This is a genomic window from Curtobacterium sp. AB7, assembly GCF_044909335.1.
Classification (GTDB): domain Bacteria; phylum Actinomycetota; class Actinomycetes; order Actinomycetales; family Microbacteriaceae; genus Curtobacterium.
This window is the reverse complement of sequence record NZ_JBIYED010000006.1, coordinates 1-115,343: the sequence shown is the minus strand read 5'-3', so window position 1 is coordinate 115,343 and position 115,343 is coordinate 1. Positions and strand designations below refer to the sequence as shown.

Here is a 115,343-nt window from a genome sequence, read left to right as displayed (position 1 = left end):
GGCGTACCTGGCGCGGCTGGCGACCCCCGGCCGCGAGGGCGAGCTCTTCGGCCTCTACGCCACCACCGGCCGGGCGGCGTCGTTCCTGGCCCCGGCGCTGTTCGGTGTCGCGGTGACGGTCGGCGGCTCGACGCGCTTCGGGATCCTCGGGATCGTGGTGGTGCTCGTCGTGGGGCTGGTGCTCATGGCGTTCGTGAAGCCCGAGCCGCGGGTGGGGCGTGCGTAGGTGTGGGTGTAGCTGTGTGGGTGTAGCTGGTCGTTTCGGGCGTAGCTGATCGTTTGTTCCGGCCAGGCATGCCCGATCCCGCTTTCCATCCCGAGGTTGATGGGAAGGAACGTCACCGGTGCGGTTGTGCGCACGGTTCTGCACAGGGCCGCGGTTCCACCGGACTCCGCAGTGCCGGTGCGCCAGGATGGACCCATGACCGACCAGCGCATCGCCGTCGTCGTCCTCGCCGCCGGGCAGGGCACGCGCATGAAGTCGTCCACCCCCAAGGTGCTGCACCGGCTCGCCGGGCTGCCGCTCATCGCGCACGTCCTGCGGACGGCGTCGTCCCTCGGGCCGGAGCACGTGGCCGTGGTCGTGCGGCACGAGCGCGACCTGGTCGCAGCGGAGATCACCGAGCGTGCGCCCGACGCCATCGTCGTCGACCAGGACGACGTCCCCGGCACCGGCCGCGCGGTCGAGGTCGCGGTCCAGGCGCTCCCCGCCGACTTCGACGGAGCCGTCGTGGTGCTCTCCGGCGACGTCCCGTTGCTCGACGCGGCGTCGCTCCGCCTGCTCGTCGACGCCCACGCAGGCGGGGGAAACGGTGCGACCTTCGTCAGCGCGATCGCCCCCGACCCGACCGGCCTCGGTCGGATCGTGCGGGATGCTGACGGCGCGTTCGTCGGCGTCGTCGAGCACAAGGACGCGACAGCCGAACAGCTGGCCATCGCCGAGGCGAACGCGGGCATCTACGCGTTCGACGTCACGCGTCTCCGGGCTGTCCTGCCGTCGCTCACCACGGCGAACGCGCAGGGCGAGAAGTACATCACCGACGCCCCTGCGCTGATCAGTGCGCGAGGCGGGCGCATCGACGTGGTCACCCTGACGGACCCGTGGCTCGTCGCCGGCATCAACGACCGCGCGCAGCTGTCCGACGCCGCCCGCGAGCTCAACGCCCGCATCGTCCGCCGGCACCAGCTCGCCGGCGTCACCGTGCAGGACCCGGCCACCACCTGGATCGACCTCGACGTCTCGATCGAACCGGACGCCGAGGTCCTGCCCGGCACCCAGCTCCTCGGCGCGACCGCGATCGCCGCCGGTGCCGTCGTCGGGCCGGACACCACGCTGCGCGACACCGAGGTCGGTGCCGGCGCGACGGTGAACCGGGTCGACGCCACCCTCGCCGTGATCGGTGACGGTGCGTCGGTGGGGCCGTTCGCGTACCTGCGTCCGGGCACGATCCTGGGCGACCATGGCAAGATCGGCACCTTCGTCGAGACGAAGAACGCGAAGATCGGGCGCGGCAGCAAGGTCCCGCACCTGTCGTACATGGGCGACGCCGAGGTGGGCGAGGACTCGAACATCGGTGCGAACACGATCACCGCCAACTACGACGGCGTGCACAAGCACCGCACCGAGGTCGGCTCGCACGTTCGTACAGGCTCGCACAACGTGTTCGTCGCCCCGGTTAGGATTGGTGACGGTGCGTACACGGGTGCCGGAACGACGGTCCGCAAGGACGTCCCGGCCGGATCGCTCGCGATCAGCTACGCCCCACAGCGCAACACCGACGGATGGGTCGAGGAACACCGACCCGGCACACCGGCGGCCGAGGCTGCTCGGCACGCGAACGGCGAATAGATCCTGGCGACCACCGGTCGTCGACATCGACCCCACGCGGGTCAGGGAGTGAGCACCGCACTTGTCCGGAATCAAGACAACCGGCCAGAAACGACTCGTCCTCGTCTCGGGGCGAGCACACCCGGCGCTCTCCGCCGAGATCGCAGAGGAACTCGGTGTCGACCTGGTCCCCACCGATGCCCGGACCTTCGCGAACGGTGAGCTGTACGTCCGGTTCGACGAGTCGGTCCGCGGGTGCGACGCGTTCGTCATCCAGTCGCACACGGCGCCGATCAACGAGTGGCTCATGGAGCAGCTCATCATCGTCGACGCGCTGAAGCGGGCCTCGGCCAAGCGCATCACCGTCGTCGCGCCGTTCTACCCGTACGCCCGTCAGGACAAGAAGGGCCGCGGCCGCGAGCCGATCTCGGCCCGCCTCGTCGCCGACCTGTTCAAGGCCGCCGGCGCGCACCGCATCATGAGCGTCGACCTGCACGCCGCCCAGATCCAGGGCTTCTTCGACGGCCCCGTCGACCACCTCTTCGCCATGCCGGTGCTGCTCGAGCACTTCCGCGAGATCCTCGACCCGTCGATGCTGACGGTCGTGTCGCCCGACATGGGCCGCGTCCGCGTCGCCGACATCTGGTCCGAGAAGCTCGGCGCGCCCCTCGCCATCATCCACAAGCGTCGCGACCCGCTGGTCCCGAACCAGGTCACGGTCCACGAGATCGTCGGCGACGTCTCCGGCCGCTGGTGCCTGCTCGTCGACGACCTGATCGACACCGGGCGCACGATCGCCAAGGCAGCTGAGGCGCTGAAGGAGGCCGGCGCGATCGGCGTCGTCGTCGCCGCGACCCACGCCGTGTTCTCCGACCCGGCCACCGAGCTGCTGCAGAGCGAGTTCATCGACCGCGTCGTCGTCACCGACACCCTGCCGGTTCCCGTCGAGAAGCGCTGGGACCGCCTCGAGATCCTCCCGATCGCCCCGCTCCTGGCCCGCGCCATCCACGAGGTCTTCGACGACGGCTCCGTCACGTCGATGTTCGACGGCGCAGCGTAGCGGAGCCGTCGAACCATGGGCACAGCCGACGGCGCCTCACCGTCTCGTCGACGTGACGTGTCTGCGGAACGTTGGTGACCCATCCCGCGCGTGACGCCCTCGCGGCCCGGCTCCGGGCCGCGGGGAGCGTCTTCGCCGAGGACGAAGCCGACCTCCTGCTCGAAGCAGGCGCCGGTGACCCCGTCCGGCTGCGTTCCCTGCTCCAGCGTCGCCTCGGCGGGGAGCCGCTCGAGTACGTCCTCGGCTGGGCCGCCTTCGACGGACACCGCATCCGGGTGACCCCCGGGGTGTTCGTCCCGCGTGCCCGGACCGCTGTCGTCGTCGAGCAGGCTGCCCGTCGGTTGCAGCGCTACGACCGCGTGGTCGACCTGTGCTGCGGTGCCGGAGCGATCTCGGTGGCGTTGTTCGGCCGGGTCGGCGCACTCGACCTCGTGGCGACGGACATCGACCCGGACGCCGTCGACGTCGCGGCCGAGAACATCGGCGACCGCGGGATCGTCGTCGCCGGTGACCTGTTCTCGCCGCTGCCGGACCGGTTCCGCGGCGCCGTCGACGTCATCGCGGTGAACGCCCCCTACGTCCCGACGGCGTCGATCGCGCTCATGCCGGTCGAAGCGCGGGAGCACGAGCACCGCGTCGCCCTCGACGGTGGGGCGGACGGCCTCGACCTGCACCGGCGGATCGCCGCGGGAGCGGGGGAGTGGCTGCGCCCGGGTGGTTCGGTCGTGATCGAGGTGTCCGTGGCGCAGGCGGATGCCTCGGTCGCGGCGTTCCTGGCCGCCGGGTTCACTGCTGTCGTCGAGCAGGACGACGAGGTCGACGGCACCTGCGTCGTCGCGACGCTCCCCGCCTGACCTGCACGTGTTCGGCCGGCGTCTGGTTCGCCGACCGGTCGCGACATGCCGCTCACTTCCGCCGAGGTCGCACAGACGGCCGTTTCCAGCGCTCGACATGCCGAGATCTCGGAACCTCGGCGATCAGCAGACGGCGTGCCGCGCGGCCCCGACCCGACCCCGACGCCCGCGCTACTTCGCGTCGACCGTGACCGACGCCCAGCCCGAGGCCCCGTTCGGCGCGGGCGGCCGCTCGACGCTCGTCTGCACCTCGCCGTCGGCGCTCACCGCGCGGACCTCGATCCGGTGCGACCCCGCGGTCGGCGTCCAGCGCAGCACCCACTGGCGCCAGGTGTCCGCAGACACCGACTCGGCGAGTTCCGCCTGCTGCCACGCACCCGAGCCGACCCGGACCTGCACGGCCTTCACCCCGGTGTGCGGCTGCCAGGCGACCCCGGCGATGGCGACCTGCTCGCCGACGGTCACGCTCGTCCCGTTCCGCGGGGTGTCGATGCGCGACTCGAGCTTCACGGGCCCGCGTTCCGACCATCCTCGCGGCGTCCAGTAGCCCTGCGCATCGGCGAAGCGCGTGACCTCCATCTCGGTCACCCACTTCGTCGCCGACACGTACCCGAACAGCCCGGGCACGACCATCCGCGCCGGGAACCCGTGCTCGGTGGGCAGCGGTTCGCCGTTCATGCCGATGGCGAGCAGCGCCTCGGTGCCCTCGTCCTGCAGGACGTCCAACGGCGTGCCTGCGGTGAACCCGTCGATGCTGCGGGACAGCACCATGTCGGCGTCCCCGGTCGGCTTCGCGCGGGCCAGCAGCTCCCGGATCGGGTACCCGAGCCAGAGCGCGTTCCCGATCAGGTCGCCGCCGACCTCGTTGGACACGCAGCTCAGAGTGGCCATGTGCTCTTCCAGCGGCAGGGCCAGCAGCTCGTCCCACGTGAGCGTCACCTCGTTCTCGACGGCGCCGTGGATGCGCAGGCTCCAGTCGGCCGGGTCGATCGAGGGGACGCGCAGCGCGGTGTCGATCCGGTAGAAGTCGGCGTTCGGTGTGACGTACGGCGTGATCCCGTCGACGTCGAGCGAGGCACCGCCCGGTACGGCCGGTGCGGGCGTCGCCGCCGCGGGCAGGCGCACGGCTCGTCGGGCAGCGGCGACCGCCTGCATCGCGGACGACCCCACCCGGGAGGCCGTGCCCACCACGACCGCGACCGTTGCGGTCGCGACGCCCCAGACCAGGAACGCGCGGCGCTCGGTCGAGGCAGGTCGCGGTGACGCCGACGGGACGGCCGCTGCGGCCTCCCAGCGCCGGAGCCGGCGGAGCAGCAGCCGCAGGGTGATCACGGCGGCTGCCACACCGAACACGGTGGGAGCGCCGTCGAACGTGCCGCTGCCGGAACGAGTGCTCACCGCGATGAGTGCGAGCACGCCGCCGACGGCGAAGACGAGTGCCCCGAAGGGCGGCCGGGCGCGCTCGAGGACCCCGGCCCCGGCGCTGATCGCGGCGACGATGACGGTCATGAGCGCGAAGAGTGCGACCTTGTCGCCGGTGCCGAACAGGGCGACCATCAGGTTCTTGGCCCCGGCCGGTGCGAGGTCGATCACCGCTGATCCGACGGCCACCAACGGGCTGCCGGCACCACCGAGGAGCAGCGCTCCGAACTCGGCGATCCCGAGGAAGGCGGCGGCGGCCACGAGACCGACGGCCGCTGCGAGGACCGCGGGCCGGCGGAGCGGGGCTCCGGCCGGGCGTTCGTCCGTCGATGGGTCGTCCGGCGTCGGGACGTCCGTGGTGCGTTCGGTGGTCACCGCCCGAGCGTAGGTCGCCCGGCCGCTCGTCGGCTGTGCGTGCGGTTCCCCGGTCGTTCACCGACCCCGGCCAGCACCTGCCGATCGGGTCGTGCGAGGATCGGGGTGTGCCGAGGCGTCCAGATCCCGTTCCGCGCCCCGGCCGCGCCCGCCGATCCGACCGCACACCGATGTCCGCTGCACAGCGCCTGTCCACGCTGCGGTGGGTGATCGTGGGTATCTGGGCGGCACTCCTCACCGCACGGATCATCGTGGTCGGGGCGGCGCCCGACGTCGACCTGTCCTGGTTCGGGATCGTCGAGTTCGGTGCGATCGCGCTGGGTGTCACGGTCATCGTGGTCGCGGTCGTCCGTGCCGCTGCGGTGCGACGCCGGCACGCTGACGAGGCCCTCGCGCTCGCCATCCGCCGCATCGACCCCACGGTCTGGCTCGTGCCGGCGGCTCCGACGACCGAACTGCGCGACGCGATCGCCGAGGTCCGGCCGGAGGTGAGCCTCGGTGCCCGCGTGACCTGGGCGTTCGGGGCGACCGAGGCCTCCCTGTGGGAACTCGACGACCGCAAGGCCACGCGGTTGCTCGTGATCCGGTGGAGCAGGGTGGTGCACGTCGGGATCGAGGACGTCCGCGGCGACGGTGACCGCGCCGATGCCCGTCGGGCGTGCGCGGTCGCGATCCACTACGTCCGGCCGGACGACACCCCGGCGGTCGCGACCTTCTTCGTCCGGACGGCTCCGGGCTCCCGTCGGTTGCTCGGCCGCGGGCAGCGGCTGGACCGGCTCGTCGCCGACCTCGCGCGCGAGCGCATCGTCGCCTGAACCGAGCACACAGCGGTCGGACGTGGGAAGGGCCCCGCCGATCGGCAGGGCCCTTCGAGGGTGCGGTCGTGCCGCGGTCTAGTGGGTGGACGGTTCCTGGTCGACCTCGCGACGGTCGTCGTCGGACCACAGCGTGTGGAAGGTGCCGTCCTTGTCGATGCGCTGGTAGGTGTGCGCACCGAAGAAGTCGCGCTGCCCCTGGATGAGCGAGGCGGGCAGCCGCTCGGACGCGAGCGAGTCGAAGTACGACAGCGCCGACGAGAAGCCCGGTGCGGGGATCCCCGACGCGGCGGCGATCCCGACGATGCGGCGCCAGGCGGCTTCGCCCTCCTGCACGGCGTTCGCGAAGTACGGGTCGACGAGCAGTGACTCGAGCTCCGGGTTCTTGTCGTACGCCTCGACGATGCGGTTGAGGAACTGGGCGCGGATGATGCAGCCACCCCGCCAGATCTTCGCCACGTTGCCGAGGTTGATGTCCCAGCCGTACTCCTTGGCACCGGCGATGATGAGGTCGAAGCCCTGCGCGTAGGCGACGACCTTCGAGGCGTAGAGCGCCGCCCGGACGTCGTCCTCGAAGCCGTCGGGGACCTCGGCGATGTCGGGCCGGTCCGGGAACGCCTTCTGCACCGCGGCACGCTGCGACGGCTTCGACGACACCGCGCGGGCGAACACCGCTTCGCCGATGCCGGAGACCGGGATGCCGAGCCCGACCGCGTTCTGCACGGTCCAGACGCCGGTGCCCTTGGAGCCGGCTTCGTCGCGGATGACGTCGACGAGGGGATTGCCGGAGTCGGCGTCGCGCTGCTTCAGGACCTCGACCGTGATCTCGATCAGGTAGGACTCGAGGTCGCCGCCGTTCCACTCCTGGAACACCTTGACCAGGTCCTCGACGGAGAGCCCGCCGACTCGGCGGAGCAGGTCGTAGGACTCGGCGATGAGCTGCATGTCGGCGTACTCGATGCCGTTGTGCACCATCTTCACGAAGTGGCCGGCGCCGTCGGTGCCGATGTGGGTCACACAGGGCTCGCCCTCGGCGACCGCTGCGATCGACTTCAAGATGGGCCCGAGCGTCTCCCATGCCTCGGCGGAGCCGCCGGGCATGATCGACGGGCCCTTGAGCGCGCCCTCTTCACCACCGGAGATGCCGGTGCCGACGAAGTTGAGACCCTTCTCGCGCAGGTCGTGCTCACGCCGGATCGTGTCGTGGAAGTTGGCGTTGCCGCCGTCGACGATGATGTCGCCTTCCTCGAACTTCTCGGTGAGCTGCGAGATCACGGCGTCGGTGCCCTTGCCGGCCTGCACCATGATGATGGCGGTGCGCGGCTTGGACAGCGAGGCGACGAAGTCGTCGATCGACTCGGACGCGATGAAGCCGGCGTCACCGTGCTCCTTGATGAGTTCTTCGGTGCGGGCGTAGGTGCGGTTGTACACCGCGACCGTGTTGCCCTCACGCGACGCGAGGTTGCGCGCGAGGTTCGACCCCATCACCGCCAGACCGACCACGCCGATGTTCGCCTGTCCGTTGTTGTCTGCCACGAAGGTCTCCTTTGTCCTGACGTTCGCCACCAACCTACGGTCCGCGGCTCGGGATCGCACGGGTGTTACGGCAACTGGGGATGACTGTCCACCCCGTCAATACTGTGGAGGGATGACCGACACCGCTGTCCTCCCACCCGTCCTCGTCATGGGCGTCTCCGGTTCCGGCAAGTCCACGATCGGGCAGGCGCTCGCCGACGCCCTCGCCGAGCAGGGCCAGCCGGCCGTGTTCGTCGACGCCGACGACCTGCACCCGGGCGCGAACAAGGAGAAGATGCGGCAGGGCATCCCGCTCACCGACGAGGACCGGTGGCCGTGGCTCGACGCCTGCGCCGCGCGCATCGCCGCGGTCGAGGCGTCCGGAAGCCGCTGCGTGATGGCCAACTCGGCCCTCAAGCGCGTCTACCGCGACCGGCTCCGGCAGTCGGCGCCCGGCCTCGTCATCGCGTTCCTGGACGGCTCGCACGACCTCATCGCCGAGCGGCAGGCGCACCGGCACCACGAGTACATGCCGTCGTCGCTGCTCGACTCCCAGTTCGCGACGCTCGAACGGCCGCAGCTCGATGAGGCTGCCGTCGACGTCTCCATCGACGGGCCGGTCGACGACACGGTGCGGGACATCGTGGCTGCGCTCGTCGTCACCTCCGCCTGAACTGCTCGCGCGCCGCACGGTGCAACTCCGGTCGGCCCGTGCGACCTTGATCGCTCCGTGCCGCGCGGCAACCCAGCACGGAACCGCCCACCTCGCGCCGGGCGACGATCCTCGCACCGTGCAGACGGCTTCGCGGGACACCCCGGCTGGGAGGCACGGCCGACGGGATCCGTCAGCGGCGCACCGCGCTGATCGCCCCGTGCGGTCGGTGCTCGGGCGCTGACCGGGTGTGGACGTCCACCACGTCGAAGCCCGCTCCGTCCAGCCGCGCTGCCAGGGACGCGACCGGCCAGCGGTGCGCGGTGACGACCGCGTGGTCGAAGGCCTCGACCGCGGGGCCCTCGAAGAACCCGAGCAGGAGCCCACCGCCGGGGGCGAGCACCCGCCGGAACTCGTCCAGTGGCACGCCGACCCGCGAGGGTTCGTGGTGGATCACCGAGTACCAGGCGAGGACGCCGCCGACGCTGCCGTCCGCGAGCGGCAGCGCATCGATCGATCCGTCCCGGAAGTCGACCGAGGCAGTGTGCGTCTGCCGTGCGTGCTCGACGAACTCCGGCACGGCGTCGATCCCGATGACCCGGTACCCGTTCCGAGCGAGGTGCGCCGTCCAGTGACCGGGGCCGCACCCGGCGTCGACCAGCAGATCTCGGCGTCCCGCTGCCCAGGCGTCGACGAGCGCGCGGTCGTCTGGGTGGACGGCGTCCATCGATCCGAGCACTGCCGTGTACTCCGCAGCGCGAGCGCCGTAGGCAGCCGTCACCCGCTCGGTCATGCGCCCGACCGTACCGCCTCGGCTGGTTCACCTCGCACCACGCGGCACCCCGCACCCCTACAGCTTGAACGTCGCCCGTGGGATGTCGGACACGATGCGCCGCGCGGTGCGGACGGCGTCCTCCTCGGAGATCTCGTGCGTGACGACGAGCGACGCCAGGTACGCCGCGTCCGCTCGCCGCGCCATGTCGTGCCGCGCGGGGATGGAGCAGTACGCCCGGGTGTCGTCGATGAACCCGGAGGTCTTCGTGAACGACGCCGAGTCGGTGATCGCGGAGCGGTAGCGGCCGATCGCCGCCGGGGTGTCGATGAACCACCACGGAGCTCCGGCGTACACGGCGGGGTAGAAGCCGGCGAGGGGGCCGATCTCGCGCGAGAAGACGGTCTCGTCGACGGTGAACAGCACGAGGTGGAAGCCCGGAGCGGTGCCGAACGACTCCAGGAGCGGCCGCAGCGGCGTGGTGAAGGACCCGACGGCGGGCAGATCGTGGCCGGTGTCCGGGCCGAAGCGTTCGAGCGTCGGTGCGTGGTGGTTCCGGATGACGCCGGGGTGCAGCTGCATGACGAGGCCGTCCTCGACGCTCATCTCGGCCCAGCGGTAGAGCATGTCGTGCCGGTACGCGGTGGCGTCGGCTGTCGAGACGTCGCCGCGGAGCGCCGCTGCGTGGATGCGCTCACGGTCGGTGACGGACAGGGGCGTGGACCCGGCGTCGAGCACCCCGGTGTCCGTGGCGGTCGCGCCGTGCTCGATGAAGTACTGGCGACGTGCGCGCAGTGCTGCCAACAGTCCTGCGTGGGTGCCCGTGTCGATGCCGGCGGCCTCGCCGACGGACGCGACCACGGGCCTCCAGTCCGGCCGCGACGGGTCGAACACTGCGTCCGCGCGGAACGTGGGGACCACCCGGCCGGTGAACGCGGGGTCGGCGGCGAGCTGCGCGTGCGCGGCGAGGTCGTCGGCGGGACCGTCGGTGGTGGCGAGGACCTCGATACCGAAGGTGTCGAACAGCGCGCGCGGGCGGAAGGCGGGCGAAGCCAGCAGACCGGCGATGTGGTCGTACTGGGCGTCGGCGTTCGCCGCCGACGGCTGCTCCGTCAGTCCGAAGACGTCGTGCAGCTCGGTCTCGAACCAGTAGCGGACGGGGGTGCCGAGGAAGTCGTCCCAGTGGTCCGCCAGGTTCCGCCAGATGGCGCGACCGGGAGGCACGGGGCTGGTCCCCGACAGGTCGGCGCGTCCCAGCGCGGCCAGGTCCACCCCGTTCGCGTGCAGCAACCGGAGCACGTAGTGGTCGGGCGTGATGAGCAGCGACGCGGGGTCGCTGAACGGCTGGTCGGCGGCGATGAGCGCCGCATCGACGTGTCCGTGCGGGGAGATGATCGGTGCGTCCTTGACCGCGTCGTAGACGGTTCGCGCCACCTGACGTGCACCGGGGTCGGCGGGCAGCAGCCGGTCGGGGTGCGGCGCGAGACGGGTGGCGGTGCTGGTCTGGGTCATCATCGACTCCTTCGAGAACGGTACGGACGGCGGGGCGCGGCGGGGGCCGGCGGGTGCAGCGGGCGTGCGCGAGCGTCAGGCGGGCGCGGGACCCGTCGACTCCCGGACGGTCAGGTGGGTGGGCAGCGCGACGGCGCCGGTCATGTGCTCACCGGGCAGCTCGTCGGCAGGGATCGCACCGAGCCGGCCGAGCAGCATCCGGATCGCGACCCGGCCGGCGCGTTCGATCGGCGAGGTCATGGTGGTGAGCGGCGGGTTGCAGAAGTCGGCACCGAAGATGTCGTCGCAGCCGACGATGCTCATGTCCTCGGGGACGCGGACGCCCCGTTCCCGCAGCCGCGCGAGCATGCCGATCGCGATCAGGTCGTTGAAGGCGATGCAGGCGGTGGCCCCGGCGTGCACGGCGGCGTCGGCGGCTGCGGCGCCGGAGTCGACGAACGGCGCGTGCGGCCCGATGCGGGCGACGCGGACCCCGAGGCGCTTCGCGACGCGCACGAGCGCCTTCCACCGGCGTTCGTTCGACCACGAACTGTCCGGACCGGCGACGTAGAGCACGTCGCGGTGGCCCAGGGAGACGAGGTGCTGCACGGCCTGCTCGACGCCGCCGGGGGTGTCGATGAGCACCGAGGGCACCCCGGCGGGGCGACGGTTGACGACGACCAGGGGGATCCGCTCGGCGAACCGGGCGATCTGGGCGTCGGACAGGCGCGAGGCGGTGAGGACGACGCCGTCGGCCTTCGCGCCGATCGAGCTCAGGGTGGCGAGTTCGGCATCGGCGGACTCCTCGGTGTCGACGAGCAACTGCGTCCACCCGGCGCCGGCGAGCTGGTGCTGCGTGCCACGGATGACATCGAAGTAGAACGGGTTCGTGATGTCGGAGACGAGCACGGCGACGGCTCGGGTGCGGCCGGACGTCAGGGCGCGTGCCTGCGAGTTGGCGACGTAGCCGAGTTCGCGGGCCGCTCGTTGGATGCGCTCCTGCGTGGTGTGGTTCACGCGGTCGGGCAGCGAGAGTGCGCGGGACACGGTCGACGGGGCCACGCCGGTCGCGTCGGCGATGTCCCGGATGGTCACGCGCCGGGCGGCGCTGAAACCGGTGCCGGCGCTCGCGTCGGCGTCGGTGCGGAAGCCGCCGCCGGCGCCGGAGACGTCGATGTCTGTGTCGCTCACGAGGCCGAACGTATTCGCGTCTGGCAACAAGTGGCAACCGGTTGCCGGATGTTGCCAACGGCGGAACAGTGGTGCCACCGGGCAGCGCCGCCCGGAGGAGGTCTCGAGGAGGAAGCCCCCGGATGAACACAACACGGCTGAAGCCCCGCACCCTCGTCGGTGCCGTCGCGGTGATCGCCCTCGCCGCTCTCTCCCTGCAGGGCTGCGCCGTCGTGAACGGCAGCGGTGACGACCCGAACACCCTCCGCGTGATGATGGGCGCGGACACCACGTACCCCAAGGAGCGCAAGCAGTGGCAGCAGGACACCGCTGCCGAGTTCAAGCGCACCACCGGTGCGGACATCCAGTGGGAGACCTACTCGTCCGCACAGGAGGAACTGACCGCGATCCAGACCAGCGTCATCTCCGGCCAGGGCCCCGACGTCTACGCCATCGGCACCACGTTCACCCCGACCGCCTACGCCACCGGTGCCTTCGTCGAGATGGGATCGAAGGAGTGGAAGGCCATCGGCGGCAAGGACCAGTTCGACCCGGCCTCGTTCGGCATCTCGGGTCCGAGCGACTCGAAGCAGATCGGGATCCCGTTCGCCAGCCGTCCGTTCGTGATGGCGGTCAACGAGGACCTCCTCGCGAAGGCCGGCATCACCGACATGCCGACCACGTGGGACGAGCTGACCGAGGACGCGAAGGCCACCACCAGCGGTGACGTGCACGGCATGGCGATCGCCTACGCCGACGGCTTCGACCCGTGGAAGTTCGTGTGGGGCATGGCGCAGAACGCCGGCAACACCATCGTCTCGAAGGACGGGAAGGCCGAGATCGACAGCGACGCCGTCGAGAACGCGTACCGGACCTACTTCGACTGGGTCACGAAGGACGGCGTCGTCGACAAGGCCGCGATCGGCTGGAACAACGCGCAGGCCCTGGCCCAGTTCACCGAGGGCAAGGCCGCGTTCTTCCCGATGACGACCACCACCGCGATCAACTCGTTCAAGGACACGAAGGTCGACGGCAAGTACGAGTTCGCCCTGCTCCCCACAATCCCGCCGGGTGCGAGCGAACGCCCCGCCGACGGCATCGAGGCCGCGAGCATCCTGTCCGGCGACAACTGGGTGGTGGCCGACTACGGCACGAAGCAGCAGCTGTCCTTCGACTTCGTCAAGCAGCTCAGCGCACCGAAGGCGCAGCTCGAGTACTACGACCTGTTCGGCAACCTGCCGACCAACGCGTCCGCCGCCGCTGACCTGGCGGCAGACAACCCCCGGCTCAAGCCGATCATCGACGCGGGCCGCCTGTCGAAGCCCACCGCCTTCACCGGCGCCTGGTCCGACATCCAGCTCGCCCTGGTCGACGTGGTCGTGCAGTCGATCCCGTCGCTCAAGAGCGGCGAGGTCACCGACGACCAGCTCCGCAAGCGTCTGCAGGACGCCCAGAAGGACGCCCAGTCCACCCTCGACCGTCAGAAGAACGGAGGTCTGTGATGACCGCCACACAGACCAAGCCGCAGCAGCGCGCACCGCAGGCGGTCCGCCCGCACGGCACGACGCCGCTGTACAAGAAGGAGCGTCCGCTCTGGATGCTCATCCCCGGCGGCGTCCTCATGCTCGCCGTCATCGTGGTGCCGCTCCTGGTGGGCTTCTTCATCGCGATGCTCGACCTGGACCAGTACACGCTGCGGCAGTGGTTCAGCGCCCCGTTCGTCGGCTTCGCGAACTTCACCGAGGCCTTCACGAACTCGCCCCTGCTCCACTCGATCTGGATCTCGGTGTCGCTGTCCGTCCTGGTCACCGCGGTCACCGTCCCGATCGGCGTCGCTGCGGCGATCTCGACGCAGAACCGGTTCCCGGGGCGCGGCCTCGTCCGGTCGATCTACCTGATCCCGTACGTGCTGCCCGCGTTCGTCGTCGGCACGTTCTTCCGCACGATGCTGCAGCCGCAGGGCGTCGTGAACTCGATCCTGCACACCGACGTGCTCTGGCTGAACGGCTCCGCGTCCTACTGGGCGCTGGCCGGCGTGATGATCTGGACGAGCTGGCCGTTCGTCTACCTGCTGTCGCTCGCCGGGCTGCAGGCCGTGGACAACGAGGTGCACGAGGCCGCCGCGCTCGACGGGGTGACCTGGTGGGCGAAGCTGCGCTACATCATCTTCCCGTACCTGCGCGGGCCGCTCAGCCTGGCGGTGATCATCGCGATCCTGCACAACATCAACAACTTCACCCTGCCGTTCGTGCTGTTCGGCATCCCGCTGCCGTCGAGCGTCGAGGTCATGCCCGTCCTGACCTACATCGCGAGCTTCCAGTCGTTCCGCTTCGGCCTGTCAGCGGCCATGGCGATCTGCTCGCTCGTGATCGTCGCCATCCCGCTGTTCGTCTACCTGCGAGCCGTCAAGCTCGACACCGGTGACGACGCGGGCCCCAACCGGAAGCAGCGCCGCGCCGACCGCGCCACGCTCGCCGCCGCCCCGACCGCCGCCGACATCGACGGAGCACGCGCATGAGCACACCGAGCTCGACCTTCAGCACCCGCACCCGCCCCACCGCGACGCTCACCGAGAGCATCACGACCGGAGACCGCAGGCAGCCCCACAAACGCCCCTACGACACCGACGTCACCCGGCTCCTGCCCCGCTGGCTGCTCATCGTGGTGATCGCGATCATCATCGCGTTCATCGCCGTCCCGGTCCTGTACATCCTGTTCGGCTCGGTGAACTCGGACGTCGCGGTCGCCCGCGGCGAGTACTTCCCGTCCGAGTTCACCCTGTCGAACTACGTCGAGATCTGGTCGACGGTCGCCCTCGGCGAGGGGCTGGTCAACTCGATGCTCACCGCCGGTGCGGTCGCCATCGCGAGTGCCGCGCTCGCCGTGTCCACCGCGTACGTGCTGGTCCGGTTCCGGTTCCTCGGCCGCCTGACCATCCTGCGCGGGCTCCTCGCGCTGCAGTCGATCCCCGGCACGCTCCTGCTGCTGCCCGTGTTCGTGGTGTTCTCGAACATCGCCAGTGCCACGGGCGTGCAGATCATCGGCACCCGCTGGGGTCTGTTCGTCACCTACCTGACGTTCGCCCTGCCGTTCTCGACCTGGGTGATGGTCACCTACCTGCGTGGTCTGCCCAAGGAACTCGAGGAGGCCGCCCGAATCGACGGCGCCTCGAGCACGAAGATCCTGACGAAGATCGTCCTGCCGCTGTCGTGGCCCGGCATCGTCGTCTCGGCGATCTTCGCCTTCCTGCTCGGCTGGAACGACGTCCTGTTCTCCACGATCATGACGACCCCGAACACCCGGACGGTGGCCGTCGTCCTGCAGGTGCTCGGCACCGCGCAGGAAGGCGGTGCGGTCCCGATCTACGGCCAGATGATGGCCGCGTCGATCGTCTGCGCCGTGCCGGTCGTCGCCCTGTACCTCATCTTCCAGCGCTACCTGGTGGGCGGTCTGACGGCCGGCTCCGTCAAGTGAGCGCGGCAGTCACCGCAACCCAGAACCGGACTGGAGGCCCGTGGCGGCCCCGCCACGCACCTCCCGTCCGACACGAAAGGACACCATGACCGACCAGCCCACGTGGGAACTCTCCGGCTTCGGCGACGAGATCGACGCCGACCCCGTCGTCCAGGTCGCGGTCCTGCAGGCGCTCGGCGCGAGCGCCATCGAGGTCCGCAGCGCCTGGGGCGTGAACGTCGTCGACCTCGACGAGGACCAGCTCGCCGGACTCCACCGCCTGCTCGAGGAGCGCGGACAGACCGTGTCCGCCATCGCCTCGCCGATCGGCAAGGTCTCCGTCGACGAGCCCGTCGAGCACGAGGTCGGACGGCTCGGTCGCGCGATCGCCGCCGCGCACGCCCTCGGCACCACGAACATCCGGATCTTCTCGTTCTACTTCGAGGGCCGGCAGCCGGAGGACGTCCGCGACGACGTCCTCGTCCGGATGCGCGCCCTGGCCGACCTCGCCGCACGCGAGGGCGTGACCCTGCTGCACGAGAACGAGAAGGACATCTTCGGCGACGTCCCCTCCCGCGTGCTCGACATCGTCGAGAGCGTCGGGTCGCCGGCGCTCCGACTGGCCTGGGACAACGCGAACTACGTGCAGTGCGGCGTCAAGCCGTTCACCGACGGGTGGGCGCAGCTCGCGCCCTACGTCGACTACCTGCAGGTCAAGGACGCCCTGGCCGCCGACTCGTCGGTGGTCCCCGCGGGTGAGGGCGACGGCGAACTGCTGCAGACCCTCACCGCGCTGCGCGACGCCGGGTACTCCGGCTACGCCTCGCTCGAGCCGCACCTCAGCGACTTCACCTCCCTCGGCGGGTTCTCCGGCCCCGCGGCCTTCGGTCGCGCCGGTCGTGCCCTCCGCACCCTCACCGACCAGATCGGAGTCACCCTGCGATGACCACCCCACTGAAGCTGGCAGTCGTCGGCGCCGGCGTCATCGGACGCCACCACGCCACGGTCGCCGTCCACCACCCGGACCTGCAGGTCGTCGCCCTCGTCGACGCGATCCCCGCCGCCGCCACGAGCGCCGCCGACGAGATCGAGGCGATGGGCGTCGCCCGCCCCATCACGACGGCCACCACCGAGGAGGCGATCGCGCAGACCGACATCGACGTCGTCGCGATCTGCTCACCCTCCGGCATGCACGTCCAGCTCGCCGAGGCCGCCCTGGCCGCCGGCAAGCACGTCGTCATCGAGAAGCCCCTCGACACCACGATGCCCCGGGCCCGGCAGATCGCCGCGCTCGCCGCATCGGCCCGCGACCGAGGACTCGTCACGAGCGTCATCAGCCAGCACCGCTTCGACCCGGCCTCGGCCGCCGTCGCCGCAGCCGCCCACGACGGCGGGTTCGGCACCGTGACCTCCGGCCTGGCGAGCGTCGCCTGGTACCGGTCGCAGGGGTACTACGACTCCGGCGACTGGCGCGGCACCTGGGCGCTCGACGGTGGTGGCGCGGTGATGAACCAGGGCGTGCACACCGTCGACCTGCTCGTCTGGGCGCTCGGTCGCCCGGTCGAGATCTCGGCCCAGACCGGGCTGCTCGCGCACGACCGCATCGAGGTCGAGGACACCGCCGTCGCCACCGTCCGGTTCGCCGGCGGCGCACTCGGCGTCATCCACTGCACGACCGCCGCGTACCCGGGCCTCTCCGCGCGCTACGCCGTGTACGGCACGCACGGTTCCGCGATCGTCGACGACGACCGCTTGGCCTACTTCCACATCGCACCCGACGCCGCCACGCTCGAGTCCGCCTCGACCACCTCGAACGCCTCGGCGGTCGCGGGCGCGGTCGACCAGAAGGACGAGGTCGTCCCGCCGGAGCACGTCGTCGGCGGGCCGGCCGAGCCCGACCACTTCGCCGCGGGGCACGGCCGGCAGTACACCGACATCGTGGCCGCGATCCGCGAGGGCCGTGCGCCCGGCGTGACCGTCGACGCGGCCCTCGTGTCGCTCGCCGTCGTGCGTGGGCTGTACGTCAGCGCGACGCTCGGGCAGCCCGTCCGGATCGACGACGTGATCGAGGGCAAGTACGACGATGTGGTGCCCGTGGTGGGCGCCCAGGAAGGAGCATCCCGATGAAGTTCTCCGTGTTCACCGCCTCGACCCCCGACTGGACCCCGTCGCAGGCCGCCTCGACGCTGGCCGAGCAGGGCTGGGACGGCGTCGAGTGGCGCATCGTCGACGACCGCCCCGCGGACGGCACCGTCGTGCCCGCCGGTCGCTCGTTCTGGGCCGGCAACAACTCCACGTGGCAGTTCACCGGCATCCAGGACCAGGTCGGCGAGATCGCGCGGATCACCGACGCCGCCGGCCTCGAGTACTCCGGCATCGGCGGGTACCAGCAGGCGTCGGACCACGAGGGCGTCGAGACGATGCTCCGCGTCACGAGCGAGCTCGGCGCCCGCCAGGTCCGGATCTCGATGCCGGTGTACCGGCAGGAGAAGGAACGCACCGGCGAGACGTACGGGCAGATCTTCGACCGCACCCGTGCCGACCTCGAGTGGGCGGTGACCCGGGCGACCGAGCTCGGCGTGAAGGCGCTCGTCGAGCTGCACCACATGACGATCACGCCCTCGGCCTCGGCGGCGCTGCGGCTCGTCGATGGCCTCGACCCGGAGCACATCGGCGTCATCCACGACCTCGGCAACCTGGTCATCGAGGGGCAGGAGGACCACCTCGCCGCGTTCGAGCTCCTCGGCCCGTACCTCGCGCACGCCCACGTGAAGAACGCCCGCTGGGTCGACACCGGCGACACCCGCGCCGACGGCAGCACGATCTGGCAGAACGAGTGGGCGCCGCTGCGCACCGGGCAGGCGTCCGTCTCCGAGTACCTCGACGCCCTCCGCCAGGTCGGCTACGACGGCTGGGTCACCATCGAGGACTTCTCCACCGACCTGCCGCTCGAGGCCCGCACCGCCGACAACCTGGCGTACCTGCGGTCCCTCGTCCCGGTGTCGGCATGACCGATCGCCGACCGGGCATCGTCCACCTGGGGGTGGGGGCGTTCGCGCGTGCCCACCTCGCCTGGTACACCGCCCACTCCGCGGGGGAGCCGTGGGGCATCACCGCCTTCACCGGCCGCTCGCCCGCGGCGGCGGACGCCCTCACCGCACAGGACTGCCGCTACACGCTGGTCACGCGTGCAGCGACCGGCGACGACGCCGAGGTGGTCGACACGATCATGGCCGCCCACCCGGGCAGCGACGACACGGCCTGGAGGCACGTGGTCGCGTCCCCGGAGACCACCATCGTCACGCTGACGGTCACCGAGCAGGGCTACCGGTCCGGTTCCGACGTCCCCGCCCGGTTGGTCGCGGGGCTCGACGCCCGGCGCAGGGCCGGCGGCGGCCGCATCGCACTGGTCAGCCTCGACAACCTGACGCACAACGGTGCGGTGCTGCGCGAGGCCGTGCTGGGTGCCGCCACCGACCCCGCACTGCGCGCGTGGATCGAGGCGACCGTCTCGTTCCCGTCGTCGATGGTCGACCGGATCACCCCCGCGACCACCGACGCCGACGTCGAGGGCCTCGCCGCCCTGCCGGGAGCGCTCGCCGGCGACCGGGCGCCCGTCGTCACCGAGCCGTTCGCGGAGTGGGTGCTCGAGGACGCCTTCGACGGGATCGACCGCCCCGCGTGGGACACCGCCGGCGTGCGCATCGTCGACGACGTCACCCCGTACGAGCAGCGGAAGCTCTGGCTCCTGAACGGTTCGCACTCCCTGCTCGCGTACCTCGGGCTCCAGCGCGGGCACGAGACCGTCGCCGCGGCCATGGACGACCCGGTGTGCCGTGCCGCCGTCGAGCAGTTGTGGGACGAGGCAGCCCGCGAACTGCCGCTGCCGTCCGACGAGATCGCCGCCGCCCGCACTGCCCTGGAGGACCGGTTCCAGAACCCGCGCATCCGGCACACCCTGCGGCAGATCGCCTCCGGTGGATCGCAGAAGCTGCCCGTCCGGGTCGTCGACGTCGTGCGGCACCGACTCGAGCGCGAGCCGTCCGCCGGCATCGGGCCCGGCGCCGCGACCGCGATCGCCGCGTGGTGGCTCCACGTCACGACGCAGCCCGACCTCGTGGACGACGACGGAGCCCCCGGGGCAGACTCGGACGTGCACGACGTGCTGCGCGTCATCGCCCCCGACCTCGACACCACCGCCGTGGTCGACGCGATCACCGCGGCGGCCGACGACATCCGGGCGGCGAGCACTGCCGCACGCACCACCACCAGCACCGACGAAGGAGTCCACGCATGACCGACACCACCACGAACCCCGCGGCCCCGGTGCCGGGCGCCGCCGACACCGGTGCGGCGACCGGGCACACCTCCGGGCGTCCGGACACGTGGGCGTCGGCCGACCGCGGCCAGCTCATCGAGCGCGCCGAGGTCATCGTCACCAGCCCGAACCGGAACTTCGTGACGCTGAAGATCACGACTGCCGACGGCGTCACGGGCCTCGGTGACGCGACGCTGAACGGCCGCGAGCTCGGCGTCGCCGCGTACCTGTCCGAGCACGTCGTGCCGCTGCTGATCGGCCGCGACGCCAGCCGCATCGAGGACGCCTGGCAGTTCCTGTACCGCTCGTCGTACTGGCGCCGCGGCCCCGTCACGATGGCGGCGATCGCGTCCGTCGACATGGCGCTCTGGGACATCAAGGCCAAGGTCGCCGGCATGCCGCTCTACCAGCTGCTCGGCGGCGCCTCGCGCACCGGGCTGATGGCGTACGGGCACGCCTCGGGCAAGGAACTCCCGGAGCTGTTCGACTCGATCCGCGAGCACCAGGAGGAGGGCTACCGCTCGATCCGCGTGCAGACCGGCGTCCCCGGCCTCGAGAGCATCTACGGCATCGCCTCGAACAAGACCACCGAGGGCAACGAGGGCGTCCGGTACGACTTCGAGCCCGCACAGCGCGGGGCCTTCCCCGCCATGGAGGACTGGGACACCCGCGCCTACCTGCGCCACGTGCCCACCGTGTTCGAGGCCGTCCGGAGCGAGTTCGGGCCCGAACTGCCGCTGCTGCACGACGGCCACCACCGGATGACCCCGCTGCAGGCCGCGAAGCTCGGCAAGTCGCTCGAGCCGTACGACCTGTTCTGGCTCGAGGACTGCACCCCGGCCGAGAACCAGGAGGCGCTCAAGCTCGTCCGGCAGCACACCACGACGCCGCTCGCGATCGGCGAGGTCTTCAACACGATCTGGGACTTCAAGGACATCATCCGCGACCAGCTCATCGACTACGTCCGCGGAGCCGTCACGCACATGGGCGGCATCTCCCCGCTCAAGAAGACGATGGACTACGCCGCGATGTACCAGATCAAGTCCGGGTTCCACGGGCCGACCGACATCTCGCCCGTCGGCTTGGCAGCCCAGATGCACCTCGGGATGGCGATCCACAACTTCGGCATCCAGGAGTACATGCAGCACGGGCCGCAGACGAACCAGGTGTTCCAGCAGACCTTCACCTTCACGGACGGCTACCTGCACCCCGGTGACGAGCCCGGCCTCGGGGTCAGCCTCGACGTCGACGAGGCCGGCAAGTACCCCTACGAGCAGGCGTACCTGCCGTTCAACCGCCTGGCCGACGGCACCGTCCACGACTGGTAGCGGGCAAGCTGGGGGCATGGAGTTCGCCGACGTCGCCAGGGAGCTGCTGCTCGTCGCGCCGGGGGACTTCGTCGCCGAGCGCACCGCCCGGCAGCGTGCGGTGCGGAAGGACGACCGGACCCTGGCGGCGGCGATCGGGAAGCTCCGGAAGCCCGCACCGGCAGCGTGGGTCGTGGACCTGCTCGCGCGCGACGGCGCCCTCGACGACGCGGTCGACCTCGGCCCCGCGCTGCGCAAGGCCCAGGCGGACGCCGATCCCGCTGTGATCCGGACGCTCCGACAGCAGCGCTCCGAGGTGATCGAGGCGTTGGCGCAGGCCGGCGCCGACCTCGCCTCGGACGCCGGACACCCCGCGACGCCCGCCGTGCTCGACCAGGTGCGCGCGACGATCGAGGCCGCGATGGCCGACCCGCACGCCGGAGCCGCCGTGCGCTCGGGGCTGCTCGTGGCACCGCTGGAGAGCGTGGGGTTCGACGCGGTCGACCTGGACGGGGTGCTCGCGGATCCGGACGCGGTGCCGGACGCCTGGTCCGGCAGTGACGCCCCACCCATCCCGATCACCGAGGCGAGGGGCGCGCGGAAGGCGAGCCGTGCCTCCCGGTCGAAGGAGACCGCACCACAGGACCGACCGGAGCCGGACGCCGAGCCGGAGCCGAAGCCGAAGCCGAAGCGTGACCCGGCCGCTGAGCGGAAGGCCGCGCGCCAGGCGGAGACCGCTGCCCGGAGCGAGTCGCGGGACGCCGACGCCGCACTCGACGCGGCGGAGTCGGAGCTCGAGACGGCCGAGGAACGCCGGGCCGACCTGCAGCGCGAGCTCGAGCGGGCGGCGGCGACGATCGAGGAACTCGAACGCGCTCGCGACGCCGCCGAGGTCACGAGCAACGACGCCCGCGAGCTGCTGGCGGCCGCGCAGGAGCACCGGCGCAGCCTCGGTCGCTGACCCCAGTACGCCGGGAACGCGCTCCGCGCACGCTCCGCTGCCCGGATCGTTACACAACAGTTGTCGTTCTTGACGAGCGGCGTTGGAGCGGTCTAACGTCGGTCACCATGCCTCGGGCCGGCGATGGTCCGCCGGGATCCGTCTCCGCATCAGCACGGGGCGCCCCGGGTACAGGACTCGCATCATCGCCGACGCCCCGACCGCCCGCAGCCACTGCGCGGGCGGTCAGGAGCGTGGCGCGCGGCGCACCCCGGAGACATGCCGCGATGCCGGGTCGAGCACTCCGGGGCCCCTCCAGGAGAGACGACACATGTCGGAACCCCGCACCAACCGCACCACGACCCTGACCCCGCCGAACGGCGTGACGACTGCTCCACCCACGGCCGCACCACCGGCCGCCGAGCGCGAGGGCTTCATCGCCCGCCTCGGCATCCCGCACCCGCTGCGCTGGGGCTTCCTCGGTGTCCTCGTCTTCATGACGGGCGACGGCATCGAGTCGAACTTCATCGCTCCGCACATCGCCGCGGCCCTCGGCTCGGGCGGCACGGACAGCGCCGCGATGGTCATCGGCATCTACGGCGTCGCCGTCCTGGTGGCGTCCTACTTCGCCGGCGTGCTCTCCGAGCTGTGGGGCCCGCGTCGCGTCATGACGATCGGCGCCGTCCTCTGGGCGGTGTTCCAGGTCGCGTTCCTCGCGGCGCTGCCCACCGGGTCGGTCGGCCTCATCGCCCTGACGTACTTCCTCCGTGGACTCGGGTTCCCGCTGTTCGCCTTCTCGTTCCTCTGCTGGGTGAACCACACCGTCGCGCGCGACCGGAACGCCACGGCCGTCGGCTGGTTCTACGTCGTCTTCACCGGTGGCCTGCCGACGCTCGGATCGCTCATCGCGATCGGCAGCATCCCCGCGTTCGGCGGCGGCCCCACGGGTGAGACGTGGTCGATGGCCCTGTCGCTCGTGCTGGTCGTGGCCGGCTGGGTGATCGTCCGCTTCGGCGTGCACGAGCGGACCGGGCTCGGCCGCATCGCCCCGCGCTCGCACTCCGCCGCACGGGTCATCGCCAGCGGCATCGAGGTCTGCATCACCCGCCCCAAGGTCCTGCTCGCCGTCGTCATCCGGCTGGTCAACACTGCACCAGAGTTCGGCATGTTCGTGATCATGCCCGCGATCATCGGCACCGAGCTCGGGTGGGGCCAGTCGAAGTGGCTCACGATGACGGTGATCGTCTACGCCGGCAACATCCTGTTCAACGCCTTCTTCGGCGCACTCGGCGACCGCATCGGCTGGATCCGCACCGTCAAGTGGTTCGGCATCGGCGCCTCGGCGATCGGACTGCTGGCCTGGTGGTACGTCCCGCACCTGGTGCCGGCCGGTTCCGAGTGGGGCTTCTGGCTCGCCACCGCCGCGGGCACGGTGTTCGGCATCATGCTCGCCGGGTTCACGCCCATGGGCGCGATCGTCCCCGCGTTCGCCGGCGAGGAGCGCCGCGGTGCCGCGATGGCCATGTACGCCACGGCAGCCGGCGGTGCGACCTTCCTCGGCAACGCCGTGGTCAGCGCCGTCCTGCCGTGGGGTGGGCCCGGTGGTGTGGTCTGGACGTTCGTCGGCCTCTACGTCCTCGCCTTCGTGGTGCTGTCGTTCCTCAAGGTGCCGAAGGAGGCGGTGGCCGCCGGGCACTGAGGCACGACACGCCCGACGGGTGCTGGTAGGGTGGGTGATTGACTTCGGCGAGGGCCGCGACAGCGGCCGTGATCGACGCGGTGGGAGACCCGGCCCAGCCCAGGGAACGTTCCTCACGCGTGCACGCGTTCGAGTTGCAACACCACAGACCCCCACGATGCCGGACCGCCGGTGTCGACCCCCGAGACCAGGAGGCACCATGGCCGACTACACCAAGCTCGCAGCGGACGTCCGCACCAAGTTCGGCAAGGGTGCAGCGCGCAAGCTCCGCGCCGCCGACAAGATCCCCGCGGTGGTCTACGGCCACGGCACCGAGCCGAAGCACATCTCGCTGCCCGGTCACGAGACCATGCTGCTCGTCCGTACCGCCAATGCGGTCGTCGACCTCGACATCGAGGGTGCGGCGCAGCTCGCCCTCGTCAAGGACGTCCAGCGTGACCCGGTGCGTCAGATCATCGAGCACATCGACCTCGTGGTCCTGCGCCGCGGCGAGAAGGTCACGGTCGACGTGCCCGTCGTCGTCGAGGGCGAGTCCTTCTCCGGCACGATCCACGTGCAGGACCTGAACACCGTCTCCCTGCTGGTCCTCGCGACCGACATCCCGGAGCACGTCGTCGTCGACGTCGAAGGCCTCGAGGACGGCAAGCAGATCACGGCCGCCGAGCTGACCCTTCCCGAGGGCGCCGAGCTCGAGACCGACGGCGAGGCGCTCGTCGTGCAGATCGTCACCCCGCGTGGCACCGCCGACGACGACGCTGCGGACGAGGCCTCGGCCGAGGCCGGTGCCGAAGCCGGTGCCGAGGGCGGCTCCGAGCCGGTCGACTCCGAGTAACACCCCCTTCGAAGGCATCTGGTCGACGCTGTGGCGGATCGAACGCTGGTCGTGGTCGGACTCGGGAACCCCGGGCCCGACTACGCCGGCAACCGTCACAACGTCGGCCAGATGGTCCTCGACGAACTCGCCGCCCGCATGGGTGCGCGGTTCAAGAAGCACAAGACGCCGAACCAGGTCGCCGAGGGGCGCCTGGTGCCCGGCGGTCCGCGCCTGGTGCTCGCGAAGCCCGGCTCGTTCATGAACACCTCGGGCGGACCGGTCTCGTCGGTCCTCGGGTTCTACAGCGCCACCCCGGCCGACCTCGTCGTCGTGCACGACGAGCTCGACCTGCCGTTCGACACCGTCCGCCTCAAGGGCAGCGGGGGTCACGGCGGCCACAACGGGCTGCGCGACATCATCAAGGCCACCGGCACGAACGAGTTCACGCGCGTGCGGGTCGGCATCGGTCGTCCGCCCGGTCGTCAGGACCCCGCCGACTACGTGCTGCGTGACTTCTCCGCAGCCGAGAAGAAGTCGCTGCCCATCCTGCTGGCCGACGCCGCGGACGCGGTCGAGGCGATCGCCGAGGTCGGACTCGTCGCCGCGCAGCAGCGGGTACACGCACCGTCCTGACCGGGCCGCCCGTGTTCGCCCGTCGCGCACCACGCGGGCGGTGTCGGTGGGGGCCGGTACCATCTCCTGAGTGACGATCTCGGGCATCATCCCTGCGCTCTCGCGCGCCTCCGCGTTCGATCGCGTGCTCCGCGCCGCGCCTCGTGACGCCGACTTCTCGGTCGTCGACGGCCTGCGGGTCCCGCTGCTCGGAGCACTGATCGCCGAGCGGAACGGGCCCCAGTGCGTGCTCGTGATCACGGCGACGGGGCGCGAGGCCGAAGCCGTCCGCGACGCCCTCGGCAGCTACGTCCCCGATGCCGACGTCCTCGAGTTCCCGGCGTGGGAGACCCTGCCGCACGAGCGGCTCAGCCCCAGTGCGCAGACCGTCGGCACCCGCATCGCGACCCTGCGCCGACTCGCGTCGTGGTCCGCTGCCGACGCCGCCGACCGCCGCACCACCATCGTCGTGGCGAGCGTCCGCGCCGCGCTGCAGCCGATCGCCGCCAATCTGACCTCGCTCGCGCCGGTCGCGCTGCGCACCGACTCGCGCGGCAACGACCTGGCCGCCATCGCCGCGAAGCTCGTCGACATGGCCTACGCCCGCGTCGACCTCGTCACGCGGCGCGGTGAGTTCGCCGTCCGCGGCGGCATCCTCGACGTCTTCCCGCCCACCGCGGACCACCCCGTCCGCGTCGACTTCTTCGGCGACGAGATCGAGGCCGTCAAGGCGTTCTCGGTCGCCGACCAGCGCACGACCGAGGACGACCTCGGCTCGGTCGAACTCACGGCCTCACGCGAACTCCTGCTGAGCGACGACGTCCGGCAGCGGGCGCGCGAGATGCTCCACGAGTTCCCGAACCTGTCGCAGATGCTCGCGAAGATCGCCGAGGGGATCCCGGTCGAGGGCATGGAGTCCCTCGCCCCCGCACTCGTGCAGGACCTCGTCCCGATGACCTCGTACCTGCCCGACGACGCCACCATCGCGGTGTTCTCGCCCGAGCGGGTGAACGGTCGCGCGAACAGCCTGGCCGAGACGAACACCGAGTTCCTGCAGGCCGCGTGGAGCGCCGCGGTCGCCGGGGCCCAGGCACCGATCGACCTCGACGCCGGCAACTTCCTGACGGTGCAGCAGCTCAAGAACACCCGTGGGCAGCGCACCTGGTGGACGGTGTCACCGTTCGACTCCGGTCTCGACGAGGGCGACACCGCGCGCGTGCTCACCGACGCCGAAGCAGCAGCCGAGGCGGGGGAGTACATCCGCGTCCGTGCCGAGGCGGTGCCGAGCTTCGCGGGCAGCGTCGACGGTGCGATCGCGCACGTCAAGGCGCTCACCGACGACGGGTGGGCGGTCGTGGTGACCGCCCAGGGTCAGGGGCTGGTCGAGCGGGCGGTGCAGGTCCTCGCCGACGCCGGGGTCGCAGCCCGTGCCGAAGCCCTGCCCGCGCCTCCCGAACCGGGTGTCGCCATCGTCACGACGGCCACCGTCGAGCACGGCTTCGCCATCCCGGATCCGCGCATCGTCGTGCTCAGCGAAGCGGAGTTCTACGGCCGGAGCGTCCAGCAGGGCGCGCGCACCGTCAAGAAGCTGGCCAGCCGTCGCAAGAACGTGGTCGATCCGCTGCAGCTCAAGCCGGGCGACGTCGTCGTGCACGCGACCCACGGCATCGGCAAGTTCGTGGAACTGGTGAGCCGCGAGGTCAGCTCCGGCGGCCGCAACGCGGTGAAGACGCAGCGCGAGTACCTCGTGCTCGAGTACGCGCCGTCGAAGCGGAACTACCCCGGCGACAAGCTCTTCGTGCCGACCGACCAGCTCGACCAGCTCTCGCGGTACGTCGGTGGCGAGTCCCCGACCCTGTCGAAGATGGGCGGTTCGGACTGGTCCGCCGCCAAGTCGAAGGCCCGCAAGGCCGTCCGCGACATCGCCGTCGACCTGGTGAAGCTGTACTCGGCGCGGATGGCGTCGAAGGGGCACGCGTTCGGCCCGGACACCCCGTGGCAGCGCGAGCTGGAAGAGGCGTTCCCGTTCGCCGAGACGGCCGACCAGCTCACCACCATCGACGAGATCAAGCGCGACATGGAGCGGCCGATCCCGATGGACCGCCTGCTGTCCGGCGACGTCGGCTACGGCAAGACCGAGGTCGCGATCCGTGCCGCGTTCAAGGCGGTGCAGGACGGCAAGCAGGTCGTCATGCTCGTGCCGACGACGCTGCTCGTCCGCCAGCACATGGAGACGTTCCAGGAGCGCTTCGCCGGGTTCCCCGTGCACCTGCGCGCCCTGAGTCGGTTCCAGTCCGAGAAGGAGTCGAAGGAGACCATCGCCGGGCTCGCCGACGGCACCGTCGACATCGTCATCGCGACCCACCGGATCCTGTCGCAGGGCATCACCTTCAAGGACGTCGGACTCGTCATCATCGACGAGGAGCAGCGGTTCGGTGTCGAGCACAAGGACCAGCTGAAGAAGTTCAAGACGAACGTCGACGTCCTGGCGATGTCGGCGACCCCGATCCCGCGCTCGCTCGAGATGGCGGTCACGGGGATCCGCGAGATGTCGACCCTCGCCACCCCGCCCGAGGACCGCCACCCCATCCTGACGTTCGTGGGGCCGCAGTCGGACCTGCAGGTGGCCGCAGCGATCCGCCGCGAGCTCCTGCGCGAGGGTCAGGTGTTCTACGTGCACAACCGTGTGCGGGACATCCAGGGCGTCGCCGCGCACCTTGCCGAGATCGTGCCAGACGCCCGCATCGCCGTGGCACACGGGCAGATGTCCGAGAGCACCCTCGAGCAGGTCATGGTCGACTTCTGGGAGCGCCGGTTCGACGTCCTCGTGTCGACGACGATCATCGAGACCGGCCTCGACATCGCGAACGCGAACACGCTCATCATCGACAAGGCCGACAAGTACGGGCTGTCGCAGCTCCACCAGCTGCGCGGTCGTGTCGGCCGAGGGCGCGAGCGCGGGTACGCGTACTTCCTGTACGACTCCGAGAAGCCCCTGTCCGAGACCGCACAGGACCGCCTCGAGACCATCGCGGCGAACAACGAGCTCGGCGCGGGCATGCAGGTCGCCATGAAGGACCTGGAGATCCGCGGCGCCGGCAACCTGCTCGGTGGCGAGCAGTCCGGGCACATCGCGGGCGTCGGGTTCGACCTGTACCTCCGGATGATCGGCGAAGCCGTCTCGCAGTTCCGCGGTGACGTGGCCGAGGGGCAGACCGAGCTGCGGCTCGAGATCCCGGTCGACGCCCACATCCCCGAGGACTACGTCGAGTCTGAGCGGCTCCGGCTCGAGGCGTACCAGAAGCTGTCGGCGGCCTCGGCCCCGACGGCGCAGCGGGACGCCATCGACATGGTGCTCGACGAGCTCACCGACCGCTACGGGCAGCCGCCGCAGGCCGTGCAGACGCTGGTCGAGGTCTCCCGCCTGCGTCGCATGGCGCAGCAGGTCGGGCTGTCCGACGTGGTGGTCATGGGCTCGAACCTGCGCGTGGCGGGCAAGGAGCTCGCCGACTCGTCGCAGGTGCGGCTCAAGCGGATGTTCCCGGGCGCGAAGTGGTTCCCGCAGCAGAACGCGGCGAGCATCCCGATGCCGCGGCCGCACGGCCAGGCGCTGCCGGACGACGCCCTGATCCAGTGGGTGGAGAGCATCCTCACCGCCGTGTACGGCGCGACGACGCCGGCGGAGGCCCCGGCCGCGTAGGGGACGGTGTGGTCGCGAGCGGCGACGGACAGGAGGCACGGTGCGGGCTGGCACCGTGCCTCCCGTCCGCTCGTGGGCGCGTCCACCGCACGCACGCTGTTCGCGACGATCCACACGTCGATCGACGCGTGGATCGTCGCAACGGTGGTGCGCGCCCGGGCCCGCGGCCCGCTACTCGGTCGCCTCGGCCTCGGACAGCTCGCGCCGCCCGCGGTACGCCCGCGCCCGCAGCGTGACCACGATCGCCGACGCGACGATGGCGATGCCCGAGCCGACGAGCACGGCGAGCACACCCTCGTCGAGGACCTCTTCGTTCCGGGCGAACGCGAGCTCGTTCATGAGCAGCGAGACCGTGAAGCCGATCCCACCGAGCACCCCGACGGTGATGATCGAGAAGAACGACAACGACGACCGCCCGGGTGAGCGGAAGATCCGCGTGGCGACCGCGCCGAACAGCGTGATGCCGATGACCTTGCCGACCGGGAGCGCGATGACGACCGCCCAGAACGTGGGGGAGAGCTCGCCGATGCCGACCGACGGGATGACCACCGCGGCCGAGACGAACGCGAACACCGGCAGCACGATCGCGTTCGACCACGGCTCGACGTGCTCGTGCAGGGTGTGCCCCGGACGGCGGGGGAGCACGAGTCCGAGCGCGACGCCGGCGATCGTGGCGTGCACGCCGGAGTGGAAGACGAGCCACCAGGTGACGAGCCCGACGACGATCATGGCCACGATCACGAGCATCTGACCGCTGCGCCCTGGCCGGAGCATCCGGCCGAGCAGCCAGAACGCCGCGAGTGTGACGACGGCACCGGCGAGGGCCAGGAAGTCGGTGTCGTGCGCGAACACGACGGCGATGATGATGATGGCGATGAGGTCGTCGAGCACCGCGAGTGCGAGCAGGAACACCCGGATCCCGCTCGGCAGCCCGCGACCGAACATCGCCAGGACACCGAGGGCGAACGCGATGTCGGTCGCCGTCGGGATCGGCCAGCCGTGCGTGTACGGGGTACCCGCGGTCACCAGCAGGAACACCCCGGCCGGCACCAGCACGCCGCCGACCGCCGCGATCGCCGGCACGATCGCGGTCTTCGGGTTCGACAGCTCACCGTCGACGAGCTCCTGCTTCAGCTCGATCGCCACGAGCAGGAAGAAGACCGCCAGCAGACCGTCACTGACCCAGTGCGCGATCGACAGGTCGAGGCCGACGGTGCCCAGGCGCGGATGCGCGTCGAGCAGTCGTTCGAGGCCGGGGCCGACGGGCGAGTTCGCGACCACCAGGCCGAGCACGGCGGCGGTCAGGAGCGCGACGGCGCTGAAACGGGGGGAACGGACGAGGGACGACATGGATCTCCGTCTCGAGGGGTCGGGTGGTTGTCCGTCGACCAGGCTTCCCGACACACCACCACCAGCATACGTGGGTGAGACGATGGCGCGATGACCGCCGTACCGGACCTCGTGACCGTCGTCGACCGCCTGCTCGCCGAGGACGGAGGCTGCGTCTGGAACCGTGCGCAGACCCACGCCACGCTCGCGCGGTACGCGGTCGAGGAGTCCTACGAACTCGTCGACGCCATCGACGACGGCGACCCGGACGACGTCCGCGAGGAGCTCGGCGACGTCCTGTACCAAGTCGTCCTGCACGCCGGGATTGCCGAACGCGCGGGGCAGTTCACCCTCGAGGACGTCGCCGCCGGGGTCCGCGACAAGATGGTCCGTCGGCACCCGCACGTGTTCGGCGACGAGACCGCGGACACCGTCGACGACGTGGTCCGGGTGTGGCGCGCGGCGAAGGCCGCGGAGAAGTCGGCCCGGACGAGCGCCCTCGACGGCGTCCCGCGCGCGATGCCGCCGCTGGAGCGAGCCGTCAAGCTGCTGGAGCGCCTGGAGGAGCACGGTGCGGCCGTCGCGGCCGTCGCGTCGGTCGTGGCCGCCGACCGGGAGGCCCGCGGCACGTCCGCCACGTCGGCTGCGGCACCCGGGGCGGGGACCGCTCGGGCCTCGGTCGGGTCGCCGGCACCGGCACCGGAACCGGCACCGGCACCGGCCGATGGTGCGGGGGCGGTGGACCCGGCGTGGGGGATCGCGATGCTGGAAGAGGTCGCCGGAGCGGTGCGGGACGGGATCGACCCGGTCGCGAGTCTCCGTGCTGCGGTCGCTGCGCTCGAGGAGGCCGGCCGCGCCGCGGAGTGAGTGTGCCGGGAGTCGCGGAGTGCGTGCGCGGGGAGTCGCGGAGTGCGTGCGCGGGGAGCCGCCGCGTCGTGCGTGCGCGGGGAGCCGTCGCGTGCGTGCGTGCGCGGGAGAAGAGAAGGGCGCCCTCCTAACCCGAAAAAGGAGGGCGCCCGTGAGCGGGTGGGCACACCCCCAGGGAGAGGTGTGCACGCAGAACCCGCTCGAGTCGCGGGGCACACTGCAGCACGGTGCCCACGCGATCGGTCCGGAGAGTGGATCAGGCACGCTCCGAACCGAGGTACTGAATGCAGTATGCCAGTAGAGCGCATGCCGCGCAACTCGTTGATGCGTATCTGCCAGACTTGACGCCATGGCGACGACCGTGACGGCACCCCGTGGCATGCGCGACTTCCTCCCCGCGGACAAGGCCCGACGCGAGCACGTGCTCGGTGTCGTCCGCGACGTCTACTCCCGCCACGGGTTCGACGAGATCGAGACGCCCGTGGTCGAGGACGCTGCACGGCTGCACTCCGGGCTCGGCGGCGACAACGAGAAGCTGGCGTTCGCGGTCATGAAGCGCGGGCTCAGCACCGAGGACCTGCAGTCGGCCCAGGCGCCGCTCGACCTCGCCGACCTCGGCCTCCGATTCGACCTGACCGTGCCGCTCGCCCGCTTCTACGCCTCGCACCGTGCCGAGCTGCCCTCGGTGTTCCGGTCGGTGCAGATCGCGCCGGTCTGGCGCGCCGAGCGTCCGCAGAAGGGGCGCTACCGCCAGTTCGTGCAGTGCGACATCGACATCCTGGGGGAGCCCGGGCAGCTGGCCGAGATCGAGCTGATCCGTGCGACGACCGCAGCGCTCGACGCGCTCGGGGTGACCGGCACCACGATCCGCATCAACGACCGGCGGATCCTGCTGACCCTGCTGGCGTCGTGGGGCATCGCGGAGCCGACGGCCGCCGACCGCGCGCTCATCACGATCGACAAGCTCGACAAGATCGGCCCGGACGGCGTCGCCGCCGAGCTCCGCAGCACCGTCGGACAGGAGCTGCCGGGGCTCGAGGACACCATCCGTGCGCTCGAGGCCGCGGACTGGACCGCGGTCGACGGGGCTGCGTGGCTCGACGCCGAGGCGTTCTCCGACCTGCTGCGTCTGCGGGAAGCGCTGCCCGGGGTCGACCTGCGCTTCGACCCGACGCTCGTGCGCGGCATGGGCTACTACACCGGCACGATCTTCGAGGTCGCGCACCCCGACTTCGGCTACAGCCTGGGCGGCGGCGGTCGGTACGACGGCATGATCGGTCGGTTCCTCGGGCAGGACGTCCCCGCGGTCGGCTTCTCGCTGGGCTTCGAGCGCCTGGTCGACCTCGTGACACTCCCGGAGTCCGCCGAGTCGGACGCCGTGGTGCTCGTGTACGACAAGGACGTCGACCCGGTCCGGCTCGCGGCCCTCAAGACCGAGGCGCTCGGGTCGCACCGGCGCGTGCGGCTCGAACGACGCACCAAGAACACGAAGAACCTGCTCGCCGGTCTGGCCGCACAGGGGTTCTCCGCCTTCGCGACCGTCGGCGCCGACACGACGTCCCTCGAGGGTGTGGAGTTCCGCCCGCTCGACTGAGTCGTCCACACCGAGCGTCACGGTCGACGTCGTGTTCACCTCGGCTCGCTAGGATCGGTCCCGCAAACACCACAACCAATGTGTAGGGAGTACCCCGTGGCCCTGATCGATGCCGTAGGCGCACGCGAAGTCCTCGATTCCCGAGGCAACCCGACGGTCGAGGTCGAGGTCCTCCTCGACGACGGCGTCGTGTCCCGCGCGCTCGTCCCCTCCGGTGCCTCCACCGGCGCGTTCGAGGCGTACGAACTCCGCGACGGCGATGCCTCGCGCTACGGCGGCAAGGGCGTGCTCAAGGCCGTCGACGCCGTCCTCGACGAGATCGGCCCGGCGCTCGAGGGCTTCGACGCCACCGACCAGCGCCTCGTCGACGCTGCGCTCATCGAGCTCGACGGAACCGAGAACAAGTCCCGCCTCGGCGCGAACTCGATCCTCGGTGCCTCGCTCGCCGTGGCCCGTGCCGCCGCAGACTCGGCCGACCTGCCGCTGTTCCGCTACCTCGGCGGCCCGAACGCGCACACGCTGCCCGTTCCGCTGATGAACGTCGTCAACGGCGGTGCCCACGCGGACACCAACGTCGACATCCAGGAGTTCTTCCTCGTGCCCTACGGTGCCGAGTCGTTCTCCGAGGCGCTCCGTTGGGGCGTCGAGACCTACCACGCCCTCAAGGGCGAGCTGAAGAAGCAGGGCCTCGCGACCGGCCTCGGCGACGAGGGCGGCTTCGCGCCGGAGCTCGCGTCGAACCGTGCGGCGCTCGACTTCCTGCTGACCGCGATCGAGAAGGCCGGCTACACCCCGGGCAAGGACATCGCCGTCGGCCTCGACGTCGCGTCCACCGAGTTCTTCCACGACGGCAAGTACTCGTTCGAGGGCAAGCAGCTCTCGAGCCAGGAGTTCACCGCGTACTTCGCCGACCTCGTCGCGAACTACCCGCTCGTCACGATCGAGGACCCGCTGGCCGAGGACGACTGGGAAGGCTGGTCGCACCTGACCGCCGAGCTCGGCGACAAGGTCCAGATCGTCGGCGACGACCTGTTCGTCACCAACCCGAAGCGTCTGCAGCGGGGCATCGACGAGAAGGCCGCGAACTCGATCCTGGTGAAGGTCAACCAGATCGGCACGCTCACCGAGACCCTCGACGCGGTCTCGCTCGCGCACCGTCACGGCCTCACCTCGATCCTGTCGCACCGCTCCGGTGAGACCGAGGACACCACGATCGCGGACATCGCGGTCGCGGTCGACGGTGGTCAGATCAAGACCGGCGCCCCGGCCCGCTCGGACCGCGTCGCGAAGTACAACCAGCTGCTCCGCATCGAGGAAGAGCTCGGCGACGCCGCGGTGTACGCCGGCCGCTCGGCCTTCCCGCGCGCCAAGTCGCTGTAACCAGCTCGGCCAGCAGTACCGGCACCACCGAGACGCCGTCCTCTCCCGAGAGGACGGCGTCTCGTCGTGTGCGGGGCCTCGGCGAGTCGCTGCAAGGCCACCGAACGGCTCCGTGCCGGGGTCGGGACCTGCCGCGCGCGCTGCGTCGAGTGGTCACAAGTCGTCGGCTGGCCCGGGCTTGGCCGACAGGACGTGACCGCCGGACGCACGCCGGGCGGTGTGTCGTGACCACTCCGTGTGCAGTCCGGACGGTGCGGACCGCAGCCGCGCCTCCCGGCAGCATCGAGCGGACGACGCGAGTCGCTGAGAGGCCACCGAACGGCCGCGCGCCGGGCGCTCCCACCGCGTCGGTCGGGTTATCGTCGGGACGTGCCCAGCCAGAAGCCCCGCGTCCGCCGCGTCCCCGTGGCGATGCCCGACGGCAGCACGTCGGCGCAGCCGTGGTACCGCTCGATCCACTTCTCCGGGTTCAGCCTGCTGATGCTCGCGGTCATCGTGCTCTTCGTCGTGGTGCTCGCACCGTCACTCCGCACGCTCATCCAGCAGCAGGAGCAGATCGCTCAGCAGCAGCGTGAGGTCGCGAGCCAGAAGGCCGACGTCACGCAGAAGAAGAAGGACGTCGCCCGCTGGGACGACCCCGCGTACATCGAGGCGCAGGCGCGCGACCGCCTGCTCTACGTGTACCCGGGTGAGGAGAGCTACCTCGTGATGGGGGCCGAGGACCGTTCGGCCGAGACCACGCCGACCACGGACTCCGGCACGCCCGTCAGCACGAAGGTCCAGACGCCGAAGGTGGACTGGGTGCAGGCGATGCTGTCCTCGGTGCTGCAGTCCGGCCTCACCGACGAGACCGCCGCGGACCTCGTGGCCCCGGACGTCTCGGGTACCGGCGAGAGCAAGTAGCCCCGAGCCGGACCCGTCCGGCACGACGGTGCGCGGGGCGCCGGGTCTCCGGTAGGCTCACGTTCCCGTGACGACCCCTCCCTTCGACCCGCCCTCCGACCGCGACGTCCAGGTCGTGTCGGCGCAGCTCGGCCGACCGGCACGCGACGTCATCGGGATCGCGGCACGGTGCGTCTGTGGCAACCCCACGGTCGTCTCCACGAAGCCCCGACTGTCGAACGGCACCCCGTTCCCGACGTTCTACTACCTGTGCCACCCCGCGGCCACCGCCGCGGTCAGTACCCTCGAGGCCAACCAGGTGATGCCGGAGCTGGCAGCACTCCTCGAGGACGACACCACCGCGGCCGCGTACCTCGCGGCCCACGAGTCCTACCTGGCCGATCGCGAGTCGATCGAGCACGTCGACGAGATCGTCGGCATCAGCGCCGGTGGCATGCCCACCCGTGTGAAGTGCCTGCACGCCCTCGTCGGTCACGCCCTCGCCGCCGGACCCGGCGTCAACCCCATCGGCGACCTCGCGCTCGAGCGCGCGGACTGGTCGCCCTCCCGGTGTGAGTGCCGGGCGTATGATGACGGTGCAGACGCTGGAGTCGGGGCGGGTGGCGGCGAAGTCTGACTCGACTCCGAAACCCCCATCCAAGGAGATCATCCCCCGTGCCCAAGATCCTCGTCGTCGGCGGCGGTTACGCCGGTTTCTACACCGCATGGAAGCTCGAGAAGCACCTTCGCCAGGGCGAAGCCGAGGTCGTCATGGTGGACCCGCTGCCGTACATGACGTACCAGCCGTTCCTGCCCGAGGTCGCCGCCGGTTCGATCGAGCCGCGCCACGCGGTCGTCTCGCACCGCCGCCACCTCAAGAACACCCGCGTCGTCACCGCGAAGGTCACCAAGGTCGACCACGCGACGAAGACCGCCACGATCACCCCGGCCGAGGGCGAGGCGTGGGAGGAGTCCTACGACCAGATCGTCATGACCGCCGGCGCGGTGTCCCGCACGTTCCCGATCCCGGGTGTGGCTGACGAGGCCATCGGTCTCAAGACGATCGAGGAAGCCGCGGCGATCCGCGACAAGATCCTCACGAACTTCCACAAGGCGGCGAACCTGCCGGCCGGTCCTGAGCGTGACCGTCTGCTGACCGTCGTCGTCGTCGGTGGTGGCTTCGCCGGCATCGAGGTCTTCGCCGAGCTCCGCTCCTTCGTCACCGACCTGCTGAAGAGCTACCCGCAGCTCTCCTTCGACGAGACGCGCTTCCACCTGGTCGAGGCGATGGGCCGCATCATGCCGGAGGTGTCGCTCGAGACCTCGCACTGGGTGCTCAAGAACCTGGCGCAGCGCGGCGCGAACGTGCACCTCGAGACCCAGCTGGCCTCGGCCGTCGGTGGCGTCTGCGAGCTCAAGACGAGCGACGGCGCGATCGAGAAGATCGAGTCCGACCTCATCATCTGGACCGCCGGTGTCATGGCGAACCCGATGGTCAAGGGCACCGACTTCCCGCTCGAGCAGCGCGGTCGCATCCGCGTGCAGCCCGACCTGCGCGTCGTCGACGACAACGGCGTGATCGCGGACGCATGGGCCTGTGGCGACGTCGCAGCCGTGCCGGACCTCACCGGTGGTGGCGTCGGCGGCTTCTGCGTGCCGAACGCCCAGCACGCCGTCCGTCAGGCGAAGCAGCTCGCGAAGAACCTGGTCGCGACCATCCGTGGCGAGGCCACGACCGACTACAAGCACGAGAACCTCGGCGCCGTCGCGGGCCTCGGTCTCGGCATCGGCGTGTTCCAGTCCGGCAAGTTCGCCATGAAGGGCTTCCTGGCGTGGGGCGCGCACCGCGGCTACCACGGCATGGCGATGCCGTCGTGGGAGCGCAAGTGGCGCGTCATCGGCGACTGGGTCGGTGGCTTCTTCCTGGGCCGCGACATCGCGTCGCTCGACGACCGTGAGACCCCGCGCGCCGCGTTCGAGGCGTTCGCGTCCCGTCCGAAGCCCGCTGCCGAGGCCCCGGCAGCTCCGGCCGCTGCGCAGGCCCCGGCGGAGGGGCAGCCCGCCGGCGCCGCTGGCCCGGCGTACGGCGAGCCCGCCAAGGACGTCTCGAACGAGGCCGAGCCCGTGAAGGCCCCGGCCGACGCCAAGTAGTCCCAGCAGCAGTGCGCGAGAGGCGGTCACCCTTCGGGGTGGCCGCCTCTCGCGCATCGGTAGGCTGTTGCGGCCCGCCCCCGTGGCCCAATCGGTAGAGGCATGCGACTTAAAATCGCCGAGTTGTGGGTTCGAGTCCCACCGGGGGTACCACCGCGCGGCTCGCGAAAGCGACGTCGTGCCGCCAACTGTTCGCGGCACACTGTCGCCCTGGCGGGTACGACGGCGCATCTGTGCGCACATCTGTCGCTTTGACGCGTGCGAACCGTGCCCGTGCCCCCGCTCGAACTGGTCCGGTGGAAACCAGCTTAGGGTTGCCTAACCTAACTCCTGTCCATATGCTCAGTAAGTTAGGTAAGGCTACCCAAACTTGGAGACCACCCGAATGCACCTGTCCTCTCCTCGCGCCCGGCGTCTGGCCGCCGGCGCGACCGCCGGCGCGACCGCCGTCGCCCTCGGCGCGACGATCGCCGCAGCCGCCGCGCTCGGCGCCGCCCCCGCGAATGCCGCCTCCGCCGACGTCACCGACGCGTCGCTGTCCTGGAGCCTCAGCAACGAGGCCAACGCCGGCGCCTACTTCGGCGGCTGCAACTTCCTGTCCGCCGGGGTCGCCGGCAACTCGGGTGCCTCGGCTCCGTGGACCGCGACCAACCCGTCGCCCGGCTACGCCGCTTCGGCCGGCAACGTCTCGATCGCCTACCCGAAGACCGCGGGCGGCACCTCGACCCCGACCTTCGCCACGAAGTGCCAGGCCGGCGACGGCGCCACGGTCCGCCCGGGCACCACGACCGCCGGGGTCCTGACGCTCGCCGCGGGGACCGGCACCGTCGACGCCGCTGGCGGCACCGCGGACATCGCGTGGGACGGTGGCTTCACGGTCGCGTTCTACGGCGGCCTGACCTACTGGTCCGCCGAGGACCCGGAACTGCACGTCGCAGCGGACGGCACGGGTGAGCTCACCGCCACGGTCTCGGGCTACGCGGCCTCGCGCGACGGGGGCAGCTGGGCGCCGCTGACGCCGCGCACGGTGCACCTCGCCACCCTCACCGACGTCGACGTCACGAGCTCGGGCATCACCGTGAGCCCGGACTGGCAGGGCGTCGAGCCCGCGTCGGCGACGAGCCTGAACAAGACGAACGCCGACTGGGGCTCGTGGCCGGCGGACTTCGTCGACTTCCAGAACGAGACCGGTCAGAGCTCGTACTGGTACACGTCTGGCGCGAACGACGCCGCGGCCAAGAAGCCGCAGCCGATCTCGATCGCCTACACGGCGGCCGAGGCACCCACAGCCGAGCCGACCACCCCGGTGACGCCGGAGCCGACGACCGAGCCGAGCGAGCCCGGCACCCCGGAGCCGACGACCGAGCCGAGCGAGCCCGGCACCCCCGAGCCCACGACCGGCCCGACCACCCCGGCCCCGTCGATCAGCACCGGTGGCACCACCACCTTCACGGTCGGCGACTCGGTGCCGCTACGCGCCGAGGGCCTGCCGGCAGCGACGGAGTACTCGATCGTCCTGCACAGCGACCCCGTCGTCCTCGGCACGGTGACCACGGACGCCGACGGCGCCTTCGCGACCTCGGTCGTGATCCCCGCGGACACCCCGGCCGGCGCACACACCATCGCGGTGGAGTCCTCCGACGGCACCGCCGTGGTCTCGCTCGCCATCACGGTCTCCGCTGACGGCACCGTCGTCGTCGACCCGGTCGACACCACCACGGCGGTCACCACCGGCGCAGCCGTGAACACCGGAGGCACCGTCTCCGGCACCTCGGCCCTGCCGTGGATCGGGCTGTCGGCCGTCGGCGTCGTCGCCCTCGGCTCGGTCGCGTTCATCGCGTACCGCCGCCGCGTCACCCAGCAGGACTGACGCACCGGGATCCGCGGGGCGGTCGACCCCGCCACGCGGATCCCGGCACCCAGGTGTCGGACTGGGCCCACGCCGCCGGTTCCGGAGCGACGCGCCAGCGGCGCTCCGGCCGTGCCGGTGGGGGGGGGAGGCGCGCCTCCCGTCCGACACGTCCGTCACCACCCACGGAACCCATCGTGACCACCCCACGCACCACGCCCCGCAGGCGGCGGCCCCGCCGTCGCGGCACCGCGCTGCTCTGGACGATCGTCGTGCTCGCCGCGGCGGCCCTCGTCGTCGGCGTGGTCGGTGTGGTCACGGCGACCACCGGAGCGGCCTCGCCGACGGCGATCACCGGCACGTCGCTCGACGGCAAGCAGGTCACGCTCGACCCGGGCGAGTCGGGGACGGCGGCGTCTGCCTCGAACGCGGTCGCCGACACCGGCGTCCAGCTCGTGGTGCCGTCGGTCGGGCTCGACGTGCCGCTCGGCGAACTAAACGCCGTCGACGGGCAGATCACGCCGCCGGGGTTCAGCGAGGCCTACCGGGTCCGCAACCTGGGGGTACCGCTGGCGGACCGCGCCGACGGCACCGTGTTCGTCGTCATGCACTCGCTGCGGAACGGTGCGATCGGCCCGGGCAACCTCCTCATCGACGTCGGCGGGCAACGCTCCGAGGTCGCGGTCGGCAGCAGCGTCCGGATCGGCGACGCGCGGTGGACGGTGACCGGTTCCGAGCGGATCACGAAGGCGACCGTGGCCGCCGATGCCGACGTCTGGGCGGACGAGCCCGGCCGGCTCCTGCTCATCACGTGCCTGCAGCGGCCGGACGGTTCCGCCTCGGTCGACAACGTGGTCATCGAGGCCACGCTCGATCGCTAACATCGCCTGCGTGGTCGGACTCGGAAGCGCACTCGCGAACCTGCAGAACGCCCTCCGTCGGCCCGAGGCCCACGTCGAGGTCGTCGACGGCGAGACCGTCCCGGTCGGCATGCTCCTCGGCACGCTCGGTGCGCTGCTGCTCGACGCGGGCAGCTCCGTCACCGACGTCCGCTCGGCGCTCGAGAAGGCCCGCGACGCCGCCGGGGTCGGTCCGACCCTGGCGATCGGGGTGCTGCCGGCGCTCGTGATGGTGAGCGAGGTCTCGACCGGTGCGGCGACGATCGTGAACGCCGAGGGCGTCGAGCTGTCGTCGCGACAGGCTGCACGGGCGAACCGTGTCGTGCTCGGGTTGGAGAGCGGCTCCATCGCCCTCGCCGAGATCCCCGCGCGGGTCCGGGCCATCCGTGCCGGCACCGTCCCGCCGCCCGCACTGCCGTGGATCCTCGGCAACGCGCTGACCTCCGCCGGGCTCGCGGTCGTCTTCCGGTGCCCGTGGTGGGCGATCCTGCTCGCGCTCCTGGTCGGTGCGCTCGTCGGGGTCATCGGCCTGCTGCTCCGGCGCTTCCGCGAGGCCGTCGCGATCATCCCGTTCCTGGCCGCCTTCGTGTCGACGGCCATCGTCGGACTCGTCGCCGCGGGCGCCGGATTCGAGCAGGTCCCGCTGTTCGCCGTGTGCGCCCCGGTGGCGGTGTTCGTCCCCGGTGCCCTCATCACCAACGCCCTGCTCGAGCTGACCGCCGCCGACATCGTGACCGGGTCCTCGCGGCTGGTCCAGGGGCTCATCATGCTCAGCTTCATGGCGGCCGGTATCGCCTCGGGCAGCGCGCTGACCGGGCTGCACGTCGACCCGTCCTCAGCGGCGCTCGTCGGCGAGGTCGCCGGCGTCGGCACGGACCTCGCCGGGTGGGAGTCCGTGCCGTCCTACTGGGTGTCCTGGGTCGCCGTGGTGGTCCTGGCGGTCGGCCTCGGCCTGGTGTTCCGCTCGGGCTGGCGGCTGACGCTCGTGTCGGTGGCGGTCATGGTCACCGCCTACGCCCTGGTGAGCGGGACGACGCCGGTGTGGGGGAGCGTCGTCGCGACCGGTGCGACGGCGGCGCTGCTGTTCGTCGCGACCCGGTTGCTCGAGCGGCTCGTGCCGGCGATCCCGGCGACGGTGTCGTTCTTCCCGGCGTTCCTGCTGCTCGTCCCCGGGACCGTCGGGCTGGTGGCGGTGGCCACGTTCGACGCCGAGTCCCTCGCGACACCCCTGGCGACCTTCGTCAGCCTGTGCATCGGGACGAAGATCGGCGGGCTGCTGCCGGGCCTGTTCGCCCGGAACGCGCCGAGCCACTCGTAGCGCCGGGTGACCGGGGGAGTACCTGGCCGGATCGGGCGTACCTGGTCGGAAGTTTCGACCAGGTACGCCCGATCCCGCAAAGCACCGCGCGCGGGGTGGGCGCGACCGACGGCCGGACGGGAGGTGCGGGGCGGGGCCGCCACGGGCCTCCCGTCCGACGCCGCGCACGTGCCGGGCCCGCTACGGCTCGAGTAGTCGGCCCGCCGCCTGGTCCTCCGCTGCCGTCGACTTGGCGAGGTAGTGCACCTTCTTGCCCGTCGCGTTGTAGGGCAGCTCGTCGACGAACCGGTACCGCCGCGGCCGCTTGTAGCGCGCGAGCCCCGGGTGCGAGCCCGTCCACTCCTCGAGCACGGCGGCAGCTGCGGCGTCGTCGTCCGGCAGCCGTCCCGCGGTACGGACCACGTACGCCGTGACGACCTCGCCCCAGCGGTCGTCCGGGATCCCGACGACGATCGAGTCGGCGACGCCCGGGTGCTCCTGCAGGGCGGCCTCGACCTGGACGGGGTGCACGTTCTCGCCGCCGGAGATGATCATGTCGTCCTTGCGGCCGACGATCGTCACGCGTTCGTGCTCGTCCCACGTCGCGAGGTCGCCGGGGTAGAACCAGCCGTTCGCGAACTTCTCCGCCTCGAGCCCCGGGTTGCGGTACGAGTAGCCGGACTTCACGGTCCGGACCGCGAACTCGCCGATCTCGGAGCCGTCCTTCGGCACGGTGTCGCTCGGGTCGGCCAGGCGGTCCTCGTACACGCGCACCACGGCGACGTCGTCGTCCGTCGATGCACGGCCGGTGGAGCCGGCGCCGTCGGGGAAGTCCTCGGGACGCAGGAACGTGTTCCAGAAGGTCTCGGTCGTGCCGTAGCCGTTGAAGATCCGCGGGGACAGGAGCTCCTGGTAGCGGAGTGCGGCGGCGCGGTCGAGCGGTGCACCCATCGTGACGATGCCGTGCAGCGACGACAGGTCGCGGGGCCGCCCTTCCTGCGCGTTCGCGAGCTGCACCAGGTTCGGCGGCGCACCGATCAGGAACGTCAGCCGCTCGGACTCGACCAGGTCGAGCACCCGCTCGGCGTCGAAGTGCCGAAGGGTGGTGAGCTCGGCGCCGACGTAGAACACCGGGTTCGGGCCGCCCGAGTACAGGCCGCCGCGGTGGAACAGCGGCGACATGTTGAGCGTCTTGTCGAAGGGGCTGAGCGGGAAGTGCATCACGACGTCGTGGGCGCTGAGCACCTCGACCAGGCTCGGCAGGGGCACCGGCTTCGGGCGCCCGGTGGTGCCGGAGGTGTAGAGCCGGGTGGTCTCGTCGTAGGTGCTGCGGGGTTCGGTCGCCGCGAGTTCAGCGGGTGTGACGCGGTCGGCGGCGAGGAGCGCGGTGAACGCGACGCGCGCGTCGTGTGCTGCGTGGTCGTCGTGCGCGTCGCGGTCCGGGTGCGCGGCATGGCTGTCGCCACCGACGACGACCACGTGGTCGGGACGGTGCGGCGCGGTCTCGAGCGCTCGGGCGATGTCGTCGCCGCGCGCGGCGTCGTGCACCAGCACCACCGGCGCGGAGTCCTCGATGATGAAGGCGACCTCGTCGGGCGCGAGCCGGAAGTTCGTCGGCGAGAACACCGCGCCGATGCGGTGGCACGCCAGGTAGAGCATCGCGAACTCCGGCGAGTTGAACAGCTCGACCATCACGACCGAACCGCGACCGACTCCGTGCCGGACGAGCCAGCCGCCGATGTGGTCGACGACGTCCCCGAGTTCCGCGTAGGTCCACGACCGACCCGTGTCCGGGTCACGCAGCGCGGGCCGGTCCGCGAAGCGGTGGGTGTTCCGCGCGAAGCCGTTCGCGTACGTGTAGCTGCCCTCGAACACCTCGCGGAACCGCGTCGGGTCGTAGTCGGATCGGGTCTCGGTCATCATCGCTCCCTGGGCGGTCGAACGGCGCGTCACGCACCGATCGTCACTGTATCCGCCGCGCGGGGACGGCGGACGGGAGGCCCGGTGCGGGTCAGACGGCGGTGTCCGGTCGCGTGGTGCGCGCCCAGAACCAGGCCCCGATCGCGCCCGCCACGCAGGCCGCGCCGACCGCGCCGAGCAGCACCGGCGACGCGTGGGTCCCCGAGGGACCCGAGTAGACCGCGGCGGTGAGCGCGACCGCGACGACCGCCAGTGCCACGTACCGGCCGCGCGAGGCCGCGAGGAGCGCACTGCCGGCGGAACCCGCGAAGGGCAGCAGCGTCGCCACGACGGCACCGACCCCGCCGACGCACAGGGTGATGGCGAACTCCGACGTCAACGCGGACCAGAAGCCCCCGCCCGCGGTCAGGCTGTGGAGCACCCACCCCGCGGTCGCGAGTCCGAGCAGCGCGACCGTCCGCCAGGTCGCGTTCCGGGCACCGGCAGCGATCCCGGAGCCGAGGCGCAGTGCGGCGGTGTCCAGGTCGGGGCGTGCCGACGGCACGAGCACCACCCCGACGATCAGGGCGGGGGAGAGGTCTGCGGCCCGCGTGATCCCGCACGCCACGAGCGCCGCGAGCACCAGCCACGGGGACACCCGGAAGCCCACCGCACGGTGGTCGGGCCCCGCTGCCCACCGGGTCACGAGCACCACGGCTGCCGTGAGCACCGCGGTGCCGAGCAGCACGGCGATGGCGAGGCGGACGTAGCGGGCCTCGAGCGAGACGCCCACGCCGAGCAGCGTGCACAGCGCGGCGACGGTCACTGCGACCGTGATCGACACCCACGTCGGCAGCACGTCGTCGGACCCGGAGCGGTCCGAGCGCGAGCGGTTCCGCCCGAGCAGTCCGGCGAAGGGGGAGCGGATGCGCCCGCGGGCAGCGGCGGCGACGAGCGCGAGGGGTGCGGCGATCAGCAGGAGGAACCCAGCGGCGACGGCCGTGGCGATCAGGACGGTCCGCCACGAGAACGCGGCCTGGATCGTCGGAACGGTGCGGTCGTAGGCGGTCGCGGCGGTCCAGTCGCCCGCGGGACCCGACCAGTCGATGTGGCTGCCGCCGGAGCCCGCGGCCCCGGGTGTGCTCGTGCCGGTCGGCTCGGTGCCGTCACCGGCCGCTGCCGCTGATCCCGGTCCGTCGTCGCCGGTGCCGCCTGCGTTCCCGGTTCCGGTGCCGGCCGGGGTCCCCGTGTCGCCGGGGCTCTGGCCGTCACCAGGTGCGGTCGTGGTGCCGTTGGTGCCGGTGCCGGTGCCGGTGCCGGTGCCGTTGGTCGGCGCGTCCCCGCCGGTGCCGGGGGTGCCGTTCGGCGTGCCCGAGGTCGACCACGCCGTGACCTGCACGGCGGCGGACGACCGCGAGTAGTTGCCGGCGGCGTCGTGCTGCGTCGCGGTGAGGTCGTGTGCACCGGCCCGCAACTGCGAACCCGCGGTGGAACAGGACCAGGAACCGTTCGCAGCGACCTCGGCCCGGCAGACCGGTGCGCGGTCGACGTAGACGGTCACGTCGGCTCCGGGCTCGCCGGTGCCGCGGACGACCGTGGCGCGCGGACCGACGCGGTCGCCGTCGTCCGGTGAAGTGATCCGCGGGGCTGCCGGCGCGGTGCGGTCGACCGTGATGCGGACCGGGGCCGAGGACGCGCTGCGCAGGTCGGAGCGGTAGCCGCGCGCGGTGCTCGCGGTCTGCGACGCGGTCACCGTGACGGTCGCGTCGGACCGCAGCACGAGCGAGGTCGTCCACCGCCCGTCCGGACCGACCGGCGCGGACTGCTGCGTCGACGAGCCGGAGACCGACAGCACCACGGTGGAACCGGGGAAGCCCGTGCCGGAGAGCGCGCCGCTGGTCGGGTGGTCGGACGCGACGGTCGGCGGCACGATGACGTCGGACGCCGGGGCGCTCGCGGGCGGCTGGCTCGGTGCGGTGACGTCCCGCACCGTGAAGACCTGCTGCGGACCCGACCGCACCGTACCGAGGCACGCCCACGAACCGTTCGCCTGCACCTGGGCCGAGCACCCGGCCGAGCCGGGCGTCGCGGGCCCCGTGACGCCGACGACGTGCCCCGGGGTGCCGGTGCCGTGGAACCGGGCGGTGCTGCTCGTCACGTCCCCCGGGTCGGCGATGGTCGGTGCGACGGGCGGTCGCCCGGTGGACGCGGGCGGGGGCGTGGGAGTTCCGGGGCGGCCGCTGCTCGGCGGTCCCACGAGTTCGCTCGGTGCGGGGGTCGCGGTGCTGGCAGCACTGACGCGTTCGGTGCTCGCGGTGTTCGACTGCTCTGGGCTCGCGGCACCGGCGAACGCGGGTCCGGCTGCCGCCGCCAGCAGCGCCGCGGCGAGGACCGCGGTGGCCGAGGCGAGCGCGACGAACCGGGTACGACGACGGGGGCCGTCGCCCCCGACGGCCCGGTCGTCCACGTTGTCCCCTCGCGTGCTCACCGACTCCATCCCACGCGATGTGGGCCGCTGGGTCAATACACCTCGCGGATGATGTCCCGCATCCGGTCGTGTTCCCCCCGCCGTCCGAACGCCAGGTGTGCGGGACTCGGGAATCGCCCGTGAACCCAGACGGTCGACGCGAGCACTGCGGACGCGTCGGTAGACTTCACGACGGCCGTTCAGGCCACGCAGCACCGCGGATCCGAACGCGAGAAGGAGCACCCACGCATGGACACCGGACTCGTCACGACGCTGATCGTCGTCGGAGTGGTGGTGGTGATCCTGGTCATCATCGGGATCTACCTCTGGGTGACGTACAACTCGCTCGTCACGCTCAAGGTCCGCGTGGACGAGGCCTGGAGCGACATCTCGGTGCAGCTGAAGCGGCGTGCCGACCTGATCCCGACCATCGTCGACACGGTCAAGGGGTACGCCACGCACGAGAAGGCCGTCTTCGACGACGTCACCAAGGCGCGCTCCGAGACCCTGACGGCCGGTGACGCCGGCACGGCCTCCGCGGCCGAGGGGCACATGCAGAAGGCGCTGAAGAGCGTGTTCGCGGTCGCCGAGGGGTACCCGCAGCTGCAGTCGAGCCAGAACTTCCTGCAGCTGCAGACGGAGCTCGTCGACACCGAGGACAAGATCCAGTCCGCCCGGCGCTTCTACAACGGCGGCGTGCGCGAGCTGAACACGAAGATCCGGGTCTTCCCGAACTCCACGTTCGCCAAGCGACGGGGCTTCGCCGAGGCGACGTTCTTCGAGACCGCCGAGCCGGCAGCCATCGCCGAGCCGCCGCGCGTCCAGTTCTGACCCCAGCTTCGCAGCTGCCGTGTACAGCGCCATCGCGCGGAACAAGCGCAACACCGTCGTCATCGTCCTGGTCTTCCTGCTGATCATCGGCGCGCTCGGGTTCCTGGGCGGCTACCTTGCCGGGAACGTCTCGATCGGCGTCATCGTGCTCGCGGTCGCCCTGGGCTACGCGGTGCTGCAGTACTTCTTCGCCGCTCGGCAGGCGACCGCCATCGCCGGTGGCATCGAGATCGACCGCACCTCCGAACCACGGCTCTGGCGGACGGTCGAGAACCTCGCGATCTCGACCGGCATGCCGATGCCCCGGGTCTACGTCATCCAGGACCCGTCGCCGAACGCCTTCGCCACCGGGCGCGACCCGGAGCACGCCGTGGTCGCGGCGACGACCGGGCTGCTGCAGATCATGGACGACCAGGAGCTCCAGGGCGTGATGGCCCACGAACTCGGGCACGTCCGCAACTACGACATCCGGGTGTCGACGATGGTGTTCGGGCTGGTGGTCGCCGTCGGCCTGATCGCCGACGTGCTCCTGCGCATCTCGATCTTCAGCGGCCTGTCCGGCGGTCGGAACCGCAACTCGGACAACGGCGGCGGCGCGAACCCGGTGCTGCTCATCGCCGGCATCGTGGCCGTCGTCGTGGCGCCGATCGCCGCGGCGGGCGTGCAGGCCGCGGTGTCCCGGCAGCGCGAGTACCTCGCCGACGCCACCGGTGCGATGACGACCCGCCACCCCGAAGGCCTCGCCCGGGCGCTCGAGAAGCTCGGCGCGTACGGCCGACCGATGCAGACGCAGAACTCGTCGATGGCCCACCTGTGGATCGCCGACCCGATGCGCCCCGGTGTGATGGACCGGCTGTTCTCGACGCACCCGCCGCTGCCGGACCGCATCGCACGGTTGCGGGCGAACGCCGACCGTTTCTGACGCCCGGTCAGGCCTCGACGACGTCGAGTTGCTCCGTGGGTTCCGGGGCATCGGCGTCGTCGACGGCTTCGTGCGGGACCAGCGAGAGGCCGAGCGCCCCGGCGACCGCGGCCGCAGCCGTGCCCCGATCGGTGACCTCGAGCTCGTCGAGTCCCTGCCAGGCGGCGGTGCGTCGGAGGGTCTCGGCCAGCCGCTCGGCATCGAGGTGCTCGCCGGGCTCCTGCCACGCGGTCCGGACCCGCAGCACGCCACGCTGCCGATCGCTCTTCAGGTCGACCCGGCCGACGAGGCGGTCGTCCTGCAGCACGGGCAGCACGTAGTACCCGAACACCCGCTTCGGCGCCGGTGTGTAGATCTCGATCCGGTAGTGGAACCCGTACATCCGCTCCGCCCGCCGGCGGAACCACACGACCGGGTCGAACGGGCTGAGCACTGCGTCGGCGGTCAGCTGTCGGGGCACCCGGGCATCGGGATGGAGCCAGGCCCGCTCACCCCAGCCCTCGACCCGCACGGGCAGGAGCTCGCCGGCAGCGGTGAGCTCCGCGATGGCGCCGGCGGTGTCGTCCGATCGCAGTCGGTAGTAGTCGGCGATGTCCGCCCGGGTGCCGACGCCGAGGGCGCGGGTGGCGTGCCGGACGAGTTCGAGCACTGCGGCGGCGCGCGGTGGGGCCGTCTCGAGGAACCCGGCCGGCAGGACCTGCTCGGGCAGGGCGTACACGCGCTCGAAGCCCGACCGTCCGGCGCTCACGGCCTCGCCCCAACGGAACATCTGCTCGAGCCCGAGTTTCACGTCGCTCCAGCCCCACCACGGCCCCCGGCGCACGTTCGACTCGTGCTCGACCGCGCTGGCCCGCATCGGCCCCTCGGCACGCAGGAGCGCGTGCAGCTCGCGTCGGACCCCGGCGGTGCGGGTGACGCCGTCGATCCGGGTCGGACCGGCGTCGCGCTCCCGCAGGGCGTCCATCCGCCAGCGGAACAGCCGCAGGTCGTCGCGCGGGATGAGAGCGGCCTCGTGCGCCCAGTACTCGGTGTAGGGCCCGGACCGGCCGAGGGTCAGACGGTCGAGCGTGGACCGGTCGTACGCCCCCAGCCGTGCGAAGAGCGGCAGGTAGTGGCTGCGCTCGAACACGTTCACCGAGTCGATCTGCAGCAGCCCGAGTCGGGCGAACGCTGCGTTCACCGCACGCGTCGAGACGTCCGTCGCCGGTGGCCGACCGAACCCCTGCGCGGCGAGGGCGACGCGGCGGGCTTCGGCGGCGGAGAGCGAGGACCTGACCATGCGGCGACGCTACCGAACCCCGCCGACAGCGCGGCGACGGAACGTATGCCGTATCTGGAACGCGACGCCGAGCGCATCGATAGGATCGGCCCATGGCCTGGGGAAAGAAGACACCGCACACGGATCCCGTCGTCGTCGATGACGCGGTGCCGCCCGGCATGCGGATCGCCGGTGCGTGGTCGTGGCGGATCCTCGTCGTGGTCGGCGTCGTCGCCGTGGTCATCTACCTGGTGACGCTCTTCAGCGAGATCCTCATCCCGTTCCTCATCGGCATCGTGGTCGCCGCGCTCCTGGTCCCGCTGTCGAACTGGATGCAGCGCCACCACGTGCCGAAGTGGGTCGCCGTCATCGTCAGTCTCGTCGGGGGGCTCGCCGCCGTCGGGGCGCTCATCTGGCTCGTCGTCGACCAGATCGCCGCCGCCTACCCGTCGCTCCGTGACCGCACGCTGTCGCAGTACGACAACATCCGCGACTTCGTCCTCAGCTCCGGGCTCGGCATCAGCCAGAAGGACCTCAACTCCTACCTCAACCAGGCGACCGACTGGCTGCAGAGCAACTCCGGCTCGATCCTGTCCGGGGTGGCCAGCGCGGGGTCGTCGCTGACGCACATCCTCACGGGCCTGTTCATCGTCATCTTCACGGTGATCTTCCTGCTCATCGACGGCAAGAACGTCTGGCGCTGGACGGTCCGGCTGTTCCCGAAGAACGCCCGCAGCGCGATCGACGGCGCGGGTGTCGCCGGTTGGACGACGTTGACGAGCTTCATCCGGGTGCAGATCTTCGTCGCGTTCGTCGACGCCGTCGGCATCGGCATCGGCGCCGCGATCCTGCAGCTGCCCCTCGTCGTGCCGATCGCCGTGTTCGTCTTCCTCGGGTCGTTCATCCCGGTCGTCGGTGCGATCGTCACCGGGTTCCTGGCGGTGTTCGTCGCCCTGGTGTTCAACGGCTGGGTGGCGGCGGTCTGGATGCTCGTCGTCATCCTCATCGTCCAGCAGGTCGAGGGACACATCCTGCAGCCGCTCGTCATGGGCAGCGCCGTCAAGGTGCACCCGCTCGCCGTCGTCCTCGGGGTCACTGCGGCGTCGGGGCTCGCGGGCATCGCGGGCGCGTTCTTCGCCGTCCCGCTCATCGCCACCGTCAACTCCATGGTCACGACCATCTCGAGCGGCCGGTGGAAGACGATGGACTCCGACCACGTGCGCGAGGCCAAGCAGGACGCGCACGACGAGAACGTCCGGAGCAAGCGCCGGCGCAAGATCCTCAAGTTGCGCAAGCGCCGTGGCGACGTCCCGAAGCCGGGCACCGACGAGCAGCCGACCGCGGTCAAGGGAACGGCAGGCTGACGCTGAACGATCCCTCGTGTCACGGGTTCGCCGCGGACGCCCGGAACGACGATGATGGGGGAGTGACCGACACCAGCGCCTCCCAGCACACGCTCGCCGCGATCCCCACCCTCGCGGACATCGAGACGGCGCGGGAGACCATCTCGGGCGTCGCGCGCGTCACCCCGATGGAGACCTCGCAGTTCCTGGCCGAACTGCTCGGGTCGCCCGTGCACCTGAAGTGCGAGAACCTGCAGCGCACCGGTGCCTACAAGGTCCGCGGCGCGTACAACCGCCTGTCGACCCTGTCCGAGGAACAGCGCGCCAAGGGCGTCGTCGCGGCCAGCGCCGGCAACCACGCCCAGGGCGTCGCCCTGGCCGCCCGCGAGCTCGGTATCCCGGCGACGATCTTCACCCCGGTCGGAGTCGCGCTGCCGAAGCTGCAGGCCACCCGCCACTACGGCGCCGAGGTCGTCCTGCGGGGCCACTCGGTGGAAGAAGCCCTGAGCGCCGCGAAGGACTTCGCCGCGCACACCGGAGCGGTCTTCATCCCGCCGTTCGACCACCCCGCCGTCATCGCCGGCCAGGGGACCCTCGGCCTCGAGATCATCGACCAGGTACCCGACGTGGACACCGTCGTCGTGCCGATCGGCGGCGGCGGGGTCATCTCCGGCATCGCCCTCGCCGTCAAGGGCATGGCCGAGCGGCTCGGACGACCGATCAAGGTCATCGGGGTGCAGGCGGAGAACGCCGCTGCCTACCCGTCGTCGATCCGCGCCGGCGAGCCCGTCACGATCACGACGACACCGACGATCGCCGACGGCATCGCGGTCGCCCGCCCCGGCGACCTGAACTTCCCGATCATCCGCGACCTGGTCGACGACATCGTCACGGTCTCCGACGACGACACCGCCCGCGCCCTGCTTGTGCTGCTCGAGCGCGCGAAGCTCGTGGTCGAGGCCGCCGGCGCCGTCGGCGTCGCCGCGATCATGTCGGGCGCCGTCCGCGACACCGGGCGCACCGTCGTGCTGCTGAGCGGCGGCAACATCGACCCGCTCATGATGGAGCGCGTGATCACCCGCGGTCTGGTCGCCGCGTCGCGCTACATCGGCATCCGCATCATGCTGCCGGACCGTCCGGGCCAGCTCGCCCGGGTCGCCCAGGTGATCTCGGACGCCGGCGCGAACGTGGTCGAGGTCCTGCACACCCGCCACGGACAGGGCCTGGTCATCAACGAGGTGGCGCTCGACCTGTCGATCGAGGCGCGCGGCCCCGAGCACGCGCAGGAGGTCATCCAGCGCCTGCACGAGGTCGGCTTCCGCCCGGAGCTCCTCGAGCACTAGTCCTGCGACGATCCACGAGTCCTTCGACGCGTGTCCCGTCGCATCCGTGGTGCGCCCCGGCGGGCGGGGCCGTGGACGCGACCGACAGACGGACAGGAGGCCCGTGGCGGTGTCGCCCCGGGCCTCCTGTCCGTCTGTGGTGCTGCCTACGGCTCGTAGCGCTCGATCTTGACGACCTCGACCGCGATCTCCTTGCCGTTCGGCGCCGTGTAGGTGGCCGTGTCGCCGGCCTTGAGGCCGACGATCGCCGCGCCGACGGGGCTGACCGGGCTGTAGACCGTCAGGTCGGAGCCCTCGGCGACGATCTCGCGGCTGCCGACCAGGAACGTCGACTCGTCGCCCGCGATGACCGCGGTGACGACGGTGCCGGGCTCGACCGTGCCGTCGAAGACGGCTTCGCTGACGGTCGCGTGCTTGAGGAGGTTCGTGAGGACGCGGATGCGCGCCTCGATCTTGCCCTGCTCGTCCTTGGCGGCGTGGTAGCCGCCGTTCTCCTTGAGGTCGCCCTCTTCGCGAGCGGCCTCGATGCGGCGCGCGATCTCGGCACGGCCCTCGCCGCTCAGCTCGTCGAGCTCCGCCTGGAGACGGTCGTGCGCCTCCTGGGTCAGCCAGGTGACCTGCGTGTCGTTGCTCATCTTCTGTCCCTTCGACCATGAAAAACGAGACCGGCCGAGTGGTCGGTCTCGAGAGGCGAATCAGGACAGTCTAGGGAATCCAGCAGTCGTGGATCAAGCCGGTGACGCCACGGGTCGTGGTCGTCACCTCGGTGCTGACACTGCGGGTGCGCTGCTCGGACGGGGCGAGGGTGATCTCCTTCCAGCCCACGATCGAGTAGCTCTTGTCGAGGACCTGGACGGCGCACTTCGCCCGGACCCCCGGGTCGACGGAGACCTGCGAGTGCACGACCGTGCTGTGCTGGGAGAGGACCTCGTACCCCACGACGTCGTCGGTCAGGCCGCGGTCGGATTGGTCGAGACCCGCCCAGATCACCCAGGCGGCGAAGACCACGACCACGGCGATGGCGGCGGTGATCGCGACGGCCTTGCTGCGGCGCGCGCGGGCCGGGGTGCGGCCGTAGCGGTCGTCGAGGGTGGCGGTGTGGTGCTGTTCGGACAGTTCGGGGCTCCCGGGGTGATTATCCTGATCCCAGGGTAGTTCACGCGTCGCTGTGCACTTCCCGTCCTCGCTCGTCCTCCGCTCGCCCACGCTCACCCACGTGAGGAAGTCCCGTGCCGTACCGCTTGCTGGCCGTCCACGCCCACCCCGACGACGAGTCGAGCAAGGGGGCGGCGACCGCGGCGAAGTACGTGGCCGAAGGGCACGAAGTGTTGGTCGTGTCCTGCACCGGGGGCGAGGCCGGCGACATCCTCAACGAGCAGCTCGGCGAGCCCGCGACGAGCCGCGCGCACCGCGACATGGCCGGGTACCGCCGCGGTGAGATGGCCGCCGCGCAGGCAGCGCTCGGCATCGACCACCTGTGGCTCGGCTACCACGACTCCGGGCTGCCCGACGCCGAGAAGGGCGAGACCGTCCGACCCGGCACGTTCTCGACCGTGCCGCTCGAGTACAGCACCGAGGCGCTCGTCCGGGTGATCCGCCGGTTCCGTCCGCACGTGCTCGTCACCTACGACGAGAACGGCGGCTACCCGCACCCCGACCACATCCGCACGCACGAGGTGTCCGTCGCCGCGTGGAGCGCCGCGGCCGACCCCGCTGCCTACCCCGCGGCCGGCGAACCGTGGTCGATCGCGAAGCTCTACTACGAGCGCACGATGAACCCACGCCGCTTCCGGACGATCTTCGAAGCGCTGCAGGACCGCGACCCGGACAGCCCCGCGATCGGGCAGCTGCGCGAATGGGTCGAGCGGTTCGCCGACCGGCCCGACCTCGCCACCACGCACGTCGACGTGCACGAGTACTTCGACCAGCGCGATGCCGCGCTCCGTGCCCATGCCAGCCAGGTGGCTCCGGACAGTGCGTTCTTCTACTGGCCGAACGACCTCCTGGCCACGGTGTGGCCGACCGAGGACTACCAGCTCGTGGAGGCCCGCGTGCCGACCGAGCTCCCGGAGACCGATCTGTTCGCCGGGATCCCTGCCGACAAGGAACCGACCCCGTGAGCTCCATCGCGGCGGCACTCGCCGCCACCCCCAGTCCCAGCCCAAGCGTCGTGCCGGACGTGAACGTCACCCCCGGTGTCGTCGGGTTCATCGCCATCGCGCTCGTGGCCGTCGCGACGATCGTCCTGGTCGTCGACATGACCCGGCGCATCCGGCGGACGCGCTACCGGTCGGAGATCCGCGAGCGTCTCGAGGCAGAGGCGAACGGTACCGCCGTCGACGGTCCGGCGACGGACGAGTCGGAGCGGCGTGCGGGCGAGGACGGCCGAGCCGACGTCGGGGACGACACCGAGCGCGGTTGACCCGCACCCGCGCGCCTGCCGGATCCGGGCGTACCTGGTCGGATCGGGCGTACCTGGTCGGAAGTTTCGGGTGAGTACGCCCGGAACGACCAGGCATCGCAAGCGTTCTGGGAAGGAACGTGCGACGGACGGTCAGCGCACCGGGTCCAGGGCGACGATGAGCACGCCGACCCACTGCGCGCCGAAGGCCACGACGGTCAGGGCGTGGAACACCTCGTGGAAGCCGAACTGGGTGGGCACCGGGTTCGGCCGCTTGAAGCCGTAGACGAGCGCGCCGATGATGTACGCGACGCCCCCGGACAGGATGAGCACGGTCATCGGGACGCTCGCCGCGAAGAACTGCGGCAGCAGCCCGAGCGCCGCGCACCCGAGCACCAGGTAGATCGGCACGTACAGCCACCGGGGCGCGTTGATCCACAGCACCCGGAACGCGATGCCGAGGGCGGCGCCGGACCACATCACCCAGAGCACGACGACCATCAGGGTGTGCGGGAGGGCGCAGATCGCGATCGGCGTGTAGGTGCCGGCGATGAGCAGCAGGATGTTCGTGTGGTCGATGCGCTTGAGCACCGCCTTGACGGTCGGCCCCCACGGGAACCGGTGGTACGTCGCGGAGACCCCGAACATGGCGAGCGACGTGGCCATGAACACCGCGCTGCCGACCTTCGCCGCGGTGCTGTCCGCCAGGGCGATGAGCACGATGCCCATCGCGATGGCGAACGGGAACGCACCGAGGTGGATCCAGCCGCGCCAGGCGGGGCGGGTGTCCTCCGTGGTCGTCGCGGCTTCTTCGGTGAACGGGACGTGGGGGAGGGTGGCGGTCTCGTGCTCGTCCTGCATGTGCCGACTGTAAGCCCCGCGCCCGAACGGATGCCACGAGTCCTGGGGGAGCCGCACTCGGGACGCTCCGACCGACGGTGCACTACGCTCGGTGCGTGACCGGCAGGGTGGGATGGGCAGGACGAGGGATCCTCTACCGCGCCTACCAGAGCCGCATCCGCCGCCAGATCGAGGGCAGCGCGAAGCCGAAGCACGTCGCCATGATCGTCGACGGCAACCGTCGGTGGGCGAAGCAGCTCGGGCTCGAGTCCGCCGCGCACGGTCACCGCGCCGGCGCCGCGAAGATCCCCGAGTTCCTGACCTGGTGCGACGAGCTCGGCATCGAGGTCGTGACGCTCTACCTGCTCTCCGCCGACAACCTGACCGGTCGTGCCGGAGCGGAACTCAGTGAGCTCGTCGGAATCATCGGCGACCTGGCCGGGGTGCTCGCGGACACCACGGACTGGCGCGTCCAGCACGTCGGGTCGAACGAGGGCCTGCCCGACTCGCTCGTGTCCGCGCTCGCGCAGGCCGAGGAGCGCACCGCCGGCCGCACCGGACTCCACATCAACCTGGCCGTCGGGTACGGCGGACGCCGCGAGATCGCCGACGCCATGCGCAGCATCGTGGAGTCGCACGGCGCGGGTGGCGGCACGATCGACACCCTGGCCGAGGTCCTGACCCCCGAGCTCATCGGCGACCACCTGTACACGCAGGGCCAGCCCGACCCCGACCTGGTGATCCGGACCTCGGGCGAGCAGCGACTGTCCGACTTCATGCTCTGGCAGAGCGCGCACAGCGAGTTCTACTTCGTCGAGGCGCTCTACCCCGACCTGCGCGAGGTCGACTTCCTGCGCGCCGTCCGCGACTTCGGGCTCCGGTCGCGACGCTTCGGCGGCTGAGGCGGCTGAGGTGGCTGAGGCGGCTGAGGCGGCTGAGCCGGCTGAGACGGCTGCCTCCGGGACCCGACTGACGCTGACGAGCTGGCTGGCCAGGTCCCGCGTCGCGTCGGCCGCGGCAGCCCCGTCCCAGTAGGCTCTCAGGGTTCGACACTGTGAAAGGTGCACCCCTGTGAACATCGACGAGTACGCCGCCGGCTTCTCCGAGGACCCCGGCTACCTCGACCACGCTGCGTTCGGCCCCGTGCAGACCGCCGTGCTCGAGGAGCAGCGCGTGCTCGGCACGATCCAGGAGCACATGCGCTTCGGCGCCATGGAGACCCTCGACGAGCAGGACGCCCGCGTCCGAACGGTCGCCGCCCGCTTGGTCGGTCGCCGCGAGGACCAGGTCGTCTCGCAGACCGCGACGACGCCCGGCCTGCTCCACACCGCCTTCGGCCTGACCGGCGGCGTGCTGGTGTCGGCCGACGAGTACCCCTCGCTGCCGCTCGCACTGGCGAGCGCCGCCTCGGCGACCGGCGGCCGCGTCCAGCCGGTCGTCATCGAGTCCGGTGCCGGGTGGATGACGCCCTCGCTCATCCAGGAGCGCCTGACCGACGACGTGACGGCCGTGGCGGTGTCGCTGGTCGACTGGCGCACGGGCTACCTGGCCGACCTCGCCGGCATCCGCGAGGTCATCGGCGACCGCCTGCTGATCCTCGACGCGATCCAGGGCTTCGGTGTCGTCGACGCCCCGTACGAGATCGCGGACGTCGTCGCGACCGGCGGCCAGAAGTGGCTGCACGCCGGCTGGGGCACGGGCTTCACCGCCTTCAGCGACCGTGCCCTGAACCGCCTGCGTCCGGCCCTGTCCGGCCCGCACGGCACCACCGGCTGGCCCGTGGACGTCCCCGCCGTCCGCCCGGGTGCCGCCGGGTACCAGATGACCCGCATCGACCCCATCGCGCAGGCGCGTCTCGCGGTGTCGCTGGACCGGCTGACCGCCGTCGGTGTCGCCGCCGTGCAGGAGCGCGTCACCGAGCGCGTCGAGCGCGTGTTCGCGATCGCGGACGAGTTCGGGCTCGAGGTCGAGTCCAGCCGCGACCCGCGCGAGCGCGCCGGCATCGTCGTGCTGCGGCCGGCCGAGGGGCGCCTGACCGCGCTGTCCGCGGCGCTGCACAACCACGGCGTGACCGCGACGACGCGGCTCGGCGTCGCGCGGGTGTCGGTGTTCGCCTCGACGACGGACGAGACGCTGGACATGTTCCGGGACGCCTGCGTCTCGTACGCCACGCTGCAGTAGCGCGCGCCCAACAGGCGGACGGGAGGCCCGTGGCGGCGCCGCCACGGGCCTCCCGTCCGTCGAGTGGTCACGACCTGTCGGCTCGCGCGGTCGCAGCCGACAGCTGGTGACCACTCGACGCCGTCCGCGCGACGAGTCGCGATTAGCGGGCAGCCTGGAGGCGCGGTGCCAGGCTGCCACGGGCCTCCCGTCCGCCACCCGCGAGCGGTCACGACGCACCGCGCACGTCCGCCGACTGGTCGCCGTCTGTCGGGCGGCACGTCCGCAGCCGACAGCTCGTGACCGGTCGACTGCCGGTGTCACGTTGTTCACGTGACCGTAACGCCGGAAACCGCGTGTCGCTGGCGGGGAGTCGGAGGGCGGACGTACGTTGTCCCCATCGGGCACCGCGCCCGATCGAAGCGGCCACAGTCGGTGCTTCGGGACCCGCTCCACGGCCGCGTTCGAGGACATGGACCGGGCTGCTCGCGGCCCGGGGATGGAGTGGTCGTGACCTCTCAGAACGTCTCTCGCGGAACCCAGCACCAGCACACCGCGGACTCGTCCACATCGGTCGCCCAGCGCACGTACGTGCTCGACACATCGGTGCTCCTCAGCGATCCGCGGGCGTTGTTCCGCTTCGCCGAGCACGCGGTGGTCCTGCCCGTGGTGGTCGTCAGCGAACTCGAGTCGAAGCGCAACGACCCGGAGATCGGGTACTTCGCGCGGCAGGCCCTGCGGCTGCTGGACGAGATGCGCATCGAACACGAACGGCTCGACTTCCCGATCGCGCTCGGTGACGGCGGTTCCTTCCGCGTCGAGCTGAACCACTCCAACCAGTCCGTCCTGCCGTCCGGGCTGCAGCTCGGCGACAACGACTCGCGCATCCTCGCCGTCGCCTCGAACCTGCAGAACGACGGGCTCGACGTGGTGGTCGTGTCGAAGGACCTGCCCCTGCGCGTCAAGGCGTCGTCGATCGGCATGGCAGCCGAGGAGTACCGCGCCGAGCTCGCCGTCGACTCCGGCTACACGGGCATCGCCGACCTGCAGGTGTCCGGCGAGCAGATGGCCGACCTGTACGAGAAGGAGGAGATCCGCTCCGTCCAGCTCGACGGCGTGCCGGTCAACACCGGTGTCGTCATCCACTCCGAGCGCGGTTCGGCCCTCGGTCGCGTGCACACCGCCGGTTCCGTCGCCCTGGTCCGCGGCGACCGTGAGGTCTTCGGGCTCCGCGGCCGGTCCGCCGAGCAGCGGCTCGCGATCGACGCCCTGCTCGACTCCGAGATCGGCATCGTGTCCCTGGGTGGCAGCGCCGGTACGGGCAAGTCCGCGTTGGCCCTGTGCGCCGGGCTCGAAGCGGTCCTCGAACGACAGCAGCACAAGAAGATCATGGTGTTCCGGCCGCTGTACGCCGTGGGTGGCCAGGACCTCGGGTTCCTGCCGGGCGACGCCGGCGAGAAGATGAACCCCTGGGCGCAGGCGGTCTACGACACCCTCGGCTCGGTGGTGTCCGACAACGTCCTCGACGAAGTCGTCGAACGCGGCCTGATCGAGGTCCTGCCGCTCACGCACATCCGCGGTCGGTCCCTGCACGACGCGTTCGTGATCGTGGACGAGGCCCAGTCGCTCGAACGGAACGTGCTGCTCACGATGCTCTCCCGCATCGGGCAGAACTCCCGCGTGGTGCTCACCCACGACGTCGCGCAGCGCGACAACCTCCGGGTCGGACGGCACGACGGCATCGCGAGCGTCATCGAGCGGCTGAAGGGCCACCCGCTGTTCGCCCACGTCACACTGACCCGGTCGGAGCGCTCCGCGATCGCCGCCCTCGTGACGGACCTGCTGGACTCGCCCGACCTGGTCTAGGTCCGTCGGCCGAGACTCGGCCTGAGCGACAGTTCTCGCGCGCACCGGCGCGAGGACTGTCGCTCACCGCGAGACTTGCCCGCGGCAGAAGCTCAGTTCGGGTGGGTCATGGACAGGACGTCCAGTGCGGCGTCGAGCTGCTCCTCGGTGACCTCGCCACGCTCGACGTGTCCGAGCGCCACGACGGCCTGGCGGACGGTGATGCCCTCGGCGACGGCGTACTTCGCGACCTTCGCGGCGGCCTCGTAGCCGATGACCCGGTTGAGCGGGGTGACGATCGACGGCGACGACTCGGCGAAGGCCCGGGCCCGCTCGAGGTTCGCCTGCAGCCCGTCGATGGTCTTGTCGGCCAGCACCCGCGAGCTGTTCGCCAGCAGGCGGATCGACTCGAGCAGTGCCGTGCCCATGACCGGGATCGCGACGTTGAGCTCGAACGCACCGGACGCACCTGCCCAGGCGATGGTGGCGTCGTTGCCGATGACCCGCGCGCCCACCATCAGGGTCGCCTCGGGGATGACCGGGTTGACCTTGCCGGGCATGATCGACGAGCCCGGCTGCAGGTCGGGGATGTGCAGTTCGCCGAGCCCGGTGTTCGGGCCCGACCCCATCCAACGCAGGTCGTTGTTGATCTTCGTCAGGCTGACCGCGAGCACCTTGAGGGCCCCGGAGGCCTCGACCAGTGCGTCGCGCGCGCCCTGGGCCTCGAAGTGGTCGACGGCCTCGGTGATCGGCAGGTCGGCGTCGCTCGCGAGCTGGGCGATGACCCGCTGCGGGAAGCCGTTCGGGGTGTTGATGCCGGTGCCGACGGCGGTGCCGCCGAGCGGGACCTCGGCGACACGGGGGAGCGTCGCGGTGACCCGCTCGATGCCCAGGCGGATCTGGCGTGCGTAGCCGCCGAACTCCTGGCCGAGGGTGACCGGGGTGGCGTCCATGAGGTGCGTGCGGCCGGACTTCACGGCGTCGGCCCACAGCGTCGCCTTGGCCTCGAGGGACTCGGCGAGGTGCTCGAGCGCGGGGACGAGCGAGCGCAGCAGGGCTTCGGTGACGGCGACGTGCACCGAGGTCGGGAACACGTCGTTCGACGACTGCGAGGCGTTGACGTGGTCGTTCGGGTGCACCGCGGTGCCGCCGATGTCCGACGCCAGCGTGGCCAGGACCTCGTTCATGTTCATGTTCGACGAGGTGCCGCTGCCGGTCTGGTACACGTCGACCGGGAACTGGTCGTGGTGCTGCCCGCCGATGATCAGGTCTGCGGCGCCGGCGATGGCGTCGGCGACGGCGGGTTCGACGATGCCGAGCTCGCCGTTCACGATCGCCGCGGCGCGCTTGATGCGGGCGAGCGCCACGATCTGGGCCGACTCGAGCCCGGTGCCCGAGATGGGGAAGTTCTCGACCGCGCGCTGGGTCTGGGCGCGGTACAACGCCGACTTCGGCACCCGAACCTCGCCCATGGTGTCGTGCTCGATGCGGAACTCGGTCTCGGTGGTGTCGGTCACGTCGTCGTGGTCCTTCCTGGGGTGCTCGCCGGACGCGGTCGCGTCGGGGGACTGCGCCGCCGCACGAGGTCTCCGTGGGTCACGGAACCGGCGCCGGGCGTCTCGTTCGACTGTACCGGTGCGACGGATGTGGGACGTGTGGGTGCGGCGCCGAGGGGGGCGTCAGGCGTTGCCGACCACCGTGTCGATGGTGACCTCGCCCGTGCCGAGGTCGTAGGTCGCGCCGACGACGGCCAGCCGGCCCTCGGCGATCGCGTCGGAGACGGCACCGGAGCGCTCGAGCACCTGGCGGAGCGTGGCCTCGAGGTGGGCGGCGCCGATCGCCTCCTGCGGGAGCTCGGCGTCGGTGGCACGGACCTTCTCGACGCTCGGGGCGATGGCGTCGACCAGGGCCTGCAGGTGCGGCGCGGGGACCGGCTCACCCGAGCGGGCGGCAGCGACGGCACCGCACCGGGTGTGGCGCAGGACGACGACGAGCGGAGTGCCCAGCGCGACGACCGCGAACTCGATCGACCCGAGCACGACGTCGTCGACGATCTGCCCGGCGTTGCGGATGGCGAAGAGGTCACCGATGCCCGCATCGAACACGTGCTCGAACGGCACGCGCGAGTCGGAGCAGCCGAGGACGGTCGCGAACGGCGCCTGCGAGCCCTGGAGCTCGGTGCGGCGGTCGGGGTCCGTGCGACCCATGCGGCGCTTGTCGGCGGCGAAGCGGGCGTTGCCGTCGACCAGCAGGCGCAGGGCGTCGGACGGGGTGGAGGCGGCGCGGTCGGGCATGGGGCTCCTCGGATCGGGTCGGATCAGGTCGAGTGGTCGGGCTGCGGGGTGTCCGGCAGGATCCGTCCGGCGGTCGCTACTGCGAGAACTGCTTGGTCACGGCCGTGGCCACGGTGCGGTACGACGAGTCGTCGGCGGTGCCGGAGAGCACGATCGTGTTGGTGCCGAACGTCGACACGAGCGAGTACGCGTGGTTGCCGGCGTCGGAGCCCTCGGCCCGTCGGTCGTAGACGGTCCACTTCGTGCCGTCGATGACGCGCGTGCCGGTCGACGGTCGCTGGTCGAGCTGGTTCGACACCCACGAGCCGTTGGCGGCCACGCCCTGCTGCAGGCTGAGGTACTGCTTGTCCGGCGTCACGAACCCGACGGTCCAGACGTCGACGTCGTCCGAGGTCTTGTCGGAGAAGTCGGCCCGGTTCGACGTGAAGCCACTCGGCAGGTCGGGGGCGGCGAGGGTGATGTCACCGACGTGGGCGTCGGCCGCGATCTGCTGGTAGTCGACGGTGCGGTCGACCGTGGTGTTCGGCCGCACGACCACGGCGACGAGGAACAGCACGATGCCGAGCGACGCGATCAGCGCGATCACGAGGTTGAAGGCCGTCTGGTGCTGGCGGCGAGCGGTGCGTGCGGCGTCCTTGCGCGCCCAGGTCTCCTCTGCCGTCTCGGGGCGGCCGAGCTCGGCGACGATCGGGCGACCGTTCGCGTCGGTCATCGGGCGGAGCCGTCCTCGGCGCTGCTGGCCGCACGGGCCGCGTCGAGCCGGGCCCGGGCTCCGACGAGCCACTCTTCGCAGCGGGCGGCCAGGGCTTCGCCGCGCTCCCAGAGCGACAGCGAGCGCTCGAGGGTCGCGGAGCCCTGTTCGAGCTCGCTCACGACGCGCACGAGTTCGTCGCGGGCTGCTTCGTAGCTCAGCGACTGGACGTCGGTCTGCTCGGGTTCCTGCTGGGATGGCACGACTCGATCCTACCGAGCGTCCACCGACTGACCGACGTGCCCGCTGCGCCTGGGGAGAACACCGGCCGGTAGGGTCGCGCCATGACGGATCTCCCCGAGGGCGTGGACTGGTACCCGGCACCGCACGGAACGAGCGCGGATCGCGACGGGCTGCCGGACCGCCCCTCGCTCGCGGTCGTCCTGCCCGGGGGCGGGTACGGCATGCACGCTCCGCACGAGGGTGAGGGGTACGCCCGCTGGCTGAACGGGATCGGTGTCGACGCGGTCGTCTTCGCGTACCCGCTCGCCCCGCACCGCCACCCGGACGCCGTGGTGGCGACCCGAGCGCTCGTCCGCGACCTGAGTGCCGGACGCTGGGCGGGCCTCCCGTCCGATCCGCGGATCGTCGTGATCGGTTCGTCGGCAGGCGGGCACCTGGCGGCCCTCGTGTCGAACGCACCGACGCCGGCCGAGCGCGCCGTGTCGGACGCCGACGACCGACCCGACCTGACGGTGCTCTGCTACCCGGTGACGTCGATGACGGACCACCCGCACGTCGGCAGCGCCGACAACCTGCTCGGACCGGGCGCGAGCGTCCGCGAGCGGTCCGCGGTCGACGCGGACCTGCTCGTCGACGACCGGACTCCGCCGACCTTCCTGTGGCACACGGCCGAGGACGAGCACGTACCGGTGACGCACTCGCTGTCCTACGCACACGCGCTGGCGCGGCACGGGGTGCCGTTCGACCTGCACGTGTTCGAGCGCGGGGTGCACGGCATCGGACTCGCCGAGGGTCTCGGGCCGGCCGAGGCGTGGAGCACACTGGCGACGGCCTGGCTGCGCGACCGCGGCTGGTGGGCAGACCGTCGGCGACCCCGACGTGTCAGGCGGCCTGACCCGAGCCGGCGGGACCCGACCCGGCCGATCCCGACCCGGCCGAACCCGACCCGGCCGAACCCGCACCGTCCGGACCCGGTCCGTCCGGCTCGAGCGTTCCGGTCGCCGTCCCCGCGCCGAGCGTGACGTGTACCGGCGTCTGCCCGGTCAGGTCGTCGGACGACCGCACCACGCCGCCGTCGGCCCGCTGCACGATCGCGTAGCCGCGGCGCAGGGTGTCGCGCGGGGACAGCGCACGGAGCCTGGCGGTCAGGTGCCCGACCTCGGAGTGGCCCCGCTCGAGCCGACGGTCGAGCAGCTCCCGCGATCGGGAGAGGTCGCGGGCGACCTCTTCCGCACGGGTGTCGACGAGCCACGCCGTGGACGCGAGCGCCGGGCGCGACCGGAGCGCGGCGATCCGGTCGGCCTCGACCGCGAGCGTCTGCGACAACCGCAGGCCGATGCGGGCGCGGGCCTGCCGGACGTTCGCGAGCTCTTCCGCGACGTCGGGCACGACCCGTTTGGCGGCGTCGGTGGGGGTGGAGGCGCGGAGGTCCGCGACCTCGTCGAGGATGGGACGGTCCGCCTCGTGCCCGATGGCCGACACGATCGGGGTGCTCGCTGCTGCTGCTGCGCGGACGAGCCCTTCGTCGCTGAAGCCGAGCAGGTTCTGGAAGTCGCCGCCGCCACGGGCGATGATGATGACGTCCACCGTCGGGTCGGCGTCGAGCTCGAGGATCGCCGCCGTGACCTCGCCCACGGTGCGCTCGCCCTGCACCGCGGTGTGGACGGTGCGGAACTCGACCTGCGGCCACCGGAGCTGCGCGTTGCGCTTGACGTCCTTCTCGGCGTCGGAGTCCTTGCCCGTGATCAGGCCGATGCGGTGCGGCAGGAACGGCAGCCGCTTCTTGCGTGCGGGATCGAACAGTCCCTCTTCACCCAGGGTGCGGCGCAGGCGTTCGAGCCGTTCGAGCAGGTCCCCGAGGCCGACGTGCTTCATCTCGACGACCTGCATGGTGAGCGAGCCGCCCTTGACCCAGTAGTTCGGCTTGACGGCCGCGACGACCCGGTCGCCCTGCTTGATGTCCGCCGGCACCCGGGACCGCACGCTCGACCAGATCGAGAACGACACCGTCGCATCGACCTCGACGTCCTTGAGCTTGCCGTAGACGTTGCCGCCCGCGACGTTCCACTGCGTGATCTCGCCCTCGATCCACGCGGTGCCGAGGCGGTCGATCCAGTCGCGGAGCTTCGCGCCGAGGAGCGCGACCGGCCACGGGTTGTCGGCCGTCGGCGGGCCCTGTTCGATCGCCATGTCGCTCCTTCTCGTGCGGGACGTCCATCGTGCCCGACACCGGTGACAACGGGCGCGCGGTGGGTTCTCCACCGACGGTGCCCGCGCCCAGGTCGCGTGCGTCCCGCTCACCTATCATCGGGGACGTGACGATCACCAACGGCCACACGGTCCCGCTCGCCCCTCCGCGTGTGCACGCGGCGCGTGGGCGACTGCGTGACGAGCCGGTCGCCGGTCCGAAGAAGGTGCTACTCGCGGCACCACGCGGCTACTGCGCCGGGGTGGACCGAGCGGTGGTCGCGGTCGAGAAGGCGCTCGAGCAGTACGGCGAGCCCGTCTACGTCCGCAAGCAGATCGTCCACAACGTCCACGTCGTGTCGACGCTCGAGCAGCGCGGCGCGGTGTTCGTCGACGACGTCGCCGAGGTCCCGCGCGGTTCGCACGTCGTCTTCAGTGCCCACGGCGTCTCGCCGGCCGTCGTCGCCGGCGCTGCCGACCGCGACCTGCACGCCATCGACGCCACCTGCCCCCTGGTCACCAAGGTCCACCGCGAGGCCACCCGGTTCGCCAAGGCGGAGCGCACCATCATCCTCATCGGGCACACCGGCCACGAAGAGGTCGAGGGCACGATGGGACACGCCCCCGACCGCACGATCCTCGTCAACGGACCGGACGACGTCGCCGCGCTCGACCTCCCCGACCCCGACAACCTCGTCTGGCTGTCGCAGACCACGCTGAGCGTCGACGAGACGATGGAGACCGTCCGCCTGCTGCGCGAGAAGTACCCCACGATCGCGAACCCGCCGTCCGACGACATCTGCTACGCCACCCAGAACCGCCAGGTCGCCATCAAGAAGGTCGCCCCGGGCACCGACCTGGTGATCGTCGTCGGCTCAGCGAACTCGTCGAACAGCGTCCGTCTGGTCGAGGTCGCCCTGGAGCACGGTGCGAAGGCCGCGCACCGCGTCGACTACGCCGAGGAGATCCGCCAGGAGTGGCTCGACGGCGTCGCCACCGTCGGTGTCACGAGCGGCGCGTCCGTCCCCGAAGAGCTCGTCGCCGAGGTCCTCGAACAACTCGCCGACGCCGGGTACGGCGCCGTGGAGGAAGTCGTGACCGCACACGAAGACCTCATGTTCTCGCTCCCGAAGGAGCTCCGCACCGACGCGTCGGGCAATCCGACGCGCGCGCTCGGCGGGCGTCGGGCATGAGCGGCGCGGACGGCTGGGGCTCGGTGCCGCAGCGCGAGCCGGGTCACGTCGACGACACGGCAGCGGCCGGCCAGGAGGCCCGGGGCACGTCCCAGACGACGGCCGCCGGTGCCGCGAGCGGCCGGGTCCACGGCCGACCCGCCCCCGCGTACGGCGAGTACGCGCCCGAGGGATGGGTCAACCCGGTCCTGGTCGAACAGGAACGACAGGAGCGCGAGGAGCAGGAGCGCGACCGCCGCCAGCAGGCGGCGAGCCAGGCCGGGCAGGACGGCGCGACCGCGTACCGGTCCGGTGCCGGTGCGCCGACCGGCACCGTGCCTCCGGGCCGACCCGGCGCAGCAGGAGACCCGGCCACAGGCGGGCCGCAGCGTTCCGCGTCGACGAGCCGGTTCGGCCGCACGCCCGCCGACTTCGTCCTGACGGTGGGGCTGCTCGCCTTCGGACTCATCTCCGTGGTGCAGTCCCTCGCGGTGACCAACGTCGCGTCGACGGTGCGTCGGACCCTCGAGACGCAGTACACGGCGCTGAACGACCCGAGTGCACTGAGCGGTGCCGCGGTCATCGGAGCGATCACGAACGTCGTGGTCTTCGCGCTCGTGGCGTGGTGGTCGATCCGCCGGCTCCGGGCACGCAAGCGCACGTTCTGGGTGCCGATCGTCGGTGCGGTCGTGGCCACGTTCGTGAGCACCATCGCGTTCGTCGTCGTGGTGTTCCAGGACCCGCAGTTCGTCGAGTTCATGATGCGCCAGGCCGGAGCCTGACCGCCTGACCGCCGGGCTGCTCGCGGCGCCGGGCTGCTCGCGGCGCCGGGGTGCTCGCGGCGCCGGGGTGCTCGCGGCGCCGGTATCCGCGCGTCGAGTGGTCGCAACACCCCGCGGCCCCGCCGTCGAGCGGTCACGAAGTGTCGTCCGGCACCGGCATGACCGACAGTTCGTGACCACTCGGTGCTGCGCGCGCGGGGAGTCGTGACCACCCCGGCCCGGGGACGCCGGCCAGGGTTCAGCCGGCCCGCGGACGCCGGCCAGGGTTCAGCCGGCCCGCGGACGCCGGCCAGGGCTCAGCCGGCCCGTGGACGCCGGCCAGGGCTCAGCCGGCCAGGAAGGCGGCGACAGCACCGTGCAGTGAGGCCAGGTCCTCGACGTGCACGAGCTCGCGGACCGAGTGCATCGACAGCAGTCCGACGCCGATGTCGATCGTCGGGATCCCGAGCCGGGTCGCCGCGATCGGGCCGATGGTCGAGCCACCGGGGATCGTGTTCACGTTGACGAACGGCTGCCACGGCACCCCGGCCGTGTCGCACGCGGCGGCCCAGACGGCCTCGCCCTTCGCCTCGGTCATGTAGCGCTGGTTCGCGCTGATCTTCAGCAGCGGACCGGCACCGGGGCGCGGACGGTTCGTCGGGTCGTGCTTCTCCGGCTGGTTCGGGTGCACCAGGTGGCCGGCGTCGCTCGACAGCAGCCACGAGGCGCGGAACGCGCGGGCGGCCTCGGAGCGGGTGGCGCCGAGGCCCTCCTGCACGCGGCCGAGGACGTCCTCGAGGAACGGGCCACCGGCACCGGACGGGGTCGAGGAACCGATCTCCTCGTGGTCGAACGCCGCGAACACGGGGATGTGGTCGCCGTCGACCGGGGCGTCCACGATGCCGCGGAGTCCGGCGTGCACGCTGGTCAGGTTGTCCATCCGGCCCGACGCCAGGAACTCGCGTTCGATACCGATGCGGGCGGGGGCCTGGGTGTCGGCGAGGAAGAGGTCCCACGACACGGCATCGTCTCCGAGCCGAGCGCGCAACCACTCCACGGCCGAGGTCCCGCCGGTGTCGCCGTCCACGCCGACGATCGGCAGCGTGTGGCGCTGGCGGTCGATCTCCTTGCCGTCGTTCACGCCGCGGTCCAGGTGGATCGCGAGGTTCGGGATGCGGGCGACGGCGTCGGTGCTGACGAGCCGCACGCTGCCGTCGGCGTCGACGACCCGGCCGGCGATGCGCAGGTCGCGGTCGAACCACGTGGACAGGAGCGCGCCGCCGTAGACCTCGACGTTCAGCTGCTCCCACCCGCCGGTGCGGACCCCGGGGTTCGGCTTGATGCGGAACCCGGGGGAGTCGGTGTGTGCGCCGAGGATCCGGAACGGGGTCGTCGCCGTCGCACCCTCCGGCAGTCGCCACGCGATGACCGCACCGTCCCGGACCACGACGTACGCACCGGGTTCGGTGGGCCAGGCGTCGAGCTCGGACAGCTCGGTGAACCCGGCTGCGACGAGGCGGTCGCGCGCTGCCGCTGCCGCGTGGAACGCGGTGGGCGACTCGGTGACGAACTGGGCGAACTCGGAGGCGATGGCGTCGACGGTCACCCGCCCATCGTGGCATGCGGTGGAGCCGACCGGATGCAGAACGGGGCACGTCCGTCGGACGCGCCCCGTTCCTCCTGGCAGTCGCCCCCGGCGTCAGCCCTGGGTGTGACCGGCGGAGCCGAGCACCTTCGCGGCCTCGCCCACGCGAGCCGCCATGGCGGACTCGGCGACCTTGCCCCAGGCGCGGGGGTCGTACTGCTTCTTGTTGCCGACCTCGCCGTCGATCTTCAGGACGCCCTCGTAGTTGCGGAACATCGAGTCGGCGATCGAGCGCGTGAACGCGTACTGCGTGTCCGTGTCGATGTTCATCTTGATGACGCCGTTGCGGACGGCCTCGTGGATCTCGTCGTCGGTCGAGCCGGAGCCGCCGTGGAAGACGAGGTCGAGTGGGTTCTCGCCCGTGCCGTGCTTGGCCGCGACGGAAGCCTGGATCTCGCCGAGGAGTTCGGGGCGGAGCTTGACGCCCCCCGGCTTGTAGACACCGTGTACGTTGCCGAAGGTGAGCGCGGCGATCCAGCGCCCCTTGTCGCCCAGGCCGAGTGCGTCGACGACCTTCTCGACGTCGTTCGGGGTCGTGTAGAGCGCGTCGTTCGTGCCCTCGTGCTCGACGCCGTCCTCTTCGCCGCCGACGACGCCGATCTCGACCTCGAGGATCGCGTTGATGTTCCGCGTCTTCTCGATCATGGTCTTCGCGATCTCGATGTTCTCGTCGAGCGGCACGGCCGAGCCGTCCCACATGTGCGACTGGAAGATCGGGTTGCGGCCGGCGCGGACCTCTTCCTCGCTCGCCGCGATGAGCGGCAGGACGAAGCCGTCGAGGGCGTCCTTCGGGCAGTGGTCGGTGTGCAGAGCGACCGTGATGTCGTAGTTCTTCGCGACCTCGTGGGCGAACTTCGCCATCGCGAGGGCACCGGCGGCACGGTTCTTGATCGTCTGGCCGGCGAAGTAGTCGGCACCGCCCGTCGTGACCTGGAGGATGCCGTCCGAGCCGGACTCCTGCAGGCCCTGGAGGACCGCGTTGATGGTCTGCGACGAGGACACGTTGACCGCGGGGTACGCGAACTTGCCCGCCTTCGCGCGTTCGATCATCTCGGCGTACTGTTCCGGCGTTGCGATGGGCACGTGGATCTCCTTCGACTTCGGTGATGTCCCCGCCGATCGTAGTCAGCCGGACTGGAGTGTGACTCGACGGCGGTCGGTAAGCTCGGTTCGTGACTCCCACTACGGAAACCGGCTCCCTGTTCCTCCAGCCCGACCGCAACCTGGCCCTCGAGCTCGTGCGTGCGACGGAGGCCGCCGCGATCCGTGCGCAGCCGTGGGTCGGGCGCGGCGAGAAGAACCTCGCCGACGGTGCCGCGGTCGACGCGATGCGCAAGTTCCTCGGCACGGTGAACTTCGACGGCGTCGTCGTCATCGGTGAGGGCGAGAAGGACAACGCCCCGATGCTCTACAACGGCGAGCACGTCGGCAACGGCCACGGCCCGGCCTGCGACATCGCGGTCGACCCGATCGACGGCACCTCGCTCACCGCCGCCGGTCGTCAGAACGCCATCTCCGTCATGGCCGTCTCGGACCGCGGTTCGATGTACGACCCCTCCGCCGTGTTCTACATGGACAAGATCGCCGCCGGGCCCGAAGGCCGTGGGGTCCTGGACCTCGAGAAGCCGATCGGTGACAACATCCGTGCGCTGGCGAAGGCCAAGGGCAAGGACCTCGAGGACATGGTCGTGGCCGTGCTCGACCGTCCCCGCCACGACGAGCTGATCCGCGCGATCCGTGCGACCGGTGCCGGCACGCGTCTGCTGCTCGACGGTGACGTCGCCGGTGGCATCGCCGCGGCCCTGCCCGGCTCGACGATCGACATGTGCGTCGGCGTCGGTGGCACCCCCGAGGGCATCATCACGGCGTGCGCGATCAAGGCGCTCGGTGGCGTGATCCTCGGCAAGCTCCAGCCGAAGGACGACGAGGAGCGCGAGCGCGCCATCGCTGCAGGGCACGACCTGGACAAGGTCCTCGACCAGGACGACCTGGTCACGGGCGACAACACGTTCTTCGTCGCCACCGGAGTCACCGACGGCGTGCTGGTCGACGGTGTCCGCCGCTCGCGCGGCGTCATCCACACCGACTCGCTCGTACTGCGGTCGCGGTCGAACACCATCCGCCGGATCCAGGCGGACCACCGTGCGGAGAAGTGGTTCTGATCCGCTGATTCGCTGCGCGGCGGTTCGCCCGCCGGGGCCGGGCGAGTCGCGGTTCGGACTGACTCCGCCCAACCACAAGCCGCCCGAACCGCGCAAACGCCTGGTTCGGACGGCTTTTGGTTGTGCGGCGCGCGCCGCGCGGCGCGTCGTCCGCGCGCCTCGCGCGCCTCGTGCCGCGTGCCGCGCGTGCCGCGCGCGGCCCCGCGTCAGTCGGCGTCGTGCACGTCGGACACGCCGACGAGCTCCGGCGCCGTGAGCAACCGCGGCTCGTCCTCGATCGACGCCGGGTCCGCGATCACCTTCGACTCGTCGAGCAACGACAACCGACGGGCGCTCGGCAGCACCTGCCGCTCGAGCGACCCCACGAACCGGTTGTAGTCGACGACGGAGCCTCGGATCGAACGACCGAGCTTGTCGACGTGCCCCGCCATCGTGGACAGCCGCCCGTAGAGCTCGCGCGAGACGCGGAAGAGCTCGTGCGCCTCTTGCGAGACGACGTCCTGTTGCCACGAGAAGGCCACCGTCTTCAGCACGGACCACAGGGTCACGGGTGAGGCGAGGGCGATGCGCTTGCGGAAGGCGTGGTCGAGCAGGCCTGGGTCGGCGGCGAGGGCGCTCGAGATGAGCGACTCGGACGGGATGAAGGCGACGGTGAGCTCGGGGGAGGCGTCGTACCCGGTCCAGTACTCGCGCGCGGCCAGGGCATCGACGTGCGCGCGGAGCGCCTTGACGTGCTGTCCGATGAGCGCCTCGCGGCGAGCACCTTCAGCGCCGGTGGCGGTCGCCGGGATCTCGGCGGCCTGCAGGTAGGCGCTGAACGGCACCTTGGCGTCGACGGCGATGGTCTTGCCGCCGGGCAGGTGCACGACCATGTCGGGTCGGGCGGTGCCGGCCGAGGTGGTGACCGAGGACTGCACGTCGAAGTCGACCCGTTCGAGCAAACCGGCGGCCTCGACCACGTTGCGGAGCTGCGTCTCGCCCCACACCCCGCGGGTGCTGTTCGACGACAGGGCGCTGGCCAGGGTGTCGGCCGTGGCGCGCAGGCGTTCCTCGGACTCGGCGGCCGACCGGAGCTGCGCGGACAGGGCGCCGTACTGCTCGCTGCGGGACTGCTCGAGTTCGGCGATCTTCGTGCGCATGACGTCGAGGGTCTGCGCGACGGGGCTGAGGGCGGAGAGCACCTTCGACTCGTTCTGGTTCCGGGCCGAGTCGGCGCCGTGCATGCGCTGCACGAGGTGCTCGAGCTCGGCCGAGCGCCGTTCGAGGGAGTCGACCTGTCGGCGGTACTGGGCGTCCTGCGCGTCGAGGCGTTCCTCGGCGTCGCGGCGGACCTCGTCGAGCCGCGTGCGGAGCGCTTCGGCGCTCGCGCGCGACGCGGCGGCGTCGACGCCGGCGCGCGACCGCGCGAGCGACCAGGCGACGACCGCACCGACGGCGATGCCGATCACGAGACCGATGACCAGGGCGAGGATCTGCATGTCGTGACCCTGGCAGAACCCACCGACACCGGGCCTCCCGGCCCACCGACACCGGGCCTCCCGGCCCACCGACGCGCCCACGGGCCCGGCGGGACCAGCCCGGAAACCATGTCATGACATTAGGGCAAACACGGTGTACAGTCGTGAACGTCCGCCGATGAAGCCGCACGGAAGGTCCACCACGTCGCATGACGAACCACGCTCCCCACGCCTACGACGTGATCACGATGGGACGCGTCAGCGTCGACATCTACCCGCAGCAGACCGGCCCGCTCGAAGACGTCACGACGTTCTCGAAGTCCGTCGGCGGCAGCGCGACCAACGTCGCCATCGCCGCAGCGCGCCACGGGGCCGACGCCGCGGTCATCACCCGCACCGGCAACGACCCCTTCGGCCGGTACATCGCCCGCACGCTGCCGGAGTTCGGTGTCGCGAACGCCTTCGTCGAGACGGTCGAGGGGCTGAACACCCCCGTCGCGTTCTGCGAGGTCTTCCCGCCGGACGACTTCCCGCTCTACTTCTACCGGGCCCCGAAGGCGCCGGACCTGATGATCACGGCGAAGTCCCTGCCGCTGCACGAGATCGAGCGCGCGAAGATCTTCTGGACCACGGTGACCGGCCTGAGCGAGGAACCGAGCCGGCAGGCGCACCACGTCGCGTACGAAGCACGCACAGCCGCGCAGAACAGCACGAAGACGCACACCGTGTTGGACCTGGACTACCGCTCGATGTTCTGGTCGAGTCCCGAGGCTGCGACGCGCGAGGTCGCCGTCGCCCTCGAGCACGCCACGGTCGCCGTCGGCAACCGCGAGGAGTGCGAGGTCGCCGTCGGTGAGACCGACCCGGTCCGCGCTGCCGACGCCCTGCTCGAGCGCGGCGTCGAGATCGCCATCGTCAAGCAGGGCCCCAAGGGCGTGCTGGCGAAGACCCGCGACGAGTTCGTCGAGTTCCGGCCGCACCACATCGACGTCGTCAACGGGCTCGGCTCGGGCGACGGCTTCGGCGGCGCGCTGACCCACGGCCTGCTGCAGGGCTGGGACCTCGAGCGGATCCTCGCCTTCTGCAACGCCGCCGGCGCCATCGTCGCGACCCGGTTCGAGTGCTCGACGGCGATGCCCACGAGCGACGAGATCGAGCAGTTCCTGACCGACAACCCCGCCGAGGGAACGACGCACACCGAGGAGAAGACCCATGCCTGAGATCAGCCCCGCTGACTTCCAGCGCCTCCGGGACATCCGCGCCGGACAGCCCGAACTGGTGCGGTCCGTGCTCGACGCTCGGCACAGGCGCTCCCTGCTCGCCGACGACGGCAAGCTCTTCATCGTCGCTGCCGACCACCCGGCACGCGGCGCCCTGGCGGTCCGGAACGACGAGTCCGCGATGGCCGACCGCTACGACCTGCTCGAGCGGCTCGTCACGGCGCTCGGTCGCCCCGGCGTCGACGGGGTGCTCGGCACCCCCGACATCCTCGAGGACCTGGCGCTGCTCGGCGCCCTCGACGGCAAGGTCGTCGTCGGGTCGATGAACCGCGGCGGCCTGCGCGGGGCGACGTTCGAGATGGACGACCGCTACACGGCGTACTCGGCGCACGCCATCAAGGACTCCGGACTCGACTTCGCCAAGCTCCTGGTGCGCATCGCGCTCGAGGACGCGGGCACGGCCCAGACGCTCGAGGCCACGGCCCGCGCCGTCAGCGAGGCCGCCGCGCTCCAGCTGCCGATCATGCTCGAGCCGTTCATGTCCGCATGGCAGGACGGCCGGGTCGTGAACGACCTGACCGCCGACGCCGTCATCACCTCGATGGCGATCGCCGCGGGCCTGGGGGAGTCCAGCGCCTACAGCTGGTTGAAGATCCCGGTCGTCGACGACATGGAGCGGGTGATGGCCGCGACGACGCTGCCGACGCTCCTGCTCGGTGGCGACCCGGCTTCGCGCCCGCTCGAGACCTACGCGAAGTGGGCCGACGCCCTCGCACTCCCCGGCGTGCGCGGTCTGGTCGTCGGCCGCACCCTGCTCTACCCGCCGGACGGCGACGTCGCCACCGCGGTCGACGTGGCCGCCGGTCTCGTCCACAGCCAGGAGGCCCGGGGCGGGTTCTCCACAGATGCTCACGACCCAGCCGCTCGGGTCGCGGGCGCCACCACCATGGACTCGTCCATCTCGGAAGGAAGCAACGCATGACGCTCACCGACACCACCACCACCACCACCGTCGGGCACTGGATCGGCGGGGCACGCGTCCCGTCGTCGTCGGGGCGGACGGCGCCGGTGTACGACCCGGCCCTGGGCGTCGCGACGAAGCAGGTCGCCCTGGCGAACGAGGACGAGATCCAGACCGCCATCGCGAGCGCCAAGGCCGCGTTCCCGGCGTGGAGCAACCTGTCGCTCACCAAGCGCCAGCAGATCCTCTTCTCGTTCCGCGAGATCCTGAACCGCGACAAGGGCGAGCTCGCCGAGATCATCACGAGCGAGCACGGCAAGGTCATCGACGACGCCCTGGGTGAGATCGCCCGTGGGCAGGAGGTCGTGGAACTCGCGACGAACATCCCGAGCCTGCTCAAGGGCGAGTTCAGCGACCAGGTGAGCACCGGCATCGACGTGTACTCGATCCGGCAGCCGCTCGGCGTCGTGGGCATCATCAGCCCCTTCAACTTCCCGGCGATGGTGCCGCTGTGGTTCCTGCCGATCGCGATCGCTGCGGGCAACACCGTCGTGCTGAAGCCGTCCGAGAAGGACCCGAGCGCCGCCATCTGGCTTGCCGAGAAGTTCTCCGAGGCCGGTCTGCCCGACGGCGTCTTCAACGTCCTGAACGGCGACAAGCTCTCGGTCGACGGCCTGCTCACGAGCCCTGACGTCGAGTCGATCTCGTTCGTCGGTTCCACGCCGATCGCGCAGTACGTCTACGAGACCGGCACGAAGCACGGCAAGCGCGTGCAGGCCCTGGGCGGCGCGAAGAACCACATGCTGGTGCTGCCGGATGCCGACCTCGACCTGGTCGCGGACAACGCCATCAACGCGGGCTTCGGCTCCGCCGGCGAGCGCTGCATGGCGATCTCGGTCGTCGTCGCCGTCGAGCCGGTGGCCGACGAGCTCATCCAGAAGATCAAGGACCGCGCGGCCACCCTGCGCATCGGCGACGGTCGTCGCGGATGCGACATGGGCCCGCTCGTCACGAAGCAGCACCGTGACAAGGTCGCCTCGTACATCGAGGTCGCAGAGCAGGACGGTGCGGTGGTTGTGGTGGACGGCCGCACCGTCCGACCCGACGGCGATGAGAACGGCTTCTGGCTGGGCCCGACGCTGATCGACCAGGTCCCCACCACGAGCCGCGTCTACACCGAGGAGATCTTCGGCCCGGTGCTGAGCGTCGTCCGCGTCGCCACGTACGAAGAGGGCCTCGAGCTCATCAACAGCGGTGCGTACGGCAACGGGACCGCCATCTTCACCAACGACGGCGGCGCCGCCCGTCGCTTCCAGCGCGACGTGCAGGTCGGCATGATCGGCATCAACGTCCCGATCCCCGTGCCGGTCGCGTACTTCTCGTTCGGCGGCTGGAAGAACTCGCTGTTCGGTGACCACAAGGCGTACGGCGCCGACGGCGTGAGCTTCTTCACCCGCCAGAAGGCGATCACGAGCCGCTGGCTCGACCCGTCGCACGGCGGCATCAACCTCGGCTTCCCGTCGAACAATTGAGCCGCAGCATGGCGAACGAACAGCACGAGCACGACCAGTGGTTCATCCCGAAGGGCAGCCGGCCGGAGGCCGGCTGGACCGACGTCGTCGACGGCCGCATCGCAGGATGGGCGCACACCGGGCTCCGGACCGGCACCCTGACGGACGGTGACCCGACCGGCACGCGCGAGTTGCGCCTCCCGGCCGACGCCGTGGAGCGCATCGTCGTGCCGCTCGCCGGGTCGTTCCACGTGACCTACGCAGGCGCCGCCGGCGACGGCGAGCAGACCCTGCAGGGGCGCGCGAGTGTCTTCGAGGGCCCCACCGACGTCCTGTACCTGGGGTCCGGCACCGCGGCGACGATCACCGGCGCAGGCCGGTTCGCGGTCGCCGAGGCGCCCACCGACACCGTCAAGCCGACCACCTACGTGGCCCGGCAGGACGTGCCGGTGGAGCTCCGCGGTGCCGGGCAGTCGAGCCGGCAGGTGCACAACTTCGGCACCCCGGCGGCCCTCGACGCGGACAAGTTCATCGTGTGCGAGGTGATCACGCCGGCCGGCAACTGGTCGTCGTACCCGCCGCACAAGCACGACACGAACGTGCCGGGCGAGGAGTCGAACCTCGAGGAGATCTACTACTACGAGTCCGCGGTCGCACGCGGACTCTCCGCTCCGGCCACTGCCGACCCCTTCGCGCTGCACCGGACGTACGCCTCGGACGATCGTCCGATCGACGAGTTCCGTCAGGTGCGCACCGGCGACGTCGCGCTGGTGCCGCACGGCTGGCACGGTCCCGCCGTCGCCGCCCCCGGCTACGACATGTACTACCTCAACGTGATGGCCGGGCCCGACCCGGAGCGCGTCTGGAACATCACCGACGACCCGGCCCACGGCTGGGTCCGCCAGGCATGGGCGAGCGAGCAGCTCGACCCGCGCCTGCCCTACGAGAAGGAGTCCGCGTGACCACCACCACGCGCGAAGTCGACGCGACGCGCCGGATGACCGTCGGCCAGGCACTCGTCGAGTTCCTGGCGAACCAGTGGACCGTCGACGGCGACGTCCGCGAACGCACCATCCCGGGGATCTTCGGCATCTTCGGGCACGGCAACGTCGCCGGCGTCGGACAGGCCATCAAGCAGCTCCACGTCGAGCAGCCCGGCCTGCTGCCGTACCACCAGGCGCGCAACGAGCAGGCGATGGTGCACGAGGCCGTCGGCTTCGCCCGCATGCACCGCCGCCGTGCGACCTTCGCGGCGACGGCGTCGGTCGGCCCGGGCGCCGCGAACATGCTCACCGCTGCCGCACTCGCGACGACGAACCGCCTGCCCGCACTGCTGCTGCCGTCGGACACGTTCGCGACGCGGACCACCGACCCGGTGCTCCAGCAGATCGAGCTGCCGCACGACACCTCGATCCAGGTGACGGACGCGTTCCGTCCGCTGTCGCGCTACTTCGACCGCGTCGAGCGCCCCGAGCAGCTGTTCTCGATCGCGCTCGCCGCGATGCGGGTGCTCACCGACCCGGCCGAGACCGGTGCCGTGACGATCGCCCTGCCGGAGGACGTGCAGGCCGAGGAGTTCGACGTCCCCGTCGCGTTCCTGCAGCCGCGCGAGTGGCACATCCGTCGGCCGCTGCCCGAGCACGGGCCGCTGGCGCGTGCGGTCGCCGCGATCCGGGGCGCGCAGCGTCCGGTGATCGTCGCGGGCGGTGGCGTGCTGTACTCCGGCGCGGAACACGAGCTCGCTGCCTTCGTCGAGGCCACCGGCATCCCGGTCGGCACCTCGCAGGCCGGCGGCGGCTCGCTCGTCTGGGACCACCCGCAGTACCTCGGTGGCATCGGTGCGACCGGCACGGCCGCCGCGAACGCGGTCGCCGCGCAGGCGGACGTCGTGATCGGGATCGGCACGCGCTACAGCGACTTCACGACCGCGTCGCGGACCGCGTTCCAGAACCCGGACGTCACGTTCGTGAACGTCAACGTGGCCGCGTTCGACGCGTACAAGCACGGTTCGCAGCTGCCGCTCATCGCGGATGCCCGGGAGGCCCTGGTCGCGCTGACCGCGTCGCTCGCGTCGTCCGGATCGTCACCTGCAGAGCCCGCGTTCGTCGTCGACGCCGCCTACGCTGCGGAGATCGCGTCGCTGAAGGCGGCGTGGGACGCAGCCGTCGACGGCGCGTTCGCGCCGTCCGGCGCGGACCTGCCCGGTCAGCCGGAGATCATCGGCGCCGTGCAGTCGGTGTCCGACCCGCGCGACGTCGTCATCCAGGCGGCCGGCTCGCTGCCCGGCGACCTGCACAAGCTCTGGCGCGTGCAGGACGCCCTCGGCTACCACGTCGAGTACGCCTTCTCGTGCATGGGTTACGAGATCGCCGGCGGCATCGGCGTCCGTCGTGGCGCCCCGGACCGCGACGCGATCGTCATGGTCGGCGACGGCAGCTACCTCATGCTGCACACCGAGCTCGTCACGGCCGTGGCCGAGGGCATCAAGATCATCGTCGTGCTCATCCAGAACCACGGGTACGCGTCGATCGGGCACCTGTCCGAGACCGTCGGGTCCGAGCGCTACGGCACGAAGTACCGCTACCTGGACGAGACGCAGTCGTTCGACAACGGCGACCCGCTGCCGGTCGACCTCGCGGCGAACGCGCGGTCGTACGGCGTCGACGTGATCGAGGTCCAGCCCGGCCCGGACAGCATCGAGGACCTGAAGGCCGCGGTGCGACAGGCGAAGGCGAACGACCACACCACCCTCGTGCACATCAACTCGGACCCGCTGGTCTACGCCCCCGAGGGCGACGGCTGGTGGGACGTGCCGGTGGCGCAGACCTCGACGCTGTCGAGCACGCAGACCGCCCGCGCCGAGTACGAGCAGCAGGTCGCCGCCCAGCGCCCGCTGCTCGGCTGAGTACCACCGTCCACCACACACACCACACGCAGAGAGCAGACGACGACGTCATGACCGACACCGCCACCGCCACCGACGCCATCCGGATCGGCACCGCCCCCGACTCGTGGGGCGTCTGGTTCCCCGACGACCCCGGCCAGGTGCCGTGGAAGCGCTTCCTCGACGAGGCGGCCGCCGCCGGGTACGAGTGGATCGAGCTCGGACCGTACGGCTACCTGCCGACCGATCCGTCGCAGCTGTCGGACGAGCTCGAGTCGCGCGGGCTGAAGCTGTCCGCCGGAACGGTGTTCACCGGGTTCCACAAGGGCGAGGACCAGTTCCAGCGCGCCTGGGACCAGGCCGTGGCGGTCGCGGGTCTGGCGGCGAAGCTCGGCGCCCAGCACCTCGTGACGATCCCGGACCTGTGGCGCTCGGACGCCACGGAAGAGGTCCTCGAGTCGCGCACCCTGACCGACGAGCAGTGGGACCGCCTCGGCAAGGGGCACGACCAGCTCGGCAAGGCGCTGCTCGAGGAGTACGGCGTCCACCAGCAGTTCCACACGCACGCGGACAGCCACGTCGGCACCTACAAGGAGACCGTGCGGTTCCTGTCGGAGACGGATCCGGCCTACACGAACCTCTGCCTCGACACCGGCCACTTCGCGTACTACGGCGGCGACAACCTCAAGCTCATCGCCGCGCACCCGGAGCGCATCGGCTACCTGCACCTCAAGCAGGTCGACACCGACCTGCTGTTCGACGTGCTGAAGAACGACGTGCCGTTCGCCACCGCCGTGTCGCAGGGGATCATGACCGAGCCGCCGCACGGTACCCCCGAGCTCGCCCCGATCATCGAGGCCGTCGCGAAGATCAACCCGGACGTCTTCGGCATCGTCGAGCAGGACATGTACGGCTGCTCGGTCGACGCCCCCGGCCCGATCGCGGAGCGCACCTTCCAGCACATCTTCGGATCCACGTCCGCCGCCCGCGTGTCCTGACCGGCCCCAGCAGCCGACCACGCAGCGTCATCTACCCCAGGAGCACCGCCATGAGCACCACTGACAACCTCCGCGTCGCCGTCGTCGGCGCGGGCGCCATGGGCAGCGACCACATCCGTCGCATCACCTCGACCATCGCCGGCGCCGACGTCGTCGCGATCGTCGACCCCGACACCGGCCGCGCGACCGCGGCCGCGGCGAAGGCGCCCGGTGCGATCACCGCAGCGTCGTTCGAGGAGGCACTCGACGCGACCTCGATCGACGCCGTCATCGTCGCGACGCCCGGCTTCCTGCACGAGCCGGTGCTGGTGCCGGCGATCGAGCGCGGTCTCGCCGTCCTGTGCGAGAAGCCGCTGACGACCTCGGCCGAGGACTCGTTGCGGATCGTCGAGCTCGAGCAGGCGACGTCCGACCGCCCGAAGATCCAGGTCGGCTTCATGCGCCGATTCGACAAGGGCTACCAGGAGCTGCGCGCGCTGCGTGAGTCCGGGGCCAACGGCGCCCTGCTCGCGCTGCACCACGCGCACCGCAACCCGACCACGCCGCCGAACTTCAGCGAGTCGATGCTCATCCACGACTCGGTGATCCACGAGATCGACATCATCCCGTTCATCACGGGCGAGGCGATCACGAGCGTCGAGGTCAAGAAGCCGCGCAAGAACTCGCTCGCGCCGGCCGACCTGCCCGAGCCGCAGTTCGTGCTGTTCACCACCGAGTCCGGCACCATGGCGATCGTCGAGATCAACGTGAACGCCCAGTTCGGCTACCAGGTCACGACCGACGCGGTGTTCGAGTCCGGGGTCGCGTACATCGGCCGCGAGACCTCGCTCAACCTCGTGTCGCAGGGCGTCTCCGGGCAGGGCGTCACCCCGTCGTTCGTCGAGCGCTTCGGTGCCGCGTACGACGAAGAGGTGCAGCGCTGGGTCGACGCGGCGCGCACCGGTGGCATCGACGGCCCGAGCGCCTGGGACGGGTACACCGCCTCGGTCGTCGCCGAGGTCGCCGTGCGAGCGCAGCAGTCCGGTGCGCTCGAGCCGATCACGTACGCCACCGCGAAGCCCGCGTTCTACGAGACGGCCTGATCGATGCCGAAGATCGCACTCGACCCCACGCCGTACCACCACGACCTGTCGCTGCTGGAGTTCCCGCAGAAGGTCGCCGACCTCGGCTACGAGTACCTGCAGCTCACCCCGCACAAGGACTTCATCCCCTTCTACCGGCACCCCACGGCCGACGACGACCTCGTCGACGCGTTCGCCGCGGCGTGCACGACGGCCGGGGTCCAGGTCGCGTCGGTCCTGCCCGTCCTGCGCTGGGCCGGCCCGGACAAGGAGGCCCGCGAGGCCGCCGTCAAGAAGTGGAAGCGGGTCATCGAGATCACGAAGCGCCTCGGCGTGGACACGATCAACACGGAGTTCTCCGGCCGCCCCGAGCGCGCCGAGGAGTCCGAGGACCAGTTCCACTGGGCGATGGAGGAGCTCCTGCCGATCATCGAGGACTCCGGCATCCGGGTGCTCATCGATCCGCACCCCGACGACTTCGTCGAGGACGGGCTCGAGGCACTCCGGGTGATCCGCGGGCTGAACTCGAAGAGCATCGGCTTCGTCTACGTCGCCTGCCACACGTTCCACTACGGCGGGAACATGGACGAGATCATCGACGCCGCAGGCGACTCGCTGCAGCTCGTGCACGTCGCCGACGCCTACGACCACCACCGATCGCACGGCCTCCGCTACATCACCAACCCGCCCGGCAACCCGGTCCGCGTGCACCAGCACCTGCCGGTCGGGCAGGCGGACGTCGACTTCGACGCCTTCTGGGCTGCTCTCGACCGGGTCGGGTTCACGGCACGCGAGGACACCGTCGCGGTGTCGAGCGTCTTCGCCGAGGACGAGAACGCCGACCAGGTCTCGCGCTTCCAGCTCGACACGATCAAGAAGGGACTCACACGATGACCGACACCCTCTCGTCACCGGCGATCACCGACGCCGACGTCCGACCCGTCACGCTGCAGGCCGCGTCGCAGACCGTGACCGCCCTGTGGAACGACTCCGCCGACCCGCGCGAACTGTCCACCGCGATCCACGAGTACGGCGCCGTCGGGGCGACCTGCAACCCGGTGATCGCGTACACCTGCATCAAGCAGGACCCGGAGACCTGGGTGCCGCGCATCCGCGAGATCGCCGCGGAGCACCCGACGGCGGGGGAGTCCTGGATCGGTTGGAAGGCCGTCGAGGAGCTCTCCGTCGCGGCGGCCGAGCAGCTGCTGCCCGCGTTCGAGGCATCAGGGGGCCGCAACGGTCGCCTGTCGATGCAGACCGACCCGCGCTTCCACCGCGACGCCGATGCCCTGGTCGAGCAGGCCGTGCGGTTCTCGCAGCTCGCCCCGAACATCATCGTGAAGATCCCCGCCACCAAGGTCGGCATCGCCGCGATCGAGGAGGCCGCCTACCGCGGGGTCTCGATCAACGCGACGGTGTCCTTCACGGTGCCGCAGGTCGTCGCCGTCGGTGAGGCCATCGAGCGTGCGCTCGACCGTCGTGCCGCCGACGGGCTGGCCGACCAGGAGTTCGGCCACGTCGTCACGCTGATGGCCGGCCGGTTCGACGACTGGCTGAAGACCGTCGTCAAGCGGGACCACGTCATGGTCGACCCCGGCATCCTCGAGTGGGCCGGCGTCGCCGCGGTGAAGAACGCCTACCGGGTGTTCCAGGAGCGTGGCTTCCGGTCGCGTGTGCTCGTCGCTGCTTTCCGCAACGCGCTGCAGTGGTCGGAGTTCCAGGGCGGGGACCTCGTCGTCTCGCCGCCGTTCCAGTGGACGAAGGACATCAACGCGAACGCGTTCCCGTTCCGTCCGGACGCCATCGACGACGAGGTGCCGACCGACGTCATCGACGCCCTGCGTGCAGCGACGCCCGAGTTCGCGCGCGGCTACGACGTCGACGGCATGACGATCGACGAGTTCGACCGGTTCGGCGCCACGGTGACGACGCTGCGCCAGTTCCTCGACGCCGACGCGCAGCTCGACGCCCTGGTGCGGGACATCATCTTCCCGCCGAACTGAGCCGAGCCACTTCGTGAGCAGACGACGTCGGGTCGCCCCAGGTGACCCGACGTCTTCTGCTCACAGCGTTTGTACTGACAAACCACGAGCGATCCCGTACGATGGTTGGCGCGCTCCAATCGGCGCCCACGAACGAAGGAGTTCCCATGGACAGCATCGGCGTCGGCCTCGTCTCGGTCGGCTGGATGGGGCGGCTGCACTCCCGCGCCTACCGCGCCCTGCCCGATCACTTCCCCGAGCTCGGCGTGCACCCCCGGCTCGTGGTCGCCGCCGACCCGATCGAGGCCGCTCGCGACCAGGCCGTCACCCGCCTGGGCTACGAGCGGGCCGTTGCCGACTACCACGAGGTCCTCGCCGACCCGGCCGTCGACGTCGTCTCGATCTGCTCGCCGAACTTCCTGCACCGCGAGATGGCGGTCGCCGCTGCCGAGGCCGGCAAGCCGTTCTGGATCGAGAAGCCGATGGGCCGCTACGCCAGCGACTCTCGGCAGATCCACGAGGCCGTCCAGCGCGCGGGTGTCATCACGAGCGTCGGGTTCAACTACCGCCACGCCCCGGCGATCGAGCGGGCACGCGAACTCGTCCGCAGCGGCCGCCTCGGCCGCATCACGAACGTCCGCGGTTCGCTGCTCGCCGACTACTCGTCCGACCCTGCGGCGCCGCTGACCTGGCGCTTCGAGCGGGAGCGTGCCGGCTCGGGCGTGCTCGGCGACCTGCTCTCGCACGGCCTCGACCTGGCGCAGTACGTCGTCGGCCGGATCGCCAGCGTGAGCGCACTCGCCGAGACGTTCATCCAGGAGCGCCCGAAGCCGGCCGCGGGCATCGTCGACCGGAGCGCCGCCGCCACCGGCGAGCTCGGCCGCGTCGAGAACGAGGACTACGCAGCCCTGCTCTTCCGCTTCGAGGACGGCGCCGTCGGCACCATGGACTCGAGCCGCGTCATGCGGGGACCGCACGCCGAGTACACGCTCGAGATCTACGGCACCAAGGGTTCGGTGCGGTGGGACTTCCAGCGGCTCAACGAGCTCGAGGTGTACCTCGACGGCCAAGAGGTCGACGGATACGCCACGCACTACGTCGCCGCGGGTGACGGTGAGTTCGCACGCTTCCAGCCCGGCGCCGGCACGGCCATGGGCTACGACGACCTGAAGACGATCGAGGCCGCCCAGTTCATCGCGAGCGTCCGCCGCGGGGAGCAGCTCGCCCCGTCCGTCGCCGACGGACTGGCCGCAGCGTCCATCGTCGAGGCGGCGGAAGCGTCCCTCGCCGACGGTGCGTGGCACGACGTCGCGCGCGTCGACGGCTCGCTCACGTACGCGGCGGCGACCCCCGTGCTCTAGACGGTCGCGGACGACGGACGGGAGGCGCGGTGCCAGCTGGCACCGCGCCTCCAGTCCGTCTGTTGCCGGGTATCGATCCATGTTAGTTTGTCAGGACAAAGTCCCGAACTGCAGGAGGCACCATGCCGCTCGTCCGTATCGACCTCGCCACCGGCCGCACGCCGCAGGCGGTGCGCGCCATCGCCGACGCGATCCACCAGGCCATCGTCGACGTGTACGGGATCCCCGTGCGCGACCGGTTCCAGGTGATCACCGAACACCCGGCGCAGCAGATCATCGCCGAGGACGCCGGCCTGGGGTTCGAGCGCACCGAGGGCGTCGTCGTGATCCAGGTCTTCACGCAGCGCGGGCGCACCGACGAGGCGAAGACGGCGCTGTACGCGGCGATCCACGACGCCCTGGCGGCGATCGGTGTCGCGTCCGAGGACGTCTTCATCGGCTACGTCGAGAACGGCCCGCAGGACTGGTCGTTCGGCTTCGGTCGCGCCCAGTACGTGACCGGCGAGCTCGGCGTGCCCGCGCCGGCCTGAGTGCCCGCGCGAGCCCGCCCGTCCCGTCCGTCCGCCCCGAGGTTCCGAAATCTCGGCATCTCGAGGCGTTCGGCGGCCATCCGTGGAACCTCGGCGTCACTCGTGCGGCAGTTCGTGGAACCTCGACGTCAGGCGGACAGCGCGAACCGCCTACTTGTCGACGAGGGTGACCTCGAACGAGTAGCGGTCGGGGCGGTAGCAGTGCACGCCGTACTCGACTGCACGGCCCGAGGCGTCGTACGCGGTGCGGCTCATGGTGAGCACGGGGTCGCCGTCCTCGATCTCGAGCAGACCGGCCTCTTCGTCGGTCACCGCGCGGGCACCGATCCGCTGCTTCGCCACCCGCATGGTCACTCCACGGCCCCGGAGCAGCTGGTAGAGCCCGTGGTCCTGCAGGTCCTGGTCGGTGATCTCGAGGAACTCCGGCGGCAGGTAGTTCTCGAGGATCGCCATCGGGACGTCCTCGGCGAACCGCACGCGGCGGATGTGCGCCACGATCGTGCCGGGCTCGATGCTCAGAGCTGCGGCGACCTCGTCCGAGGCAGGGACGTCGTTGCGCTCGAGGAGCTTCGTGGCCGGTGCCTGTGACCCCTGCGCCAGATCGTCGTACAGGCTCGTGAGCTCGACCTTGCGGGTCACCGGGCCGTGCACGACCTGTGTGCCGATGCCGCGGCGGCGGACGAGCAGTCCCTTGTCGACGAGGTCCTGGATCGCCCGGCGGATCGTCGGGCGGGACAGCCCGAGGCGCTCGCCGAGCGCGATCTCGTTCTCGAGACGGGCGCCGGGAGGCATCACACCGGAGCGGATCGACTCCTCGATGCGCGAGGCCACCTGGAAGTAGAGGGGCATGGGACCCGACCGGTCCAGGTCCATGAACAGGTCGGACGGCAGCTGGCCTTCGTTGGTCATCGCGGTCCTTCGGGGAATTGCGGGTTCGGCAGCGATGCCGAGGGATTGTCGTGACAATACCACCGGGTGCTCTGCTCCCCGGTGTGCCACTCCCGTCAGCGCTCGACCGCAGCCTTCAGCTTGGCGAGGCCCTTCTCGAAGTCGCCGCCGAGGAACTCGTCCATGTTGACGAACACCCCCATCACGCGCGACATGAGGTTCTACGGGCTCGTCATCGACCAGACGATCCGCGTGCCGCCTGTTCGCTCGAGCTCGTCGAGCCGGAACGCGACCGCGCTCGACGATGAGCGTCGTGCCGCGGTCGCCCGCGCCACAGGGACTTCCGACTCAGTCGGCGAAGACCATCGGGCGGTTCGACAGCCGCGGCTGCGGCGTCGAGGTCTTGGGCTTCTCGGCACGGGCCCGGACCGGAGCGATCGTCACGCGGGTCGCCGCGCCCAGGGCCTCGACCGTGTCGGTGCCGTGGTGGCCCGCAGCGTGGATGACGATCGCGGCACACGCCTCGGCATCGGCGGCGGCGTCGTGGTGCTGGAAGCCCTCGAACCCGGCGGCCATGGCAGCGACCGGCAGTCGGTAGGAGTCGAGCGTGTAGGTCTTGCGGGCGACCGCCAGCGAGCACATCGAGTGGTGCTCGGCGAGGTCGATGCCGGTGGCCGAACACCCACCGGCGATGACGCCCATGTCGAACCGGGCGTTGTGCGCGACCAGGACGTCACCCTCGGCGAAGGCCACGAGGTCGGGGTACTGCTGCTCCCACGTCTTCGCTCGCACGACGTCCTCGGCGACGATCCCGTGGATCCGGGTGTTCCACTCGAGGAACGCGTCGTGTCCGAACGGTGGGCGGATGAACCACGACGCCCGGTCGACGACCCGGCCCGCGCGGACCTTGACCAGTCCGACGGAGCACGCACTGGCGGGCGAGCTGTTCGCGGTCTCGAAGTCGATCGCGGTGAAGTTCAACGGCACGGTTCCGATCGTCGCACGGGGCGCTGACATCGCCGGAAGCCGCCTCGGCGTTGCGGCCGGACGCTCAGCGGCGTCGTGCCGAGCGGGAGCCGCTGCGCCGGCGTCGTGCCGTCGCGCGCCACGTCGCCGTCCGGCGGGCTCGTTCGCGCTTCCAGTACGGCGCGAGCAGCGTGCCCACCATCTCGAAGGCCACCGCGACGCCGTCCAGTCGCCAGCGCAGCGGCAGGCTCTCCACGTGTTCGGTGAATCCGGCGGTCAGGTCGCCCGTGATGACCGGGAAGCCGGAGTTCCGGGGGAGCGGGATCCCGCGGAAGCGGTCCTCCTCGGCGTAGTCGATCGTGTCGTCCTCGGGGTCGTAGACGACCAGGACGTCCGCCTCGAGCTCGGCCATCGCGTCGTGCAGCTGCTCGAGCTCAGCGCGGGAGGCCTGCTCGAGGGCGGCGAGCGTCTCCGGGGCGAAGCGCTGCCGCAGCCCCGGCGCTCCCATGCCCACAGAGTGCACACCGCGCTCGTCGCGTTCGAACCACATCGACGTCCTCCTGTCCTGTCGTCCGAACCGGGCGACGGGGACCACGCTGCCACGACCGGCTTGCGCTGGTTCTGACGGACGGACTGGAGGCCCGGGTCGGTTCCGGCGGGCCGCCGCCGGTAGGCTGTTCTTCCGTGGCTCTCACCATCGGAATCGTCGGTCTCCCGAACGTCGGCAAGTCGACCCTGTTCAACGCCCTGACCAAGAACCAGGTCCTCGCCGCGAACTACCCGTTCGCGACGATCGAGCCGAACGTCGGGGTGGTGAACCTGCCCGACTCGCGGCTCGACCAGCTCGCCGAGCTCTTCCACTCGGAGAAGACCGTGCCCGCGCCGGTTTCGTTCGTCGACATCGCCGGCATCGTCAAGGGTGCGAGCGAAGGTGAAGGACTCGGCAACAAGTTCCTCGCCAACATCCGCGAGGCCGACGCCATCGCGCAGGTCGTCCGCGGCTTCACCGACGACGACGTCGTGCACGTGGCGAACAAGGTGTCCCCGAAGGACGACCTCGAGGTCATCAACACCGAGCTGATCCTCGCCGACATGGAGACGATCGACAGGGCGCTTCCGCGGTACGAGAAGACCGTGAAGCTCAAGCAGGCCGAGCCGATCGTGCTCGAGACCGCTCGCGAGGCCCGTGCCGCGCTCGAGCAGGGCACCCTGCTGTCCGCGACGAAGATCGACCTCGCGCCGATCGCCGAGCTCGGACTCCTGTCCGCCAAGCCCTTCATCTTCGTGTTCAACGTCGACGAGGCGATCCTGACCGACGACGCCCGCAAGGCCGAGCTGGCCGCGCTCGTCGCCCCCGCCCAGGCAGTGTTCCTCGACGCACAGGTCGAGTCGGAGCTCATCGACCTCGACCCGTCCGACGCCGCCGAACTGCTCGAGTCGACCGGGCAGACCGAGTCCGGGCTCGACCAGCTCGCGCGCATCGGCTTCGACACCCTCGGGCTGCAGACCTACCTGACGGCCGGCCCGAAGGAAGCCCGCGCGTGGACGATCGGCAAGGGGTGGAAGGCACCCCAGGCTGCCGGCGTCATCCACACCGACTTCGAGAAGGGCTTCATCAAGGCCGAGGTCATCTCGTTCGACGACCTGGTCGAGACCGGCTCCATCGCCGAGGCCCGCGCTGCCGGCAAGGCCCGCATCGAGGGCAAGGACTACGTCATGCAGGACGGCGACGTGGTGGAGTTCCGCTTCAACAACTGAGACCCCCGGATCTGTGCGGATCTAGAGCGGATCCGCCACTTGGTGCCGCACCAGTGCCGCATTCGTGTCGGAAACCTGGCGCATGAGGCCTGCGGTTGCCGCACGAGTCCGGTCCTCCGCGTCCGGCCATAGGTGCGCGTAGGTGTTCAGCGTGACGGTGGCGGAGTGGTGCCCAAGGCGCGCTGAACGGTCACGACGTCGCAGCCAGCGGCGATCAGGCCTGACGCGAAGAAGTGGCGACAGTCGTGGAGTTTGAAGGGCTGGATGCCGGCAGCGGCAATGGTTTTCGCCCACCAGTAGTAGATGGTGTTGCCGTGCGGAGGGTTGCCCCCGGACCCGACAAAGAGCCAGCGCTCATCCCCTCGAACTCCGACTTCTGCCATGTGCCAGGAGAGGGCCGCGGTGAGCTCGTCCGGCACGTACACGTCTCGTTCGAGCCATATTTCGGCGGCGATATTCGAACCTCCCGTCCACCAGCACGCTGCACCTGACGGCGGACCTGCAACCTCCTCTCGAGGAACGCGATGTCGCCGACCTGAACCGCAGAGGCCTCTCCGAGACGGAGCCCAGCGAACGCGCACAGGCGGATGTACGTCCTGAACCAATCGTCCGCGGCATCGATTACGGACGCCAGTTCGGCAGGTGTGGGGATCCGCATTGCCCGCGCAGCGCGTCGGCGTCGGGGGAGAACGACGCCCTCTGAAGGGTCGGCTCCGAGATACTTGTCGCGCACCGCGGCACGTAGCACGCTGCGGACGTTGTTCACTCGGGTGTGGATGGTCGACGCAGCCAGGTCCGCGGTCATCGCCTTAACCCTCTGCTCGACGTGCGATCGGCGTAGCTTGTCGAGCCGAACGTTGCGGAACGAGCACTTGTCCACGGCTAGCGTCATCGCCGTCACGGTGGTCGGCTCCCACAGCTGCCGCGGTGCCCACTGCTCAAAGTAGTCCTGCAGCGTGGTAACACCGTGCTTCGGGTCGACCCAGCCGCCTGCCTTCCAGGCAATCCGCTGGTCGTCGAGCCAACGCTGCGCGTCGCCGTTCAGCCGGAACACTTTCATCTTTTCGCGACGACGATCCTCGTCGTCCCGCCACTCAAAGCGCGCTCGGTAGCTCCCATCTGCGCGCTTGTATACGTCACTCATCGCTTGTCATCCCTTCGTGCCGACCCATAACGGCTTGCCATGCGGAGAGCTGGGTACTTACGTCGTGATCGACGGTCGACGGCACGAGAAGTCCGGAACGTGACGCCCTCGGGAGCAACGAGAAGCTGACGAAGGCGCTCAATGACTTCCTGGTCGACGACAACATCTCCGTGGAAGCGATGCAGGAAGGGCTCGCCGCAATCACTGCTGCCGTCGAGGACTTCAAGGCGCGAGTGTCAGCACGCGACGAAGCAGTGAAGACTTGGGGACGCACCCTGCGCAGCCTCGGGGTGCCGGACACGGGCCTCACGGTGGACGGGCTCGACGTCGCGATCACCCGCAACGGACAGATCACCATCGGCGACCGCACCGTCAACCTGACCGGGGGAGTGGACGCGCGGATCCTCGGCGCGCTGCCCGCACGTATCGGTACCACACGGCTTTCAGCCGATTCGCTCGACGCCTTCGACCGACGCCAGAGCAGCACCCACCTCGAGGTGAAGGTCAAGAAGGCCATCGGAGGCAAGAGCGTCCGGGATGTCCTGAGCACTCGTAAGGGCTACGCAGCCAGTCAGCTCGCTCGTATGGTGCACAGCGGGCACGCCGAGGTCACGAGTGGGGGACTGCCCGAGCCGGACCTGACGGAGCAGCAGCTGATTGCCAGCCGCGACGCCGAGCAGGAGCGACAGGCGGAGATCGCAGCAACTCGCATTCCGTAGCGCTCAGCGCGACAGTCAGCCACACCAGCCAGGTGTGCAGCCCGTAGGAGTCGGGCCAACCGAAGGTAACCTCAGAACGTGCCTGAGCTTGCTTCTCCAGATGTCCACCGTGCCCTGCATTACTTAGCCGCCCTCAACCGCGCGGGCTACCACCCCAGCGCTCGGGAGCTCGATGCGTACGCGGAGCAGCCCGACCGGTCGTCACGCACCATCGGAGGTATCTCACAGACGCTGATGCAGTCGGGAAACCTGGGGAAAACTTTCAGCAATATATTCGGGAGATCCGAAACCGAGACCTACTCCGATCACTTCGTGCGACTCGCATGGGCGCTGAAGCACTCTAGTGGTCTGATAGTCACGGCTGTAGGTCGCGCGGCTCTCGATGCGTTGGACACAGAATCAAGCGCTACGGACTCAGGGTTTCTTCAAACGGTTCTTGGTGCTGGGGATCCGATCGCTTATGCGAGAGTCCTTGGTCTAATCACGGAACTCGGGCCTGTGATGATCATCGACCCCTATCTCAAGCTCGAACAACTGCCGGACTTGTTGCGGCTGCCAAACGTGACCCGCATAATGAGTTCAACCGAGAGAAAAGCCAAGGGGATGAAAGCCACTCCATTCGCCGCAGCGATGACAATGGCTCGGCACGAAGTGGACGTGCGGCTGGTCGAAGGCCAAGACCTCCACGACCGCTACTTCATACCCGACGACGGCGCGGTCCACATGATCAGCACAAGCATGAATGGTGTGGGGCTGCGGGTATCAGTAATCACCCCCCTCGACGTTCAAGCAAGCGCCGCAGTCCGATCGGCCCACGAAGCCATTTGGAGCAAGGCGACTGCGGTCAACGTAGATGATGTCAGCCAGGACGAGGACGCGATTGCGCCGGACGGGGACCAGAAGGGGGATTGAGAAACGGGGTGGGGGTGCCTCCTTTGTACGCGCACTACAAGACCGTGCGCCGGTACGAAGAGACAGGCGAGTGGCGGTACATGACAGACGGGAAGCGTCTGCCGCTTCCGGCCGACCCGCCTCCGGGCAACACTCCGGTGTAGCACGCTGCCTGCCGGCATCACCCCCGGCGCGACGTACTGAACGAGCGCCTCCCTCTCACTTCAAGGGGCCGCGCGTCTCCCCGCTTTGGGGGCCGCGGCACCAGTCTGCGAGCGCTTAGAGTCATCCTCACTATGAACCCGACCAAGCTTCTACGATCGCCCCGCGCGCTAGCCCTAGTCGTCGCGGCGGTGGGCCTCATCGTTGCCATCGCGCTCGGCATCGGATGGGCGTCATCAGCGGCTCAGGCAACCTCTGAAGTCTCCGCGCTCAAAGACCGTCTGCAGGACGCTCACCGGAAGATCTCGAACTACCAGGACAGCGAACAGGCAACCAGCGATGCTGAGGACGCTGCCGACGCTGAACAAGAGCAGTGGCAGAACAAGCAGGAGGAACTGCAGGAGAAGATCGATGCGGTCGACGAGCAGCAGAAGACTCTCAATGCTCGGCAGCAAAAGGTCGAGGCGTCCGAGATGGCCGACGGAGTGCACCTCGTAGGCACAGACACCGCACCCGGGATCTACTCTCTGACCGATTCGTCCGACTGCTACTACGTATGGAAGACCGGCGCCGGGTCGGATGCTGACATCGTGGACAACAACATCGTCAGCGGCCCTGCGACCGTCACACTGAAGGCGGGCGAGGTGTTCGAGACCAACGGCTGCGGTGCTTGGACCAAGGTCGGCTAAGTGTCCGTTCTTGATTTGAATGCAACAAAGCGGCCATTCAGTAACCGAGACCTAAGAGTGCTCTCGAACCATCTGCGAGGGGAGAGTGAACCGTCGCGCGCGGGACTCAGTTACGCGGATGTGATGCTCTGGTATAACGAGCTCGCGACATACGTGCAATCGCGGATCTCGGATCAGGACTGGCGGCCACTTCTAGGTGGCTCTCGTATAGCACTCGCCTCGCGCCCTAAGACGGTTGATACGCTACGGCAGAAGCTGGTGAGGCTAGGGTCGAACTACCACATCGGATCCTTGCAGGACGTGGCTGGTGTCCGCTTCGAATGCGCAATGACTACTGCTGACCAGGATGCTGTAGTGCAAGCTATTTCCGGACTATTCTCCGACGTTGCCGAAGTTGCAGTGGACGACCTTCGTGAAAGCCCGCATAGCGGATATAGGGCCGTGCACGTGATTCTGAACTTCCCTGCCCGGGGCAAGGTGGAGGTGCAAGTTCGCACCCACCTGCAGGGTCAGTGGGCCAACATGTTCGAGCGAGCAGCCGACGTAGTTGGGCGAGAAATTCGATACGGGGTTTTGCCGGAAGACGATACCTCAGTCGATATTGTAAAGAGTCTGATCTCAATGTCCACCATCGAGGTTGCCAATCTAGAGGTGATCCTTCACGGAACGCAGGAGTGGGAATTGATAATGGATGAGATGAAGCAATCGGCGTCGAATCTCGGACTGAATCGTGACCAGAAGTTCATGCATTCAATAGCGCAGCGCGAGGACAGACTGCATGGGTACCAGGAGCGAGCGGCACGTGCCGAGGAAGCTCTCCGTGAGCGCATCGCGGAGGTCAAGGCTATATTTGAGTCGATGCAGGTTCGCCTGCGCGGTGTTGAGGAGTAGTTCGTGTCGGGTTTTCTCATCGAGTACAACCGCCGCTCCGGCGATCGTCGCGTTACGGTCTTCCCTGGTGCAAGCGGATCCCGGGCCGCGCTGTTGCGGCGTCTGCAGCTCGACGCCGAACGCCGTGACCCCAACATCGAGTACGTCACGTTGACTGGTGAGTCGCTGGAGCAGATCGAAGAGACCCACTCGCGCTACTTCCAGGGCCGCGAGGTCGCGGACGTCGCCTAGCATGCTCACATCGGCCGCCCGTGACCTGGGCAGGTTTCGGCGACAAGCTCTCGTAGGCCGGCTAGCCCAGGTGATTTCTATCGCCCTATAGTGCGCGGCGGAGCGAGCGTCCGGAGCTTGCCAGCGGCCCCTACGTCGAGGGCGGCGGGCTGGTGCAGGGCGACGGCGGGGTGCTCCGGGGGAGCCCGCTTGTGCTCGGGCATAGGTCGAGTGTCGGTCGACCGTCCGACACTCGCGCGGCCCGCAGTAGAACTCAGCAGTCCTTGGAATAGTCTCCGATGGTGCCTACCGCTCGCCCGCTCTATGTCTTCATCGACGAGTCGGGCAACTTCGATTTCAGCGACTCCGGTACCGACCACTTCGTGATGTCAGCGGTGTGGACAGCCAATCCTGAACGTACAGGGCGCGACCTCGTGAGGCTCAGGTATGAGTTCATGACCACCGACGCGCATGACCAGGTCCCTTTCCACGCGACAAACAACAGCGCTGGCACTCGGAAGCGTGTCATCGATGTGCTCGCTGACCGCGAGGACTTCTGGGTACACACGCTCTGGGCCGACAAGCACTACGCGCACCGCTCAATCCGCGAACCGGAACGGTTCTACGGCATCTTCGGCAAAGCGCTCGGCCGGTACTTGATGACCGCCATCAGGGCCGAGTTCGAACCGATCGTTATGGTCTTCGACGCGGCTCTGTCCGCGAAGCAGCGTGGGGCTTTCCTCAAGACTGTGAAGCCGGCGCTCGCCACGATGGGGCGGCCGTACAAGATCCTCTTTAAGCCGGTCAAGGAAGACGTCAACGGCCAGATCGCGGACTACTACGCGTGGGCGAAGTTCCGTGAGCTCGAGTCCCAGGACGACAGCTGGATCAAGCGACTTCCAGCGAGAACGTCTGAGTTCAACTTGTTCCGCAACGGCTACACACGCTGGTACTGACGCAGACAAACGACCACCCCGCCTAGCCTTACGGCAGAACCCAGGGGTTCTTCTCAGCGGGGTGGAACCTTTGATCAAAGCTTAACACTCCCCACCGTCACGAGCGCCCGCCGTAGGCTGCGACACGGACGTAGGGGAACGGTGGGCGTACCGGACCGGGCGAGGGTCGTCGGCCTTCCACGAGGCACTGGTCCTCGCGGTAGGTGACAAGAGCCCGCCTCGCGTGCGCATCGAGCTGGTCGAGGACCAGTGGCAAGGAGAGCGCCGCTGGGTTTCGCCTGCGCGGCTCGAGGTGCGGTGGGAGGATCGGCGCGCCTACATCGAACTTGATCAGAAGCGGCAAGCTGTAGCCGCGTTTGATCCGTCGGTGGAGCAATGGCGGACCGCGGAGCTCGTGCTGTGGAAGTCGGTCCCGTTCGAGCTGGCGGAGTTCAATCGGGACAGTTCCGGATCGATCACTGTCCACGATGTCCCTGCCCTGGCGCAGTACCTGCGCGTGGATCGACAGGACCTCGAGTCGTCGCCCGCCTATTACGACGGGCCCGATCTCTGTGTGCCCTGGCCCACCACCGAACTGATCGGCCGCACTGCCGCCGCGCTCTACCCGGCCGACATCGTCGACTACATCGAAGAGCAGGAGTGGACGGCCCAAGAGCACGCGCTGCACGGTGACAGCTTCACGAGCATCGTCGATAGGCAGGACTACTACATTGCCCCAGACGACGCACGCAGGCGCTTCATTGAGCGAACACTGCCCGAGCTTGTCCGCCTCCGCGACTGGATCGGTGTCGAGCGAGCGGCCGAGATCGAAGGGCAGCGCATGCTGCTCGATCGACTGGGCCGGGTCACCGTAATCGCTGAACGAGCGCTCGAGGACTTGGAGCCGCGGCATAAGACGTTGGTCCTCAAGCTGCGGAAGGAACTCGCAGCAGCACTCGAGGGCTTGAACACACTTCCACGGAGCTTGCCGGGTCGATCGTCAAAGCCCCGATAGTCCGACGAGGCGTTCGATCTCCTTCGCGTGCCAGGCGATCAGCGCCCGTACGTCGGTCGGGTTCTCCGGGACCTGATTCGAGGCAAGGCACCGCTTGCAGGTCAGCTCTTCGGTCGTCTCCACCGGCCGATTCGCACACGACTTGGGGTCGCAGAACGTGGAGTACGTCTCGTCGGCTGATTCGAGTCGCCAACCGTCGATCAGCACTCCAGCGTGCACGGTGTTCGAATCCAGCTGGCGCAATCGGACCAGGCCGGGGACGGATGACGCGTCGAACGGTTGCCAGCGGCTTACTCGGCGCGCCTCTAGGCCCCAACCGACCGAGGCAGCCTGTCGCAGCCCGCTCAGTTGTTCCATGGCCACCAAGACGGACTGCCCAGCCTCCTTGTTAAACCTCGCCCGGTACTCGAGCCGCTCATCTTCAAGGTTCACGCCGAACACCCTGACAGGCAGCGGCTCCATCCGCCAGCCTTTCGCCGTGCCGCATCGGTGCCGCAAACGGCCCTGAACTCGCCATCTCCCGCCTGCAGACGGCGAACCGTCGATGCCCGTTATTCCGCGTATCTCTGCACTAGCGTCACCTCACGTGAGCTGGGGCACCCGTTCCGCTTCAACAACTGATCGCGCCGTGGGTGCGCCAGGATGAGCGCATGACGAACCCACAGGCAGGTTGGTACGACGACGGCTCCGGCGCCATGCGGTGGTGGGACGGTTCCGCGTGGACGGAGCAGGTGCAGCCGAAGGCACCGGGCGCGGCTGGCATCGGCGGAGTGATCGACCGTATCCAAGCGGAAGCCGCGGCGGGCGGGCAGCCTCGGCCGGCGCAGAACGGCATGAGCTACGTGGTCCTGCAGGTGGTACTGCGAGAGAAGTTCTTCGGGACGGGATCCGGCAACCTCACTGAACTCGAGAAGGCGATCAACGCACAGGCGGCGCTCGGATACCGGCTCCACACGATCACCACCGCCTCGTCGGGCAGCACGGGGTTCGGTGGGGGAGACCGGGTGCAGGCCACCATGGTGTTCGAACGGATCAACTGATCCGCTGAGCTCGGCTGACGCCGCGCACGGTCAGAGCGGCACAGCTTCGGCGAGGACCGGTGCGAAGTGCTCGTCCTCTTCGATGTCATCGGTGAGGACATCGACCTCGAACCCGGTGATGTGCTCGACCACGTGGGCGAATCCGCCGAGGTCGAACAGCGAAGCCACGGGCGTCAGGCTGACCAAGAGGTCGATGTCGCTGTGATCGGTGTCGTGACCTCGAACGGCTGAGCCGAAGACGCGGACGTTCTCGAGGTGGAAGCGTTTCGCCTCGTCGAGGATCGTGTCCGCGAAGACCGCGAGCGGAATGCTCGGTCGGGTGCGAGCAGCGGTGAGGATGCGCTCGAGAGACTTTGGGCGGGGTCGGCTCCGTCCGCTCTCGTAGTCGGAAAGCTCCGGGAAGTCCACTCCCGCGGCCTCGGCGAGGTGGGCCTGCGAGAAGCCGATGTCCTCGCGCGCAGCACGGATCAGTTCTGCGGCGCGGTCGATTCGCTTAAACGCTTCCTCCACGATCATCGACTGTAGGAGGATCGCGGCGGCTTCGGGAGGGAGTCGAGGGGCTAGATTCAGACCGTCCGAGCGCCCGAGGAGGCCCCATGTCGTACGTCGTCGACTTCGTGAACGTGTCCACGGTGGGTCTGGAGTCCTCGCCGGTCGCCGACGCACTCGCCGGGCTCCGGGCCAACGAGGCGCGGTACTTCGCGAACAAGTACGACCATGTGTTCACCACGCACGCCGCGGCTGATGTGCCGGATCTGGTTGCCTACGTGCGGCGGGTCCTCGAAGAGGAACGCGGGCTGGTCATCGCGTCACCACCGCTCGAGGCCACGGAAGCGCTCGTCGACGGCGTGCGCTGGACGTACGTGTTCTACGAGTCCGGCTTGGCGATCAACGTGCTCTACACGCTCGAACCGGGCGGCAAGCGTGCGGTCGGCTTCAAGCTGTCCGACGGGATGGACGTGCCCGAGGAACTCGCCGACAAGTTCAAGTTCGCACGGCAGAAGTCGAAGCTCGCCGGCACGATCCGCGGCTCGTTCTTCGTGGTGAAGGGCGAGTACTGACGTGGCGAAGCAGCCGTGCATGCAAAATGTTTGGTACGGCAGGCAACGCTGATCGACCCTGGTCACCACGAACCGGTGATGAAGGGCAGGGCATGGGCTATGACGGCGACTCTGGTGAAGACTGCGGTGATGCACGGCCTGTACGTCGGGTTCACGGGGGACAGCTCCCGAGCGCGGGCGATGCGGGAGCTGCTGAACGAGAAGCGGGCGTCAGCGGCACAGCGGGCGGCAGCCGAGGAGAGGCGGACGCCAACGTCCTCGACATCGCTGCAACGGAGATGTGCAGTGGACCGGTAGCGTTTCCGCGCGTCCTGGCCGAGTACGAGCGGCTCGTTCCGGGAGCGGCCGAGCGGATGATCGGCTGCCACCTCCGCTCCGAAGCGGTCGCTGCTGACGCCGTCGAGCGTCTGAGCAGAGCGGAGGCAGTCGCCGTCCTGACGGGTGTCATCGGTGCGCAGGTGCTCACCGTCGGAGCGCTCATCGCGGGGCGATCCTCATCTCGGCCGGTCACCCCGTCGGAGCGCTCGCAGCGATCGTGCCCGGCGTGCTCGGGGCGGCATCGCAAGTCGTCGCTGCGGCCCGTCGAGGTGTGTGACCGTCGAAACGTGGGTCGCAGGTACGACGAAGCGCCGCCGGGGAGCCCGGCGGCGCTTCGCGTTCGTACTGGTGGAGCCTAGGCCGCGAGGGCCATGTCGCCTGCGTGCACGGACTGTGCCTGCAGCAGGGTGCGGCTGGCCTCGCCGGCCCAGGAGCGGCCCGGGACGGTCCAGCCGGCCTCGCCGACGGCGTCCAGACGGGTGCCACGGGTGACGAAGGTCTGCAGGTCGTCGGCCGCGATGCGGACGAGGTACTCGCGCTGCGAGCGGTCGTCACGCACGGGGAACTCGGCGATGCGGTCGGGGGTGATCGTCGGGGCCGCGAGTGCGGTCCCGAACACGGTGATTCGTTCGTTGCTGGTCATGGTGCTGTACTTCCTGGTCATTCGGCGCCAGGGCGACTCGGTGTCGGCGGACGTCTCAGTCCGGCGCGACGCATCGAGTGCGGGGCGCGCACGTCGAGTTTCAACGTGCTGCTGATCCGTTCGGATCGAGCGGGGGTCTCGCTTGGAATGCGACTCGGGTGAGTCGGTGTCGAGACGTTGGTGTTCGCGAGTCAGATGGGTTCGCTGCAGTGCACCAAAGAAACACTATACGGGCCCGATGCCGAGAAGTCCAGCAAACCAGCAGATCCGATCAGGACGCCAGGAACGCGTCCCATCGCGAGCCACCTGCAGCCACGTTGCCGGAGCTGTCGAGTCGTCCAGCGGCGGAGGCCGGCTTGCGCGAAGCCTGCGCGTGGATCAGTTCGTCGAACGCGCCGGAGAACCCGAGGCGGGGCAGTGCGGTGGCGACGGCGTGCAGGTCGTCGGTGGACCACCGCGAGAACCCGGCACCGGAGACGTCGAGCGAGGTGGCGACCTCGAGCAGGTGCCCCTCCACGTCCATCGCGGGGTCGACGGAGGTCCACATGTGCCGCTCGATGACCTCACCGACGCGTCGAGCGCGGGCTGCGTCCCACCCGGCGCCGAGGGCGAAGACGGAGCCCACGGCGCCGCCGGCGTCTTCGAACGGCACGGCGTGGGCGTCGAACGACGGTGTCACGCCGAGGTCGTGCAGCATCGTGGCGACGAAGAGCAGTTCGCGATCCGGCTCGAGGTCGACGGTCGGGGCGAGCAGGACCGCCCACGCCCACGAGCGCAGGCAGTGGTTGACCAGTGCGGGGGATGACCAGCTGCGGACCACGTCCAACGCCCGTGCGGCGACGGGGGAGGGCGGGGTGAGCAGGGCTTCGACGTCGAGCGACATGGCACGACAGTAACGGTGCGGCGGAGCCGTAACGGCGCGGAAACGTGCCGGGCCCGAGCCGGAAACAGCGCACCGTTAGCTTTCGGATCACTGAGTACCCGCTCAGCACCCGACCTCCTCCCGAAGGACCTGCACCCATGCAGCACCGCCTCCGGCTGCGCCCCCGCGCGACGATCGTGTCCTCGACACTCGCCGCCGCCGGGGCGATCGGCCTCGCCGCCCTGACCGCCTCGCCGGCCCATGCAGCACTGACCGCGACGACCGCCACCATCGACGCCCCCTCCACCGCGACCGTCGCCACTGCGTTCGACGTGGACCTGACGATCCCGGCGACGACCGACGTCTACGCGTACGAGATCACGCTCGACGCCGACGCGGACTCCCTGGCGTACGTCGACGACAGCGTCACCGGTCCCGACGGCGGCTTCGACAGCGTCGAGCAGGACGGCGACGCCCTGACGATCGTGCACACCCGCCTCGGGACGTCCCCGGCGCTCAGTGGCGACCTCGCGGCGTCGATCGGCCTGACGCCGACCGCAGCGGGCAGCGCCGACCTGGCGGTCACGAGCATCACGCTCGTCGGCTCCGACGGCACCTCTACGACCCTCACCGACCCGGCGAGCACCACGATCTCGATCGCCGCAGCGGCGACGGCCACGCCGACGCCCACCGGGACGGCCACGCCCACGCCGGGGGCCACCGCCACGGCCGACCCGGGCGCCGGTGCGGGTGACCCGGACCCGACGACCACCTCCGACCCGACCAGCGGCGCCACCGCCGTGGCCGCGGCGGGTGGCGACCGTCCGACCGGCGGCGCACTCGCCTGGACCGGCGCCGACGTCGCCCCGTGGATCGCCGCGTCCCTGGCCCTCCTCGCCGCCGGCGGGACCCTGATCACCCTGCGTGCGCGCCGCGCCCGCCGCGAGCGCACCGGAGCAGCCGAATGACCGCCACCAAGCCGGACGCCAGCAAGCGGGCCGCCACCAAGCCGGACGCCAGCACGAAGCACGCCCGGAAGCGCACCGCCGTCGCCGGCGCCTCGCTCATCGCCCTCGTCGGCACCGTCCTCGCCGCGACCCCCGCGATCACGGCCGCAGCGGCACCGGCAGTCGTCGACGCCAGCCCCGCCGCGATGCTCGCGCCGTACTACACCGACCTCGACCTGACCGGCGACGACCAGGTCACGAAGGCCGACCTCGCGGTGCTCACCGAGCACCTCGGCACGACGAGCGCCAGTGCCGACTGGGCGACGGTCAGCGCCGCGGACACCGACGCCGACGGCACGATCACCGTGGCGGACCTCGCCGCGCTGTCCCAGCGGATGATCTACGACGACGGCCCGTTCACCCTCGTCGAGGCGTCCACCATCGACATGCAGGCCGCGATGAACGCCGGGGTCACCACCTCGGTCGCCATCACGCAGGACTACCTCGACCGCATCGCCGCGTACGACCGCACGAAGGTCGACTCCGCGTCGACCGGCCGCGCGCTCAACTCGATCGTCACGACGAACGCCGAGGCCCTCGCCGCGGCGAAGACGGCGGACGCCGAGCGTGCCGAGCACGGCATGACGAGCATGTTGCTGGGCGTGCCGATCGCGGTGAAGGACAACTACGACACCAAGGACATGCCGACCACAGGCGGCTGCGGCTGCTGGGACGACAACCAGACCGACACCGACGCCACCATGGTCGCCGGGCTGCGCGGTGCCGGTGCGGTGATCCTCGCCAAGGCCAGCCTCGACGAGTTCGCCTACGGCTTCGTCTCGGAGTTCTCGTCGAACCAGCCCGCCGGTTCGTCGCTCCTGGTCGCCAGCCCGTACAACACGGCGCAGACCGCCGGAGGCTCCAGCGGTGGCACGGGTGCGGCGATCGCGGCGAACCTCGCCGGCATCGGGTTCGGCACCGACACCGGTGGCTCGATCCGCATCCCATCGACGTACAACCAGCTGGTCGGCATCCGCCCGACCGTCGGCCTGGCCAGCCGTGACGGCATCATCCCGCTCGCGCTGTCGCAGGACACCGGTGGGCCCATCGCCCGGTCGGTGACCGACGCGGCCGTCGCGCTCGACGCCGTCACCGGCGTGGACGCGGCCGACCCCGTCACGAGCGCGCAGTCCGGCAAGGTGCCGACCTCGTACACGTCGTCGCTCGACGCGGACTCGCTCGAGGGCGCCCGCATTGGCTACGTCACGAGCATGGTCGGTACGAACGCCACCACCAAGCGCCTGTTCGACGCGTCCGTCGCGAAGCTCGAGGCCGCCGGCGCGACCGTCGTCCCGATCACCGCGACGACGGCGTTCAACCGGGTCCTGTCCGAGGGCAGCGGCAGCACGAACGAGTTCAAGCACGACCTGGACGAGTACGTCGCGAAGCACCTCGACCCCGATGTGACCGCCCGGTCGCTGCAGGGCATCCTGGCCTCGGGCGAGTACGTGCCGAGCCGCAAGTCGACCTACGAGTCCCGCGACCTGATCACCGACGCGCAGTACCAGGCGTGGGCCGGGCCGACGGGGTCGCACACGACGCAGCTCGCCACGGGCAAGCAGCTCGTCACCCAGATGCTCGACGACCAGGACCTCGACTCGCTCATCTACCCGTCGGGCACGCCCTACGGCACGCAGTCGACGAACATGCGTCTCAGCCCGAACACCGGCATGCCGGCGATCACCGTCCCGATGGGGCAGGCGACCGCGGCCGACGGCACGGTCACCGGCGCCGGCGTGAACCTCGAGTTCCTCGGCCGCTCGTTCGACGAGAGCACGCTGATCGGCCTCGGCTACGCCTTCGAGCAGGAGACGAAGGCGCGCACCACGCCCGCGCTGTACCCGGCGCTCGGCTGAGCTGAGCGGGTCGCGTTACGCGACCACAGGACGGACGGGAGGCCCGTGGCGACACCGCCACGGGCCTCCCGTCTGCCTGTTCCGTCAGTTCAGGGTCGGGGTGTCCTCCGGCACGACGCCGTCGGCGTACAGGTCGGTCGCCAGGTCGCGGAGCGCCCGCAGCGCGACGCGCTGCGTGAGCGGACCGTAGGAGATGCGGGCCACGCCGAGGGCCTCGTACTCGGCGGCCGGCAGGGCACCCGGCAGACCGATGACCGACAGCTTGCCGCGACCGAGGCCGGCGACGAGCTGCTCGACGACGTCGCGCTGGATCGCGCCGGGCACGAAGACGAGCGCTGCGCCGTTGTCGAGGAACGCCTTGCCGCGCGCGATGGCGTCCGCGATGCTCTCGTCGAGCGGACGGTCGCCGCCGCGGGCGATCGCGTCGGTGCGGGCGTTCAACTGGAAGTCGACGCCCTCGGCCTGGGCGGCGGCGGTGATCGCGGCGACCCGGGCGACGGCCTCGTCGAAGGGGCGCAGGCGGTCCTCGACGTTTGCGCCGACGATGCCCGAGCCGATCGCTCGCCGGATGGTCTCGGCGGGGTCCTCGTACCCGTCGTCGAGGTCAGCGGTGACCGGCAGGTCGGTCGCGGCGGCCACGATCGCAGCACCCGACAGCGCGAGGTCGAGGGGCATCCCGCCGTCCTCGTACCCGTAGGACGCGGCGATCGAGTGCCCGGCGGTGGCGATCGCCTTCGTGCCGGGCAGGTCGCTGACGACCTTCGCGGTGATCGCGTCCCACACGTTCACGACGCGGAGGATCTCCGGGGCTTCGTGCAGCTGCTTGAGGGTGGTGGCCTTGTCGGCGGTGCTCGTGCTCATGGGACCGACAGTAGGCGGGGCGACGCCCCGCGTCCCAGGGTGCGCGGAAGACGACGCTGGATGACAGGCGGGCTCGCGCCGGGCCTCCCGGTCGGTGCATGCTGGGACGCATGGCGAGCGACGAGCAGGACCCGGTCGGCACGCTCCGCGGGGTCCGGACCAGCATCAAGTGGACGCGGTACGCGCCCGACGTGCTGCCCCTGTTCGTCGCCGAGATGGACCACGACGTCGCGCCGGAGATCCGGCAGGCCCTGATCGAGCGCGTGTCGCAGTCGGACCTCGGTTACCTGGACGGACCGGGGCCGCTCGCACCCGCGTTCGCGCAGTTCGCCCTCGACCGCTGGGGCTGGGAGATCGATCCGTCCCGCATCCACCTGGCCACCGACGTCAGCGTCGGGATCGTCGAGTCGCTGCGACTCGCGCTGCCCGACGGCGGCCGCGTCGCGATCACGCCGCCGGTGTACCCGCCGTTCTTCGAGCTCGTCGACGAGGCCCGATGTCAGGTGGAAGAGGTGCCGCTAATCGAGCAGTGGGGGCAGTACCGACTCGACCTCGAGGGACTGGAGCGGGCGTTCGCGAGCGGCGTCGGCGTCTTCCTGCTCTGCAACCCGCACAACCCCGTCGGCCTGGTGCACGACCGCGCCGACCTGCTCGCGATCGCCGAACTCGCGGCGAAGTACGACGTCCTCGTCATCAGCGACGAGATCCACGCACCCCTGACCCACCCCGGCGTGCAGTTCACCCCGTTCGCGGCCGTCGCCGAGCCCGTCGGAGCCCGCAGCGTCTGCGTGACCTCGGCGAGCAAGGGGTGGAACCTCGCGGGCGTGAAGTGCTCGATCATCGTCGCCGGTGACGACCGGACCGCCGCACTCCTCGACACCCTGTGGGAAGAGGTCGCCTGCCGAACGAGCATCCTCGGGCTGCACGCGAACCTCGCCGCGTTCACCGTCGGGACCACGTGGCTCGACGACGTGGTGTCCCGGATCGTGGCCAACGACCGGCTGCTCGCGAAGCTCCTCGCCGAGCACCTGCCCGGGGTCGTCTACACGCGGCCTCGAGCCGGGTACCTGGCGTGGCTCGACTTCCGCGGGATCGGGCTCGGCGACGACCCGGCCGTGCCACTGCGGGAGAACGCCTACGTCGCACTGAACTCGGGGCTCGGGTTCGGGAGCGAGGGGCGTGGGTTCGTCCGCCTCAACCTGGCGTGCTCACCGGAGACGCTGCGCGAAGCCGTGTTCCGCATCGCCTCGGCGTACCCGTCGAGTGCGCAGGAGGGGCTGGTCTGGCACGTCGCGTGAGCGCCGGGGTCAGTCGATGTACTGGTTGCGCCCGACGACGCGGATCTGCAGCTCGTCGGCGCGGTCCATCGCCAGGATCTCCCGGGTGACGAAGCCGACGGCCGGCCATCGGTCGACCTCGGTCACCATGAAGCCGTCGATGAACACCTGCCACGCGCCGCGCTCACGGACCGCCTGCACCTCGTACGTCGCCATGTCGCGAGCGTACCGAAACGGCGCTGCCTTCAGCGCAGTTCGAGCGTCATGTGCACGTCGGCGCGGACGTACGGGCTCGGCACGAGCTCGTCGTCGCGCAGGTGCCGGAAGCCGAACGCCTCGTACAGGTGCACGGCGCTGGCCAGCTGCGCGTTGCTCTCGAGGTCGACCCGCTGCGCACCGAGCTCCCGAGCGCGCTCGAGTGCAGTGGCGATGAGCTTCCGACCGGTGCCGTGCCCCTGGTGGCCCGGAGCGACGGCCATCTTCACGAGCTCGAACACCCCCGGCGTCGTCGGGACGATGCCGATGCACCCGATCACCTGGTCGTCGAGTCGTGCGACGAACACGGCGCCGCCTGGCTCGACGACGTGACCGACGGGGTCGCCGAGGAACTTGCGGTCCTCGTCCTCGAGCGCGAAGAACTGCGTGATCCAGGCCTCGTTGAGGACGCGGAACGCCTCGGCGTCGGCGGGGGTGGCGAGGTCGGCGATGGTGACGGTGGAGGTCGCTTCGGGCATGCGTCCATCCTCCGATCCCGATGAGGTCGCGTCCAATACTCGTTCGCTTCGATCGATAGGCTGCGTGCATGGATCGGGATCCGGACGTCGACCTCCGTCAGCTTCGCGCGTTCCTGGCCGTGGCGGACGAACTGCACTTCGGGCGCGCTGCGGAGCGCCTCCGCATCGCACAGCCCGCGCTGTCCCAGCAGATCCGCCGCACGGAACGCGAACTCGGCGTCGACTTGTTCGTCCGGACGAGCCGCAGCGTCGCCCTCACCGCCGCCGGCCGGGTGCTGCGGGGGCGTGCGCGGTCGTTGCTCGGGCAGGTGCGCCGCGACCTCGACGAGACGGTCCGGGTCGGGCGGGGCGAGGCCGGCCGGCTCGACGTCGGGTTCGTCGTCTCCGCGCTGCCCCTCGGGCCGATCGAGCGGGTGCAGGCGTTCCGCGAGCGGTACCCGATGGTCCGTGTGGACCTGACCGAGGGCTACTCGTCGACGCTCCTCGCCCGCATCGTGCGAGGCGAGCTGGACCTGGCCGTCGTGCGCGACCCGGATCCGGACCCCGCCGTGCGGCTGCTGCCGTTCCGGACCGAGGCGTTCGTCGCGGCGGTCCCGCGCGGACACCGGCTCGCGGACCGGACGGCGATCCGAGGCCCCGAGCTCGTGGACGAGCCCTTCGTGTTCTTCCCGGCCGTGGCCGGTTCACTCGCGACCGAGCGCAACCTCGCTCCGGTCACCGCCGGTGGTCGACGGCCCGCGGTCGTGCAGGAGGCCACGACCTGGGCCACCGTCCTGCACCTGGTGGGTGCAGGACTCGGCGTGACCGTCGCTCCGGAGAGCGCCGCGCTCGCCGCACCGGACACCGTCGTCCTGCTGCCGCTGACCGACAGCGACCACCGCAGCGAGCTGTCGTGGGCGATGCGCGCCGACGACGACCGCGAGATCCTGCGGAACTTCGTCGAAGCCGACTGAGCGACGCCCAGCGGGAAGCGCTCCGCTCAGCCGAGCGCGAGCACCGGCGCCCGGTGGTCGCCGAGCTCGTCGACGTGCCACGGCCGCGCACCCCGCAGGGTCAGCCCGAGCTGCACGAGCACGAACCCGACGTGGGGTTCGACGTCGGGTTCCCACGGCCCTTCGACCCCGAGGCCGAACGCACCGAGTTCGTCGTCGGCCTCGTCACGCAGGGTGAGGCGCCAGCGGCCGTCACCGAGTTCCTCGACCACGGCCCAGCGGGCGGTGCCGAAGCGGCTCACGCCGACTTCATGATGTCCGCGGTGAAGTTCTGCACGCGCTGCAGCAGCGAGGCGCCGCGCATCGCGATCGTCGCCGGCGGGTTGAGGTGCGGAGGAGCGGTGCGGATGAGCATCGAGCACCCGAGGTCCTCGCAGATGTAGGTGCCGATCGTGTTGCCGTTGCGCCCGGCCTCGCCCGCACGGGGCGCCGAGAACAGCCGCACCTGCGTCGCCGGCTGCGGGGAGTGGCAGAACGAGCACATCGCGGCGATGCCGGCGCGCAGGGAGCCGCCCGCGGAACGGACGATGATGCCCACGGGGCGGTCGTCGATCCAGGACACGATGTACCCGCGGCGGGCGGCCTGCGGGTCGCGCCAGCCCAGGAACTCGCGCTCGTCCCAGAGCATCTCGTGCAGGCCGGGGATCGGCAGCTGCTCGAGCTCGTCGGGGGTGGCGTTGACGAACGAGGATCGGATGTCGGCTTCGGTCAGTGGCTTCACGGTCCGATCACCATATGCCTCGCCTCCGACACGTGCTCGCTCAGGACAGCCTGGAGGCCCGGATCGCCCCGAGCGCGCTGCTCTCGTCCGCCACCAGGACGGCCCGGCGCAGGGCGTCGCGTCCGACGCGTCGGGCTGCGGCGTCGTCGGCGGCGAACTCCACGAGGACGCGCGTCGAGCGTGCCATGGCACGCGCACCGGGCACCCACGGGACCGCACGCTCGATCGATTTCGCGACCGCGACCGCCGCCGCGTGGTGCTGGGTCAGGTGGGCGCGTTCGTGGGCGACCACGGCCTCCAGTTCGTCCGTCCGCAACCGGTCTGCCAAGCCGGTGCTGACCAGCACACCGCCGCTCCGTCCGGGCACCGCGCAGGCCAGGGCGTGTTCCGCGTCGACGACGGCCACCGGGGTGCCGTCGATCTCGCGGTGCGGCGCGACGCCGGAGCGCATGGCCTGGCGGACGGCCTCGTGCTCGGGTCCGGGGCGGACGCGGACGGCGACGACGAACGCGATGACCGCGAGCAGTGCGACACCGACGTTGAAGCCGTGCGTGGGGGAACCGTCCCCGCCGAGGAGCTCGCTCAGCGGGCGATCGGCGAGCACGACGAGCGCGATGCCGGCGACGAAGCCGACGACGCCGAGCAGCACCGCGAGTGACCAGCACACCAGTGCGGTGCGCGGCCGGTCGATGGTCCAGGCGGACCGGGTCAGCACCCTCGGGGCGAACACGACCACCAGCAGGGCGAGGACGATGAGCGCGATGCCGGCGACGACCACGGAGCGGCCCCGGTCAGGAACGTGCGCGGGCGTCGAGGGCGCGGCGGAGGGCTTCGAGGTCGTCGGAGGCGAGCGAGCCGGTGAACTGCAGCAACGCTGCTTCACGGTCGGCCGAGGCGGCGAGCGCGCTCGACATGAGGGACGCGGTCTGTTCGTCGCGACTGTGCACGGCGCGGAAGCTCAGCGGGGCGTCGTCGTGCTCCTGCCGCTCCACCTGGCCCTTGCGTCCGAGCCGGTCGAGGACGGTGAGCACCGTGGTCAGCGCCGGCCGGGGCTCCGGGAACGCATCGAGCACCTGCCGTGCGGTGAGGCCGTCGGTCACGGAGCGGAGCGCGTCGAGCACCGCTTGCTCGAGCTGCCCCCTGGGGCGTGATCGCTGTCCGGCCATCCCCGCATTCTACGAGATGTCGAAGGCCGGCACACGACACACGTTCGTAACGCGGTCTCGGTATGCTCGGCGCGGACAACTGAACACACCGGCCGCTCATCCGTCGCGGGAGACGCCGTGCAGTGCCCACGGGTACATCGTGCCCACGGGTACATCGTGCCCACGGGTACATCGTGCCCTCGGGCACACCGCGCCCTCGGGCGCACGCACGGCACCGAAGGAGCAAACCCCCCGTCAATCTCTCAGGTCCCACACCGCAGCGGACAGGCCACTCTGAAAAGCAGACGCTCAGTCGTCTCGCCCACGGTGAAAGCCGCCGGACCTCACGGGCCGCGGTGAAACTCTCAGGCCCATGACAGAGGGGGAGTTCCACCCGGCGATCGTCGCCGGGTCCTGCTGATGCCAGGAGAACTCCGCCATGAGTCCGACGCCACTGCGTTCGTCCCCGCTCGAACCCGCGCACGAAGCCGCCGGTGCGACCTTCACCGACTTCGCCGGGTACCGCATGCCCGTGCGCTACTCGTCCGACCTCGCCGAGCACCACGCGGTGCGCCAGTCGGCCGGGGTCTTCGACCTGTCGCACATGGCCGAGATCGGCGTCACCGGTCCGGATGCCGTCGCGTTCCTCGACCACGCGCTCGCCGGGTCGTTCGGTGCGATGCCGCTCGGCCGCGCGAAGTACTCCCTGCTGCTGGCCGAGGACGGCGGGATCCTCGACGACCTCGTCGTGTACCGCACCGACGACGACGTGTTCCTCGTCGTCGCGAACGCCTCGAACCGCGAGGTCGCCGTCGCCGCGCTGTCCGCGCGCACCGACGGCTTCGACGTCGCGGTGTCGGACGACTCCGACAGCACCGCACTCGTCGCGATCCAGGGCCCCGCGGCCGCCGGCACGCTCGACGCCCTCGTCGTCGCCGACCGCCTGCAGCCGGAGAGCCCCCTCGACGACCTCGGCTACTACCGCGCCCTGCACGCCGTGTTCGACGGCTCCGAGGTGCTCGTCGCCCGCACCGGGTACACCGGCGAGGACGGCTTCGAGCTGTACAGCGCACCCGAGGTCGCCCCGGCGATCTGGGACGCGCTGCTCGAGGCCGGCGCCGACCGCGGTGTCGTCCCCGCCGGGCTCGCAGCGCGCGACACCCTGCGGCTCGAGGCCGGCATGCCCCTGTACGGACACGAGCTCGGCACTGACGTGCGCCCCGCCCAGGCAGGCCTCGGACGCGTGGTCGCCAAGAGCGGTGACTTCGTCGGCGCTGCTGGTGTCGCGCCGTCGGACGACGCCCGCGTGCTCGTCGGGCTCGTCACCGAGGGCCGCCGCGCCCCGCGTGCCGGCTACGACGTGGTGCACGACGGCACGGTCGTCGGCACCGTCACCTCGGGTGCCCTCTCGCCGACGCTCGGCCACCCGGTCGCGATGGCCTTCGTGGACCCGGCGCTCGCCACCGAGGGACAAGTCCTGCACATCGACGTCCGCGGAACGGCCATCCCCAGCACCGTCACCGCGTTCCCCTTCTACCGCCGTCCTCAGAAAGGCTGATCCCGTGAGCGACCAGACCGCACTCCAGTACACCGCCGACCACGAGTGGCTCCTCGTCGAGGGCGACACCGTCACCGTCGGCATCACCGACCACGCCGCCGAGCAACTCGGTGACGTCGTCTACGTCGAGCTCCCCGCCGTCGGCACCGCCACCACCGCGGGCGAGCAGATCGGCGAGATCGAGTCCACCAAGAGCGTCGGCGAGCTCTTCGCGCCGATCGAGGGCGAGGTCGTCGCGGTCAACGACGCCGTGGTCGACGCCCCCGACACGGTCAACCAGGACCCGTTCGGCACCGGCTGGCTCGTCAAGATCAAGGTCGACGGCACCTCGTTCCCCGAGGACCTGATGGACCACGACGCGTACCGGGCGTCCATCGCATGACCGGCCCCGACGACCAGCAGGGGTTCCAGAACCTGCAGACCTCGTTCGCCGACCGCCACATCGGCACCACCCCGGCCGACCAGCAGACGATGCTCGACACCGTCGGCCGGCCGTCGCTCGACGCCCTGGTCCGCGCCGCGATCCCGGAGTCGATCCACGCAGCACCCGTCACCGACTCGGTGATCCCCGCCGCCGTCGGCGAGACCGAGGCGCTCGCCGAACTCCGCGCCAAGGCCGGGCGCAACACCGTCCGCCGCGCCATGATCGGGCTCGGGTACCACGGCACCCACACCCCCGCCGTGATCCAGCGGAACGTGCTCGAGAACCCGAGCTGGTACACGGCCTACACGCCGTACCAGCCGGAGATCTCCCAGGGCCGGCTCGAGGCGCTCATCAACTTCCAGACGATGGTCTCCGACCTGACGGGCATGGCCACCGCCGGCGCCTCGATGCTCGACGAGGGCACCGCCGTGGTCGAGGGCATGCTCCTCGCCCGCCGCGCGTCCAAGGTGAAGGGCGACGCGTTCCTCGTCGACGACGACCTGCTGCCGCAGACCCGCGCGCTGCTCGACCACCGTGCGGACGCCGTCGGCATCACGCTGCGTGCGTTCGACCCCGTCGCCGGGCCGACCGACGAGCAGCTCGACGGCGCCTTCGGCGTGATCGTGCAGTACCCCGGTGCCTCCGGCCGGATCGTCGACCCGTCGTCGATCATCGAGCGCGTCCACGCCGGTGGCGGCATCGCCGTCGTCGCGGCCGACCTGCTCGCCATGACCCTGCTCGCCAGCCCCGGTGACCTGGGTGCCGACGTCGCCGTGGGGACGAGCCAGCGCTTCGGCGTCCCGCTCGGCTTCGGCGGCCCGCACGCCGGCTACCTCGCCGTCCGCGCCGGCCTCGAACGCCAGCTGCCCGGTCGCCTGGTCGGGGTCTCCTTCGACGCCGACGGTGCGATGGCCTACCGCCTCAGCCTGCAGACCCGCGAGCAGCACATCCGCCGCGAGAAGGCGACGAGCAACATCTGCACCGCGCAGGTCCTGCTCGCCGTGATGGCCTCGATGTACGCCGTCTACCACGGGCCCGAGGGGCTGCGCTTCATCGCGGACCGGGGCGCCCGGACGACGTCGGCGCTCGCCGCGGTCGCCCGTGACGCCGGGCTCGAGGTCGTGCACGACGCCTTCTTCGACACGCTCACCCTGCGGGCCACGGGTCGCGCCGGGGCGGTCGTCGCCGCGGCACAGGACGCCGACTTCCTGCTGCACCAGGTGGACGAGGACGTGTTCCAGCTCTCCGTCGACGAGACGACCACGCCCGACGACGTCACCCGACTGGCGGGCGTGTTCGGGGCCGTGGACGTGACCGTCCCTGCGACCGAGGCAGCCGTCCGTGACGCGGCCGCGGGCCTCCCGGCCGGTCTGGTGCGCACGAGTGAGTACCTGACGCACCCCGTCTTCAGCGCACACCGCAGCGAGACCCGCATGATGCGGTACCTCAAGCACCTGGCGGACAAGGACTACGCGCTCGACCGCGGCATGATCCCGCTCGGCAGCTGCACGATGAAGCTCAACGCGGCGACCGAGATGGCCGCGGTGACGTGGCCGGAGTTCGCGAACATCCACCCGTTCGCGCCGCGCGGCGACGTCGAGGGCTACCTCGACATGATCGGTGACCTGGAGTCCTGGCTGGCCGAGGTCACCGGGTACGACACCGTGTCCCTGCAGCCCAACGCGGGCAGCCAGGGCGAGCTCGCCGGACTCCTCGCGATCCGCGGCTACCACCTGGCGAACGGCGGCACCGAGCGCACCGTCTGCCTGATCCCGTCGAGCGCGCACGGCACGAACGCGGCCTCGGCGGTCCTCGCCGGCATGAAGGTCGTCGTGGTCGCCTGCGACGAGAACGGCAACGTCGACCTCGAGGACCTCCGCGCGAAGACGGAACAGCACGCCGACACGCTCGCGGCGCTGATGATCACGTACCCTTCGACCCACGGCGTGTACGAGCACGACATCCGCGAGATCTGCGACGCCGTGCACGACGCCGGCGGCCAGGTCTACGTCGACGGCGCGAACCTCAACGCCCTGCTCGGCCACGCCCGCTTCGGCGACTTCGGCGGCGACGTCTCGCACCTCAACCTGCACAAGACCTTCTGCATCCCGCACGGCGGCGGCGGACCCGGTGTCGGTCCGGTCGCGGCGAAGGCACACCTGGCGCCGTACCTGCCGGGGCACCCGTTCGCCCAGCAGGCCGACCGACGGCCCGGATCGACCGCGGCCGAGGCCGACGACCGCCTGGCGCACGCCGGCGGGCCGGTCAGCGCGGCACCGTACGGCAGCCCGAGCATCCTGCCCATCACGTGGACCTACGTCCGGATGATGGGGCTCGAGGGCCTCACCCGCGCGACCGAGGCAGCCGTGCTCGGGGCGAACTACATCGCGGCCCGACTGCGCGACGCGTTCCCGGTGCTCTACACGGGCGAGGACGGCCTCGTGGCGCACGAGTGCATCCTCGATCTGCGTCCGCTGCGCGACACCACCGGCATCACCGTGGACGACGTCGCGAAGCGCCTGGTCGACTACGGCTTCCACGCCCCGACCATGTCGTTCCCGGTCGCCGGCACCCTGATGGTCGAGCCGACCGAGAGCGAGGACCTGGCGGAGCTCGACCGCTTCGTCGACGCGATGCTCGCCATCCGTGCCGAGGCCTCGGCGGTGGAGCGCGGGGAGTGGACGGCGGACGACAACCCGCTCGTGCACGCCCCGCACACGGCGTCGTCGGTGATCTCGGGGGAGTGGGCGCACGCCTACACCCGCGAACAGGCCGTCTACCCGTTGCCGGGCATCAGCGGCCGCAAGTACTGGCCGCCGGTCCGCCGGATCGACCAGGCCTACGGCGACCGCAACCTGGTGTGCGCGTGCCCGCCGGTGGAGGCGTTCGCCTAGCGACCCGCGTCCTCGACGCACCACCGAGATGACGGGAGGCCCGTGGCGGACCCGCCACGGGCCTCCCGTCCGTCGTCAGCCCGGTCAGGCGACCGGCGTGACGGGCAGGTGCTCCGCCCACCACGCGAGGACGTGCTCGAACCGCTGCACACGGTGCCACGGCGTGCCGGAGCGGGAGAGCTCGTGGCCCTCGCCCGGGAACACGAGGAACGACGCGTCGACCCCCGCGCGCCGGAGGGCCACGAACTGGCGCTGCCCCTGCTCGATCGGGCAGCGCCAGTCCGCTTCCGAGTGCGCGACCATGAACGGGATGGTGACCTGCGCGGCGTACGTCAGCGGGCTCCGGCGACGCTGCTCCTCGGGGTCGGCACCGACGTAGGCCTCGGCGAAGTACCAACCGATGTCGGAGCTGCCCGCGAACGAGTCCCACGCGTTCACGGCGCGCTCGCTCCACGCGGCGACGAACCGCTCGCCGTGGTGCGCGGCGACCCAGCTCGTCATGAACCCGCCGTAGGAGCCACCCATGATGCCGACGCGTGCCGCGTCGAGGTCCGGGCGCTCGAGCGCTGCGTCGAGCAGGGCGAGCACGTCGTCGACGTCGACGGTGCCCATCGCCCCGATGACCGCGCGGCCGTGGTCGAGGCCGTACCCGCCGGATCCGCGCGGATTGCCGATGACGACGGCGTACCCGGCACTGGCGTAGACCTGCGCCTCGTCGAAGAACGCCCAGGTGTCCTGGCCGAACGGTCCGCCGTGCACGACGCGGAGGACTGGGTGCGGCCCCTCGCCCTCGGGCAGGACGACCCAGCCGTGCACCGGGGTGCCGTCGGGAGCGGCGCCGGTGAGCTCCTCGATGCGGCGGACCCCGGGGGCCGATGCCTCGGACCGGAGCGGCGCCGCGTAGTCGGTGACGACCGTGGGGACGGCGTCCTCGGATGCGGTCAGGTCGACCACGTGCACCTCGCCGGGCGAGTCCGTCGTGGCAGCCGTGGCGACCAGGACGTCCCCGTCGACGTCGAAGCCCGAGACGACCAGACGGCCCCCGAGGACGACCCCGAGTTCGTCGAGCCGAAGCGGAGCCGTCGTGCCGGTGGGGACACGACGGACGCTGACGGTGCCACGGTCGAGCACCATCACGAGGACGTCGTCGCGGTGGAACACCGGCGTGCCGGTGACGTCGACGGTTTCACGGGCGGTGAGCCGTACCGGATCGGAGCCGTCCGCCGCGACCCAGAGTCCTTCGGGTTCGCCGACCAGCTGCCCGTCGCGGTGCGACGCCCCGACGTAGTGGACGGTACGGTCCGGGGCGATCGCGATCGAGCTGACCGAGCCCTCGGTCCGGATCGCCAGCGCCATCGTGCCGTCGGACGCGTCGACGCGGTACAGGTCGTCGTCGTGGGTCTCACGCTCGCCGAGGTCCCGCGGGGCGACGACGAGGAGCGCGCTGCCGTCCGGGTACCAGGCCGGCGCGGAGACCGAGCAGGGCGCGCTCGTGAGCGGGGAGTCCACCCGTGCCGCTGCGGGGTCGGTGACGTCGACGACCACGATCTGCTGCGGCTTGTCGAGCAGGTACCCCGTGCCGTCGACGTGGAAGTCGAGCCGGGACACGAGCCGCGGCGCCTCGGCGTCCGCTGCCGGACGACGGTCGCCGCCGGGGACCTCGGAGCCGTAGCGTCCGGGTTCGGGGAAACGTGCGGCCACGGCGACGCGTGTCGAGTCGGGCGACCAGACCGGGGTGCCGGCGCCGAGCGGCAGGGCGGTGACGACGCGGGCCTCGCCGCCGTGCACCGGCGCCACGGCGAGCTGCGGGTGTGCGACGCCGTGGTCGTCCTGGACGGACCGGAGGAAGGCGAGCGAGCGACCGTCGGGGGACAGGGCTGGCGACGAGTCGCGGTCGCCGGACGTCCAGCGGACCGCGCCCTCGGTGGTCACATGTTCGATGGTGCTGCGGTACGCGTCCTGCTCGAGGTCCGGACGGGAGACCGCGACGAAGGCCGCTCCGCCGTCCCCGGGATCGCCGCTGACGGTGGGGGAGGAGGGGACGTGGAGATGGGGGATGTCGTTCGCGAGCACGTGTTCACGGTACGGCTGGTGCGGCACGGATGCCCGGGTCCTGAGGCGGCCTCGGAACAGGTCTTCCTTGCACAGAACTGTGTCGCAGTGCAACGAATTTCATGCAGATGCAACAAAAGCGCGAGGGCGTTCAGCAAGCGCGCGAATCTTGCATCTTCTCGCAAGGATCGTGCAAGTTGGTTACCGGCTTGTAACCGTTCGCTCCAGGGTTTGGAGGCTGCTGTCCACCTTGCCTACAGTGCAGATGTCAAACGCGCCCGGGTGACACCGCTGTGCCCTTGCGCGTCCCATGCACCAGGAGGAACCTTGATCAAGAAGCGCGCCGGGCTTGCAGCCCTCGCCGTGCTCGGGGCCACAGCACTCGCCCTGACCGCCTGCTCCAGCAACAGCAACAGTGGGGGTGGCTCGGGCTCGTCCAACGCCTCGGGCATCGTCACGACCAACGGCAGCGAGCCGCAGAACCCGCTGATCCCGTCGAACACCACCGAGACCGGTGGCGGCAAGATCATCGACTCGCTCTTCGAGGGCCTCGTGTCCTACGACGCCGATGGCAAGTCCGTCAACGAGGTCGCGAAGAGCATCGACACCGATGACTCGAAGACCTTCGACATCACGCTGAACACGAACTACACGTTCACGAACGGCGAGAAGGTCACCGCGAAGTCCTTCACCAAGGCCTGGAACTGGGCCGCGCAGAAGTCGAACGCCCAGGGCGCCAGCTACTTCTTCGAGAACATCGAGGGCTACGACGCCGACAAGGACTCGGAGCTCACGGGCCTCAAGGTCGTCGACGACGACGAGTTCACCGTCACGCTGAAGTCGGCCCAGTCGGACTTCCCGCTGTCGCTCGGCTACTCGGCGTTCGTGCCGCTGCCGTCCTCGTTCTACGACGACACCAAGGCGTTCGGTGAGAACCCGATCGGCAACGGTCCGTACAAGCTCGACGGCAAGAAGGCCTGGACGCACAACCAGTCCATCAAGCTCGTCACCAACAAGGACTACGAGGGCAAGCGCAAGCCGAAGAACGGTGGTCTGACGATCACGTTCTACGCCTCGCAGGACACCGCGTACTCCGACGCGCAGGGCGGCAACCTCGACGTCCTCGACGCCGTGCCGGACAGCGCCTTCAAGACGTACAAGTCGGACTTCCCGGACTCGAACGTCAACCAGCCGGCCGCCATCTTCCAGGCGATCTACCTGCCGTACTACCTCGACCACTGGAAGGGCGAGGAAGGCACGCTGCGTCGTGAGGCCGTCTCGATGGCCATCAACCGCAAGCAGATCACCGACAAGATCTTCGACGGCACGCGCACCCCGGCGAAGGACTTCACGTCGCCGGTCATCGCTGGTTGGAACGACGACCTCGAGGGCTCCGACGTCCTGGACTACAACGAGTCCGAGGCCAAGAAGCTGTGGGCCGAGGCCGACAAGATCTCGAAGTACGACGACACCCTCACCATCACGTACAACGCCGACGGTGGGCACGAGGCGTGGGTGACCGCGGTCACGAACTCGATCTCGAACACGCTCGGCATCAAGGCCGAGGGCAACGCGATCCCGACGTTCCAGGAGGCCCTCGACCTCCAGACGAACGACAAGCTCACGGGCGGCAGCCGCACCGGTTGGCAGGCCGACTACCCGTCGCTGTACAACTTCCTCGGCCCGACCATGGGTGAGGGCTCGTCGAACAACTACTCGCGGTACGACTCCAAGGAGTACAACGAGCTGCTCGCCGAGGGCCGTTCGGCCGCCACGGTCGAAGAGGGCAACAAGGCCTTCGACCAGGCCCAGGAGCTCCTGTTCAAGGACCTCCCGGAGATCCCGCTCTGGTACTCGAACGTCACCGGTGTCTGGAACGCCGACAACGTGTCCAACGTGAAGTTCGGTTGGAACTCGGTGCCGCTGTACTACGACATCGAGGTCAAGAAGTAACACCGCTCTCCTCGAGAGCACCGCGTGGGCAGGTATCCTGCCTCGCGACCACCGGACGGGGGTTGGGGGGGGGCCCCCCGGGCCCCCCCCCCCCCCCCCCCCCCGCCCCCCCCCCCCCCCCCCCCCCCGCCGCCCCCCCCCCCCCCCCCCGCCGGCCCCCCCCCCCCCCCCCCGAGGGCCTACATGTCCCGGCCGCCACCGAG

The 115,343-nt window shown here is 70.6% G+C and carries 105 protein-coding genes, 1 tRNA gene, 1 pseudogene and 1 riboswitch (1 of these 108 running past the window's edge); of the genes and pseudogenes, 71 read left to right on the top strand and 36 right to left on the bottom strand.

Going from position 1 to position 115,343, the window contains the following annotated elements:
- From ABH929_RS13680 to ABH929_RS13665, 4 genes are all read left to right on the top strand, one after another.
- Positions 1–226, top strand: the final stretch of a protein-coding gene (locus ABH929_RS13680) for an MFS transporter (protein WP_404561618.1). The gene continues 1,157 nt to the left of window position 1, outside the view; only the last 226 of its 1,383 coding nucleotides appear in the window; its start codon lies off the left edge, out of view; its stop codon occupies positions 224–226.
- A 195-nt stretch (positions 227–421) separates the two neighbouring features.
- On the top strand, positions 422–1,849 hold the full coding sequence (glmU, locus tag ABH929_RS13675; protein WP_404561617.1) for a bifunctional UDP-N-acetylglucosamine diphosphorylase/glucosamine-1-phosphate N-acetyltransferase GlmU: 1,428 nt from the start codon (positions 422–424) through the stop codon (positions 1,847–1,849).
- 61 nt (positions 1,850–1,910) lie between these two features.
- Entirely contained in the window at positions 1,911–2,888 is a 978-nt protein-coding gene (locus ABH929_RS13670) for a ribose-phosphate diphosphokinase (RefSeq protein WP_111084848.1), read from the top strand.
- Positions 2,889–2,962: 74 nt separating this feature from the next.
- Complete coding sequence (locus tag ABH929_RS13665) at positions 2,963–3,742, top strand: putative protein N(5)-glutamine methyltransferase (RefSeq protein WP_404561616.1); 780 nt, start codon at positions 2,963–2,965, stop codon at positions 3,740–3,742.
- Between the two features lie 171 nt (positions 3,743–3,913).
- On the opposite strand, the gene ABH929_RS13660 is transcribed toward ABH929_RS13665, so the two are convergent.
- Positions 3,914–5,539, bottom strand: a complete 1,626-nt coding sequence (locus ABH929_RS13660; protein WP_404561615.1) for a molybdopterin-dependent oxidoreductase — start codon at positions 5,537–5,539, stop codon at positions 3,914–3,916.
- Between the two features lie 170 nt (positions 5,540–5,709).
- On the opposite strand from ABH929_RS13660, the gene ABH929_RS13655 reads away from it, so the two are divergent.
- A complete protein-coding gene (locus ABH929_RS13655) occupies positions 5,710–6,354 on the top strand; it encodes a hypothetical protein (RefSeq protein ID WP_263089500.1) in 645 nt (214 codons plus the stop codon).
- A 78-nt stretch (positions 6,355–6,432) separates the two neighbouring features.
- Here ABH929_RS13655 and gndA read toward each other — a convergent pair whose 3' ends face one another.
- Entirely contained in the window at positions 6,433–7,890 is a 1,458-nt protein-coding gene (gene gndA / locus ABH929_RS13650; RefSeq protein WP_404561614.1) for an NADP-dependent phosphogluconate dehydrogenase, read from the bottom strand.
- 112 nt (positions 7,891–8,002) lie between these two features.
- Here gndA and ABH929_RS13645 point away from each other — a divergent pair, with 112 nt between their 5' ends.
- Positions 8,003–8,542 carry a gluconokinase gene (locus ABH929_RS13645; protein WP_404561613.1) on the top strand — a complete coding sequence of 180 codons (540 nt, stop codon included), beginning with the start codon at positions 8,003–8,005 and terminating at the stop codon, positions 8,540–8,542.
- A gap of 172 nt (positions 8,543–8,714) precedes the next feature.
- Here ABH929_RS13645 and ABH929_RS13640 read toward each other — a convergent pair whose 3' ends face one another.
- From ABH929_RS13640 to ABH929_RS13630, 3 genes are all read right to left on the bottom strand, one after another.
- Complete coding sequence (locus tag ABH929_RS13640) at positions 8,715–9,314, bottom strand: class I SAM-dependent methyltransferase (protein WP_404561612.1); 600 nt, start codon at positions 9,312–9,314, stop codon at positions 8,715–8,717.
- A 57-nt stretch (positions 9,315–9,371) separates the two neighbouring features.
- On the bottom strand, positions 9,372–10,805 hold the full coding sequence (uxaC, locus tag ABH929_RS13635) for a glucuronate isomerase (protein ID WP_263089496.1): 1,434 nt from the start codon (positions 10,803–10,805) through the stop codon (positions 9,372–9,374).
- Positions 10,806–10,880: 75 nt separating this feature from the next.
- The gene (locus ABH929_RS13630; protein WP_404561611.1) at positions 10,881–11,975 is read right to left on the bottom strand and encodes a LacI family DNA-binding transcriptional regulator; all 1,095 of its coding nucleotides are present in this window, start codon (positions 11,973–11,975) and stop codon (positions 10,881–10,883) included.
- Between the two features lie 122 nt (positions 11,976–12,097).
- Between ABH929_RS13630 and ABH929_RS13625 the strand changes: the two genes are divergently transcribed.
- The 13 genes from ABH929_RS13625 to mfd all read left to right on the top strand — a co-directional run bounded on the left by ABH929_RS13625 (position 12,098) and on the right by mfd (position 28,797).
- Positions 12,098–13,456, top strand: a complete 1,359-nt coding sequence (locus tag ABH929_RS13625) for an ABC transporter substrate-binding protein (protein ID WP_404561610.1) — start codon at positions 12,098–12,100, stop codon at positions 13,454–13,456.
- Complete coding sequence (locus tag ABH929_RS13620) at positions 13,456–14,472, top strand: carbohydrate ABC transporter permease (protein ID WP_205464056.1); 1,017 nt, start codon at positions 13,456–13,458, stop codon at positions 14,470–14,472. The genes ABH929_RS13625 and ABH929_RS13620 overlap by 1 nt, the downstream gene beginning before the upstream one ends.
- Positions 14,469–15,428 (top strand): carbohydrate ABC transporter permease, encoded by a 960-nt coding sequence (locus ABH929_RS13615; protein ID WP_205464057.1) that lies wholly within the window; start codon positions 14,469–14,471, stop codon positions 15,426–15,428. Before ABH929_RS13620 ends, ABH929_RS13615 begins: the two co-directional genes overlap by 4 nt.
- 85 nt (positions 15,429–15,513) lie before the next feature.
- Complete coding sequence (locus tag ABH929_RS13610) at positions 15,514–16,353, top strand: sugar phosphate isomerase/epimerase (protein ID WP_205464058.1); 840 nt, start codon at positions 15,514–15,516, stop codon at positions 16,351–16,353.
- Positions 16,350–17,534, top strand: coding sequence for a Gfo/Idh/MocA family oxidoreductase (locus tag ABH929_RS13605; protein WP_404561609.1), 1,185 nt, complete (start codon positions 16,350–16,352; stop codon positions 17,532–17,534). Before ABH929_RS13610 ends, ABH929_RS13605 begins: the two co-directional genes overlap by 4 nt.
- Positions 17,531–18,418: a sugar phosphate isomerase/epimerase family protein gene (locus tag ABH929_RS13600; protein ID WP_404561608.1), complete on the top strand. Its 888-nt coding sequence runs from the start codon at positions 17,531–17,533 to the stop codon at positions 18,416–18,418. Before ABH929_RS13605 ends, ABH929_RS13600 begins: the two co-directional genes overlap by 4 nt.
- On the top strand, positions 18,415–19,704 hold the full coding sequence (locus ABH929_RS13595) for a mannitol dehydrogenase family protein (protein WP_404561607.1): 1,290 nt from the start codon (positions 18,415–18,417) through the stop codon (positions 19,702–19,704). Before ABH929_RS13600 ends, ABH929_RS13595 begins: the two co-directional genes overlap by 4 nt.
- The gene (manD, locus tag ABH929_RS13590; RefSeq protein ID WP_240347602.1) at positions 19,701–21,053 is read left to right on the top strand and encodes a D-mannonate dehydratase ManD; all 1,353 of its coding nucleotides are present in this window, start codon (positions 19,701–19,703) and stop codon (positions 21,051–21,053) included. Before ABH929_RS13595 ends, manD begins: the two co-directional genes overlap by 4 nt.
- A 16-nt stretch (positions 21,054–21,069) precedes the next feature.
- Positions 21,070–21,993, top strand: a complete 924-nt coding sequence (locus tag ABH929_RS13585) for a hypothetical protein (protein WP_404561606.1) — start codon at positions 21,070–21,072, stop codon at positions 21,991–21,993.
- Positions 21,994–22,303: 310 nt separating this feature from the next.
- A complete protein-coding gene (locus ABH929_RS13580; RefSeq protein WP_404561605.1) occupies positions 22,304–23,671 on the top strand; it encodes an RbtT/DalT/CsbX family MFS transporter in 1,368 nt (455 codons plus the stop codon).
- Between the two features lie 199 nt (positions 23,672–23,870).
- Positions 23,871–24,503, top strand: coding sequence for a 50S ribosomal protein L25/general stress protein Ctc (locus tag ABH929_RS13575; RefSeq protein WP_205464064.1), 633 nt, complete (start codon positions 23,871–23,873; stop codon positions 24,501–24,503).
- A gap of 30 nt (positions 24,504–24,533) precedes the next feature.
- Positions 24,534–25,118, top strand: coding sequence for an aminoacyl-tRNA hydrolase (pth, locus tag ABH929_RS13570; protein ID WP_131845277.1), 585 nt, complete (start codon positions 24,534–24,536; stop codon positions 25,116–25,118).
- A gap of 70 nt (positions 25,119–25,188) precedes the next feature.
- Positions 25,189–28,797 carry a transcription-repair coupling factor gene (gene mfd / locus ABH929_RS13565; protein WP_404561604.1) on the top strand — a complete coding sequence of 1,203 codons (3,609 nt, stop codon included), beginning with the start codon at positions 25,189–25,191 and terminating at the stop codon, positions 28,795–28,797.
- Between the two features lie 171 nt (positions 28,798–28,968).
- On the opposite strand, the gene nhaA is transcribed toward mfd, so the two are convergent.
- Complete coding sequence (gene nhaA, locus ABH929_RS13560) at positions 28,969–30,147, bottom strand: Na+/H+ antiporter NhaA (protein WP_404561603.1); 1,179 nt, start codon at positions 30,145–30,147, stop codon at positions 28,969–28,971.
- Positions 30,148–30,237: 90 nt separating this feature from the next.
- On the opposite strand from nhaA, the gene ABH929_RS13555 reads away from it, so the two are divergent.
- From ABH929_RS13555 to ABH929_RS13510, 10 genes are all read left to right on the top strand, one after another.
- Entirely contained in the window at positions 30,238–30,993 is a 756-nt protein-coding gene (locus ABH929_RS13555; protein ID WP_404561602.1) for a MazG family protein, read from the top strand.
- Positions 30,994–31,342: 349 nt separating this feature from the next.
- Positions 31,343–32,587, top strand: coding sequence for a histidine--tRNA ligase (gene hisS, locus ABH929_RS13550; RefSeq protein ID WP_404561601.1), 1,245 nt, complete (start codon positions 31,343–31,345; stop codon positions 32,585–32,587).
- A 96-nt stretch (positions 32,588–32,683) separates the two neighbouring features.
- Positions 32,684–33,967 (top strand): phosphopyruvate hydratase, encoded by a 1,284-nt coding sequence (gene eno / locus ABH929_RS13545; protein WP_131845281.1) that lies wholly within the window; start codon positions 32,684–32,686, stop codon positions 33,965–33,967.
- Positions 33,968–34,336: 369 nt separating this feature from the next.
- Positions 34,337–34,870 (top strand): septum formation initiator family protein, encoded by a 534-nt coding sequence (locus tag ABH929_RS13540; RefSeq protein ID WP_404561600.1) that lies wholly within the window; start codon positions 34,337–34,339, stop codon positions 34,868–34,870.
- A 67-nt stretch (positions 34,871–34,937) separates the two neighbouring features.
- Positions 34,938–35,486 carry a DUF501 domain-containing protein gene (locus tag ABH929_RS13535; RefSeq protein ID WP_111084823.1) on the top strand — a complete coding sequence of 183 codons (549 nt, stop codon included), beginning with the start codon at positions 34,938–34,940 and terminating at the stop codon, positions 35,484–35,486.
- Between the two features lie 38 nt (positions 35,487–35,524).
- Positions 35,525–37,000: an FAD-dependent oxidoreductase gene (locus ABH929_RS13530; RefSeq protein WP_263089483.1), complete on the top strand. Its 1,476-nt coding sequence runs from the start codon at positions 35,525–35,527 to the stop codon at positions 36,998–37,000.
- Between the two features lie 76 nt (positions 37,001–37,076).
- Positions 37,077–37,153 (top strand) — tRNA-Leu (locus ABH929_RS13525).
- 217 nt (positions 37,154–37,370) lie between these two features.
- Complete coding sequence (locus tag ABH929_RS13520) at positions 37,371–38,870, top strand: hypothetical protein (RefSeq protein ID WP_404561599.1); 1,500 nt, start codon at positions 37,371–37,373, stop codon at positions 38,868–38,870.
- A 176-nt stretch (positions 38,871–39,046) separates the two neighbouring features.
- Positions 39,047–39,730 (top strand): class F sortase, encoded by a 684-nt coding sequence (locus ABH929_RS13515; protein WP_404561598.1) that lies wholly within the window; start codon positions 39,047–39,049, stop codon positions 39,728–39,730.
- Between the two features lie 10 nt (positions 39,731–39,740).
- Positions 39,741–41,066 (top strand): threonine/serine exporter family protein, encoded by a 1,326-nt coding sequence (locus ABH929_RS13510; RefSeq protein WP_404561597.1) that lies wholly within the window; start codon positions 39,741–39,743, stop codon positions 41,064–41,066.
- Positions 41,067–41,246: 180 nt separating this feature from the next.
- Here the strand turns inward: ABH929_RS13510 and ABH929_RS13505 are convergent, their stop codons facing one another.
- Together ABH929_RS13505 and ABH929_RS13500 are read right to left on the bottom strand one after the other, a co-directional pair.
- Positions 41,247–42,965 (bottom strand): class I adenylate-forming enzyme family protein, encoded by a 1,719-nt coding sequence (locus ABH929_RS13505; RefSeq protein WP_404561596.1) that lies wholly within the window; start codon positions 42,963–42,965, stop codon positions 41,247–41,249.
- A gap of 91 nt (positions 42,966–43,056) precedes the next feature.
- Positions 43,057–45,432: an Ig-like domain-containing protein gene (locus ABH929_RS13500; RefSeq protein WP_404561595.1), complete on the bottom strand. Its 2,376-nt coding sequence runs from the start codon at positions 45,430–45,432 to the stop codon at positions 43,057–43,059.
- A 228-nt stretch (positions 45,433–45,660) separates the two neighbouring features.
- On the opposite strand from ABH929_RS13500, the gene ABH929_RS13495 reads away from it, so the two are divergent.
- Together ABH929_RS13495 and ABH929_RS13490 are read left to right on the top strand one after the other, a co-directional pair.
- Positions 45,661–46,242: a LemA family protein gene (locus ABH929_RS13495; protein WP_111084820.1), complete on the top strand. Its 582-nt coding sequence runs from the start codon at positions 45,661–45,663 to the stop codon at positions 46,240–46,242.
- Between the two features lie 19 nt (positions 46,243–46,261).
- Positions 46,262–47,164: a M48 family metalloprotease gene (locus ABH929_RS13490; RefSeq protein WP_111084819.1), complete on the top strand. Its 903-nt coding sequence runs from the start codon at positions 46,262–46,264 to the stop codon at positions 47,162–47,164.
- A gap of 7 nt (positions 47,165–47,171) precedes the next feature.
- Here the strand turns inward: ABH929_RS13490 and ABH929_RS13485 are convergent, their stop codons facing one another.
- The gene (locus tag ABH929_RS13485; protein WP_404561594.1) at positions 47,172–48,443 is read right to left on the bottom strand and encodes a winged helix-turn-helix domain-containing protein; all 1,272 of its coding nucleotides are present in this window, start codon (positions 48,441–48,443) and stop codon (positions 47,172–47,174) included.
- A gap of 92 nt (positions 48,444–48,535) precedes the next feature.
- Between ABH929_RS13485 and ABH929_RS13480 the strand changes: the two genes are divergently transcribed.
- Entirely contained in the window at positions 48,536–49,786 is a 1,251-nt protein-coding gene (locus ABH929_RS13480) for an AI-2E family transporter (protein ID WP_263089476.1), read from the top strand.
- Between the two features lie 62 nt (positions 49,787–49,848).
- Positions 49,849–51,108 carry a threonine ammonia-lyase gene (gene ilvA, locus ABH929_RS13475; protein ID WP_131845291.1) on the top strand — a complete coding sequence of 420 codons (1,260 nt, stop codon included), beginning with the start codon at positions 49,849–49,851 and terminating at the stop codon, positions 51,106–51,108.
- A 146-nt stretch (positions 51,109–51,254) separates the two neighbouring features.
- On the opposite strand, the gene greA is transcribed toward ilvA, so the two are convergent.
- Together greA and ABH929_RS13465 are read right to left on the bottom strand one after the other, a co-directional pair.
- Positions 51,255–51,743: a transcription elongation factor GreA gene (gene greA / locus ABH929_RS13470; RefSeq protein WP_263089475.1), complete on the bottom strand. Its 489-nt coding sequence runs from the start codon at positions 51,741–51,743 to the stop codon at positions 51,255–51,257.
- A gap of 70 nt (positions 51,744–51,813) precedes the next feature.
- Complete coding sequence (locus ABH929_RS13465; RefSeq protein WP_159574203.1) at positions 51,814–52,314, bottom strand: DUF4307 domain-containing protein; 501 nt, start codon at positions 52,312–52,314, stop codon at positions 51,814–51,816.
- A gap of 23 nt (positions 52,315–52,337) precedes the next feature.
- Here ABH929_RS13465 and mca point away from each other — a divergent pair, with 23 nt between their 5' ends.
- Positions 52,338–53,228 (top strand): mycothiol conjugate amidase Mca, encoded by an 891-nt coding sequence (gene mca / locus ABH929_RS13460; RefSeq protein WP_404561593.1) that lies wholly within the window; start codon positions 52,338–52,340, stop codon positions 53,226–53,228.
- Complete coding sequence (locus tag ABH929_RS13455; RefSeq protein ID WP_404561592.1) at positions 53,225–53,530, top strand: hypothetical protein; 306 nt, start codon at positions 53,225–53,227, stop codon at positions 53,528–53,530. Before mca ends, ABH929_RS13455 begins: the two co-directional genes overlap by 4 nt.
- A 132-nt stretch (positions 53,531–53,662) precedes the next feature.
- Here ABH929_RS13455 and ABH929_RS13450 read toward each other — a convergent pair whose 3' ends face one another.
- Positions 53,663–54,370, bottom strand: coding sequence for a hemolysin III family protein (locus ABH929_RS13450; RefSeq protein ID WP_123294746.1), 708 nt, complete (start codon positions 54,368–54,370; stop codon positions 53,663–53,665).
- A gap of 95 nt (positions 54,371–54,465) precedes the next feature.
- Here ABH929_RS13450 and ABH929_RS13445 point away from each other — a divergent pair, with 95 nt between their 5' ends.
- The 3 genes from ABH929_RS13445 to ABH929_RS13435 all read left to right on the top strand — a co-directional run bounded on the left by ABH929_RS13445 (position 54,466) and on the right by ABH929_RS13435 (position 58,375).
- On the top strand, positions 54,466–55,251 hold the full coding sequence (locus tag ABH929_RS13445; RefSeq protein WP_173170760.1) for an isoprenyl transferase: 786 nt from the start codon (positions 54,466–54,468) through the stop codon (positions 55,249–55,251).
- A 169-nt stretch (positions 55,252–55,420) separates the two neighbouring features.
- Positions 55,421–56,530 (top strand): aminotransferase class V-fold PLP-dependent enzyme, encoded by a 1,110-nt coding sequence (locus ABH929_RS13440; RefSeq protein ID WP_111084809.1) that lies wholly within the window; start codon positions 55,421–55,423, stop codon positions 56,528–56,530.
- Positions 56,531–57,013: 483 nt separating this feature from the next.
- Positions 57,014–58,375, top strand: a complete 1,362-nt coding sequence (locus ABH929_RS13435; RefSeq protein ID WP_181437469.1) for a PhoH family protein — start codon at positions 57,014–57,016, stop codon at positions 58,373–58,375.
- Positions 58,376–58,467: 92 nt separating this feature from the next.
- Here the strand turns inward: ABH929_RS13435 and ABH929_RS13430 are convergent, their stop codons facing one another.
- The 4 genes from ABH929_RS13430 to ABH929_RS13415 all read right to left on the bottom strand — a co-directional run bounded on the left by ABH929_RS13430 (position 58,468) and on the right by ABH929_RS13415 (position 61,602).
- Positions 58,468–59,871 (bottom strand): class II fumarate hydratase, encoded by a 1,404-nt coding sequence (locus ABH929_RS13430; RefSeq protein WP_404561591.1) that lies wholly within the window; start codon positions 59,869–59,871, stop codon positions 58,468–58,470.
- Positions 59,872–60,033: 162 nt separating this feature from the next.
- Positions 60,034–60,648, bottom strand: coding sequence for a carbonic anhydrase (locus tag ABH929_RS13425; protein WP_111084807.1), 615 nt, complete (start codon positions 60,646–60,648; stop codon positions 60,034–60,036).
- Between the two features lie 76 nt (positions 60,649–60,724).
- The gene (locus ABH929_RS13420; RefSeq protein ID WP_205464082.1) at positions 60,725–61,360 is read right to left on the bottom strand and encodes a DUF4245 domain-containing protein; all 636 of its coding nucleotides are present in this window, start codon (positions 61,358–61,360) and stop codon (positions 60,725–60,727) included.
- A complete protein-coding gene (locus ABH929_RS13415; RefSeq protein WP_111084805.1) occupies positions 61,357–61,602 on the bottom strand; it encodes an exodeoxyribonuclease VII small subunit in 246 nt (81 codons plus the stop codon). Before ABH929_RS13415 ends, ABH929_RS13420 begins: the two co-directional genes overlap by 4 nt.
- 81 nt (positions 61,603–61,683) lie before the next feature.
- Here ABH929_RS13415 and ABH929_RS13410 point away from each other — a divergent pair.
- Positions 61,684–62,352 (top strand): annotated as a pseudogene (locus ABH929_RS13410) (alpha/beta hydrolase); the annotation flags it as partial.
- Positions 62,353–62,464: 112 nt separating this feature from the next.
- Here ABH929_RS13410 and xseA read toward each other — a convergent pair.
- Positions 62,465–63,772, bottom strand: a complete 1,308-nt coding sequence (xseA, locus tag ABH929_RS13405) for an exodeoxyribonuclease VII large subunit (protein ID WP_404561590.1) — start codon at positions 63,770–63,772, stop codon at positions 62,465–62,467.
- 125 nt (positions 63,773–63,897) lie between these two features.
- Between xseA and ABH929_RS13400 the strand changes: the two genes are divergently transcribed.
- Together ABH929_RS13400 and ABH929_RS13395 are read left to right on the top strand one after the other, a co-directional pair.
- Positions 63,898–64,962 (top strand): 4-hydroxy-3-methylbut-2-enyl diphosphate reductase, encoded by a 1,065-nt coding sequence (locus tag ABH929_RS13400; RefSeq protein WP_404561589.1) that lies wholly within the window; start codon positions 63,898–63,900, stop codon positions 64,960–64,962.
- On the top strand, positions 64,959–65,723 hold the full coding sequence (locus ABH929_RS13395; protein ID WP_404561588.1) for a DUF6264 family protein: 765 nt from the start codon (positions 64,959–64,961) through the stop codon (positions 65,721–65,723). Before ABH929_RS13400 ends, ABH929_RS13395 begins: the two co-directional genes overlap by 4 nt.
- Before the next feature lie 325 nt (positions 65,724–66,048).
- Here ABH929_RS13395 and ABH929_RS13390 read toward each other — a convergent pair whose 3' ends face one another.
- Both ABH929_RS13390 and fbaA read right to left on the bottom strand, forming a co-directional pair.
- Positions 66,049–67,308: a M18 family aminopeptidase gene (locus tag ABH929_RS13390; protein WP_404561587.1), complete on the bottom strand. Its 1,260-nt coding sequence runs from the start codon at positions 67,306–67,308 to the stop codon at positions 66,049–66,051.
- Between the two features lie 93 nt (positions 67,309–67,401).
- Positions 67,402–68,430 (bottom strand): class II fructose-bisphosphate aldolase, encoded by a 1,029-nt coding sequence (fbaA, locus tag ABH929_RS13385; RefSeq protein ID WP_404561586.1) that lies wholly within the window; start codon positions 68,428–68,430, stop codon positions 67,402–67,404.
- Positions 68,431–68,519: 89 nt separating this feature from the next.
- Here fbaA and glpX point away from each other — a divergent pair, with 89 nt between their 5' ends.
- The gene (gene glpX / locus ABH929_RS13380) at positions 68,520–69,509 is read left to right on the top strand and encodes a class II fructose-bisphosphatase (RefSeq protein WP_017886722.1); all 990 of its coding nucleotides are present in this window, start codon (positions 68,520–68,522) and stop codon (positions 69,507–69,509) included.
- Positions 69,510–69,715: 206 nt separating this feature from the next.
- Here the strand turns inward: glpX and ABH929_RS13375 are convergent, their stop codons facing one another.
- Positions 69,716–70,987: a DNA recombination protein RmuC gene (locus ABH929_RS13375; protein ID WP_214546860.1), complete on the bottom strand. Its 1,272-nt coding sequence runs from the start codon at positions 70,985–70,987 to the stop codon at positions 69,716–69,718.
- Positions 70,988–71,175: 188 nt separating this feature from the next.
- Between ABH929_RS13375 and iolC the strand changes: the two genes are divergently transcribed.
- The 11 genes from iolC (at position 71,176) to ABH929_RS13320 (ending at position 83,474) form a co-directional block, all read left to right on the top strand.
- Positions 71,176–72,186, top strand: coding sequence for a 5-dehydro-2-deoxygluconokinase (iolC, locus tag ABH929_RS13370; RefSeq protein ID WP_404561585.1), 1,011 nt, complete (start codon positions 71,176–71,178; stop codon positions 72,184–72,186).
- Complete coding sequence (locus ABH929_RS13365; RefSeq protein ID WP_404561584.1) at positions 72,179–73,168, top strand: class I fructose-bisphosphate aldolase; 990 nt, start codon at positions 72,179–72,181, stop codon at positions 73,166–73,168. The genes iolC and ABH929_RS13365 overlap by 8 nt, the downstream gene beginning before the upstream one ends.
- On the top strand, positions 73,165–74,679 hold the full coding sequence (locus ABH929_RS13360) for a CoA-acylating methylmalonate-semialdehyde dehydrogenase (protein WP_404561583.1): 1,515 nt from the start codon (positions 73,165–73,167) through the stop codon (positions 74,677–74,679). The genes ABH929_RS13365 and ABH929_RS13360 overlap by 4 nt, the downstream gene beginning before the upstream one ends.
- Positions 74,680–74,687: 8 nt before the next feature.
- Positions 74,688–75,620, top strand: a complete 933-nt coding sequence (gene iolB / locus ABH929_RS13355; protein WP_404561582.1) for a 5-deoxy-glucuronate isomerase — start codon at positions 74,688–74,690, stop codon at positions 75,618–75,620.
- A 35-nt stretch (positions 75,621–75,655) separates the two neighbouring features.
- Positions 75,656–77,563, top strand: coding sequence for a 3D-(3,5/4)-trihydroxycyclohexane-1,2-dione acylhydrolase (decyclizing) (gene iolD / locus ABH929_RS13350; protein ID WP_404561671.1), 1,908 nt, complete (start codon positions 75,656–75,658; stop codon positions 77,561–77,563).
- Between the two features lie 50 nt (positions 77,564–77,613).
- Complete coding sequence (locus tag ABH929_RS13345; RefSeq protein WP_205464089.1) at positions 77,614–78,540, top strand: sugar phosphate isomerase/epimerase; 927 nt, start codon at positions 77,614–77,616, stop codon at positions 78,538–78,540.
- Between the two features lie 50 nt (positions 78,541–78,590).
- Entirely contained in the window at positions 78,591–79,622 is a 1,032-nt protein-coding gene (locus ABH929_RS13340; RefSeq protein ID WP_263089462.1) for a Gfo/Idh/MocA family protein, read from the top strand.
- Between the two features lie 3 nt (positions 79,623–79,625).
- Positions 79,626–80,495 (top strand): sugar phosphate isomerase/epimerase, encoded by an 870-nt coding sequence (locus tag ABH929_RS13335; RefSeq protein WP_111084937.1) that lies wholly within the window; start codon positions 79,626–79,628, stop codon positions 80,493–80,495.
- Complete coding sequence (locus tag ABH929_RS13330; protein ID WP_404561581.1) at positions 80,492–81,604, top strand: transaldolase family protein; 1,113 nt, start codon at positions 80,492–80,494, stop codon at positions 81,602–81,604. Before ABH929_RS13335 ends, ABH929_RS13330 begins: the two co-directional genes overlap by 4 nt.
- A 146-nt stretch (positions 81,605–81,750) precedes the next feature.
- Positions 81,751–82,944, top strand: coding sequence for a Gfo/Idh/MocA family protein (locus tag ABH929_RS13325; protein WP_404561580.1), 1,194 nt, complete (start codon positions 81,751–81,753; stop codon positions 82,942–82,944).
- Positions 82,945–83,066: 122 nt separating this feature from the next.
- Positions 83,067–83,474, top strand: a complete 408-nt coding sequence (locus ABH929_RS13320) for a tautomerase family protein (protein ID WP_404561579.1) — start codon at positions 83,067–83,069, stop codon at positions 83,472–83,474.
- A 150-nt stretch (positions 83,475–83,624) separates the two neighbouring features.
- Here ABH929_RS13320 and ABH929_RS13315 read toward each other — a convergent pair whose 3' ends face one another.
- From ABH929_RS13315 to ABH929_RS13305, 3 genes are all read right to left on the bottom strand, one after another.
- Positions 83,625–84,383 (bottom strand): GntR family transcriptional regulator, encoded by a 759-nt coding sequence (locus ABH929_RS13315; RefSeq protein ID WP_123294141.1) that lies wholly within the window; start codon positions 84,381–84,383, stop codon positions 83,625–83,627.
- A 327-nt stretch (positions 84,384–84,710) separates the two neighbouring features.
- Positions 84,711–85,349, bottom strand: a complete 639-nt coding sequence (locus tag ABH929_RS13310) for an exonuclease domain-containing protein (protein ID WP_404561578.1) — start codon at positions 85,347–85,349, stop codon at positions 84,711–84,713.
- Between the two features lie 64 nt (positions 85,350–85,413).
- Positions 85,414–85,878: a hypothetical protein gene (locus tag ABH929_RS13305; RefSeq protein WP_404561577.1), complete on the bottom strand. Its 465-nt coding sequence runs from the start codon at positions 85,876–85,878 to the stop codon at positions 85,414–85,416.
- A 134-nt stretch (positions 85,879–86,012) separates the two neighbouring features.
- On the opposite strand from ABH929_RS13305, the gene ychF reads away from it, so the two are divergent.
- Positions 86,013–87,086, top strand: a complete 1,074-nt coding sequence (gene ychF / locus ABH929_RS13300; RefSeq protein WP_404561576.1) for a redox-regulated ATPase YchF — start codon at positions 86,013–86,015, stop codon at positions 87,084–87,086.
- Positions 87,087–87,232: 146 nt separating this feature from the next.
- On the opposite strand, the gene ABH929_RS13295 is transcribed toward ychF, so the two are convergent.
- Positions 87,233–87,469, bottom strand: coding sequence for a tyrosine-type recombinase/integrase (locus ABH929_RS13295; protein ID WP_404561670.1), 237 nt, complete (start codon positions 87,467–87,469; stop codon positions 87,233–87,235).
- 931 nt (positions 87,470–88,400) lie between these two features.
- Here ABH929_RS13295 and ABH929_RS13290 point away from each other — a divergent pair.
- The 7 genes from ABH929_RS13290 (at position 88,401) to ABH929_RS13260 (ending at position 93,742) form a co-directional block, all read left to right on the top strand.
- Positions 88,401–88,949 carry a hypothetical protein gene (locus tag ABH929_RS13290; protein WP_404561575.1) on the top strand — a complete coding sequence of 183 codons (549 nt, stop codon included), beginning with the start codon at positions 88,401–88,403 and terminating at the stop codon, positions 88,947–88,949.
- A gap of 78 nt (positions 88,950–89,027) precedes the next feature.
- Entirely contained in the window at positions 89,028–89,861 is an 834-nt protein-coding gene (locus ABH929_RS13285) for a hypothetical protein (protein WP_404561574.1), read from the top strand.
- 275 nt (positions 89,862–90,136) lie between these two features.
- The gene (locus ABH929_RS13280) at positions 90,137–90,691 is read left to right on the top strand and encodes a hypothetical protein (protein ID WP_404561573.1); all 555 of its coding nucleotides are present in this window, start codon (positions 90,137–90,139) and stop codon (positions 90,689–90,691) included.
- 123 nt (positions 90,692–90,814) lie between these two features.
- Positions 90,815–91,582, top strand: coding sequence for a RelA/SpoT domain-containing protein (locus ABH929_RS13275; RefSeq protein WP_404561572.1), 768 nt, complete (start codon positions 90,815–90,817; stop codon positions 91,580–91,582).
- A gap of 3 nt (positions 91,583–91,585) precedes the next feature.
- Complete coding sequence (locus tag ABH929_RS13270; protein WP_404561571.1) at positions 91,586–91,813, top strand: hypothetical protein; 228 nt, start codon at positions 91,586–91,588, stop codon at positions 91,811–91,813.
- 281 nt (positions 91,814–92,094) lie between these two features.
- Complete coding sequence (locus tag ABH929_RS13265) at positions 92,095–92,748, top strand: DUF3800 domain-containing protein (RefSeq protein WP_404561570.1); 654 nt, start codon at positions 92,095–92,097, stop codon at positions 92,746–92,748.
- Positions 92,749–92,971: 223 nt separating this feature from the next.
- The gene (locus ABH929_RS13260; RefSeq protein WP_404561569.1) at positions 92,972–93,742 is read left to right on the top strand and encodes a hypothetical protein; all 771 of its coding nucleotides are present in this window, start codon (positions 92,972–92,974) and stop codon (positions 93,740–93,742) included.
- Here the strand turns inward: ABH929_RS13260 and ABH929_RS13255 are convergent.
- Positions 93,728–94,204 (bottom strand): hypothetical protein, encoded by a 477-nt coding sequence (locus tag ABH929_RS13255; RefSeq protein ID WP_404561568.1) that lies wholly within the window; start codon positions 94,202–94,204, stop codon positions 93,728–93,730. The genes ABH929_RS13260 and ABH929_RS13255 overlap by 15 nt on opposite strands.
- A 188-nt stretch (positions 94,205–94,392) precedes the next feature.
- On the opposite strand from ABH929_RS13255, the gene ABH929_RS13250 reads away from it, so the two are divergent.
- Complete coding sequence (locus tag ABH929_RS13250) at positions 94,393–94,782, top strand: DUF2510 domain-containing protein (protein WP_205464107.1); 390 nt, start codon at positions 94,393–94,395, stop codon at positions 94,780–94,782.
- A gap of 30 nt (positions 94,783–94,812) precedes the next feature.
- Here ABH929_RS13250 and ABH929_RS13245 read toward each other — a convergent pair whose 3' ends face one another.
- Positions 94,813–95,292: a nucleotidyltransferase domain-containing protein gene (locus ABH929_RS13245; RefSeq protein WP_404561567.1), complete on the bottom strand. Its 480-nt coding sequence runs from the start codon at positions 95,290–95,292 to the stop codon at positions 94,813–94,815.
- An 86-nt stretch (positions 95,293–95,378) separates the two neighbouring features.
- Between ABH929_RS13245 and ABH929_RS13240 the strand changes: the two genes are divergently transcribed.
- On the top strand, positions 95,379–95,843 hold the full coding sequence (locus ABH929_RS13240; protein ID WP_123294134.1) for a phage tail protein: 465 nt from the start codon (positions 95,379–95,381) through the stop codon (positions 95,841–95,843).
- Positions 95,844–96,516: 673 nt separating this feature from the next.
- Here the strand turns inward: ABH929_RS13240 and ABH929_RS13235 are convergent.
- Positions 96,517–96,804 (bottom strand): hypothetical protein, encoded by a 288-nt coding sequence (locus ABH929_RS13235; protein ID WP_111084949.1) that lies wholly within the window; start codon positions 96,802–96,804, stop codon positions 96,517–96,519.
- A 271-nt stretch (positions 96,805–97,075) separates the two neighbouring features.
- Positions 97,076–97,687 (bottom strand): HD domain-containing protein, encoded by a 612-nt coding sequence (locus ABH929_RS13230; RefSeq protein WP_404561566.1) that lies wholly within the window; start codon positions 97,685–97,687, stop codon positions 97,076–97,078.
- Between the two features lie 137 nt (positions 97,688–97,824).
- Here ABH929_RS13230 and ABH929_RS13225 point away from each other — a divergent pair, with 137 nt between their 5' ends.
- Together ABH929_RS13225 and ABH929_RS13220 are read left to right on the top strand one after the other, a co-directional pair.
- On the top strand, positions 97,825–98,634 hold the full coding sequence (locus tag ABH929_RS13225) for a hypothetical protein (protein WP_404561565.1): 810 nt from the start codon (positions 97,825–97,827) through the stop codon (positions 98,632–98,634).
- A complete protein-coding gene (locus tag ABH929_RS13220) occupies positions 98,631–100,529 on the top strand; it encodes an amidase family protein (RefSeq protein WP_404561564.1) in 1,899 nt (632 codons plus the stop codon). Before ABH929_RS13225 ends, ABH929_RS13220 begins: the two co-directional genes overlap by 4 nt.
- An 84-nt stretch (positions 100,530–100,613) precedes the next feature.
- Here the strand turns inward: ABH929_RS13220 and ABH929_RS13215 are convergent, their stop codons facing one another.
- A complete protein-coding gene (locus ABH929_RS13215; RefSeq protein ID WP_205464112.1) occupies positions 100,614–101,390 on the bottom strand; it encodes an isocitrate lyase/phosphoenolpyruvate mutase family protein in 777 nt (258 codons plus the stop codon).
- A 110-nt stretch (positions 101,391–101,500) separates the two neighbouring features.
- Here ABH929_RS13215 and ABH929_RS13210 point away from each other — a divergent pair, with 110 nt between their 5' ends.
- Positions 101,501–102,688: a MalY/PatB family protein gene (locus ABH929_RS13210; protein WP_404561563.1), complete on the top strand. Its 1,188-nt coding sequence runs from the start codon at positions 101,501–101,503 to the stop codon at positions 102,686–102,688.
- A gap of 9 nt (positions 102,689–102,697) precedes the next feature.
- On the opposite strand, the gene ABH929_RS13205 is transcribed toward ABH929_RS13210, so the two are convergent.
- On the bottom strand, positions 102,698–102,883 hold the full coding sequence (locus ABH929_RS13205; protein WP_404561562.1) for a hypothetical protein: 186 nt from the start codon (positions 102,881–102,883) through the stop codon (positions 102,698–102,700).
- Between the two features lie 29 nt (positions 102,884–102,912).
- Complete coding sequence (locus tag ABH929_RS13200; protein WP_205464115.1) at positions 102,913–103,401, bottom strand: GNAT family N-acetyltransferase; 489 nt, start codon at positions 103,399–103,401, stop codon at positions 102,913–102,915.
- 68 nt (positions 103,402–103,469) lie between these two features.
- Here ABH929_RS13200 and ABH929_RS13195 point away from each other — a divergent pair, with 68 nt between their 5' ends.
- Complete coding sequence (locus tag ABH929_RS13195; protein WP_263089446.1) at positions 103,470–104,354, top strand: LysR substrate-binding domain-containing protein; 885 nt, start codon at positions 103,470–103,472, stop codon at positions 104,352–104,354.
- A gap of 26 nt (positions 104,355–104,380) precedes the next feature.
- Here ABH929_RS13195 and ABH929_RS13190 read toward each other — a convergent pair whose 3' ends face one another.
- The 4 genes from ABH929_RS13190 to ABH929_RS13175 are packed head-to-tail and all read right to left on the bottom strand — an operon-like array spanning position 104,381 to position 106,280.
- Positions 104,381–104,635 carry a hypothetical protein gene (locus tag ABH929_RS13190; RefSeq protein WP_404561561.1) on the bottom strand — a complete coding sequence of 85 codons (255 nt, stop codon included), beginning with the start codon at positions 104,633–104,635 and terminating at the stop codon, positions 104,381–104,383.
- A complete protein-coding gene (locus ABH929_RS13185) occupies positions 104,632–105,114 on the bottom strand; it encodes an FBP domain-containing protein (protein WP_123673093.1) in 483 nt (160 codons plus the stop codon). Before ABH929_RS13185 ends, ABH929_RS13190 begins: the two co-directional genes overlap by 4 nt.
- Positions 105,115–105,154: 40 nt before the next feature.
- A complete protein-coding gene (locus ABH929_RS13180) occupies positions 105,155–105,892 on the bottom strand; it encodes a M48 family metalloprotease (RefSeq protein ID WP_404561560.1) in 738 nt (245 codons plus the stop codon).
- Positions 105,893–105,905: 13 nt separating this feature from the next.
- Entirely contained in the window at positions 105,906–106,280 is a 375-nt protein-coding gene (locus ABH929_RS13175; protein ID WP_111084962.1) for a BlaI/MecI/CopY family transcriptional regulator, read from the bottom strand.
- Between the two features lie 263 nt (positions 106,281–106,543).
- Positions 106,544–106,649, top strand: a riboswitch (glycine riboswitch).
- Positions 106,650–106,698: 49 nt separating this feature from the next.
- Between ABH929_RS13175 and gcvT the strand changes: the two genes are divergently transcribed.
- The 3 genes from gcvT to gcvP are packed head-to-tail and all read left to right on the top strand — an operon-like array spanning position 106,699 to position 111,135.
- Positions 106,699–107,817 carry a glycine cleavage system aminomethyltransferase GcvT gene (gene gcvT / locus ABH929_RS13170; protein WP_131921577.1) on the top strand — a complete coding sequence of 373 codons (1,119 nt, stop codon included), beginning with the start codon at positions 106,699–106,701 and terminating at the stop codon, positions 107,815–107,817.
- A gap of 4 nt (positions 107,818–107,821) precedes the next feature.
- Entirely contained in the window at positions 107,822–108,199 is a 378-nt protein-coding gene (gene gcvH / locus ABH929_RS13165; RefSeq protein WP_123294121.1) for a glycine cleavage system protein GcvH, read from the top strand.
- Positions 108,196–111,135, top strand: a complete 2,940-nt coding sequence (gene gcvP, locus ABH929_RS13160; protein WP_404561559.1) for an aminomethyl-transferring glycine dehydrogenase — start codon at positions 108,196–108,198, stop codon at positions 111,133–111,135. The genes gcvH and gcvP overlap by 4 nt, the downstream gene beginning before the upstream one ends.
- An 84-nt stretch (positions 111,136–111,219) precedes the next feature.
- On the opposite strand, the gene ABH929_RS13155 is transcribed toward gcvP, so the two are convergent.
- The gene (locus ABH929_RS13155) at positions 111,220–113,208 is read right to left on the bottom strand and encodes a prolyl oligopeptidase family serine peptidase (RefSeq protein ID WP_404561558.1); all 1,989 of its coding nucleotides are present in this window, start codon (positions 113,206–113,208) and stop codon (positions 111,220–111,222) included.
- A 306-nt stretch (positions 113,209–113,514) separates the two neighbouring features.
- On the opposite strand from ABH929_RS13155, the gene ABH929_RS13150 reads away from it, so the two are divergent.
- The gene (locus ABH929_RS13150; RefSeq protein WP_404561557.1) at positions 113,515–115,140 is read left to right on the top strand and encodes an ABC transporter substrate-binding protein; all 1,626 of its coding nucleotides are present in this window, start codon (positions 113,515–113,517) and stop codon (positions 115,138–115,140) included.
- The last annotated feature ends 203 nt before the right edge of the window (positions 115,141–115,343 follow it).

What these genes read in the sequence shown, in the direction of transcription:
- glmU (WP_404561617.1), top strand. Translation starts at nt 422, where the DNA reads ATGACCGACCAGCGCATCGCCGTCGTCGTCCTCGCCGCCGGGCAGGGC.
- ABH929_RS13655 (WP_263089500.1), top strand. Translation starts at nt 5,710, where the DNA reads ATGTCCGCTGCACAGCGCCTGTCCACGCTGCGGTGGGTGATCGTGGGT.
- ABH929_RS13645 (WP_404561613.1), top strand. Translation starts at nt 8,003, where the DNA reads ATGACCGACACCGCTGTCCTCCCACCCGTCCTCGTCATGGGCGTCTCC.
- ABH929_RS13640 (WP_404561612.1), bottom strand. Translation starts at nt 9,314, where the DNA reads ATGACCGAGCGGGTGACGGCTGCCTACGGCGCTCGCGCTGCGGAGTAC.
- uxaC (WP_263089496.1), bottom strand. Translation starts at nt 10,805, where the DNA reads ATGACCCAGACCAGCACCGCCACCCGTCTCGCGCCGCACCCCGACCGG.
- ABH929_RS13625 (WP_404561610.1), top strand. Translation starts at nt 12,098, where the DNA reads ATGAACACAACACGGCTGAAGCCCCGCACCCTCGTCGGTGCCGTCGCG.
- ABH929_RS13620 (WP_205464056.1), top strand. Translation starts at nt 13,456, where the DNA reads ATGACCGCCACACAGACCAAGCCGCAGCAGCGCGCACCGCAGGCGGTC.
- ABH929_RS13615 (WP_205464057.1), top strand. Translation starts at nt 14,469, where the DNA reads ATGAGCACACCGAGCTCGACCTTCAGCACCCGCACCCGCCCCACCGCG.
- ABH929_RS13610 (WP_205464058.1), top strand. Translation starts at nt 15,514, where the DNA reads ATGACCGACCAGCCCACGTGGGAACTCTCCGGCTTCGGCGACGAGATC.
- ABH929_RS13605 (WP_404561609.1), top strand. Translation starts at nt 16,350, where the DNA reads ATGACCACCCCACTGAAGCTGGCAGTCGTCGGCGCCGGCGTCATCGGA.
- ABH929_RS13600 (WP_404561608.1), top strand. Translation starts at nt 17,531, where the DNA reads ATGAAGTTCTCCGTGTTCACCGCCTCGACCCCCGACTGGACCCCGTCG.
- ABH929_RS13595 (WP_404561607.1), top strand. Translation starts at nt 18,415, where the DNA reads ATGACCGATCGCCGACCGGGCATCGTCCACCTGGGGGTGGGGGCGTTC.
- manD (WP_240347602.1), top strand. Translation starts at nt 19,701, where the DNA reads ATGACCGACACCACCACGAACCCCGCGGCCCCGGTGCCGGGCGCCGCC.
- ABH929_RS13585 (WP_404561606.1), top strand. Translation starts at nt 21,070, where the DNA reads ATGGAGTTCGCCGACGTCGCCAGGGAGCTGCTGCTCGTCGCGCCGGGG.
- ABH929_RS13580 (WP_404561605.1), top strand. Translation starts at nt 22,304, where the DNA reads ATGTCGGAACCCCGCACCAACCGCACCACGACCCTGACCCCGCCGAAC.
- ABH929_RS13575 (WP_205464064.1), top strand. Translation starts at nt 23,871, where the DNA reads ATGGCCGACTACACCAAGCTCGCAGCGGACGTCCGCACCAAGTTCGGC.
- nhaA (WP_404561603.1), bottom strand. Translation starts at nt 30,147, where the DNA reads ATGTCGTCCCTCGTCCGTTCCCCCCGTTTCAGCGCCGTCGCGCTCCTG.
- ABH929_RS13555 (WP_404561602.1), top strand. Translation starts at nt 30,238, where the DNA reads ATGACCGCCGTACCGGACCTCGTGACCGTCGTCGACCGCCTGCTCGCC.
- hisS (WP_404561601.1), top strand. Translation starts at nt 31,343, where the DNA reads ATGGCGACGACCGTGACGGCACCCCGTGGCATGCGCGACTTCCTCCCC.
- ABH929_RS13505 (WP_404561596.1), bottom strand. Translation starts at nt 42,965, where the DNA reads ATGACCGAGACCCGATCCGACTACGACCCGACGCGGTTCCGCGAGGTG.
- ABH929_RS13495 (WP_111084820.1), top strand. Translation starts at nt 45,661, where the DNA reads ATGGACACCGGACTCGTCACGACGCTGATCGTCGTCGGAGTGGTGGTG.
- ABH929_RS13485 (WP_404561594.1), bottom strand. Translation starts at nt 48,443, where the DNA reads ATGGTCAGGTCCTCGCTCTCCGCCGCCGAAGCCCGCCGCGTCGCCCTC.
- ABH929_RS13480 (WP_263089476.1), top strand. Translation starts at nt 48,536, where the DNA reads ATGGCCTGGGGAAAGAAGACACCGCACACGGATCCCGTCGTCGTCGAT.
- greA (WP_263089475.1), bottom strand. Translation starts at nt 51,743, where the DNA reads ATGAGCAACGACACGCAGGTCACCTGGCTGACCCAGGAGGCGCACGAC.
- ABH929_RS13450 (WP_123294746.1), bottom strand. Translation starts at nt 54,370, where the DNA reads ATGCAGGACGAGCACGAGACCGCCACCCTCCCCCACGTCCCGTTCACC.
- ABH929_RS13425 (WP_111084807.1), bottom strand. Translation starts at nt 60,648, where the DNA reads ATGCCCGACCGCGCCGCCTCCACCCCGTCCGACGCCCTGCGCCTGCTG.
- ABH929_RS13420 (WP_205464082.1), bottom strand. Translation starts at nt 61,360, where the DNA reads ATGACCGACGCGAACGGTCGCCCGATCGTCGCCGAGCTCGGCCGCCCC.
- xseA (WP_404561590.1), bottom strand. Translation starts at nt 63,772, where the DNA reads ATGGCGATCGAACAGGGCCCGCCGACGGCCGACAACCCGTGGCCGGTC.
- ABH929_RS13395 (WP_404561588.1), top strand. Translation starts at nt 64,959, where the DNA reads ATGAGCGGCGCGGACGGCTGGGGCTCGGTGCCGCAGCGCGAGCCGGGT.
- ABH929_RS13375 (WP_214546860.1), bottom strand. Translation starts at nt 70,987, where the DNA reads ATGCAGATCCTCGCCCTGGTCATCGGTCTCGTGATCGGCATCGCCGTC.
- iolC (WP_404561585.1), top strand. Translation starts at nt 71,176, where the DNA reads ATGACGAACCACGCTCCCCACGCCTACGACGTGATCACGATGGGACGC.
- ABH929_RS13365 (WP_404561584.1), top strand. Translation starts at nt 72,179, where the DNA reads ATGCCTGAGATCAGCCCCGCTGACTTCCAGCGCCTCCGGGACATCCGC.
- ABH929_RS13360 (WP_404561583.1), top strand. Translation starts at nt 73,165, where the DNA reads ATGACGCTCACCGACACCACCACCACCACCACCGTCGGGCACTGGATC.
- iolB (WP_404561582.1), top strand. Translation starts at nt 74,688, where the DNA reads ATGGCGAACGAACAGCACGAGCACGACCAGTGGTTCATCCCGAAGGGC.
- iolD (WP_404561671.1), top strand. Translation starts at nt 75,656, where the DNA reads ATGACCGTCGGCCAGGCACTCGTCGAGTTCCTGGCGAACCAGTGGACC.
- ABH929_RS13345 (WP_205464089.1), top strand. Translation starts at nt 77,614, where the DNA reads ATGACCGACACCGCCACCGCCACCGACGCCATCCGGATCGGCACCGCC.
- ABH929_RS13340 (WP_263089462.1), top strand. Translation starts at nt 78,591, where the DNA reads ATGAGCACCACTGACAACCTCCGCGTCGCCGTCGTCGGCGCGGGCGCC.
- ABH929_RS13335 (WP_111084937.1), top strand. Translation starts at nt 79,626, where the DNA reads ATGCCGAAGATCGCACTCGACCCCACGCCGTACCACCACGACCTGTCG.
- ABH929_RS13330 (WP_404561581.1), top strand. Translation starts at nt 80,492, where the DNA reads ATGACCGACACCCTCTCGTCACCGGCGATCACCGACGCCGACGTCCGA.
- ABH929_RS13325 (WP_404561580.1), top strand. Translation starts at nt 81,751, where the DNA reads ATGGACAGCATCGGCGTCGGCCTCGTCTCGGTCGGCTGGATGGGGCGG.
- ABH929_RS13320 (WP_404561579.1), top strand. Translation starts at nt 83,067, where the DNA reads ATGCCGCTCGTCCGTATCGACCTCGCCACCGGCCGCACGCCGCAGGCG.
- ABH929_RS13315 (WP_123294141.1), bottom strand. Translation starts at nt 84,383, where the DNA reads ATGACCAACGAAGGCCAGCTGCCGTCCGACCTGTTCATGGACCTGGAC.
- ABH929_RS13305 (WP_404561577.1), bottom strand. Translation starts at nt 85,878, where the DNA reads ATGTGGTTCGAACGCGACGAGCGCGGTGTGCACTCTGTGGGCATGGGA.
- ABH929_RS13295 (WP_404561670.1), bottom strand. Translation starts at nt 87,469, where the DNA reads ATGGCAGAAGTCGGAGTTCGAGGGGATGAGCGCTGGCTCTTTGTCGGG.
- ABH929_RS13280 (WP_404561573.1), top strand. Translation starts at nt 90,137, where the DNA reads ATGAACCCGACCAAGCTTCTACGATCGCCCCGCGCGCTAGCCCTAGTC.
- ABH929_RS13275 (WP_404561572.1), top strand. Translation starts at nt 90,815, where the DNA reads ATGCTCTGGTATAACGAGCTCGCGACATACGTGCAATCGCGGATCTCG.
- ABH929_RS13255 (WP_404561568.1), bottom strand. Translation starts at nt 94,204, where the DNA reads ATGGAGCCGCTGCCTGTCAGGGTGTTCGGCGTGAACCTTGAAGATGAG.
- ABH929_RS13250 (WP_205464107.1), top strand. Translation starts at nt 94,393, where the DNA reads ATGACGAACCCACAGGCAGGTTGGTACGACGACGGCTCCGGCGCCATG.
- ABH929_RS13240 (WP_123294134.1), top strand. Translation starts at nt 95,379, where the DNA reads ATGTCGTACGTCGTCGACTTCGTGAACGTGTCCACGGTGGGTCTGGAG.
- ABH929_RS13235 (WP_111084949.1), bottom strand. Translation starts at nt 96,804, where the DNA reads ATGACCAGCAACGAACGAATCACCGTGTTCGGGACCGCACTCGCGGCC.
- ABH929_RS13230 (WP_404561566.1), bottom strand. Translation starts at nt 97,687, where the DNA reads ATGTCGCTCGACGTCGAAGCCCTGCTCACCCCGCCCTCCCCCGTCGCC.
- ABH929_RS13225 (WP_404561565.1), top strand. Translation starts at nt 97,825, where the DNA reads ATGCAGCACCGCCTCCGGCTGCGCCCCCGCGCGACGATCGTGTCCTCG.
- ABH929_RS13220 (WP_404561564.1), top strand. Translation starts at nt 98,631, where the DNA reads ATGACCGCCACCAAGCCGGACGCCAGCAAGCGGGCCGCCACCAAGCCG.
- ABH929_RS13215 (WP_205464112.1), bottom strand. Translation starts at nt 101,390, where the DNA reads ATGAGCACGAGCACCGCCGACAAGGCCACCACCCTCAAGCAGCTGCAC.
- ABH929_RS13210 (WP_404561563.1), top strand. Translation starts at nt 101,501, where the DNA reads ATGGCGAGCGACGAGCAGGACCCGGTCGGCACGCTCCGCGGGGTCCGG.
- ABH929_RS13205 (WP_404561562.1), bottom strand. Translation starts at nt 102,883, where the DNA reads ATGGCGACGTACGAGGTGCAGGCGGTCCGTGAGCGCGGCGCGTGGCAG.
- ABH929_RS13200 (WP_205464115.1), bottom strand. Translation starts at nt 103,401, where the DNA reads ATGCCCGAAGCGACCTCCACCGTCACCATCGCCGACCTCGCCACCCCC.
- ABH929_RS13195 (WP_263089446.1), top strand. Translation starts at nt 103,470, where the DNA reads ATGGATCGGGATCCGGACGTCGACCTCCGTCAGCTTCGCGCGTTCCTG.
- ABH929_RS13175 (WP_111084962.1), bottom strand. Translation starts at nt 106,280, where the DNA reads ATGGCCGGACAGCGATCACGCCCCAGGGGGCAGCTCGAGCAAGCGGTG.
- gcvT (WP_131921577.1), top strand. Translation starts at nt 106,699, where the DNA reads ATGAGTCCGACGCCACTGCGTTCGTCCCCGCTCGAACCCGCGCACGAA.
- gcvP (WP_404561559.1), top strand. Translation starts at nt 108,196, where the DNA reads ATGACCGGCCCCGACGACCAGCAGGGGTTCCAGAACCTGCAGACCTCG.